We start from the raw sequence: 113,529 nt of genomic DNA, 5'->3' as shown, positions 1-113,529 counted from the left end.
CAACGACACCGGGGTCAGCGATCGTCGCAACGACCTCATCCACGTCTACTTCGATTTCGTCCGGGCCTTCAAGCCGCACGCTTTCCTGATGGAGAACGTTCCCGGGATGCTCTGGCCTCGGCATAGCGCGGCACTAGCGCGGTTTTATGATGAGGGGCGGTCCGCAGGCTACAGGCTGTTCAGGCCGGTCGTACTTGACTCCCGCAACTATGGCGTTCCGCAGCGCCGGCGACGAGTGTTCATTCTAGGTGTCCAGCCGGGCACAATGCGGGACGATTTTGCCTGGCCGCCGACGCCTGCCTACAATGCCGATGGAAGCGGCGGACTTCTTCCGTGGTTGAACTGTAGTCCGGCATTTCTGCCAGCTCAGCGCGGCGATCCTAACGACGTTCATATGAATCACAGCGACGAGCTGGTCGCCGCCTTCGCCCGCACGCCTGCAAACGGAGGCAGTAGACGAGACTCCGGTCGAACGCTCGCATGCCACGAGGAGCACGACGGACATAACGACGTCTATGGGCGCATAGATCCCGGCAAGCCTGCACCGACAATGACGACCGCCTGCATCAACCCTTCGAAAGGGCGTTTCGTCCACCCCGTACTCAACCACGGAATAACCTTGCGACAAGCCGCTCGAATTCAGACCTTTCCCGATAGCTTCCGCTTTGAAGGCGGGCTGATGGCTGCGGGAAGCCAGATCGGTAATGCCGTGCCAATTGTATTGGGACGAATGCTTCTCGAGCATCTGCGAGCGCAATTCGATTTTGTCGAGCAAACGAAAGATGGCCCAGCCGCCAGATCAGCTTCTATGGCGCTAGATAAGACGCTTAGCGAACCAGCGAGTGAACCGTTGCAAATAGAATTTGCAGAGCCAGCCTGATACCAATCCGCGCGGTTTCTGACTCACGGGGATTCCCTAGGCGGTGAAAATCTAAGTCTACGGCGCTCTGAGTTTGGAGTGCGGCACAATGGTTTCTTCGTCCGGCATGCGGGAAGATTTTGACTGGGCGGCGTTGTGAGAATTGCCGCAAACGACGAATGGCGCGTATCAGGCGCGGCGGCTGTTAATCGTGGCCGAAATTTACGACGGCGGTAATCGGAGCGAGGCGGACCCTGATCTGCGGCATTGGGCTGTAGATCCAGCGGTATTGGATAATCCGGTTCAATGCCTGCGGTCCTTATGGCGCCAGATGGCCAAGCGCCCGGCCCACATTCGCGGCTGAACGATGGGCAGCTAGATTCTGCTTTCGATCCCGAAAATTCGCCGACGTCCGACTAGGCAGAAATCTCGTTCGGTCTGTAGGATGGTGCGCTCGGGCAGAGTATGCTGATTTTTGTTTCGGGGTGCCACGACTGCCTCTCACATCGGCCATGGATCACAGTGTAGACCTTGCGCAAAGAAGGGCAGATTGGCAGCTCATAGTTCCGCAAAATGGCTATGTCCGCACATCAATTTGTCGTAGAAATTGCCCCGATTGGTTTCCATGATTTTTGCACCTTCGGGGACTCGAACCTATGCAGAAATAAATTTTGGGGGCTCCGCTGGGGGCTCCAATTGGGGCCCCGGACGGCATTAAATCATTTTGTTACAATGATATATTTTTAGAGCGAGTCCTCTTCTGGGCACCATTTGTTCTTTTCAGAACATCCCAAAAAGTCTATAAAAACCGCAGAAATCCGGGGGAATTGGCCCTCGGATGGTTCCGGATCGTCCCGGCTGTTCCCGGGGGTTCCTGACATTTTTGCGGGCCTTTTGCGGGCCTTTTGCAAAAACGGCTAAGAAAAGGCCCGCACATGGCTTTGACCGAGACTCGGCTCCGCGCACTCAAGGTGAAGGACAAACCATACAAGGTTGCCGACCAACGCGGCCTCTATATCGAGGTCACTCCATCGGGCGGCAAACTCTGGCGATTTCGGTATCGGATCGGCAAGGTTGAAAAGAAGCTGGCGATCGGAAGCTATCCCGACATCAGTCTGAAACAGGCGCGAGAAGCGACATACGAGGCACGCCATTCGGTGGCTTCGGGCGGTGACCCTGCGTTCGAGAAGCGTAAGCAGAAGATTCGAGAGGAGTTCCTCTCAGCCCAGACCTTCGAGGCCGTCGCGCGCGAATACATCGAGCAGATGATGGTCCAGAACGGCCGGGCCGATGCTACCCTCATCAAGGCCAATTACTTCCTCGATCAACTGGTTCCCGCGATTGGCGACCGGCCCATCCAGGATATCGAGCCGTTCGAAGTCCTGGCGCCGCTCAAACGGCTCGAAGCGACCGGCAAGCACGAAACGGCCAAGAAGTGTCGTTCGTTCGCTGGAAGGGTTTTTCGTTACGCCGTCGCCACAACCCGCTGCACGGCCGATCCGACCAGTATGCTCAAGGGCGCTCTCGTCACTCCCCGTGCCAAGCACTATGCAGCGATCCTTGAACCCAAGGAACTGGGCGGTCTGCTGCGAGCAATCGACGACTACACTGGCTACCCTGTCACGAGGTTCGCTCTGCAAATCGCGCCGCATGTTTTCGTCCGGCCTGGCGAACTGCGTCATGCCGAATGGCGCGAGATCGATCTTGTAGAGGGAATTTGGAAAATCCCGGCAGGCAAGATGAAAGCGCGCAGGGCGCATGCGGTACCGCTACTCGGCAACCAGGTCCACGACGTCAAACCCCGCTGGGCTAAAGGCACTGCGCACCGCGTGGCGCGGCTGCTCGCCGATCATATCGACGAGTTGGAGCGCAAGGATGCGCAGCTTGGTGATAGCCATGGCATCGGAGTGGGAGGGCGTCATGGCTGATGCCGACCTGGACGTCGCACCCGAGCCGAAGCGCGTGACCCGGCTCATTCGCCTCAAGGAAGTCCAGCACCGCGTTGGGCTCGGCCGCTCTACGATCTACCGCTGGATGGCGGAGGGCAAGTTTCCGAAGCCGGTGCAGTTGGGCGGGTATGCGGTTGCTTGGTCAGAGAATGAAATTGTGAGCTGGATCGCAGCTCACCTTGATACATAAATGGATCAGGGCAATCAGGCGATACGCGAATTGTCCTCCTGGCATCATAGCCGTCACTTGGGTTTCTTCAGCTGCGTTCCGTGGCAGATCAAACCTTCCCCAACGCGAAAAAGTTCTTTAACTCAGCGAAATGCAAGCACGACACGCAGCAGTGAGTCCTCAAACTATAGACGTAATCGCGTGGGGTTACCTCGCCGAGGTAACTCGGCTTACTGTGGAGCGCCTCCCAATCCCACCAATGGAAGGGGCGTCCGGAGAACGGCAACGTCCTACAATCAAATGCGACGCACCAATTGTGGCTCTATCTTTAGCCAGAAGGGGTTTTCGCGTTTGTGGAGCTTTTAATCACCCGGGCACGTCAGTGCATACTCCAGCCCTCTTGAATTTGTTCAATCGAAGGTTGCTCAAATTGGTGCTTGGGCCTGACAATGGCGTACCGTTTGAAGTGCAAATCTCGACTCGATCTCGAGAGCTTCGCTGGTTTTCGGACCCTCGAGTTGGTCTAGCCTCAATCGAAATGATCGATCTCGCAGCAAACAGCTGCAGGTGGCTGTATATTGACTGTTTTCCATGGATGAAAGGATGTTTTCAAAAGAATCATGCTCCCCAGGTAATCGAAGGATCTTTCATGAATTTGGGGACCGTTCATCCAAATATGGCGAAAGATACCATAGATTATTGGGCGGCACTGTGTGATGGAGAACGCGTATATCAAATATCTATTGGAATGTTGAACTACTCCGTGCAGGAAATTGTTGAATTTTCAAGATCTATTTCGCGGGAACGGCCTGGAATTTTTGTTATAACATCCAGCGAGAAAGGGCTTGCGATTGCGGAGGCGGGGGACGTGTCTTTTTCGCAAAGCTCAAGCATATCCAACGAGCATTTTGTGGATTCAGCCGGTGCCGGGGCGGCGGTGAGTGCAAAGTATTTAGATCACATCCTGAGAGGTGAGCGTCTAGAGCGTGGCGCTTTGGCGGCCAAACTAACCGAACATGGTACAGCTCAATGCCGCGTCACCGGAGCTCTGCCAGCCTCAGAATATATTGAATGGGTCACGGAATTGGACAGGAATTTGCCCAATGCATAGTTCTAATTATGATCCGCATATCTTGAGACACAATACGTCTTTTTTGCTGTTTTCCTTGCTCAATGCCCTTCGAACTGAGCTTCTGCATGCCAAGCAGCCGGAACGCAAGATCGATATTTGCGGGGTAATAGGAGCATGCGTGACTGCTCTCGAAGCGCTTGTAGAAGGCCTTTGTGGGCCAGATCCGAGAATGTTCGCCTATTGCCCGTCCGATGACGTGCAACGTCTTAGGAAGATCGCTGTTGGGCAGAACGGAAGTGACACCATCTCGTTCGCGAATCTGATCGCACTCATTGATGGAGTGACCACCGCGCTCCAAACACATGACGCGCGTGCGACAACGCTGGCGCGTCGGGCAATCGAAGCTTGTGCACAACTCTTGGGCTTAGCTTACCCAGCTCCGAATATGGACATCGTTCAGGTAGGCAGCGGAAGTGAGCCTCAATTCACGCTTGTTCAACTCCCTCCAGTCCCAATACGACCTGGTCGCCATGCTTCCAAGCCAGTTGCTAAACTGAATTGCCAAGAGGGGGACCTTCTCTCCCAACTCTTCTCTCAAATGTTCACTATCGAATTTCCCGCAAGCGAAGTGTGTGCGGCGATGTGTTTGAAATTTCAGGAGGAACTGCCAATCGAATTGGATCTGTTGCTCGGCCAGCAGACATATGAGGAGGGGCGGCATGCGATGCTTGTCAAAGGCGCGTTCGAACGGCTTGGCGGCTCCATTGAAGATTTCGATCCTTGCTTTGATATCTGGGATAATTTTCTGATCGGCAAATCCCTCGCAGAGACCCTATGCATCGAACATTTTTTGGGGGAAGGATACGCACTCGGAGGCGACTACATGATGGCCGATCAGCAACATGGACTCGGGCGATACGATCTCGAGGCGATTTTCCTATCGCTGCAGGCCGATGAAATTTTGCATGTGAAGAACGGACTTGATTGGTTCAGGAGATTGGCAGGAGAGGATGCGCAGTACCTGATCGCTCGGCTTGAACAACAAGTGGCGGTCCCTCCACCACCGGAACCTTGGTTCGGTGCAGACTTACGGCGATCTGTTGGCTTCACTGAGAGCGAGATAAGGCAACAGAAATTGTTTAGTCAGTCGCTCTCATTATAAACCCATTGAGCTATTGAGGGTCATGAAATAGATATGGATTCTCAAACTTATGCCGCGTTTGCTTATTGGCTGCTATTGCTGGACCAGCACGAAAATGGTGTTTGGGGAAGGTCGATCGATAATTCCGATTTATTGTATGGTCTGAAGCATGACCTAGGAAGTATATCGGTTAGTGTGAATTGTGCATTGGCAATATCAGCTTACGTTGGAAGATCGAATCCATTTTCAGTTGGGCGTTTTAGGGATTACTTGGCGACACGCAGGAGAGCGAATGGCGCCTTTGGTATGATGAGATCGCTCGGGTCAGCCGATTACCCGGAAGCTGAAATTCTCGCACATTCGAGACACACCGCCGGCGCAATAAACTTCTTTTCTCACTTTGACGGGCACGGCCATCCGTTTGTGACCGAAGCGCTTGGCTTCCTCCTAAACGAGGAAAATCAAACCGAGAAAGGCCTATGGGTCGATTTCGGTGAACGATTGGATGAACGCGTCGACCCAGTGACGATCGCGGCCATAGTGGAGTGTTGCAACTCATACGCGTCACGCGCTGCATCAGGGCCATCCAACTGCGATCTCATTCAGAATGCGGAGGCAGCTGTCCTGAGGGGCTTGGGCTATATATTCAACGAATCATATATTACAGATGAGGGAATGTGGGTATATCGATTTAGAAATAAAGATGAATTAGATAGAAATAAAAAGAATGCATACAGATACACAATGGGAATTGCTTCATCTATTGTGCCTGCCTGCATTAGATTGCAGAATGGAGTTTCTCACCTTGAGAGATTACAAAGCATGATGCATTCTGTTTTCAAGTCATACAATGGATTTTTGCCAATATCAGAGTTTTATAGAGAGCCAAGCGTTTCTACAACCGCAAACTGGATGTATCTTTCAGAGCATTTGGAAAAATGCCCGAGTATTGCAAGTGCCGAATTTAGTGGCTATAAATCAATGCTCCTGGACCCCGAGACCCTTTCTCGGAACACCGCCTCAGGCTGGGCGGCTGTGATATCACAACTTTCAAGTATGTCTCTGATTGAGCCGATCAGCGCGCTTGAAGATGATCATTTAAATGTGCTTGCAAAGAATCTGCAACAACCATACGCAAATGCCGTCAAGAATGGCGATTTGCGTGAATTTATACTTAAATATTCTAATGAATTTGCATTGATGCGTAACGGAGATTCGGGCCCTTACTCGCAGGGCCTAGATCGGCCGAAACGATCGACAAAGATCCTTTTTCTTGCTGCAAATCCGCGAGACACTGCCCCACTCGATCTGGAAGATGAGTTCCGGACGCTGCTTATCCAACTTCAATCAAGCTTGAATCGCGACTCGATAGAAGTTGTTGCCGGGCACGCAGTGCAGCCAGATGATTTGGTGCGTCTGGTGCGTCGAGAAGCTCCAAACGTGATTCACTTTTCCGGACATGCGGATCCATCCGGAATTGCTCTACGCGATGGAGCCGGGGGGACAAAATTGGTTGAGTCTGATGCATTGGCTGCGTTCTTAGCTGGTCGCGGGGTTAAACTTGTAGTCCTAAATGCTTGCTTCACGGGTGATCAAGCCCTGCATTTACTAAGATCTGTGTCTACGGTGGTGGGAACGACTAATGAATTGGATGATGAAGCAGCTCTAAAATTCACGGCGGGGTTCTATCTCGCGATTGGCGATGGTCGTTCCATTGGCGAGGCATTCCGAGACGGTCGAGACAATGTCTCGCTTTCTGGTCTAGAGGATGTATTCCATCTTGTTGGCGATGAAGGTTTGATACTGGCCCCTTCGTCCGATTTCCGATCGAGCGGTGCTTGACCTTATTACTTGAAGCGATCGAGCGCTTCGCCCCTGATCAGACATCAACGCAGCACTCACCTATTGCCAAGGCCTGGTCAGTCATCCGGCCAAGACCAACCTGATTCTGATCAGCGACCTCTATGAAGGAGGCAATGCTAAGGAGATGCTTGCACGCGCGGCTGAACTCGTGTCGTGCGGCGTCAATCTCATCGTCCTGCTGGCTTTTTCGGATGATGGTCGTCCGGCTTACGAACAAGCCCACGCACAGGCCCTTGCTTCTATGGGGTGTCCTGTCTTCGCCAGCACGCCGGACCAATTCCCTGATCTAATGGCAACTGCCTTGGCCAAACAAGACACAGTGGCCTGGGCGGCAGGACAAGGGATCAACCTGATACGTGCTGCATGAAGGTATCAACGGCAAGTCTTTGGAGTGACAAGGCCCATCTCGTGCACTTCACATCTGCGCTTCGCTATCCGGTATTCGTAGACGGCAAAAATTGGTCCGGGACGCCCGATATAATTCGGACGCCTGTGTTGCGAACGACCTTGGAGGATTACACTGGCAAGGAGTTGGCCCAGCTGGACAAGGCTCTGATTGTTCCCCTCGGTCCAAAGGTCTCAGCGGCGATGGCGCATTTAGCAGCGAACGGTTCGATCAGTGCAAACAGGGTGCTTGCGGGCCTCCCTCAACCGTTTCGAACCGGACGTTCTCGCCTGCGATTTCGCAAAGCTCGCGAATGTAGCGGGAGGGCTTGCGATCATTCGCCAAGAGGAATGTCCCGCGGCTCGCGCGCGTCAGCGCGACGTAGAACAGTCGTCGCTCCTCAGCATACGAATAAGTCTCCGGTCGCGGGATCACCAGATTCAGAAGTTCGTCGTCTTCGATGCGGCTTGGGACACCATAATCCCCTTCACTCACATCAAGGAGGATCGTGTAATCCGCTTCCAAGCCCTTGGCGCGATGGAAGGACAGTCCGCTGACCTCGATATTTGCATAGTCGGGCTTGTGGGCCTTGAAGGGGTCAAGGTGGTTATATCGCCAGAGCACCAGGACTTTGAGCTTTTGCCCTGGATCAGTCCGCCATTGCTCGCAGACACCCTCCAAGAACGCGTCGAGACGCGACAGCAGGATGTGGCAGGCTTCATCAAAACTGGGCTTCTTCCACTCGACACTGACGGGAACGATCCGGATCGAGCGAGCGATTGCAGGACGTGTCGAACGAACAGTCTTCTTGATCTGCTCCGGGTTTCGCTGAACGAATTTCGCTGCGGTCTCGGCGATTAGCTGATTGCAGCGATAGGTTTGTTCGAGCCGGCCTTGCCAGCAAGCTCCGAAATTTGATTCAAATTGCGTGAAAATGGTGATGTCTGAGCCTGCGAAACGATAATCCGCATCGTTCACCATCAGGTCTTTGATCAGTTGATCGATGACACGAGCTTCGCCGGCGGGGTGCTCGACCCAATTTGCCAGCTGGGGAGGTCTCCCTTCCGTCTCCTCAATGATGCCCCGGCCAAGTGCGTGAAAGGTGGTCACTCGACATTGCAGATCCTCCTCTTCGACCTGTAGCTGCCGAGAAATACGTTCCTTAAGTTCATCAGCGGCGCTGCGGTTGAATGCCAGCACCAGAATTTGGTTCGGTTCGTAAAGGTTTTTCTCCAGGGCGTAGGAGACCTTGCCGACCATCGTCGCCGATTTTCCTGATCCTGCAGAAGCCACCAGAAGATTATTGTCTTCAAGGCGTATGCAGGCTTCGCGTTGCTCCTTGGACAGGCAGAAGCCTCCCAGATCGTCAAAGAACGAGCTGAATCTCTCCAACTCAGTCACGACGAAGATCTCGTTGTACCGGTGCCTGACGCGCGGATCGGTCAGGATTTCAAACGATTTCGGGAGATCCTTCTGCAGAGATCCTGGCATGAGGGCAGGATTGAATAGCGGGTGCGAAAGGGCCTTCGAGGCGTCGCCTGGAACCTGCGATATCGCCTTCGCAATGTCAGCATGCGCCAAGTATTGCCTGCTGTCTTCCGTGATTGCGCGAATTCGCTCATCGACCGAGAATAGCTGGCCTTTGTTCTGCTCGATGAGGATCGAGAGATGGCGATTGATAAACGCCAGTGCTTCTTGGGCGATTTCCGAAGCTACGGTTGCTCCGAGACCTGAGAAGCGATGGGTCTGTTCATTCGTCCGGATTTCGACGGTATGCCAGAGTAGCCCTTTGGTAGTCGAAACTGCGCTAATCTCAATGCACGGCAAATCGAAGGCGCCATCGGAAAAACACGAAATGCGATCGCGCACAGAGCTGTTCATTACCAGCTTCCAGTTTTGCAGACGGAAGAGGCGGGCCCAAAAATTAGGTTTGAAGATTCTATTACGACCGATCATCAGCTCTGTTACTGCGCCTTCTCGAATAAATCACGGTTCGCCCATCGGTTGATCGCGACCCTTAGTTGGCAACTGGACCATACAGATTGTTCACGGACTTTATGGCAAAACCATTCACAGACAATGTCATATCGCCATTGGCGATGCATGCACCGCGTAACCGCTTCGTTGGGCATGTGATGATGTAGGTCGGACCTGCAGGGCACGGATCATCAGGAACGATGATCATGCCTGTCTCACGCGGCTAAGCGCCGCGAGTTGAGGAGCGGAATGGTTAGCTCCGTAAGGGCCATTGACCACCCGATAGAACCTCCGCTGTTAGGCTGCTCATCTTGAGCCGGGCCAATCAGTAACCTGAGATATACGCTCAGTGTGGGCAGTTCCAACCTCTCGAAAAAGCCACGGCATCTTGCTACAAGGAGGCCTGTGACAAGGGCGATTTCGGTGAACCAAACTGGGAGAATCAGGAGCCCATTTTCTGCTTTTGTTCACACATCGAAAATCGCGGGAATCTGGGGTTTTGAAATCGTTCGAGTCCCTAAAAAGCTATCGCGATGCAGTGCGATTCCGTTGTTTTAGAATGATCTTTCGGGCCGCTTCTATCGACTTTGCCCGCAATTGAGCCCGCTGTGTGAGTTGGCCAAGCTCGACCAAGTGCTGCACATCTAGACTTCAACGCTCAAGGATTTGTAGAGATCGGGGTTCTCATTGCCGCCGCTTCACGAGATCGATCCAACCGGAACGAGCTAATAGCTGTCAAGTGCTTTCAGACTTGCGGCATGCCGATCCGGCTGTTCCTGCCGAAATTTTCGGATGTTAATCAGCTTATGCTGCGGCGCAGGAAGCTCGGCCAACCGGACGCGGAGCTTGGGGTCTAACGGGCCTGCTCTGATCGCTGATACCTATGCGGAGTCACTTGGTCCGGATCCGTGCCCACATGCCCTGCTGTGTTGACCAGAGGAAACTGCCAGACCGCACGGCGAAATCCCCTTTTCCATTGATCGAAAAGCTGAAATTCTCGACTCGGCAGGGCGATATGCCCGCCATCGCTCCGATCATCGGGCTGTTATCCCCCATCCAGAGCGCTTGCTGCAGCTTGGCGCCATGCACGACGATTCCCTGCTGGCGCGGTTTGTCGTTCGCGCCAATAACGCGCAGCCACACCGTATGGCCCTTCTTTGTCTCCAAAATCGGGTCTGGCACCAGCGGCTCTCCGTTCTGCGCGACGCGACCTTCATGCACAGGGTGGCTGCGATAATTGACGGCTTTCTGGCCGCAATCGACCGGATCCAGCTCAGGATCGGCATCGTGCATCGGGGCATGCTCGCTGCCATTGACAAAGAACCGCAAGCCATCCTGCATGAACCAGAAGGTTTCGCGCGCCACCAGGCTCTTGTCGTTCGAGCTGCGAATATCGGCGGCAAAGCTGGTCCAGCCATCCGGCTTGTCTGAAGCCTCTGAACCTGGTGCGTAAGGTTCGACGTCTTCCGGCAAGACGACCAGCGCGCCGATCAGCCCATGGTGGCGGTGATTGCGGATGTCGCCCAAGTCATGCAGATAGCACACTTGCCCCATGCCGCCGTCTGCGGCAGACTTCGGAGCCAACTGCGGGTCGGCCCACCACCAATATTCACGCCAGTTGCGCTTGCCCGAGTGATCAGCCCGCGAAACGACATCGCTGCCCAAGCCTCCATCGGCGTTGGCGCTGTGCATCCCGTGTCCATCCCCGAACTGTCGGCGGGCGTCGACGGTTGTATCGGGGTTCAGACCGACAAAACTACCATCGTTGCTGGAAACATTGTATCTCAGCAGTGAAGGATGCAGCGAAACGCGCGTGCTGACCGTGCGGCGATCCGGATTGCCTTGCCAATCACGATGTTCGACCGGTAATCGCGCCGGTGCTGGTTCCGGGCCAAAGCGTTGGCGGCCATCCCTGCGGCGATTGCGCACATCCTCGTCCGCTTCCAGCAGATCGTTGATAAGGATGACACGCACCCATTCTCCGGCCTTGGCACGCAAGACCAGCGGTTGGTTCGTTTTGGGCAGCTTTTGAGAGCGCAAGAGCTTGTCGAGGCCTTCCCTCGGTCCCCGCTTCGCGGAACGCAAACCGGACGCTTCGATTTCCCGTTCTTCTTCGATGGCCTTTTCCAACTCACCTTCGGCGAAAGGCACCGCGCGATAGGTCAGCCCCCAAGGGTCGGTCAGGATGTTGCCGACATACTGGTGTTCGTGGCGCTGGGCGACCACTACATATGTCCGATCGGCAGTGCGATTGGCGGGCGACAGGGCCCCAGCGTCATCTTGCATCGCTTTGATCGCGTCTGTGCCTGAATTTGTTCGCGACGGCAGCGGGGCAAGGACATCGCGCGATTGCCTGGTTGGCGGCAAGACCCGCACCAGCCCCCAGTTGCCAAGCCAAATATCGTCAAGGTTGCCGAAATGCCACAGATGATCTCCCACGCCGTAGGCCGAGGCATCAAGCGGGTTTATGTCCAGCGTGAAGGCCTCTGAAATGCCAAGTGTCTGCTGGTTGACAAGGGTTGCCTGCGGATGTCCCCAGTCGCGCCGCCAGCGCAATCCGTGGGCGGTAAAGCTGTGCTGTTCTTCGTGGGAACCCTGGATCAGGCGGATACGCAGCCGCTCACCCGGGTAGGTCCTGATGATCGGTGTATCGGGATCGCCCTTGTCACCCGCGAAGTTCTTGTCCGTGCGCACTGCCGAACTGAACCACGCGGATGGATCCTGCCCGCGGAAGCGCATCGGGGCACATCGATAGTTTACCCCCATGACGCCGGGGTCGCTCATGCCCGATAGAACTGAAGGCGGGTTCAGCGCCCTGTGCTGGCGATTCAACATCGGCACGTAATCGGCAACGGCAAGGCATGCTTCGCGATAAGGTGGCAGGTTGCTGTCTTCGGGCGGGACGATCACCGCCTGCTGCTCCCCCCAGGCCGCAACGCTTTGATCGTCGTGCCTTTGCCAAGCGGAACCGTGGGGTTGCACCATAAGGGCGGAAAACAGGCCGCGCTTCTGGCGGAAATTGGCCAGCAGATGATCGTGGAAGAAGCAGGGGCCAAACTCCTCGTCTACCACCCAGCGATGCAGGCTGACATTGCGCATTTCGCCCGGTCCGTTCGCACCGACCGCTTCGGGGGCACTGGCGCCAGAGAGATAGTTCCAGCCGGTAGCCGATCCGTCCGCTGCCAGAACATCGAACTTCACCAAATGGACATGAAGGCCGCATTCAACCGGCAACTGGCCAAAATCATATTGATCCGCGACGAAGCTGGGCAGCACATTGTGCTGGCGCCATTCGACGATATCGCCGTGATTGGCGCGCGGAAAGCACGGCTCAGGGTTTGCCGCCAGATCATGCGGAAATGTTTTCTCCTCCACGACCTGGTATCGGCCCGCCTTGTCCTGCTCGGAAATCTTGACGCCCATCAGGCGGTAATGGTGGCCGTTCGGATCGAACCAGCCATCGACGTTGTAATCGATCCGGTCACTGCGGACTTCGATATCATAGCTGATCTTGCGCGGAGCAGGCAGCCCGGCTTCGGCGTTCCACTTTGCCGCCAGCCCATCAAGATCGACGAAAAGGGCACCCGGCGATTTTCCGGTGCGGCAGCCCGGTGCCATGGCGGCAATTTCCAGGGGCGATGCATCCGGCATCTCCAGAATGATCCGCCTGCCATTGCGCTGATCGGGTCTTGCCGCCGGTGGTGGTGGCGATTTGGCGGAACAGACCCCGTCAATGAACCAAGGGAAGCCGGGCTGCTTCAGCGTCGCCCGCTTCGGCCTGTGATCCGGCAGCGCCTTCAGCGGCGGGCAGTAGGATCCATCAGGATAAAGGCGCGTGCCATCAACCAGGCGATCATGGCTGCGCCACAGGCCCCACATCCCGTGGTGGAAATGGGGATAAAGATGGCAATGCCAGATGATGTCGCCGATGGCGTGCTGGCGGCTGCCGGAACCGAACAGCGGATCTATCGTCATCCCGGTTTGCGGGCTGATCGTGATGGAATCGAGCAGATGGGAACCCTTTCCCACCTTGGGGGTGCCATTCCCCTGGTCGTATGTCTTGTCGCCCCAGGACGAAGGCTCTGCGTTGTGCGTGCGCACGGCATGCCATTCGTGGACATGCAAGTGATAGACATGCGTTTCCTTGACCCCGGCATGGACCAGCCGAACCCGGCATGGATCGCCGGCATAGGCCCGCTGGATGTGTGTCAGTGGATCGCCGAACAGCCAGCTGCTGTGATGCTGTTCTTCCCCGGCGACATATTCCAGCCAGTTGCCGTGGGAATCGCGGGCGGTGAGGAAGCATTCGTCCAGTTCGTCGGAAAGTTCCCAGCCGAAGGCCTTCAGGTCAACTGTTCCCGGCGGTGGCAGCGGATGGCGTTCCGTTTCACGAACAAGTTCGCGCATCCGGTGCGGCAGGCGGTTGTGCATTGGCGCCGCGCGATAGGACAGCGGCATCAGCGAATGGTCACCTACCGTATGCAACCCCGAATGGATTTCTGGCTCATCATGGATGAAAACCGTGAATTCGCGGAAATAACGCTGCACGCCTTGCTGCACGTCGGTCTGGTGATCGACATAGGCTGGCGGTTCTGGTGTGGGGTTTGCCGGTTTGAGGATAACGTCCAGCATGCTGGCCCATTTCCTGTCGGTCAGATCCAGCCCGGTTTCCTGATCCAGCCAGCGGGTTCCCGCAGGCTCCACGGTAAGCGCGCCGAACAGGCCATGGACATTGGTGCCGTTTTCATTGCCGCGCACGTCAGCGATATCGTTGATGGGCCAGACGCCTTCGGTATCCACTGTGAACTCGATCGTGCGGTAATCATTGGGCGGGCAAGGAAATTTGCTTGCTTCCGTGATCACCCTGCCGTTGGCGTAGCGCGGGCTATTGTCATAGACATGGCCTTGCACGAACAGTTCGACCGACCGGGCTGAAAGTTCATTTTCCAGCCTGATCTTCACGCGTTCGCCAACACAGGCGCGCAGCACCAATGGCCGCAGAAAAGGAATGGGCTTCAACGGGTTGAAACGGTCGCATTGTCCGCGCGCAGCGCCGCTGTGATCGTTGAACACTAGCCTGGCGAGCCAATTTCCGCTGCCAGGAAGGCGTGGTGCGGCTTCCTGCAATTCCGCATTCGTCGCTGTGGTATCATGATCGCGAAACCACTGGGCAATGGCTTCCGTGATCATGCTTTCCTGCACGATCCAGTGTTGGCGCAATTGCTCGCGCTGGCGCGGCGTCAGGCTGACGAGCCGGATGATCGGCTCTGCCAGCGGATCGGGAGCATCGGCCAATGCGCTTTGCAGGCCGCGCGCATCCCGAGAATCAAGGTTCGCGTCAGTCGCCGCCCATTGCACCAGTCCCTGCGTGCGGTTGAGGTCGATCAGGGCAATCCGCAAATCCGTGATCGCCCGTTCAAAATTCATCCGGACGGCGCGATTTCTGTCTGATTCATGATAGCGGCGATGATCGTCGCGTTCGTGATGGGGATCGCTTTCGTAGTGATCGCAATCATCCCACGATTCGCCCATCTCCCGCGCGATCCAGCGCGCCAGAAGCGCCTGGTCATGCGAGCCGCCATCGCGCAGTCGGGCGATCATCGCCTCCAGCCGTTCCAGTCCGTCAATGACCAGGCGAGCCCGCTGCGCGCGATGATGCAATCGCGGCAGGCGTTCATTCTGATCGAACCAAAGTTTCCTGCACCAATCGAGCAGGTTTCGCATGGCGGAGGGAATGAAAACCATGCCATTCGGATCGTAATCGCCCTCGGGCGTATAGACGACGGGAATGGAGAAAGCGGTTATGTCGAACTCACGTAACGTCGCCATAAAGCTCTCCTTGTTCTAGTTGAATGCCGTTGGAATTGAGCCCGCCAGCAGCAAGGCACCGATCAGGATCGCGAAGCCTGCCTGGATGGGTATGAGTGGGCGGGAAGCGGGGAGCAGGCGCTCAAGGGCCATCATCACCGCGCAGATAACCATAATCGGCAGCATCAGCGCGCCAACCAGCACCCCCAGCACCATCATTGCCCAGCAGCATCCGAAGCAAATCATCCCATAAAGCATCCCGATGTGGAAAGCGGACCGGGCGGGCGCGGCGCTGCGCCACTTGGTGATCATGATGCTCCTGGGGCTGCGGCAGGCGTCCATGCAGGCCATTTTGAGCTGGGTGAACTGGAACAGGCCGACAGAAATCGCCGCCACCCCGGCGGCGATTGTGCTGCGCGAACCCAACTCCGGTCCAAATCCCGCCAAGGCATTCAGTCCGATGCGCGCAAGGCTGCCAAAGGCGAACAGCATCGCGCCAGCCATAGCCCAGACACCGATGAACGCCGCCAGCATCGATACGAACAGCTGCACCCGATCGCTGCGCAAGCGGAACAATTGATCTGCTGCGCGAACCAGTGGCAGCGTGGGGGGAAGCATCATCGCTACCACCATCAGCATCCAGCCAACTATCCAGTTTCCGAATCCGGTCTGGCCAACATCAGGCTGGCTGCCGCAAAGTTTGACAAGCCCTCGCAATTCGGCCGGCAGCGCTGAAAGAGCGGCATTTGGGGGATCAGACAAAAGCACCGCATGGAAAGCGATGACTCCGGCCCAGCCCAAGGCCGCCACGCCCAGCACGCCGATGATCGGCAAGACGGGGTTTGCCGGATTGTGCGCGGCATCGTGCGACATGTTTCAGCGCCCTTTGATCGCCCGATCCGCCTTGGCTGCCGCCTTGCTTTCCTGGCTGGCCTTATCAGCCCTGCGTTCCGCCTTTGCCAGCGCAGCTGCTGTGAATTCGTAGCGAAATTTGCTGCGCATGCCTGAGCGCCCCAAAAAATTGAGCGGCCCACCCGGAAGGGCGGCAACGTCCACTGTCAGGGCGCCCATCTTTTGCACAACCACCGCATTTTCGCGGATTCCAAGCTTAGTATCTAGCGCCGTGTCCCGCAGGGTCATTGGTTCTTGCTGGTTTGTGAAAACTTTTTCCTCACCTTTGGCTGTCGCGATATGCCCGCCTTCGGTATCGACCGAAACGTCGAAGTCCTTGGCACCGAAGTTTGCGTCAATTCGTGCCGGTTTGTGGCCTAGGTAAAGACCCAGGAGATTTGCCAGTCCCTTGAGGTCATGGTCCGCGCTCTGGTCGGAAAAAATCTGATACAGGGTATCCACCATCGATGGATCGCCGCCGTTGACGTCGATATAGAAAAAGGCCTGCCCGCCCTGACGAACCGCATGATAGGTTGCGGCGGCCACCTTCATTCCCGCGACGCTGTTGTCCTGGTTTCCGATGTAGGAACCTTCCGCGAAGGACCAGACATAGAGGCCGCTGCAATGATCTTCATCGGGAAGATCGCTTACCCAGCATGGGCAAACGGTGAAGCAATCGCAACATTCGACGAAATCGCCCTTGAGCAGATAGGCCTGCGGCATTGTTGATCCCCTTCAGTTCCTGACTGTCAACCTGCGAACCCGGCTTGGGCCTGATGCGGCCGTCACCACAACGTCAGCGTTTGGTGCCGGGGCCGGCGGCGGAGCGCCCGCGAATGTATGGCGGATTTCCCACGCCCCCGTGATGTCAGGAAAAGCGCTGAAAACCTGGCCATGCAGCGTCACGTCCACTCTTTCCGATCGGAACCCCCCTGCCGGATCTGGAATGGTAACCGGCCTTATTTCACCCCGGATCCGGTATTGCGCGCGCGAGGTGCGATATTCCGCGCTCAACACGTCAAAGACTGGCGGGCCGGGAACCGGCTGATTGGGCACTGTGCCCCGCTTGCGGCCCTGAACGGTGAAAAGGTCTGTCCTTACCAGATCGATGCCAACAGCATTGGCGCTGCCTTGACCGATGCGGGGGCCTGCGATTTCGACAAAATTGCGAATTGCGCTGCCGGTTACGGTGTGTTCGGTCACGCCATCGCCAATATAGCCTGCGGGCGGAACGCCGGTCCATTGCAGAAAAGGTGCAATTTCACCCGTTTCAAGCACCCGCGCCATGTTGCCTTCCGCGATGCCGGTATCGGCCGTGTAGAAAACCCGGCCACCATCGTCGGCTTCCAGCGGTTCGGTTTCACCGTAAGGATGGCGAACAACATACTTCGCGCCAGGAATTACGTCGTCTATCCGCACCCTAAGTCGCGCAAATACCACACCAAATTGTTTTGATTGATTTGGCTTGGCACTCTTGCTGCCGAATTCCGGCGTACCATCACCACCGAAGGCGGCTTCCAAGGCCATAATCACCCGCGCACGGCCAACCGTTCCAGTCCCGCCAACTTCCAGACGGGCTTCGGCCATGTAATAGAAGGCTTCTTCCGGATAGTTTGTTGGAAAGGCAACCGGGAGGGCGGGCGTTTGCAGATCTCCCATGGCCGGGGCCATGACATCGGGCGCGGCGACAAGCTCAAGCTCCAGGCCGTTTGCATCCCCGTACCAATTGGGAAACCCGCTTACCGCATCAAGCGGTCCGGCTTGCGCGAGACGTTGGGGATTTCTTTGCGCCACTATGATCTCCTGTTCCGATGCGACGCGACATTGCAGAAGTTCGCAAACTGGCAGCCGCAGCCACCGATATTTCTGGTGGAGCGGGAATTAGAACGTTTTGGCGACCTAATCGATTATTCTTATAGAGACTCTGCGAATGCCCTTTCATGCTTAAAGGCAGAGCAAGGACAATTGGAGAACTACCTTTCACCCGCACTCCGCAACGATTCTCGAGTGCTAACATGAGAATGGAGCGAGGACTAGCACGATATTCATGGAGCGCTTTACCGTTGACACAGGTTCGGTTGGCAACCGAGTTACCAAATACAGCCATTTTTGCCGCCAAATGCCTCTGCGCTACCACCCAACCTTGGCAGCAATCGAACTCATCGCCGTCCGCTGCGAGGGGTAATCTCCTCGCTGCTCCTCCACCAAACGCACGGCACGGTCGCGAAACTCATGTGAAAACTTGTTCCTTGTAGCGCTCATCGTGGCTCCTTCTCACAATTGGGAGCCTCCGGAAAACTCGGGGCGGTTCACTTCTTGAAAGGCTCCTGCTCGCTCAATGGGAGCTCAGATTGGTTGACGCCTGGGATTGACGAGCGGCCTACCCAAATGGGTCAATCACCCAGTCGAAGCACGCCGTACGGCAGACAAGGTAGTTCAGTTAGTACGCAGCGAGATGGCGACTCAAAGGCCCGCTTTTTGCTCTCTCGTAGAAAACAAATGGCGGAATGCCGGGGCTCTAAGAGTGCTCGAGTTCCGAAAAAGGCATCGAACCAATACCTTATTTGGCGATTTCGGGCCTTTTGCGGGCCTTTGGCAAAACCCGAACAAACTAATGCATTGATAAAGCTAGTATAAAGTTGTTAAAATCGAGTCCTCTTCTGGCACCATTCTTTCAGAAAAATCAGGCAGCTGGCCACCCCGTCGGGGTGGTCAAAGCGTGTTGAGCCAGGCGATCAGTGTGGTGTTTACTGTTTCGGGGGCTTCTTCGGGCGCGCCGTGGCCGATGCCGGGGAGCAGGGTTTTGTGGGTGAGGTTGGGGTAGGTGGCTTCCAGCGTGTCATAGGTCGCTTGCATCAAGGGTAGGGCCGGATCTGCTGCGCCGCCCAGGAACAGGCTTGGCTGCAGCACCATCTGGCCGGCCCAGGCGGCGGTCAATTCCCAGGTCAGGTCGCGGCAGCGATAGTGGGCCAGCGGCGCGGCGAAGCCCGCCTTGCCATATTGACGGACATATTCGGCAAAGGCTGGTCCCGACAGCAGCTTTGGCAAGCGCCCGCTATCGGGCAAGGTATCGCGGATGGTTTCACCGCTCCGGGTTATCGGGCGCCACCGCGCCGCGCCTTCGGCCTCACCCGAGATGGCGAAATAGATCCCGCGCAGCGATGAGGCGATATCGGGATCCAGCAGGGCTTCGGCCACCCCGGGTTCCTGGAAATAGTGGTGGTGCAGGCGCCCGCCCAGCTGTTGTTCCAGGCGCTGCCACTGAATGCTTGGCCGCTCCGCCTCACGCGGGCCAACCGGGGTTGAAAGCAGAGCCAAGGCCCGGAACAGGTCCGGACGAAGCCGGGCCGCCGCGGCGGCGATCCAGGCCCCCAGATCGTGTCCAACCAGCACGGCCCGCGTTTCACCCAGCGCGCCAAGCAGGCCGACCACGTCACCGGCGCTGTGCAACATGGTGTACTGCGCGGTGTCCTGCGGCTTGCCGCTTTCACCAAAGCCGCGGATATCGGGGGCGACCACGCGGTAGCCGGCCCCGGCCAGCGCGGCGATCTGGTGGCGCCATTCGAACCAGGTATAGGGAAACCCGTGCAGCAGGATCACCAATGGCCCGCTACCCTGCTCGACATAGTGAACCGTCAGCCCGTCCAGCGTAACCGTATGGTGGGTAAAGGCGGCGGGATCGTCGAAGGGGCTGGCCATCACCGGTTCAGGCCGCAGCCGACAGCTGAGGCCCTGCTACATAGGGTTCCGGCTTCATGTTTTCAGACCAGGCCGCGACCCGGTGCAACCGCCGCAGCTGATCGCCGATATCGGCCGATACACCATAGTGCGACGTGCCGACATTGTCCCACAGCGCCACGTCACCCGGTTCCCATTCATGCCGCACCTGCAGTTCGGGAACCTTGGAATAATCGTTGGCGATCTTGATCAGTGCTTCGCTGATATCGGTTTCGAACCCCTTGATGCGCTTGATATAGGCATTGCCCACGAACAGACAGGGCCGCCCCGTGGCATGGTGGCGCACCACCGCTGGGTGAGTAGCCTTTTCGCCCGATTGCACGATCCGCGCGACCATTTCGGGGGTTCCGAACCCGTGCCGCAAGGCCAGGTAGAGCGAATCGTGCTCCATCTCGACGTTCTCGAACAGCAGCTTGAGCGCGTGCGGCATGCGTTCATAGGCAGAGGTCATGCTGGCCCACATCGTATCCGCGCCGAACGGCACTTGCTCTGCCTGAAGCAACGACATGATGTTGGGATGCTTGCGCGAGGTGACGTCGTGATGCCACAGGTCGGTGGTCGATTTGGCGCTGGTTGAAGGCAGACGCTCGATCACCACCACTTCGGGGTGCCCCTCGTCCGCCTTGGTCGGGGCAAAGGTGTGCTCCTCCAGATGCTCGCCAAACCCATAGGCGACACGCTTCATGGCATCGAACGACAGGTGCTGGCGGCGGCCGAACAGCACACCATACTGCCACAGCGCCTCGCGCAGGTCGGCCAATCCGGCCTCGTCCAGTTCGGCCAGGTTGCAGCCCTCGATCCAGCCGCCGATTACCGGTGTCCGGGGCACCACCCGAAACTGACGAAAATCGCGCGTTTGCAGCAGTTCGGCCATCGATTGTCTCCCACTTGCCGTCTTTTTCGATTCGCGATGATAGGCGGTATTGGAAGGGATGATTGACATATCGGGACAGATAATTGACATATCGGGACGGAAATGACCCAAACCTCGCCCCTTTCGCGTGCTGCGGTGCTCGATGGATTTGCCGCGGTAGCGCAGGCGGCGGGGCTTGATCCGCTGGCGTTGCTGGCAGAACAACGCCTTCCCGCCGGCTGCCTGACGGATCCCGAACAACGGATCCCGGCCAGCAGTGTCATCGCATTGTTCGAACGGGCCGCCCAGGCTGCAGACATGCCGGATTTTGGCCTGGCCATGGCTGATGTACGCGGGTTTGCCACATTGGGCGCGGTTGGCCTGGTGATGCGGGAACAGCGTGATCTGCGCAGTGCGCTGGGCTGGTTGATAGACTATGGCTGGGTCCAGACTGAAAGCGTGGTGCCGCGGCTTGAAGCGGGGGCCGAAGTGACGATCCTCGACCTGACCCTGGCGCCGGGTTTGCCCAATTCCGCGCCGCAATCGATCGAGCTGTCGCTGGCTTCGATTGCGCGATTGATCCGCGCTCTGCTCGGCCCCGGCTGGCAGCCCGAAATGGTCTTGTGCAGCCACGCCCGGCCGCGTTCCGTGTTGCCATATCTGCGCCATTTCGGGCAGGCTCCGGTGTTCGGTGCAGACCGCGACGCGCTGGTCTTGCGATCATCCGATCTGGATCACCCGATCGCCGGCGCAGATCCGGGTGCAGCGCGCGAACTGGAACGCTATCTTGGCCTGGTTGCCGGGCCGCGCTGCCGCAAAATGGCGGACCGGGTCGAAGCGCTGATCGAACAGAGCCTGCCGCGCGGCACCTGCCGGATTGACAACATTGCCCGAACCCTGTCCGCAGACCGCCGCACCGTGCACCGCCGCCTGCGCCGCGAAGGCACCACATTCACCGAATTGGTCGACCGTGTCCGGACCCGGCTGGTCGAGCGCCAACTGGCCAGCCAGACAAATTCGCTGACCGAAATTGCCGAACAGGCCGGATTTTCCAGCCTCAGCGCCCTGTCTCGCTGGCGCAGGCAGCGGCGCGGGCGTTCTGGTTTGATGGGAGTGCCGCTGGAGCGGTGAAGGGAAGCCAAAAATCAGCGTAGTCAATTGATTTGTATGTGGTTCTTAACGCCCCACTGGAACGGTGGCCCCCAATATGGCCCCCAGATGCGCAAGATGCCTGTGGAAATCCTGAGATTTGCAAAGGCAATATCAGGCAAGATTGTCCGCTATGTCGGACAAACCGGAACGGCAGCTGTTCGGATGCAATTTCACGGAAGCGGACATTGGCTCCACTAGGAGGCCAGTGTCGGCTCGACGGTAAAAACGGCCTTGCTCGTGCCGCCACGCATGAGGGAGTATGACACAGCAATCCATTGATGGGTCATCGGATCAGCGCCCCTGGAACTCGGGCTTACGCTTCTCGGCAAAGGCCTTGCGGCCTTCGATGCGGTCCTCGCTGTCGCGCAGCACACCGAACGCGTGCTGCTCCAGTTCCAGACCGGCTGCCAGGGGCATCTCGATGCCGATCTGGGCCAGGCGCTTGACCGCAGTCACGGCCATCGGTGCATTACCGGCGATCTTCTGCGCCAGCTGCTCGGCGCTCGCTTGCAGTTGCTCAGGCTCGACCACGCGGCTGACCAGCCCGATGCGCAGGGCTTCGGCGGCATCGATGCGTTCTCCGGTAAGCAGCATCAGCATGGCATCCGATCGACCTACGGCGCGGATCAGGCGCTGGGTGCCGCCTGCACCCGGAATGCTGCCGATGCAGACTTCGGGGAGCGAGAAGATGGCCTGACTGGAGGCGATGCGCACATCGCACAGCAGGGCCAGTTCCAATCCGCCGCCCAAGGCATAGCCGTTGATCGCAGCGATCACCGGCTTGTCGGTGTGCAGTTTCGAAAGCACCGATGCGAAGGATTCAGCGCCCGCCGGCCCATAGTGCAGCTCGGCGAAACTTTCCTTCGGCGGCATTGTCTTTTTCAGGTCGGCGCCTGTGCAAAAGGCGCGCGTACCGGCAGCGGTGAGGATGGCGACGCGGATATCCGGATTGCAGGAAATTTCCGCCCAGATGTCCTTGAGCTGTTCGATCGATTCCGGGTCGAGCGAGTTCATCGCTTCCGGGCGGTCGAGCGTGACAGTGGCGACATAGTCCTTGATCTGTAGGGTAACGGGCATGCTGGTTTCCTCGTGGGCGCAGGAATGGTTCGTCAGTCGGCGGCTTGCGGCGCGCCGAGCACGTCGCGGGTGTTTTCGCCCAGGCGCGGCGCGGGGCGGCGCATGCTCCCGGGGTGACGAAACGGACTGCGCGGCAGGGTCAGTTCGCCCGCGCTCGGGTGTAGGCAGGTTTCAGCCAGCGCCGCAGCCTGGAAGGCGGCGGATTCAGTCACTTCACGGTAATCGTTGATCGCGCCGCAGATGATGTCGGCCTGGTAGAACAACGGCAGCCATTCATGTTTGGACCGCGTCATCAGCGCCTGCTCGAGCAGCGTGATCAGCTCGGCGCGATTGTGCAGGCGAATGCCAGCCTCCGCGAAGCGAGGATCGTCGGCCAGTTCCGGCACGCCCAGAACGCGGCAGAAGGCCTGCCAGCGGGCCGGGTGATAGGCGGCCACCATGATCCAGCCGTCGGCGCAGCGCAGGGCTTCGTTGGGCGTCGAATAGGGTGCCGCGCTGCCGGTGCGCGCAGGCACTTCACGGTCATGCAGATAGGTGGCGAGGCCCATTTGCTGCAGGTTGATGGCGCTGCCGTACATGCTCACGTCGAGGTGCTGTCCAACGCCTTCGCGCTGGCGCAGGGCCAGGGCCCCCAACACAGAAATGCTGGCCAGATATCCGGTGACCATGTCGACCACCGGCACCTGCAGCTTGCACGGTTCGCTGTCGGGCAGGCCGTTCACGCTCATCAGCCCGGACACGGCCTGGATCACGCCATCGACACCGGGCAGGCCTTTGTCCGGGCTCTGCTGACCATAGGCCGAGATCGAGCAGTAGATCAGCCCGGGGTTGCGCGCGCGCAGCGTCTCATATCCCAGCCCGAGGCGTTCCATTACGCCGGGGCGGAAGGATTCGACCAGAACGTCGGCCTGGTCGATCAGCGCGATCGCCTGGGCAACCTGGGCTGGGTCCTTGAGGTCGAGGACAACACTTTGCTTGTCGCGGTTCATGACCATGAACGGCAGGCTCTCGCCGCCCACAAAGGGCGGCAGGGCGCGGCACAGGTCGCCGCCAGGAGCTTCGATCTTGATCACCTCGGCGCCCATGTCGGCGAGCGTCTGGGTGCAGGCCGGGCCGGCCACCACCTGGGTGAGATCGACGACCTTGATGCCTTTTAGAGCGTTTGAAAGCATGGCCGCAGCTCCATCAGACCGAGGGGCTGCTCAGGCTGCGTCCACCGCAGACGTAGAGCAGTTGGCCGGTGATGTAATTGGAGGCCGGCTCGGCGAAGAAGCGGACGGCCTGGGCGATATCATCCGGTTGGCCAATGCGCTGCATTGGCACGCTCTTTTTGAGGCCGTCGACGACCTCGTCCTTGAGGGTGGCGAACAGCGGGGTTTCGACGATACCGGGAGCAATGGCATTGGCGGTGATGCCATTGCGGGCGAACTCCAGCGCCAGCGACCGGGTGAAGCTGACCACGCCGCCCTTGGACGCCGAATAGCTGGCCTGCCCGCGATTGCCCAGCCAGGCCCGCGAGCCGATGTTGATGATACGGCCGAAATTGCGCTCGACCATGCCCGGAATTACGGCCTTGCTGCAGATGAACTGCGAGGTCAGGTTGATGTCGATGACACGCTTCCAGAAATCGAGGTCCATCTTGGTGACCAGCCTGTCGCCGCCGATACCGGCATTGTTGACGAGAACATCGATGCGACCAAAGCTGGACTGCAGTTGCGCCACGGCGGCCTCGACCTGATCCTGCGCGGCAACGTTGACCTGAAACGCCTGCACCTCGACCCCCAGGGCGGCAACTTCTTCGGTGGCAGCGCAAAGGGCGTCCTGATCCATGTCCCATAGGGCAATGCGGCAACCCTGGCGGGCCAGTTCCTTGGCAATGCCCAGGCCGATACCTTTGGCGCCGCCGGTGACGACGGCGGTCATCTCGCGCAACGAGCCGGGGATTGCGGTAAGGTCAGTGGTCATGATGGACTCCCGGTTCACAGGGACAGGATGTGGATGGAGCAAGCGGCGTGATCGACGCCCCAGATGCCGCCGCCGGTGACTTGGGTCAGGCCAAGGCGGGCACCCTCTACCTGGCGTTTGCCAGCGCGACCCTGCAGATGCTCGCAAACCTCAACGATCTGCGCAACGCCGGTGGCGCCCGGCGGATGACCCTTGGCGATCAGGCCGCCACTGGGGTTGACCGGGATGCGGCCGCCCAGCGCGGTGGCACCGCTGGCGAGCAGCTGCGGCGCTTCACCGCGATCGCACAGGCCCAGGGCTTCGTAATAGAGCAGCTCGCTGATGGTGAAGGCATCGTGGCACTCGATCAGGCTCAGGTCCTGCGGGCCCACGCCGGCCTGCTCATAGGCCAAGCGCGCGGTGCGTGCGGTGATTTCGGCTTCGGTCATGTCTTCGGGGCCGGTCTCGAACAGGCCGGACTGAACCACCGAGGCGAGCACTCTGACCGGCGCGGCGAGGCCCTTGGACGGCTTGGTGCTGAGCACCACTGCGGCCGCGCCATCGACCACCGCCGGGCAACACTGCAGCAGGGTCAAGGGCTCAGCGATTTGGCGCGAGGCCAGCACTTCTTCGCGGGTGGTGGCCTTGCAGAAGGTGGCGATCGGATTGAGCAGGCCGTGCTGGCGGTTCTTCACAGCGATGTCGGCCAGCGTCGCAGCCTCCATGCCGTGCTCGTGCATGTAACGGGTGGCGCGCATGGCGTAGAGCGCCGGCATGATCATGCCGCGTTTGTTGTTCCAGTCATTGCGGCTCAGCGGCAGCGGGCCGCCGCCCAGACTGCTGAGCTGATCCATGCCGAACACCAGCACCGTTTCGTACTGCCCGGATCGCAGGGCGCTGAGCGCGGCATTTATGGCAGTGGCGCCGCTGGAGCAGGCGTTGTCGATATTGTAGACGGCGCCACCGCCCGTGTGCAGTTCGCGCAGTGCGCGTTGGCCCGGCAGTGAGGCGCCGATGGCATTTCCGCAGTAGAAGGCTTCGATGTCGCGGATGTGAAGACCGGAGTCGCTCAGAGCTTCGAGAATGGCGGACTGAGCCAGCGCTTCTTCGGTCAGTTCGGGAAAGCGGCCGAAGTCGGTGATGCCGACGCCGACGATCTTGGGCTCGTTCATGCGCTTTCTCCGGATACGGCTTCAAAGGCATAGTCCGGACTGCCGTCAGGCAGTTCAGACGGAACGATGCGCATTGTGCTGTCGATGGCCGGGGCCTTGCCGTCCTTGCAGATCAGGCGACCGAAGGCGCGCACGCCAGGTTCGAAGTCGACCATGGCCAGAGCGTAAGGCTCGCTGTCCTTGCCGGGATGGACCAGCGTGTAGGTGTAGAGCTGCCCGAAGGGGCCGATCGGAACCTGCTCCACGGGCTCGTCGCCATGGACGAACTCCAAAGGCGGAAACTGCAACTGGGGATGACCGGCGGTGCGGGTCGCGATGAGCAGCATGCCGCTCTCAGTCATGCGAAAATGCGGTTCGGTGCGTTTGCTTAGTTTCACGGGGAGCGCTCCGGAGCTTGGGTTCTTGCCCCAGTTCCCAGACAAATCCGCCGATGTCATTCGATATCTTTTAATGATCCTTTAGTTGAGCTAAAGAGTTGCCGATGCACAGACTGCGCCATCTTCTGGGCCCGCTCAGGGTGTTCGATGCGGTATACCGGTCCGGCGGTATCAGCCGCGGGGCGGAGGCCCTGCATGTCACGCCCGGCGCGGTAAGCCAGCAGATCAAGCAGCTCGAGGCGATGTTGGGGGTGCTTCTGGTCCGCAAGGCGGGCCGGGAAATTGAGCTGACCGAAGCTGGCTTGATTCTGGCGAAAAGTCTGTCCGACCTCTTCGATCGGATCGACGCCGTGCTCGATGAAGTGACCGAGGCCGGCAACCCGAAAAGGCTGCGATTGAAGGTCTTGCCAACCTTCGCCATCAAATGGCTGGTGCCGCGCCTGGCGAGTTTCTATGCGGCACACAGCGATATCGATATCGAGATCGCCACCGTTTCCAAGGCCCAGGAACTGCAACTGGATAATGCGGATTTCGTCGTGCGTCATGGCACCGGCGAGTGGCCCGGTCTGCACGTGGATCACCTGTTTGACGAAGTCTTCGTGCCGGTCTGCTCGCCCGCCATGGCGGAGACCATCGCTGCGCCGGAAGATTTGCTCGAAGCCCAATTGCTGCATTCGATGATGCGTCCGGAGGGCTGGCCGACGTGGCTTAGCGCAGCGGGGCTCGGCACCGCGCAGCCGACGCGCAATGTTACCCTGGCCAATGCCGCCCTCTGTGTTCAAGCCGCTGTAAATGGTCTGGGCGTGGCCATCGCGCAAAAGGCCTACGTGCGCGACGACCTGGCCAGCGGGCGCCTGGTGCACCCGCTGGAGCAGGAGGTCCCCACCGAGTTTGGTTACTACCTTCTATGCGATCCGGCGAAGGCGGACGCGCAGCCGGTGAAGCTGTTTCGGGAGTGGCTACTGTCGGAGGCTGATTGAAGCCATTCGCGCGCTTCGCCGACCGTTCTTGCCCCTCCGACTCGACAGGATTGCGCGGCCGAACATCGCCACGGGGCCGGGGGAGCACCCCTTGAATCGCGCGATCAGCAAACTTTAACCGAGCCAATTTGGCACGCCATAGCCATAGTTAAAATACTGATTTATTGTACTAACATGACGTCATGGGACATCAAATCCAAGTCACGACTTAATTAATCTCTTGCTCGCAATTGAGCCGGGTGACATAACGGCGCCATGGCAAATTCCGCAAAACTCGAACCGGAAACGCTCGAACCGGCCCCGCGCCGGGTTCGCGGTGTCTCCAAAAACACCGCCTTGGCGCGGCGCAAACTGATCGAATCCGCGATCCACATTTTTGGCAAGCACGGCTTCGCCCGAACCAAGACCGAAGAGGTGGCCGAGCACGCGGGCTATGGTCAGGCCGCCGTGTTCTTTCATTTCAAGACCAAGGCCGGCTTGCTGCAGGCCTGTCTCGATAGCGCACTGGAACAGGCCAAGGCCAATCTTGTACCCGCCACAAGTTCGGACACGCTGGATCTGGTCCAGCGACTGGACCGCGCGTTCGACAATTCCTCGATCGCCAATTTCTTTGCGCGCACGCTGTGGGAATTCGATGGCGATAAGGCCGTCCGAACGGTTTACGCCGATTTTCACGAGCATGTGCGCCAACTGATCGCAGCCAAGCTGGTCGCCGAGACCGGCGCGGATGAGCGGCGCGCCTATGTCGCGGCGGCGGCCTTGCTCTCCATGATGGTGGGGGTGCGGGCCGAGCAACGGCTTGAGGGCAAGCGGCTCACCCGCAGCGAATTCCGCCAGATGTTGCACGATTTCACCCGGCTCACGCTGGGCGACCTGGCTGGGCCTGCAAAGAGCGGGTGACCGCCGCCCGATCATTACCCTGACTGTGCGGCGAGCAAGACTCGGAGCCGCGAGAACCCTGGAGAGGCCAATGGGCAAGTGGAATTTCTCGGCGCCGATGGTTCAAGGCGAAGTGCCGCGTCAGGCGCACGCCGATATTCCGTCAGGCCTGTGGGAGCGCGAACTGGGGCGCGATACATTTTTCGGCCCAGCCACCGACTTCTATCACCGCAATCCGCCCAATGCCTTTAGCGCCATCGACAGGAACGGCCCGCGCCCGCATGTGTTCGACACGCGGCACATTGTGCACATTACCCGTTCGCCCTGGCATGCGGCAGAGATGCTGGTCAACGACAGCATCCGCATCCGTTACTGGAAGACCAGCGGCAGCATGGATCATCTGGTTCGCAACGCCGATGGCGACGAATTGATCTTCATGCACCGCGGCACCTGCGAGCTGTTCTGTGACTTTGGTCACATAACGCTGGTCAAGGGCGACTACTTCATCCTGCCGCGCGGCACCATGTGGCGGATCGAGGCCGACAGCGACGTCGACATGCTGTTGGTTGAATCGACCGACGCACCCTACCACCTGCCCGAGGAATCGATCCTGGGCCGCCACCTGCCGTTTGATCCGGGTGTCCTCGACGTCCCCCAGCTCAACGAACGCTTCCGGTCGCAGAAACGGGATGCCGAATGGCAGATCCGCGTGAAGCTGCAGAACCGGACTTCTGACATCACCTTCCCTTTCAACCCGCTGGATGCGGAAGGGTGGAAGGGCGATCTCTATCCGATCCGCCTGAACGTGAAAGACATCCGCCCGATTTCCTGCAGCCGCGCGCACGTGGTGCCCAGCGGTCACGCCACCTTCCTGAGCGATCGCTTTCTGGTGTGCACGTTCCTGCCCTACCCGTCGCCGACTGATCCAGGCGCGCTGCAACTCCCAGCGTTTCATGAAAATGTCGAGTGCGACGAAGTACTGTTCCTTCATGACGGTGAGCCTTCGGCTCTGACCGAAGCCTTCGAACCGGGCCTGATGACGCTCGATCCGCGAGGCCTGACCCACGGCCCTTTGCCGGACCAGCAGCAGTATTTTCACAAGCCTGCGGCGGAAATGGACAACCGGTTCACCGTGCTGATGTTCGATACCCGCGATCCACTGAAGCTGGGCAAGCATGCCCGTCACTATGAGCTACCCGCGGTGGAATGGATGCTGGCCGACGGCATCAAGAATGCGCCCGATGCGGTGCGCAAATTCCGCCCGCTCCGCCAGCTGGCCAAGGCGGGTGCCATCGCCCGCTTCCTCTACGTGCAGCTGCGCCACCGCATTCGAATGGCTTGTTACTGAGCCGTCCGCGCCTTGTGATCCATTATCCTAACGGGAAGCAATTCATGGATACCCAATACCTCAATCTGGTGCAGCAGTTCTTTGCCGGCGCTTTCCTGTGCAACAGCGTTCCGCACCTGGTGGCAGGACTGCAGGGCCGCAAGTTCCCCACGCCTTTCTCCATCCCCGCGACCATCGGCTACTCCTCGGCACTGACCAACGTCTTCTGGGGTCTGTTCAACGCCGTGGTCGGCCTACTCCTCGTCAGCGCGGCCCCGCTTACGGTTGGCCTCAATGTCGGCTGCATCAGCGCCCTGCTTGGTGCTGTCGGTACAGGAATCTTCATTGCCAGGCACTTCGGCAGGGTCACTGCGGGCGGTCGCTGAACAGGCGCGAAAACAGGAGGACGCAAGTGAGCAAGAAGTGGAATTTCAAGGCCCCGCTGTCGCGCGGTATCGCACCGCGCCAGGCTCACGCCGACGTTCCCGAAGGCCTGTGGGAGCGCGAGCTGGCCCGCAACGCCTTTTTCGGCGCCTCCACCAATTTCTATCATCGCAACCCGCCAACTGCCTGGAGCAGCATCGACGCGCAGGGGCCCCAACCACACCGTTTCGATACCCGCAATGGCATCCCCAGCAGCACCTCACCGTGGGATGCCCGCGAGCTCGCGAGCAACGCCAGCGTGCGCATCCGCTTCTGGAAGTGCAGCAGCGAGATGGATCATCTGGTGCGCAATGCCGATGGCGATGAACTGCTTTTCGTCCATGCGGGCGAATGCGAACTGTTTTGCGACTTCGGACATATCAGCCTGGCCAAGGGCGATTACTTCATCCTGCCGCGCGGCACACTGTGGCGGATCGAAGTGGGTAAGGGCGTGGAAGTCCTGCTGATCGAATCCACCGACGCGCCCTACCGGCTGCCAGAAGATTCGATGCTCGGCCGCCACCTGCCGTTTGACGCCGGAGTGTTCGACGTACCCGCTATCGATGAGGCGTTCGTTGCCCAGAAGTCCGATCGCCCGACCAAGGTGCGCATCAAGCACGGCGGCAAGCTGTCGAGCATGGAATACCCGTTCAACCCCCTCGATGCCGAGGGTTGGCAGGGCGATCTCTACCCCATCCGCCTGAATGTTCGCGATATTCGCTCGATCTCATCGCACCGCGCCGAAGTGGTGCCCAGCGGCCACATCACCTTTCTGAGCGACCGGTTCCATATCTGCACGGCCATGCCGACGCCCGGCCCGACCGATGCCGGCGCCCTGAAAATGCCCTCGTTCCGCGACAGCGTGGAGTTCGACCAGGTGCTGTTCGTGCACGATGGGCACCCGGACGCACAGCCGCTCGGCCTCGAAACCGGCCTGCTGACCCTGGACCCGCGCGGCGTGACCCACGGCCCGGGACCGCAGTTGCTGCACCTGTTCCAGGACGGGGCCGCCAGCGGCGCAGTCCACCAATGCAGCCTAATCATGCTCAACGTGCGCGATCCTTTGACGGTCCCGCAGGATGGCGAAAGCCAGCCGGCAATGGCCGCCAGCGTTCCGGCAGAGGAAGGCGAAGTGGCAGCCCCTGCCACTGCAGAGCTGCTGCTCAACAAGCAGAACCTCTCCGCTGAACTGGCCACTAGGCTGATGGCCGGTGCCGTCGCCAAGGCGCGGGACATGGGCGTTCCGATGTCGATCTCGATCTGCGACAGCGCGGGCAACATGGTGCTGTTCCAGCGCATGGACCATGCCTCACTGCTCAGCGTCGGTATCGCCCAGGACAAGGCGTACACTTCGGCGGCCACCGGCATGCCCACCCACGGGTTGCACGAGTTCATCAAGAACGACCCGCCATTGGCGGCGGGCTTTGTCCACACCCCGCGCATGGTGGTGTTTGGTGGCGGCTATCCGGTGACGGTCGATGACGCCTTGGTTGGCGCCATTGGCATCAGCGGCGGCCATTACAGCCAGGATATGGAGGTCGCCCAGGCCGCACTCGCCGTCGCCGGGGTCACCTGATCCGCACGTTCTCTTTAAGACTCAAACCGCTCAAGAAGGATTTATCCCATGGAAGCCAGCACCCAGATTCTCGTCATGCAGTATTTCGCCGGCATGTTCCTCTGCAACGCCATCCCGCACCTCGCGGCCGGCCTGCAGGGCCGTACGCTCCCCTCGCCCTTCGCCAGCCCGCCCACCATCGGTCATTCCTCGGCGCTGGTGAATGTGTTCTGGGGCCTGTTCAATGTCGTCGCGGGCCTGGTCCTGGTCGAGAAGGCACCGATCGCCATCGGCATGAACGGGGGCTTCGTTGCCGCCATCCTCGGCGCGCTGTCGACCGGCGTGTTCGTTGCACTCCACTTCGGCAAGTATGCCTGGCGCGATACCAAGTGATGTCCGACCTGCCTGTTGCCGGGAAGGCCAGCGATGCCCACCGGGAAGGCACGCGCTATCGCTTCTCGGGCCATGAACAGATCCTGCACCGTACGCCAGCGCATGAGGGTGTACCTGACCTAATGGACCGGTTCGGCTACCGCCGCGCCTACATTGTCTGTTCTCGGACACTCAACACCCGAACGGATGTGATCAGCGGGCTTGCATCCGCGCTCGGCGAGCGCTGCGTTGGCATCACCGATGCGGTTGGCGAGCATTCGCCGTTGTCCAATGTCCTGGCCGCCGCGGTTGAGGCGCAGGCTCTTGGTGCCGATGTGATCGTCTCGGTGGGTGGCGGGTCGGTGATGGACATGGTCAAGACCATGCAGCTGTGCATCTCCGAACAGGTGTTTGACCGCAGCGACTTGCTCCAGCTGCAAATGAAGATGTCGGCCGATGGAACCGAAGTGATTGCTGCCACGCGCACTGCGCCCCGGATCCGTCAGATCGCGATCCCGACGACTCTTGCCACTTCGGAATGGACGCCGGTCTCTACGCCGGTGGACGAACAATCCCACCTGAAGGCACGGTTTCTGACGACGGACGGGTCTCCGCGCGGAATTGTCTATGACCCGGAATTGCTGGCGCGCACGCCGCTGTCGCTGCTGTTTGCGACAGGCATTCGCGGGCTGGACCATGCCATCAACACGGCCTGCTCCACCCAGCCGCATCCCTTTGCCAGTCTGATGGCGGAAAAGGCCATTCAGCTCTTCATCGAGAACCTGCCGCGGCTTAGAGACAGCGCAGACCTGGAAGCCTTTTCGAACTGCCAGCTGGCAACTTGGTACACAGGGATGGGGCAGTTGTCCGTACCGCACGGCTTCAGCCACTGGATGGTCCATATCGTCGGCCCGCTGGCGAACGTGCCGCACAGCGAAGCCGCCTGCGTCCTGATGCTGGCCCAGGCCCGCTGGTCTGAACATCACGCCGCAGTCCAGCACGGTAATATGCTGCGTCTGCTGGGGCGCTCTGGTTCGTTTGCCGATGTGTTGGATGGTTTGCTGGCCGATCTGGGCTTGCCGCGCAGTCTGCAGGACCTGGGATTGAGCGCTGAGCAGGTTGAGTCCTTCATCCAGCCGGCCCTTGATCATCCCCAAGTCACCCGGAACAACCTCCGGCCTATCACATCGACGGATGATCTCCGCGCGGTGCTGCGCCTGGCTGAAAGTACCTATTCTGCGCCTTTGGTTTGAATGGCCAGATCAGAGAATTTTCGACCGCTTTCCCCAACATAGTGGGCGAACAGGCTGGCGCTGGACGCCGCTAAGACCGCTCAATTCTGGAGTTTACTAACCTGCTGAACGAACGACCGGTTTTGGTGACCGGGTTCGGCACAGCGAACGGCTGCAATGTTCGCGCGATAGGACAGTCTCAAACGCCGCTGGGCTGTGGCTCCACTAGGTCGAACTTTCATCCCTTCCACAAACTTAGAGACAATGCGCCGAGCCCAAATTCCGAGTTGGTTTACAAGCACACCGTACGCAGTGGACTGCTATAAGTAACGTATTGTTATTACAACATATTATGGCCAATTTTGAGTAAGTGTCAATGCAATTCACCCGCAAATCGCAAATCACATTTCGGCGAGATGTGTAATAAACTTCAATTAAACCAATAGGATGGCTGGAGAGGGAACGCCTGGCCAGCGATTTGCGGTCAGATCTTATACCTGCAACCCACCGAAGCGCATGTCAGGCAGATTTTGCACCCAATCTCAGCTGATCGAGGTAGTCACTCCACCACTGCGCCATGGCCACGCGCTCCTTCCAATGAGCGCCACGATGGTACGCCGCGCGTACCTTGTCGGTGTCGCCGTGAGCCAATGCGCGTTCGATGGCATCGGGGTTCCATTTGCCGCTTTCGTTGAGCAGTGTGGATGCCATTGCACGGAAGCCGTGGGCGGTCATTTCGTCGGTCGCATAGCCCAGGCGGCGCAGCCCGGCGTTGATCGTGTTGTCGCTCATGGGGCGTCGGCGGGTGCGGACGGAGGGGAAGACATAGCCGCTTGGGCCGGTCAGCGAATGTGCGCTCTTCAGGATCGCAATGGCCTGGCGCGAGAGTGGGACGACATGTTCCTTGCGCATCTTGGTCTTGCTCGCCGGGATCGTCCACAGCGCCCCTTCCAGATCGATTTCCGACCATTCCGCATGCCGAAGTTCACCAGGTCGGACGAACACATGCGGCGCAAGCTGCATGGCGAATTTGGTGATCGGCTGCCCCTCGTAGCCATCGATTGACCTGAGCAGCTCGCCCACCCCCGCGGGGTCGATAACCGCCCCGTAATGCGTGACAGTGGGGCTTGTCAGCGCCCCCTTGAGGTCACGCGTTGGGTCGGACTTGAGGCGTGCCGTGGCGACCGCATAGCGGAACACAGAGCCTGCCAGCTGGAGCGTGCGCCGGGCGCTTTCGAGTTTGCCTTTGACTTCGATCCGACGAACCGCGACCAGCACATCAGCCGGCTCAATCTCGGCGATCGACATGGTACCGATTGAACCGCACAGGATCGACAGAAGGTATTCGCAACGCTTGGCGGTGGCCGGTGCCCAGGCGCGTTGGCCGTCCCTCCTTCGCTTCTCGCAGAATTCGGCAGTGATCGCGGCAAATGTGTTTTCGGCCTCTATCTTCGACCTAATCTTTTCACGCTGCTTTTCGCGTGCCGGATCTTTGCCAAAGGTCATCGCCTCGCGGGCCTCATCGCGCCGCCTGCGAGCCTCGCCCAGACCGATTTCAGGGTAAGGTCCAATCGCCAGCTTCTTCTCGCGCCCGTCGGCCCGGTACTTGAACCGCCAGAGTTTTCCGCCGGTTGGCTGAACGAGCAGGAACAGGCCGTGGGAATCGCCCATTTTGTAGGGCTTCGGTCCCGGCCTAGCATTGCGGACGGCGACATCAGTAAGTGCCATAATTTCAATCTCTTCCATCCCAAGTGGCCCCCAGACGGGGGGCCACTCGAATTGACCAAACCCATGTGGCCCCCAAAATGGCCCCCAGATTCGCGAGATTTGGCGAGAAAAGGCGGGCGTAAGCGGGACAAATGCGTTATGAAAACCCTAGGATTTCCAAGGGTTTTGTAGCATTTCCGGGATGTTTTGGGAAGGGAGCGCTGGAGCGGGTGAAGGGAATCGAACCCTCGTCGTAAGCTTGGGAAGCTTCTGCTCTACCATTGAGCTACACCCGCGATTCAGCATGGCTGATCGGCGTTGCGCCCTTGCCACCAAGCATGGGGCTTCGTCAATCTGGAAGCGGCAGGGCCGGGCACTTTGTGCGGAAAAGGTGGGGGCAGGGCCGATCAGGCCAGGCGGTCAATCCGTTCCATGCGCAGCAGATGTGCGGCAAAGCGGTGGATCATGTGGTCCAGTGCGGCCTGGGGGCGGGCTTCGCCGCCGCAAGTGAAGATATCGACCGCCGCCAGGGCATGTTCGGGCCAAGTGTGGATCGAAATGTGCGATTCGGCCAGCAGCGCCACCCCGGTTACCCCGCTGTGTTCGCCAAAGTGATGCAGGCGCAGGTCAATCAGCGTCACCCGCGCTGCGGCTGCGGCTTCGCGCAGTACGGCTTCGACGAAAGCGGGATCGTCCAGCCCCTTGGTGGCGGCCAGATCGGCGATCAGGTGGATTCCGTGAGGGCGGGGCGGCGTGGTCATCGTCAGAGCAGGCTGGTGAACGAATGGCCGAGCGCGCGCAAGGCGGCTTCGGCGGCGGCGACCCCGCGATAGTGGGCTTCCTCGAACAGCGAGAGGCCCGACAGGTCCGAATGGGCCAGCAGCAGCGGCGGTTTGAGCGACTGCGCGGCGCGGCGTGCGGGATCGTTCAGGAATCCAGGAGTGGGCCGGATCATCGCATGGCCCCAGCGCCACAGATCGATCCGGTCAATCGCGCCGTCCAGATCGGGGTTCATGGTCAGCAGATCGTTGCGCACGATGCCCTGCCATTCGGACAGGCTGCGGCTTTGTAGCAGTTCGCGTGCGGCCTTGGGCGTCTCACGCGAAAGCGGGAGGTACCAGGTCAAAACGCTGGGGCCATTGCCCGCGCTGCTGGTCTGGTGGGTGGCGACGACATAACCCAGCGATTCGCTGCCGGCCGAAACATTGTCCCAGGCCAGCGGCACGCCGGGGCCGCGTGGCAGGCGATTGACCGTGACATTGGCAACGACCCAGGGGGAATAGCTGAACGCGGGCGCCGCGCCGAGCGCCGGGGCGATCCGGCGGGCTACGAAATGCGGCATGGCCAGCACTGCCAGATCGGCGCGGGTGCGGATCGCGCGGCCCGCTTGCTGGTCCCAGCGATCCAGCACGGCACCCGCGCCATCGGCCCGGGCGGCAAAGACCGGGCTGGCGGTGCGGATGTGGCCCTTGACCGAATTACGCAGCAGCGCCGCCAGCCGCCCGTTGCCCTCTGGCCAGGTCAGTTCGCTGTCGCCCTGGCCATCGGCGGCCCAGCCGCGCCGGGCCGCAAAATAGTGGAGGCCGGCCCAGGCCGAGATGGCGTCGAGCTCGCTGCCGTAATCGTCGCGGCTGGCATAGCGCAGATGGGCCAGCAGCGGCGGCGAGGTATAGCCTTGCTGCGCCAGCCAAGCGGCGAAGCTTTGCCGGTCGAGCGCAATCAGCGCCGGGTCGCGGCTGGAATAGGCCATGGGGCTGGCAAAGGCGGGGCGGCCATCGGCCCCGGTGAGAGTGCGGAAATGGGCCATTTCGGCAAAGAACCGGTCGCGCTGGCGCTGATCATCAGCGGAAAGCCCGGCAGCGGGATAGAGCCCTTCCTGCCACTTGCCGCGCCACAGCAGGCGTTCCTCCAGATCGGCGCAAAGCTGGGTGGGATCGAACCGCGGTGCCCCCGCAGCGTCACGCCCGGTGACCATTCCGAACTGATCGAGCATCTGGTGCAGCGCGCGCGCTTCGCGGTTGGGAACCGGCAGGTAATGCGCGCCGAGCGGATAGGCGGAAACGGCGTTGCGGCCTGATCGGGCATTGCCGCCTGCCTCGTCCTCCAGCTCGTACAGCACCCAGTCGGTAAAGCCGGCTTCGAGCAGCCGCCACCCGGCGGCAAGGCCGGCAATGCCGCCCCCGGCGATAGCGATGCCGACGCGCTCCTCTGCCGGGCCATCTGGCGCGGGAAACCGGCCATCGCGCAGCCGGTGGCCGCGCGCCATATCGGGGCCGGACAGGGCGCCTGGGAAAGGCGGCGACGACGCGCAGCCCGGCGGCAGCAGCGCGGCAGCCGCCAGCGCCGAACCACCCGCCAGCACGCCGCGGCGGTCAGCCTTCATAGGGGCCCCATTCCTCTGCAAAGCTGCGCACCAGGGCCTGGTTGTCGAGCCGGTTCACCGGGGTGGGGCGGCGGGCCATATCGGGCGGGAACTGATAGAGCAGCGGTTCGCTTTGCGGGGTCAGAAAGCGCAGCCCGGGGGGCAGGGCGGCAAGCGGCGGGATCGCCCCGTGCGCGGCCATGGTAAAGCCCCATTCACCAAAGCTGGGGACATAGGCGTGGTACCCGCGCGCGGACAGCCCGGCGGCTTCCAGCGTGGTGGCGACGGTCCAGAAGCTGCGCGGGGCGATCAGCGGCGAGGTGCTTTGCACGGTCATCACCCCGCCAGGGGCGAGCAGGCGGGCCACCTCGCGGTAGAAATGTTCGGTATAGAGCTTGCCGAGCGAGAACTCGGTCGGGTCAGGGAAATCGACGATCACCGCGTCATACTGCCCGCGCGCTTCCTTCACCCAGCGAAAGGCATCGGCATTGTGCACCGACACGCGCGGAGAGGCGAGCGCATGGCCATTGAGCGCGGCCAGCTGCGGCGTATCGCGGAACAGCCGGGTCATTTCGGGATCGAGATCGACCAGAGTGACGCGCTGCACCCGGCGGTCCCGCAGAATCTCGCGCGCGGCGAGGCCATCGCCGCCGCCCAGCACCAGCACTTGCGCCGGGTTCGCCACTCGCCCCAGCACCGGCCAGACCAGCGCCTCGTGATAGCGATACTCATCGCGCGAGGAGAATTGCAGATTGCCGTTGAGGTAGAGCCGGATATCGCCGCTGCGGCGGGTCAGGACCATGCGTTGATAGGGCGTGGAGCGGGCATAGATCACCGGTTCCTGGTAGAACGCCACTTCGGACCAGCGCTGCAGCCGTTCGGCCAGGAACAGGCCCGCGATCAGGCTGGCGGTGACCAGCAGCGCGGCTGCCAGATCTGCAGCGTTGCGGCGGCTGCGGGGCAGGATAAGCAGCAGTGCGATCGCGACCGAGATATTGGCGAGGCCAAAGACAAACCCGGTGCGGATCAGGCCGAGTTGCGGCACCAGCAGCAGCGGGAACAGCACCGAGGCAACCAGCGCGCCGACATAGTCAAACGTCAGCACGTTCGACACCAGCTCGCGAAAGGCAAAGCGGTGCTGGAGAATGCGGATCAGCAGCGGGATTTCCAGCCCGACCATCGCGCCGATCGCCAGGACCAGGCCGTAAAGCGCCAGGCGAAAATCCGAAACCAGCGGGAACAGCAGGAACAGCGCCGCCGCCGACCACCCGCCCAGCAGCGCGATCAGCACTTCTACCCGCACGAAAATGCTGAGTTCATCACCCTTTACATAGCGCGACAGCCACGATCCCACGCCCATCGCGAACAGATAGGCCCCGATCACGGTCGAAAACTGGGTTACGCTGTCTCCCAGCAGATAGGATGCCAGTGTGCCCGCCAGCAATTCATAGATCAGCCCGCAAGTTGCCACCACCAGCACGGACAGCAGCAGGACAAAGGCAAGCGAGGCTTGCGGCTTGTCGGGGGTGGGGGCGGTCATGACAGCGGCGGGCTACTCCCCCCTCCCGCAAGCGGGAAGGGGGATCGGTCACCCGTGTACGGCGGCGGCGATGATGGTGGAGATGCCGATTGCCACGGCGCCAGCCAGAATCGCGACCGCGTTGTTCTGCCGTTCGATGATCTCGCGCCAGAGTTCGCCCGGGGTCAGCCGGTCAACCAGCACGAAGCTGACGATGAAAATCAGAATGCCGATCCCGGCATAGAGCAGGGTGGCCAGGATTGTGTCGGTGGTCAGCATCGGATTGCTCCCTTTTGGGTTAGGCTATTTGTGGCTGGGGCCGCGCCCGCCGAAGCCGCCGCCGCCGCGATCTTCGTCTGAAAACGGCGACCAGGCATAATAAGTTGCCGAGACCGACCCCGCGAAGACGATCAGGCACCAGGCGGCGAACAGGAACAGGCGTTTGCTCATGCGTCAATCATCATCGTCATCATCGTTCTGGTGTCTCCACCACAGGATCAGCAGCGGCACGCCCAGCAAGGCGGCGAGTTCCAGCCACAGGTTGCCCCACATCACCCCGCCCGCGCTGGCAATCAGATCGACCGCGATCCGATCGCCCGCTTGCGGCCCGGCACCCGCGCCGCCCAGCATCCAGGCGTTGGCCGAACTGGTGGTGCGGCTATAGCTGGCACTGCCCCATGGGTGCGCCTGCAGATCAGCGACAATGTCATAGGTTCCGCGCGGCACGCCGGAAAACTTGGTGGTGGTGCGGAAATCGCCCTCGCTCCACGCCCCATCGCTATCGTATCCGGTATAGTATTCGACCACGCCATAGGCGGTGTAACCGCGCTGGGTGGCGCGATCGACCAGGGTATAGTCGATATCGATCCAGCGGTTGTTGAAATTGCTGGCCCGCGCCTCGATCGTCACCGGCTGGTAGGACCGGCCCACCGTGATCTTGCCAACAGTGACGGTCACTTCCGGCCCGCCGACCACAACCGAAGTGCTGGACCGCACCGTGGCGGTGGAAATGCCGAACCCGATCATCACCAGCATCGACAGCATCAATGTGGCAAAGGCCAGGCCGAACATTTTGGGCAGGTCGGAATGAGCCATTGGCTCGGCCTGGGCAAAGGATGTGCCCAGCTTGCCTGCCAAACCCTCATCGTCTGCCGGGCCTGCGCCTCCTTGCGGCGCGGCAAGGCCCTGGGCCAGACCCCGGCGGCCAAAGCTGGGGCGCGGACCACCGCTGGACGGCATGCCCAGACCGAACGCCTGCTCCACCTCGTTCGCGCCCAGCGGGATCAGCTGGGTCCAGTTGACTTCATCCGCGCTCCATTCGGCAGAGAGCAGTTCCTGTCCACGGCTATAGGTGGTGGCGGACACCGTATCGCCCGCGCGCACCCGCCAATAGAACTCACCGACCACCTGCGTGGTCACGGTGTCCGCCGGGTCATAGTCCTGGCTGTAGCGCGATCCGCGCCACAGGGTCGAACCGCCGCTGCCGCTGGGCCGGTCGATCAGCATGGTGCCAAAGGTCCATTCGCCCTCGCTCAGCACCAGCCAGCGATAGCCGACATAGGGATTGAACAGCAGCGTCTCGGTCCAATCGACATCACCGTCGCTGCGGGCCAGCGCGCCGATCGCTTCCCATTCGGTGCCAAACAGCACGCCGCGCCGCCCCAGCGGCACGGGCAGTTCGCGCATCGTCCCTTCGTATTGTTCGATCACCGCCACATCGGGATGCGCCACGTCCAGCAGTGCGCCGCAGTGCTGGCAGCCGACCGAGACCGAATAGCCCGCCGCCTTGACCGCGATTGTGCCCCCGCAATTGGGGCAGGTGACAGACCGCGCCGCGCTCATCGCAGGTCTGCCGGGATCGACCAGCCATCCAGCTGGCGCAGGTTTTTGGGGCTGAGCTGCGACAGTTCAAGCGCAGCGCCGATCCAGGCGCTTGCCCCGTCGCTATCGCGTTGCAGGCTGATCGCCCCGCCATTGGTGCCGCGAAAATCGATGCTGAGCATTTCCGCACCGGCCGGCGTGGGGCGGGGCAGATCACCTTCGCTGCCCAGGCATCGCGCGGTCTTGATGTCGCTCGCCTCAAACTCCTCGGCGTCCAGCGTCAGGCTGGTCCCGCGCGCCACGCTGCCGCCGGCGGCAAAAGGTGCCAGCTCGCTGCGGCGTAGCAGTTCGGGATGTTCCTGGGTCAGCATGTAGCTGCCCATCGCTTCGGCCAGCCAGCGCTGATGCCCGTCGCTGCAATCGAGCAGCCATTCATTCCACGAGCCGTCGTTCCAGCCCCAGCGCACCCGCCCGGCCACGCTGAAGCGGACCGGGCCAAAGCTGCCGGTGGTGCCCAGCTGGATCGGCGAAACGTCAAACGGCAGCACCGCGCTTTTGCCGATGGCTTCCAGCCCTTCGCCGTGGCGGCGGATCAGGGTCTGGCAATAGGCGCAGGTGACATAAGGCAAGGCCGCGCTGCGCACCGGCACCGGCGCGCCGCAGGACGGACAAGGAAGTTCGGCCACGCGCTTGCCCCCCGCCAGCCTGTGGTTACTTCACCCGGCCCAGCAGTTCGGCCTTCTTGGCATCGAATTCGGCCTGCGAAAGCGCCCCGATGGTCAGCAGCTTGTGCAGTTTTTCGATCACGGCAAAGGGATCTTCCGCCGGAGCCGCCGGAGCCGCCGGAGCCGCCGGGGCGGCAGGTGCGGCGGACTGGCCCAGCCCGGCCGACATGGCCTGACCCATCGCCACGGCCGCAGCCACGCCCGCGCCCATTCCGGCCATGCCACCATCCTGACCGGCGCTCTTTTCCAGCGCTTCGGCGGCCTGGAACTTGGTGTATTTGTCCAGATCGCCAATCGCCCGCATCGACGTGCCCTTGTCCAGATGGGCCTGGACTTCTTCAGGCAGCGAGACGCTTTCGACGAAGAAGGTCAGGCAGGACAGGCCCCATTCGGCAAAGACCTTGTCGACTTCGGCCTTGATCCGGTCTGACATGGCTTGCTGGTTGGCGGCCAGATCAAGGAAGGGGATGCCGCTACCGCCCAGCGCTGTGGCGATCGCGGTGACGATGGCGGAACGCAGCTGCGCCTCCAGCGTCTGTGCATCGATCCCGCTGGTGGTGCCCAGCACGCGCTGCACAAACGGCTGCAGCTCGTTCAGTTTGAACGAATAGGTGCCAAAGGCGCGGATCCGCACCGGTCCCAGATCGGCATCGCGCACGGTGATCGGCTGGCTGGTGCCCCATTTCAGGCCCGCCTGCTCGCGCATCGAAAAGAACACCACGTCAGACTTGAACGGGCTTTTGAAACCCTTGTCCCAGTTCATCAGGTTGGTCAGGATCGGCAGATTGGCCGTATCCAGCGTGTGCAGACCCGGGCCAAAGAAATCGGCCAGCTGGCCTTCGTTAAGGAACGCCGCGATCTGTCCTTCGCGCACAGTCAGCTGGGCGCCGTTCTGGATCTCATGATCCGCAAACGGCACGCGCCAGGCCAGCTGGCCGGGTTCTTCCAGCCATTCGATGACATCAACGAACTGTTTCTTCAGAAAATCGAACATCATGCACTCCCAGGGAGGATCATGGGGACAAGATTAGTGTCCTGCCTGCCTAATACAATAGAAACCGGACAGTTGCGAACCGATTGCAACAAAAATCACAAGTCCCGGGCGGACGGGGCCAGCGGCGGTGCGGCGCTATGCGACGGACTGCGGGTTCAGGCGGGATTGGCAAAACCGATTTTCCTACAAGCGCCGAATCTGGCATAAGCCGGGCCGCTCTTTGACATTGTCGGTCCCCCAATTTGCCCAGCGGCGGGTTTTTTCGCCGAAAACGGGCAATGTGTCACCTTTTTGGGCACAAGCCATTGAAGTATATCACATAAATGCCCGGACAGAGTGTAACCCTGGTGTCACCTTGTCACCCCGGCTGTCCGCGGCCAATCCGGCAGGTTCAGCGCATCCCGGCCAGCGCCTTTTGCCGCCGCCGCTGGACCGAGCTGCCCAGGCCAATCGCCTCGCGGTATTTGGCGACGGTCCGCCGGGCCAGTTCGAAACCGCGTTCTTTCAGCAGATCGACCAGCGTATCGTCAGACAGGATCGCCTTGGCATCTTCTGCGTCGATCAGCTGCCTGATCGCGGCCTTGACCGCCTCGGCAGAGGCCCCGCCTTCGCCATCGACCGCGCCGACGCCGCTGGTGAAGAAGTATTTGAGTTCAAACGTGCCGCGGGTGCAGTGCAGATACTTGTTGCTGGTCACCCGGCTGACGGTGCTTTCGTGCATTGAAATGGCTTCGGCCACCTGGCGCAGGGTCAGCGGTTTCAGGTTGGATACGCCGTGCCGGAAGAAGCCGTCCTGCTGGGTCACCAGTTCGCTCGCAACCTTAAGGATGGTCTTCTGCCGCTGGTCGAGCGCTTTCACCAGCCAGTTGGCATCGGCCAGCTTGTCTGACAGCCAGCCGCGCGCGGCCTTGTCGTCGCAGGCTCCGCGCATTTCGACGTAGTAGCTGCGGTTGACGATCAGCCGGGGCAGGGTGGCCTGGTTGATCGCCACGTCCCAGCCGCCGTCCCCTCGCGGAGTTACCAGAATATCCGGAGTAACCGGCTCACCGCCGCCGGAACCGAATTTCAGTCCCGGCTTGGGATCATAGCCGCGCAGTTCGGCCAGCATTTCGGCAAAGTCTTCATCGTCCACCCCGCACATCCGTTTCAGCCGGGGCAGTTCGCCGCGCGCCAGCAAGTCCAGATTGTCGAGCAGGCGGGCCATGCACGGGTCATAGCGGTCAGCTTCCCGGGCCTGCAGGATCAGGCATTCCGCCAGGCTGCGCGCACCGACCCCGGTGGGGTCGAGCGACTGGACCAGCTGCAGGCCGCGCTCGGCCAGGTCCTCGTCCACTCCCAGTTCGGCCGCCACTTCGCGCAAGGAGATCGGCAGGTAGCCAGCGTCATCCAGCTGGCCGACGATATGGCGGGCGATAAAGGCCTGGACCGGATCGCTCGCCATCGGTCCGATCTGCGCTTCTAGGTGTTCGGACAGGCTGGGTTCGCCCGCGCCGCGTTCGTCGATCCCGGGTCCGTCCTCGCCAGCCGGACCGCGCAGTTCTGCGCCCCAATCGCCGCGGTCCCCATCGCCGGTATCGCGCTCCACATCCAGCGCGGTGCGATCAATGTCGAGCGGGCGATCATCTTCCGCCCGGCCTTCGGAGACGAGCTGGTCAACCGGCGAGCTTTCCAGCGTGGTGCGGCGCAGTTCGATCTCATCGGGTGCAGGGTCGCTGGCGGCGGGCGCACCATCGCCCACTTCAAGCAGCGGATTGCTGTCAATCGCCTCGCCAATGAAGGCTTCGATTTCCAGGTTTGACAGCGCCAGCAGCTTGATCGCCTGCTGCAGCTGCGGTGTCATCACCAGCGACTGCGACTGTCTCAGATCAAGGCGTGGGCCAAGGGCCATGGTCAGGTGTTGCCGCCAGTTCCGCCCTAGAGCGTGAACCCTTCGCCCAGATACAGGCGCCGCACGTTCTCATCCGCTACCAGCGCTTCCGGGCTGCCCGCGAACAGCACTTGCCCGCCATAGATGATGCAGGCACGGTCAACGATATCCAGCGTTTCGCGGACGTTGTGATCGGTGATCAGCACCCCGATCCCGCGCTGCTTGAGGTCTTTGACCAGATCGCGGATGTCGCTGATCGAGAGCGGGTCGATCCCGGCGAAAGGTTCGTCGAGCAGCATGATCGAGGGATTGGCGGCCAGCGCGCGGGCAATCTCGCAGCGGCGGCGTTCCCCGCCTGACAGCGCCATGGCCGCAGAGGCGCGCAGCCGGGTCAGCCCGAATTCGCCCAGCAGCCGTTCCAGTTCCTGCGCCCGCACCGCCGGATCGGGTTCCACCAGTTCCAGCACGCAATTGATGTTCTGTTCCACCGTCATCCCGCGAAAGATGCTGGTTTCCTGCGGCAGATAGCCCAGCCCCAGGATCGCGCGGCGGTACATCGGCAGGTGGGTAACATCCACGCCGTCCATCAGGATTCGCCCGCTGTCAGGCCGGACCAGACCCATGATCGAATAGAAACAGGTGGTCTTGCCCGCGCCGTTGGGGCCTAGCAGGCCCAGCACTTCACCTTTGGCCACCGACAAGGAAATGTCGGTCAGCACGGCACGTTTGTCATAGCTTTTGGCGATCGAGATCACTTCAAGCCCGCCCTGCAGGGGCTGGGACGGGGCCTGCTGGCTGGCGCTGGCGCCGGGATGCTCGGTTTGCACAGTATCGGTCATCACTTGCGCCGTTTATTGATCCCTGCGCCGCTCGGCAAGCACCCGTATGGGCATTTGGCAAGATTCGTGCATGGCTTGCGGCAAACGGCTTTGCACAAGAATGGTAAACGAGTCTTGCAAGGTGGTGCCTTCGGTGTTCTACTCGTCCCCAGGGGATGGAAGAGGGGAATGCCGATGGTAAAGGTGTTGGACGGCGCCGGTTCCGCAGGGGCTGCTGCCAAGCCGATCGACTGGCGCAAGCGGATGAGCGATAATATCGCCTATGCCCTGCTGGTCTATACCGCGTTGCAGATTTTCATCACCATGGGCGCCCTCAATGGCAACGGAGGGTCGATCCTGCCCTATTTCGGGCTGGTGATCCTGGTCGCGGCGATCATCCCGGCCTGCCGTCGGTTTGAAAAGCGCTGGGCCCGCCTGTCGGATGCCCAGGCGGCCGATCCCGAATTCATCAGCTTCTACCGCCGTGACCAGCTGTGGCTGTGGGCCATGGCGATTGGCCTGCCATTTGTAGTGACCGGCCTGTTCAAACTGCTGGCGCTGGTGTTCGGCTGATTGCGCCCCAGCCTGATTGCGCTTCGCCGCTGTGATCCCTAGATCGGCAGCTCCCCCAGCCGGAGTCGCCGCAAACCCATGCTTACCCCCCAACAGGCCCAGGATCGCGCCGCGGCGCTGATCGACCTTGCCCGCCGCGCGGGGGCTGATGCCGCCGATGCGATCTATTCGGGCGGCTCTTCGCAGTCGGTTTCGGTCCGGTTGGGCGATCTGGAAGATGTCGACCGGTCCGAAAGCGAGCATCTGGACCTGCGCGTCTTCGCCGGGCGTTGTTCGGCCTCGATCGGATCGAGTGACCTGTCAGACGCGGCACTGGGCGAACTGGCCGAACGCGCCGTTGCCATGGCCCGCGCCACGCCGGAAGATCAGTATGCCGGGCTCGCGCCCGAAGACCGCCTGCTAAAGGGCGCCTTCGTCGATCTCGATATTGCGGATCAGACCGAATTCAGCCCCCAGCAACTGCGGACACGCGCGCTGGCGGCAGAGGATGCGGCGCGGGCCGTGGCGGGCGTGACCAACAGCGAGGGCGGCCATGCCAGCCTGGCGCAGCGGGTGTTCGCGCTGGTCACCAGCCACGGGTTTGCCGGGGCCTATCAGGGGACGATGCACGGCCTGTCGGCCACGGTGGTGGCGGGCGAGGGTTCGGGCATGCAGCGCGACTATGCCTGGCGTACCGCGCGCCACGCTGGGGACTTGCCCGATCCGGCCGAGATCGGCAGCCAGGCGGGTGAACGCACGGTCCGGCGGCTGAACCCCGGCCGGGTCAGCAGCGGGCAAGCGCCGCTGGTGTTCGATCCGCGCGTCGGCGGATCGCTGGTCGGGCATCTGACCGGGGCGATGTCGGGCAGCGCGATTGCCCGGCGGGCCAGCTTTCTGCTCGACAAGGGCGGGGCCCAGCTGTTCGCGCGCGGGATCGAGATTGTCGACGATCCGCTGCGCAGCCGCGGCTTGTCCTCACGCCCGTTTGATGGCGAGGGTTTGCCGGTCCAGCGCACCACGCTGGTCGCGGATGGCAGGTTGGGCGGCTGGCTGATGGACAGCGCATCAGCCCGCCAGCTTGGCCTGCAACCAACCGGCCACGCGGTGCGCGGCCATGGCGGTTCGCCCGGCGTCGGGACCACCAACCTGCACCTCTCGGCCGGCAGCCAGAGCCCGGCCGAACTGATGGCCGACATCAAGGACGGGATCTATGTCACCGAACTGATCGGCCACGGCGTCAACGGAGTGACCGGCGATTACAGCCGGGGCGCTTCGGGCTACCGGATCGTCAATGGCGAGCTGGCCGGGCCGGTCGCGGAATTCACCGTGGCGGGCAACCTGATCGCGATGTTCGAACAGCTCAGCGTTGCCAACGACCTTGAATGGTATCGCAGCGTCAACGTGCCGACCATCCGGATCGACGGGATGACCGTGGCGGGGGATTGACCCGGACCGCAATTGGGCGCAGCCCAATGACATGGACGACGCAGAGGCCCGGCTTGACGGCTTTCTCGCCAGATACCTACCCGCCGTGGCGGCGCTGGGGCGCGGCGCGATCCGGCACTTGCGCGCTCGTCTGCCCGGCTGCGATGCCTTGGTCTATGACAATTATCAGGCACTTGCGGTGGGCTTTTCGCCCGATGGCAAGACCGGTAGCGCCATCGTTTCGGTCGCGTTGTATCCGCGCTGGGTCAGCCTGTTCTTTTTGCAGGCGCAAGGGCTGAAGGATTATGCCGGGCTGCTGCAAGGCAGCGGCACCGCGATCCGACATATCAGGCTGAGCGCGATCGAGGACCTTGACCAGCCCGCTGTCCGCGCGCTGATCGAAGCCGCACTGGATCAGGCCAAGGTTCCCTACAGCCCCGATCGCACCGGCAACCTGGTGATCAAATCGGTTTCGGCCAAGCAGAAACCGCGCCGACCTGCATCCACCTAAGTGCAACAGGGTCTAGGGTCAGTCCTTGCTCGCCTGATACCGGTCAATGCATTCCAGCACGATGCGCTTGGCATCGTCGGCATCGCCCCACTTGCCGATCCGCACCCACTTTTCCTTTTCCAGGTCTTTGTAGTGGGTAAAGAAATGCTCGATCTGCTGCAGCACGATCGAAGGCAGGTCTTTCTGCTCACCGATGTCGGAATAGTACGGGAACGTCGAATCGACCGGCACGCAGATCAGCTTTTCATCGCCGCCGTGTTCGTCTTCCAGGTTCAGCACGCCGATCGGCCGGGCGCGGACGACGCAGCCGGGGACGAACGGCGAACGCGCGATCACCAGCGCATCCAGCGGATCGCCATCATCCGACAGGGTGTGCGGGATGAAGCCGTAATTGGCCGGATAGCGCATCGGCGTATGCAGGATCCGGTCCACGAACAGCGCGCCGGATGCCTTGTCGAACTCGTACTTCACGGGTTCGCCGCCGACCGGCACTTCGATGATGACGTTGAGGCTTTCGGGCGGATTGTCACCCACGGGGATCATGTCGATACGCATGGCGCGCCCTTAGCGGGGATGATGCTGCGCTGCAACAATCCTTTCCGCCTCACGGCGGTGCGGGAATGCCATCCGGCATTCCCTGGCCTGGCCGGCCCGCTCCCCCGGCCCGACCACCCGCTGATGGTACCCTATGGNCCCTATGGGTGGTCGGGCCGGGGGAGCGGGCCGGCCAGGCCAAGCCAATCGCGGATGCGATTGGCGCACCCGACAAGGACTCTTACCCCGCCGCCCCGGCCAGCACGTTGATCGAAAAGGCCAGCACGCCGATGTTGAACACAAAGCTGAGCAGGCTGTGCGCCACCACCACGCGGCGAACCGCGCTGCGGGTGACGTTCACGTCGCTGGCGGCAAAGCTCATGCCGGCGGTGAAGCTGAAGTACAGGAAGTCCCAGTAATCGGGCTCTGGCGTGCCGGGAAAATCGAACCCGCCCCGATCCTGACCGTCAGGGGCGCGGGCATAATGCATGTGGGCATAGTGGAGCATGAACACCACGTTGGAAAAGCCCCACGACAGCGCCAGCGTGCCGATCAGTTTGAGGATCGCAGATATGTTGCCGTCCTTGGCGGGGTGCAGTTCGGCGGTGATCGCGGCCAGCACAGCCAGAGTGGTCGCTGCGGTAATCAGCAGCACCAGCCCCCGGCTGGCGTCATTCTGGGCGGAATGGCGGCGCATGCTTGCGGCGCTGCGATCACGCATCAAGGGTGCGAGCGAGAGGATGAAGGCCGTGGCTGCCACATCGAACCCGATCACCAGCGCATCGCCCGGCGGGCTGAGGTGGACCATGCGCCAGCCCAGCGCCACAATGCCCATCAGACCAACAAACAGCACGAAGCGCGGCGGGGCGATCTTGCTGCCCAGTGCAGCGCGCAGCCCGGCCAGCGCCCCGCGCCGCGTGGTCACTTGCCCTTGGCCATGGTCAGGCGGCGGGGATAGAGCAGCGCTTCCAGCCCGGTCATGCCCGCACTCGGCGTGGCCCGTTCCAGCCAGGGCCAGCGCAGCCCGCCGCGATAATCCAGCCGCACGGACTGGAACCGCTCGCCGCGCTGGATCAGCAGGTCCAGCGCGCCGCTGTCCCGGGCCTGGGTGATCGCCTGTTTCAGTCCATCCGCGCTATAGGCAGTCCCGTTCACCGCCACGATCCGCGCGCCGTTGACCAGCCCGGCGTTGAAGGCCGGACTGTCCCACTGGGTCGCGGTGATCCGCCCGTCCTTGTCGAGCGAGACCCCGATCGAGAAAGTCAGGTTGAGCACTTTGCTCTCGCTCATCCGCTGCTTGTCAAAGGGGTTGGGCTCGTCCTTCCAGGCCAGCCGGTAACCCCCGGCGTCGATCCCGCCAAGCGGGGCAGGCTGCCCGGGGGTGTCCAGCCGGGTCTTGAAAAAGCCGGACCAGTCATAGGGCATCACACTGTTCAGCGTTGCCGCGACATCGGCCTGTTCAAAGGTCAGCTGGCCCCAATCGCCATCACGCATTCCGAAAAAGGCCTTGGCGAAATCGTCGATGCTCTTCTTGCCGCCAGTGCCCTTGCGGATGATCTGATCGGCTTCCAGCCAGACCAGCGCGCCTTCGGTGTAATAGTCTTCGCTGCGGGCGAGCGAGGGGAAGGGCTTGGGTTTTCTGGCGGCGAAAACCGGGTCCATCCCCGTATCCGCAACCGAACGCCAGCGCCGCCCCGGCTGCTCGGCAAAGTTTCCGGCCCAGGCGGCCAGCTGCCCCAGCACCATGTCCTTGCCCTGCAGGCCCGATCGCGCCGCCAGCACCAGCCCCCAGAACTGGTCCTGCCCTTCATAGGCCCACAGCAGGTCACCCTGCATCGGCTGGCGATAGTCCGGCGTCCACAGCCGCGCCGGGCGGCGGAATTTGCCCGACCACGAATGCGAATATTCGTGCGGCAGCAGGCCGCGGTCGTATTCGTTCTTGTCCCATTCGGTAAATGCGCCCGGTTCAAGCTGGTTCTCGCTTGACCGGTGATGCTCCAGCCCGATCGATCCGATCTTGTCGCTGACCGCCAGCAGGAATTCGTAGTGATCGAAATGGTTGGCGCCAAACGCCAGCCGCGCCTCGGTAACCAGATTGCGATGCAGGTCGATCTGCGCCGGGGAGGCGTTCAGCTGTTCGGGCTTGTCCGCCACTACGTTAAGCGTGACCCGCTGGCCCAGATCCCATTTGCGGAAATGGCGCCCGGCAAAGACCGGCGAATCAACCAGGGTTTCATAGCTGGTTTCGCCCCAGCTCCAGGTGCTGTTCAGCTGCAGCGCCCCGTCCAGCGCGGTGGCCGGGGTCCAGCCAGAGGGGAAAGTCACGCGCGGCTTGACCCGGATCTGCCGCACGTAATGCCCGGCGGGATAAAGGCTCATCTTCTCCCACTGCAGGTTCAGCATGTCGGGGGTCATGGTGATCCGCCCTTCGCTGCTTTGCAGGGGCGAAGTGTGGGCGAATTTGGCCACCACCGCTGTGGCCCCGGCAGGCAGATCCAGGTGAAAGGCATAGACCTCCACCGGATCGCGCTTCCACGCCAGTTGCTGGCCGTTCGCGGTGAAGTTCAGGTCCACCAGCTCTGCCAGCGGCCCGCGCGGGCCGTGATTGCCCGGCAGCCACTGCGGATAGAGCAGCGTCAGGCGGCGGGTGCCGGGGGCGACGGGGATCGTCTGCGTCACCCGGTAGATCGCGCGCACGGTATCGCTGGCGTCAATCTCCAGCTGGATCGGCCCGCCCGGATACGGCGTATCGGCGGCATCCGGCACGGTTTGCACGATCGGAACCGCCGTGGGGGCGGAAAGCCCGGCGGCAAAGGTGGGAGCAGCGGCGCACAGCGCCAGGGCGGTGATAAGGGACCCTGTTTTCGTCATGGCGCTTTTCATGGCGAAGCTTTGCGGGCTGGGCAATCCCTTGGCTTGGTGAACCTTCAGGCAAGGAAGGAAGAAGGGGGTTCGCGCAGAGGCGCAAAGAAGAAAGAGGAGACGCAGAGCGGCTGCGCCTCTGCGCGAACTCCCTTAAACCTATCAAACCCCAGCACGCCGACAATCGGCCAAAGGGCTTCACCTTGCCGCATTACACGGCTAAGCGCGCTTCCCATGAGCACACCGCAAGCCATCAGAGGCACCCAGGACATTTTCGGCGCAGAGGCCGAGGCGTTCGCGCATGTTGTCGAAACCTTTGAACGGGTGCGCAAACTCTACCGGTTTCGCCGGATCGAAATGCCGGTGTTCGAAAAGACCGAAGTGTTCAGCCGGAGCATCGGCGAGACCACTGACGTGGTGTCCAAGGAAATGTATTCGTTCGAGGATCGCGGCGGCGATTCGCTGACCCTGCGCCCCGAATTCACCGCCGGCATCTGCCGCGCGTTCCTGTCCAATGGCTGGCAGCAACACGCGCCGCTGAAGGTCGCGACGCACGGCCCGCTGTTCCGCTATGAGCGCCCGCAAAAGGGGCGTTACCGGCAGTTCCATCAGCTTGACGCCGAGATTCTGGGCGCGGGGGAACCGCAGGCGGATGTGGAACTGCTGGTGATGGCGGATCAATTGCTCAAGGAACTGGGCATCGCTGACGGCGTCACCCTGATGCTCAACACCCTGGGCGACGGCGCCAGCCGCGAAGCCTGGCGCGCCGCGCTGGTTGACTACTTCCGCGCAGTGCAGGGCGAGCTGAGCGAGGATTCGCAGGAACGGCTGGAAAAGAACCCGCTGCGCATCCTCGACAGCAAGGACCCGCGCGACAAGGTGTTCGTGGGCGATGCGCCGAAGATCGACGATTTCCTGTCGGACGAGGCGCAGGCGTTCTTCGCCAAGGTCACCGGCGGGCTGGACGCGGCGGGGGTGCAATGGACCCGTGCACCATCGCTGGTGCGCGGGCTCGACTATTACCGCCACACCGCGTTTGAATTCGTCACCGACCGGCTGGGCGCGCAAGGCACCGTGCTGGGCGGGGGGCGTTATGACGGGCTGATCGAATCACTCGGCGGCGCGCATACCCCGGCGGTGGGTTGGGCTGCGGGGATTGAGCGGCTGGCGATGTTGGTGGGGGATAGCGGCAAGGCGTTCGAAGAGCCTGCTGACTTTGCTGTAGTCCCTTCGGATGCCAACCATCTAGATCGCGCTATGAAGATCGCTGCTGAATTGCGTTCTGATGGTTATTCGGTCGATCTGCCGTTCCGCGGTAACTTCAAGAAGCGGCTCAAGAAGGCCGATGAAGTCCAGGCTGCTTACGCAATCTTGCTTGGCCTAGAGAGCGCATATCAGGATCAAATCACGTTGAAAAATATGGTGACTGGGCAGCAAACCAACATAGACGAGTCGCATTATCGGAATGCCATTCGAGATCCGAAGTATCTCGATATCTTAGGGGGTGCACCTAGACCAGGATTTGGTCGGCGCTTCCGGCAAGCCTCTTCAATTTGACCATGCTTAGACATCGTCACCCTGAACTTGTTTCAGGGTCCATTTCTCCGCGCAGACCGGAGCGTGGTGGGGCAGCAAGGCCGCGCCGTTCGGGTAACTTCGCTCGATTGGGGCAAACCGCACGATGGATGCTGAAACAAGTTCAGCATGACGGAAGTATGGGAGAGAGTGGTTGGGGCGCTACGTCAGCCTTTCAATGGCGGAAAACCCAGCCCTACCGCCAGATCGCCCCAATGCGGGTTGCTCGCCTCGACCAGATTGATCTTCCATTGGCGATGCCAGTTCTTGAGCTGTTTTTCGCGCGTGATGGCGGATACCATGTCGCCATGCATCTCGAACCAAACCAACCGCTTGACCCCATGCCGTTTGGTAAAGCCGGGAAGCGCGCCTTCGCGGTGTTGCCAAAAGCGGCCTTCGGGGTTGGAGGTAACGCCGATGTACAATGTCCCGCGCGGTTGGCTCGCGAGAATGTAGACGCAAGGGTTTCGCTCAATCGGCATGGGGTGGTTCATGCGGCACGATGGACCCTGAAACAAGTTCAGGGTGACGAAGGATTGGAAGCAGGTCGGTGGCTGTAACCGACGCCCGCCTCCACCAGATCGCTGCCCGCTTCTCGGAAATCGAGGCGCGGCTGGCTTCGGGCCTGTTGGAGGGCAAGGACTTCATCGCCGCCAGTCGTGACTATGCCGAGCTGGAGCCGGTGGCCAAAGCGGCCGAACAGGTCAGCACCATGCGCGGCGAGATTGCGGGGCTGGAGGCGATGCTCGACGATCCCGAAATGCGCGCGATTGCGCAAGAGGAACTGGCCGAGCTGAGCGCCCGGCTGCCCGATGCCGAACATCGCCTCGCCATCGCCATGCTGCCGCGCGATTCGGCGGACAGCCGCTCGGCCATGCTGGAAATCCGGGCCGGGACCGGCGGCGATGAAGCCGCGCTGTTCGCAGCCGATCTGCTGCGGATGTACGAACGCTATGCCGCCGAACAGGGTTGGCGGGTGGAAGTGGTCAGCGCCAATTCCAGCGAAATCGGCGGTTTCAAGGAAGTGGTGGCCGAAGTGAACGGCAACGGCGTGTTCGCCAAGCTGAAGTTCGAAAGCGGCGTTCACCGCGTCCAGCGCGTGCCGGTGACCGAAAGCGGCGGGCGGATCCACACCAGCGCGGCGACCGTGGCGGTGCTGCCCGAACCGGATGAGGTGGATGTCCAGATCGAGGACAAGGACCTCAAGATCGATGTCTACCGCGCTTCGGGGGCGGGCGGCCAGCACGTCAATACCACCGATTCGGCAGTGCGGATCACGCATTTGCCCACCGGTACGGTGGTGACCTGCCAGGACGGACGCAGCCAGCACAAGAACAAGGCGCAGGCGATGCAGGTGCTGCGCGCGCGGATCTATGAAAAGATGCGCGAGGAAGCCCATGGCGAGGAAGCCGCGGCGCGCAAGGCGATGGTCGGTTCGGGCGATCGCAGTGAACGCATCCGCACCTACAACTTCCCGCAAGGCCGGGTTACCGATCACCGCATCAACCTGACCCTGCACCGGCTGACCGAAGTGCTGGAAGGCGCGGGGCTGGGTGAACTGGTCGATGCGCTGCTGGCCGAAGATCAGGCCAAGCGGCTGGCGGCGCTGGGCGAGTGAGCCTGGACACAGCCCGGACCGTGGACGAGGCCGTGCGCGCCGCGACCCAGATGCTTGGCCCGCGCACCGACACTGCGCGGTTCGATGCCGAAGTGCTGATGGCCCATGCCCTGGGGGTCAGCCGCAGCGAACTGTTCTTGCGCCGGATGGGCGATGCACCGCCTCCGCACTTTGCCGAACTGGTGCTGCGCCGGGCCGGGCATGAGCCGGTGGCGCATATCGTCGGCAGCGTGGGGTTCTGGGGGCTGGACTTTGTCGTCACTCCGCATGTGCTGATCCCGCGCGGGGATAGCGAGACGCTGATCGAAGCGGCGGTTCAGGCCTTTGCAGGCGCGCCGCCGCGCCGAGTCCTCGATCTCGGCACCGGATCGGGCTGCCTGCTGCTGGCGGCGCTGCACGAATGGCCGGATGCGGAAGCGGTCGGGATCGACCGTTCGGACGCGGCGCTGGCGGTGGCGACCGACAACGCTCGGCGCTTGCCCGGAACGAACGGCCCGGCGCGGCTGCTCCGGCGGGACTGGACGCAAGGCGGATGGGCGCAAGGCCTTGGCCAATTCGACCTGGTTCTGGCCAATCCGCCCTATGTTGAGGACGAGGCCGCGCTCGAACCGTCGGTGCGGGACCATGAGCCCGGCGGAGCGCTGTTTGCGGGGCCCGAGGGGCTGGACGACTACCGGCTGCTGCTGCCGCAACTGCCCGCGCTGCTCACCCCCGGCGGGATCGCCATGGTCGAGATCGGAGCCAGCCAGGCCCCGGCCGTGGAGGCGATTGCCGCGGCTGCCGGGTTCACGGCTACACTCCACCTTGACCTTGCCGATCGCCCGCGTGCGCTGGAACTCAAGATTCCGCTTGGCAAGGCTGGGGACAGCGCGTAAGCGCATTGGCAGACCAGCGCCGGACCGAATGCGTGTCCCGTCGGTCAATTCCAACATTTGCAACCGGAACGGCAAACTGCCGTCGCTGTTCGCAAGTGTCGGGGCCCCGGCAGGCAAGGCGCAGCCAGGGCACAATGTCATGCGGCCGATCGGCGATAAGGCTGAACCAGGCTGCTGGAGTAGGGAATTGTCACCCTTGAATAACAACAATCGCGGGAACAATAACAACAATCGGCGTCGCGGCCGGGGTAATCGTCAGCAGGGTGGAAACGGGGGGCAGCAGCTCAACCGGATTGACAGCCGGGCGCGCGGCAATGCGCCGCAGCTGCTGGAAAAGTATCGCAAGCTCGCCCAGGACGCGCACCTTAATGGTGACCGGGTGACAGCGGAATACTATCTGCAGTTCGCCGACCACTATTTCCGCGTCATCGCCGATGGCCGCCAGCGGGTTGAAGAACAGCGCCTGCGCCGCGAAGACCGCTGGGAAGGCGGGGATGAGCAGGCTGACGATGCCGGCGATTTCTCGGTCGACAACAACGATTTCCCCAGCTTTGACCAGCCCAGCTACAACCGCGCCCCGCAGCGCGAGGAACGCCCGCGCCGTGACCGCGACGAGGAATCGCGCGGCGATACGGAAGAAGCCAGTGACGGGGCAGAGGGTGAAGCTTCGGCCAACCCTTACGAACCGCCTGAAAACCCCTTCGTGCGCGGCGACAACCCGGGCTCGGGCCGAGGCCTGCGCCCGCGCCGCGATGACCGGCGTCCGCGCCGCGATGACCAGCCGCAGGGTGAACGCGACAGCCGCCCCCGCCGCGATGACCAGCCGCAAGGTGAGCGTGACAGCCGCCCCCGCCGCGATGATACCGCCCCGCAAGGTGAGCGTGACAGCCGTCCGCGCCGGAACGATCGCCACGCTGAGGACGATGCCCCCGCCGGGCTCAACCCCAGCCTGCTTCCCCCCGCGATCGGTGCCTCGCGCAGCGCTCCGGCAGAGGAAGACACCGCTGCCGATGCCAAGCCCAAGCGCGGACGCCCGCGCAAGCGCCCGGCCGCCGATGAAAGCGGCGAAGCGCTGGAAACGGTTGGCTAATCCGCTTTAGTCCGGTTAGTCCCGCCCCATGGACAGACTGACCGGCTGGCTGAACCGCGCCCTGAACCACCCGCGCAAGCTGGCCTTGCTGCTGGGGCTGCTTAGCGCCTGCGGGTTTCAGCCGGTGGGGCTGTGGCCGCTGGCCTTGCTGGCACTGGCCGGGCTGATCGAACTGATCGGCCGTGCACCCGATTGGAAACGGGCGGCGCTGCTGGGCTGGCTGTTCGGGGTGGGCCATTTCAGCCTGGGCAACAACTGGATCGCCACTGCGTTCACCTATCAGGCGGCCATGCCGGCCTGGCTGGGGTGGTGCGCTGTGGTGCTGCTGGCGCTCTATCTGGCGGTCTATCCGATGCTGGCGGTGCTGGGCGCCTGGCGGCTGGGCCGGGCGAACTATGCGGCGCTGGTGCTAAGCTTTGCCGGCCTGTGGATTGTCACCGAATGGCTGCGCAGCTGGGTCTTTACCGGTTTTGCCTGGAACCCGCTGGGGCTGCTGCTGCTGGGTCCGTTCGACCGGACCGGCGCGGCCTTGCTGGCGCGGGTGTTTGGTACTTATGGCCTGTCCGGGCTGGCCGTGATGCTGGCGGGATCGTGGCTGATTGCCTTGCGACGGGGACGGGCAGACTGGCGCGGAGCCTTGCTGGTGCTGTTGCCGATCGCGCTGTGGTATCTGCCGCAACCCACCATAGCGGACACGCGGCGCGGCCCCGTCTTCACGCTGGTCCAGCCGATGATCCCGCAGGAACAGCTGAACGATCCGGCGATGTATGAGGCGAATTTCCGCCGCCTGGCCGCATTGTCGGCAAGGCAGCCGGGCCAGCAGGGGCGGCCCCGGCTGTTGCTCTGGCCGGAAAGCGGCGTGCCCGATTACCTGCGCGAAGGCTATCCAGAGGTCTATTATCTTGACAATTACGGTGCCGATCCGGTGCTGGCGCGTCGCCGTCTGGCCCGGCTGACGGGGCCGGAAACCGTGCTGCTGACGGGGGCAACCGATCTGGAAGTGGATCGCCGCCGGGTGATCGGCGCACGCAATGCAGTGACGGCGCTGGACGGACAGGGCGCTATCCTGGGATCTTATGCCAAGGCCCATCTGGTGCCCTATGGCGAATACCTGCCGATGCGCGCGCTGCTGACCCCGCTGGGGCTGGCGCGGCTGGTGCCCGGGGACATCGATTTCTGGCCCGGCCCGGGGCCGCGCTCGATCGATCTGGGGACCTCTGGCAAGGCCGGGGTGCAAATCTGCTATGAGATCATCTTTTCCGGGCAGGTGGTAGATCGCGATAACCGCCCCGCTTTCCTGTTCAACCCCAGCAACGATGGCTGGTTCGGCGCCTGGGGCCCGCCCCAGCATTTGGCCCAGGCGCGGCTGCGCGCGGTGGAGGAAGGGCTGCCGGTGCTGCGCGCCACCACCACCGGGATCAGCGCGGTGATCAATGCCGAAGGGGCGGTGGAACACTATGTCCCGCACCGGCAGGCCGGGCGGATCGACGGCGTTCTGCCGAACCCACGCGCACCCACCTTGTTCGCGCAGCTGGGCAACATGCTTCCGCTTGGCCTGGCCGCACTTCTTCTTGGCCTGTCGCTGGTTGCCAGACGCCGCCGGGTTGACTAGGACCACGGCGACATAAAGTTTGCTTTATATCGAGAGAGCATTGATGCGCACCGTCTACCTGTTCACCTCTGAAAGCGTTTCCGAAGGCCATCCTGACAAAGTGGCTGACCAGATCTCGGATTCGATCGTCGACCTGTTCCTGTCCAAGGACCCGGAAGCGCGGATCGCGTGTGAAACGCTGACCACCACCCAGCTGGTGGTGCTGGCGGGTGAAATCCGCTGCAAGGGCGTGTTTGAGAACGGCGAGTGGGCCCCCGGCGCGCAGGACGAAATCGAAGCCACCGTGCGCCGCACGGTCAAGGAAATCGGTTACGAGCAGGACGGCTTCCACTGGGAAAAGTTCGAATTCATCAACCGCCTGCACGGTCAGTCGGCGCACATCGCGCAGGGCGTAGACGCCAATGCCAACAAGGATGAAGGCGCGGGCGATCAGGGGATCATGTTCGGTTACGCGACCGACGAAACCCCGGATCTGATGCCGGCCACGCTCTATTACAGCCACAAGATCCTGGAACGCATGGCCGCCGATCGCCATTCCGGCGCGGCCCCGTTCCTGGAACCCGATGCCAAGAGCCAGGTCACCCTGCGCTATGAAGGCAGCCTGCCGGTCGCCGCGACTGCTGTGGTCGTCTCCACCCAGCACGCCAAGGGCTATGACGAGGGTGATAAAGAGGCCGAACTGCACGCTTATGTAAAGCGGGTGATTGCCGAAGTGATCCCGCCCGTGCTGCTGCGCGAAACCGAATACTTCATCAATCCCACCGGCAGCTTCGAAATCGGCGGGCCGGATGGTGACGCGGGTCTGACCGGGCGCAAGATCATTGTCGATACCTATGGCGGCGCGGCCCCGCATGGCGGCGGCGCGTTTTCGGGCAAGGACCCGACCAAGGTGGACCGCAGCGCGGCCTATATCAGCCGCTATCTGGCCAAGAACGTCGTTGCCGCAGGCCTCGCCACGCGCTGCACGATCCAGCTTGCCTATGCCATCGGCGTGTCAAAGCCGCTGTCGCTCTACGTCGATACGCACGAAACCGGCACGGTGGGCGATGACAAGATCGAAGCCGCGCTGCTCGCCATGCCCAAGCTTGGCGGGCTGACCCCGCGCGCGATCCGCACGCATCTGGGCCTCAACAAGCCGATCTACCGCAAGACCGCCGCCTATGGTCACTTTGGCCGCAAGGCGGAAGGCGATATGTTCCCGTGGGAGCGGGTCGATCTGGTGGAAGAACTGAAGGCAATGCTGGGCTGAGCCATGGCGCAAACGCGGCGTCGGGTTCGGGTTCTGCGGCTATCGTGGCCGGTCGCGGCAGAAACGCTGGCGGCGCTGCAATCGGGCAATGCCGGGGCTCTTGAAAGCGATCCTTCGTTCGCGGGCCTGCTGGCTGCTCTGCGCGCTGACAATCCGCTGGGTGACTTTGGCCTGTATCAGGCCGTTGCCGAAATTTCCCCGTGCTGGGAACTGTTCCAGCCGCAAGGCGGGGCCAGGCCGACCCTGGGCGCTGCCGGGCAGACGCAAGTCTCGACCAATCTGATGGTCACGATCCACGTCGATGCCGCCACGCCCGAGGATGAGTTCGAGGCGGTGCTGGATTGGCTGGTCACGCTCCACCCCTGGGAAGTACCCGTAATCGAGATTGCCGAAGCCGAACTGGCGGTGCGGGCAAATTAGGCCTTGCGGTAATCTGCCGTAATCACCCCGGCCGCTGCCAGCTCTTCCTCATGGCTTTCTTCGCGCCATGTTTCGGCCAGCGCCTGGGCTTCCCAGTCGAGCATGGCAGGGTGGGCCAGCACATGGTCAACCCAGGCCTGACCTTTGCCCACGTCAAGCCCATAGGTGCGGATGCGGAAGGCGACGGGAGCGAAGAAGGCATCGGCGGCGCTGAACTCCGCCCCCGCCAGCCACGGTCCGCCGAACTGCGCCAGCCCCTGCTCAAAGATCTCGCGCACCCGCGCCACGTTGCGGCGCAGGCCCTCGCTCATCGGTTTGGGTTGCACCCGCACCCCGACGTTCATGGTGCAATCATTGCGTAAATGTCCGAACCCGCCGTGCATTTCCGCCACCGCGCCCTGCGCGAACACGCGCGCTTCCTTGTCAGCAGGCCAGACCCCGGGATGACGTTCAGCCAGGTACAGCGCGATCCCCAGCGAATCCGCAATCACCCGCGCGCCGTCGATCAGCACCGGCACTTGCCCGGTGGGAGAGAACTTGCGGAAGTCCTCGTAATTGTCGGGCTTGGTGAAGGGTTCCAGCCGGTCTTCAAAGGGGATGCCCAGCGCCTTCATCAGTACCCACGGGCGCAGGGACCAGCTTGAATAGTTCCGGTTGGCGGTGATCAGGGTATAGGTCATGCGGGCCAGCCTAACGATCAAATGCCGTGCGGCAAGCCCGCAGGGTCAGGCTGCCACCTCATCCGGCCAGCGGGTCAATCGCGTCGCGCCCGCATCCAGGAACAGGCTGGGCAAGGTGACCAGTATCAGCGTCTTGTGGATCAGCCAGTCGGCCAGCCGCTCGTTCCAGCGCGCGGTTGCCTTGCCCTTGCGCTCAAGCCAGCGCTGATAGGGCAGGAAATGGCCCGGCTCATCCGTGTGAACGATCCGGAAGATCCGCATCAGCACCGGGTCTGCACGAACGTGGCGGCTGCGCAGCAGGGTCTGGACCTGCACATAGCCGCGTTGCTCGGTTAATAGGTCCTGACCCTAACATGATCACGCGGCACAGCCGCTCAAATTCGGCCGGATCGGCCACGACATTGCCGGTATCAAGCTGGTCGATCGAACAGCCGAACACCCATTGGATGAAGCGGTCGATATGACCAAAGCGGGTATCGAGCCGCAGCGGCATCCGCCCCTGCAGTTCGAACCAGCGCTTGAACATCACGTAATGCTTGCGCTCATCGGCGCGGTGGCGGATCACTTCGGCGGTGAATTGCGGATCATCCGGGCAGCGCAGCCGCACCGCTTCGATCACCCGGTCCAGCGCGGTATAGCCGCGGTATTCGTTGTAGAGATAGATCGAGGCCAGCACGTCAAGATAGCGCGCCTGGAAGGCTGTACTGGGCATTGGCAATCACTCCGGCATGGCGAGCAGGCCCGGATTCGCACCTTGCCAGACCGGGTAACGCTTCAGCGCGGCAAAGGTTCCCTTGCCATGCTTCGCGGCGCGCCCGGCGCAACTATCGCTTTCCTACACGCGCCGGTTTTGTCATGCTTTGGCATGCCGTTGGGCTTGTCAGAAAATTCGCAAAGGTCGATATAAAATTCTAGGAGTCAGTAATAAACGTTCGAAGGTCACAGTAAAAACAGCGATTCCGCGTGACCTTTGTGACCTTTGTGACCTTTGTAACTTTCGCCCGGCTTAGCCCAAGGCGGCATTGAGATCGCTGACGGCCTCGATGAACTCCTCGCGGAAGTCCTGGACCACGCCCTTGGCGCTGCGGACCTGTTCGACCAGGCCAACCCCCTGGCCCACAAAATAGCTGACCAGTTCGCGGGCCTGTTCGTTGCCATTGACCACGGCTTTCTCGATCTTCTGAAAGCTGGGTTCGCTGACCATGCCCATCAAGGGCATCGGCAGGGTGCCGGGGCTGCCTTCGCCGTCCCAGGCCTCGTGCCAGGCGGTGCGGAGCTGGCGGGCGGGCTTGCCGGTGCGGCTGCGGCTGCGCACGGTGTCGCGGCTGCGCGCGGCGACCATCTTGTCGCGGAAGGCCTCGCTGGTTTCGGCCTCGGTGGTGGCGAGCCAGACCGATCCGGTCCATGCGCCCTGCGCGCCCGCAGCCATCATCGCCGCCATCTGCGATCCGGTCATGATCCCGCCGGCCGCCAGCACCGGGATCTGCGCCCCGGCCTGCTTCAGCGCCCGGACCACTTCGGGGATCAGCACCAGCGTCGAAACCTCACCGCAGTGGCCGCCCGCTTCGCCGCCCTGGGCCACAATGATGTCCACGCCTGCCGCCGCCTGACGCAGCGCGTGTTCCTTGGCCCCGACCAGCGCGGCGACCGCAATGCCGCGCTTCTTCCCTTCCTCGATCATCCGGGGCGGGGCGATCCCCAGCGCGTTGGCGATCAGCTTGATCGGGTGCCGGAATGCCACGTCCATCTGGGCATAGCCGTTTTCCGGCGTGATCCCGGCGCGGCCTTCGTAATGGACCACGCTGTCGGCGCTGGCTTCGATCCCGTATTGGCCGAGCAGGCCTGCGGTAAAGCGCTTGTGATCGTCAGAGATGGCGGCGGCGCGGCTGGCATTGTCGGCAAATTCGGCCACGCGCGGGTCGATCGTTTCGGGCACCAGCACATCCACCCCATAGGGCGCGCCATCGATGTGGGCGTCAATCCAGGCGAGCTCTTCCTCCAGCTGATCGGGGGTAAAGCGCGTCGCCCCCAGCACCCCGAACCCGCCGGCCTTGCTGACCGCCACCACCACATCGCGGCAATGGCTGAAGGCAAACAGCGGAAATTCGCAGCCGGTCAGCCGGCAAACCTGATTGTCCATGATTCTCTCCTCTTGGGTGAGATCATGGCCGGGGCGTTGGGTTGCGGCAAGAGACCTTTCAAGGTTGGTGTGCCCGCTGCGCAAGGCGTTCTGGCGCATCTTTGGGATAGTTCACGCAGAGGCGCAGAGGAAGAAAGCGAGGCGCGGAGGAGGGAGCGCCTGCGGCGAAGCCGCTCTAGGTCACAGACCCATAACCAACGCCTTCGAGGTTTGAGTCAAAATGGCCCAGCACAAGGAGAGATGGTGCGGGAATATGTCGATATTTCAAGGCATCTCGACGCTGGGATGGGCCATTTTGGCCAAATCCCTTCGGGACGTCCAAATGGCTTCCATCTCGAACCGAAACTCGCTTGCAGGGGCAATCAGCCCCTGCCGCACTCGCTTCGGCCCGATATGTTCGCCATTTGGACGCCTCGAAGGCGTTGGTTATGGGTCTGTGACCTAGCCATCCGCGCCGCGTTTTGGGTAATGGCGGATCGGACAGCGGCTGCGCCGCACGCGCAGCCTCTCTGCGTCTCTGCTTCTTCTCTGCGTCTCTGCGTGAACCATTCCGAGGCTGAATTTCGGCCCCGCCCTGTCAGGCCAGATACGTTGCCGTCGTTTTCGCCGCGACTTCGTCTGCCGTCACGCCGGGGGCCAGTTCGAGCAGCTTGAACGGGCTGGCATGGTCCGGACGGCGAAACACCGCGAGGTCGGTGATCAGCATGTCGACCACGTTGCGCCCCGTCAGTGGCAGAGTGCAGCTGGGGATGAATTTGGGGCTGCCGTCCTTGGCGCAGTGTTCCATCACGACGATGATCTTCTTCACGCCCGCGACCAGATCCATCGCCCCGCCCATGCCCTTGATCATCTTGCCGGGCACCATCCAGTTGGCGATGTCGCCATTTTCGGACACTTCCATCCCGCCCAGCACGGTCAGATCGATCTTGCCGCCCCGGATCATGGCGAAGGACTGGGCACTGTCGAAATAGGCCGAATGCGGCAGTTCGCTGATCGTCTGCTTGCCAGCATTGATCAGGTCCGCATCGACCTGGTCATCGGTGGGGAAGGGGCCGATGCCCAACATGCCGTTCTCGCTCTGCAGCGTCACGGTCATGCCCGAGGGCACATGGTTCGCCACCAGCGTCGGAATGCCGATCCCCAGGTTGACGTAATAGCCATCCTGCAGTTCCTGCGCGGCGCGGGCGGCCATCTGGTCGCGGCTCCAGCCCTTGGTCAGTCCGTCGTGCTTGGTCATTGAACGGTATCCTTCAGCGAAAGTGCGGGCCAGGCAAGCCGGGTGCCCGCCGCAAAGCAGGCAGCCACAACCAGCACGGCCACTGACGACCACAATTTGAAACTGTAACTCAGATCAGGGCGCCAAAAGTCAGGCACCAAAATAGCCAGGCCGCGCGCGGTCAGTCCCAGGGTAATCAGGACGAGAGCCGTGCGGCGCAAGGGCAAGGCAGGCAGGTAACCCGCCGCAGACAAGGCATAGGCGGCCCAGACTGCCAGGATGGCCGCAATCCCGCTGGTTACCACCGCCGGGAAGCGTTTGCCATTTGCCGCCGCGCTGGCAAATTCCTCGCCCGCCCCCAACGCGCGATACCAATCCGGCCCGCCCAAAATGCACGCCAGATGCAGCAGGGCGGCGGCCAGGCACAGCACGCCGGCTGCCAGCAACCAGAGCCTGCCGTCGGCCATCAGCCCATATCCGTGGTGCGTGTGGTGCGGAATTCGATCTTCTTGTCGTACGGCGCGCCGCAGATCAGGCGCTGGACGTAAACGCCGGGCAGGTGGATGCTGTCGGCGTCAAGCTCGCCCGGCTGGACGATCTCTTCCACCTCGACCACGCAGACCTTGCCGCAGGTTGCGGCCGGCTGGTTGAAATTGCGCGCGGTCTTGCGGAACACGACGTTGCCGGTGGTGTCGGCCTTCCATGCCTTGACCAGAGCCAGATCGGCGAAGATGCCCTGTTCAAGGACATATTCCTCGCCATGGAAGACCTTGGTCTCCTTGCCTTCAGCCACCAGAGTGCCGACACCGGTCTTGGTGTAAAAGCCCGGAATGCCTGCGCCGCCCGCGCGCATCCGTTCGGCCAGCGTGCCTTGCGGGCAGAATTCAACCTCCAGTTCGCCCGACAGGTATTGGCGTTCGAACTCCTTGTTTTCACCCACATAGCTGGCGATCATCTTCTTCACCTGCCGCGTACGCAGCAGCTTGCCGATGCCTTCATTGTCGATCCCGGCATTGTTGCTGGCAAAGGTCAGGTCCTTGACCCCGCTGTCACGCACTGCATCGAGCAGGCGTTCGGGAATGCCGCACAGGCCAAAGCCTCCGCAGGCGATCAACAGGCCGTCTTGCAGCAAGCCATCAAGCGCGCTGGCGGCATCGGGATAGATCTTGTTGGCCATGGGTTCTCCGGGGCAAGCGAATCAGGCGGCGCTAGGGAAGCGTCAGGCGGCATGCAATTGCAACAATTGCGCGCGGGGTTGCATCGCGCGCAACTGCAAATCAGCCAAGCGGCAATTCAAGCAGGACCGAAAGGTCAGCCAGTGCCTGCTCTCCGCTTGACACCTTGATCGCCGCCATGCCCAGCTGGGCGGCGGGTTTGCAGTTGATCCCCAGATCGTCGAGGTAGATACACTGGGCCGGTTCAAGGCCCAGCTTCTCGCACATCATCAGATAGATCCGCGGGTCGGGCTTGCGCACCCCGGCCTTGCTGCTTTCGATCACCTGTTCGAACCGGGCAAAGACCTGTTCGTAAGCGTCCTTGCTGTCAGCGCTGCGGGCCATGCCGGCGCCGTGGCCGGATGGGACATTGTTGGTGATGCAGGCCAGGCGAAAGCCCGCCACCTTAAGCTGGTCAAGCGCAGTCACCATCGCCGGGCGGATCGAACCGGACAGGACCGCCAGCACCGATGCGCCGTCAAGCGTGTGGCCCAGCGCTGCGGCATCGGCCTTGAACCGGGCGTCAAAAGTGGCGGCATCGATCTCGGCACGTTCGAACTGGGCCCAGGCGTTGCTGTCCGGATTGGCGGCATTGACCTGGCGGATGAAATCGCGCGGCAGCCCGCGTTCGGCCTCAAGCCGGTTGAAAGCTTCGAACGGGGAAGCGGTGATCACACCGCCGAAATCGAAAATGACAGCGTCGAAACGGCGGCTCATGGTCTTTCGCACCTCTCTGGTTGACAGCGCAGTGGCGCAGGACGCGAATTGACGCAAGTCATGGTGCGCGGTCTGCTATTGCGACAGGGTGGGGGCCTGAAAGGAGATCGACCATGCGTTCCATCCTCGTCCAGGCAGGCCGCGACCCCGGCATGACTGCTCGTCTCGACACCGCCATGGATCTGGCGCGGGCGAACGAAGGGCACATCACCCTGCTGATCGACACACCGGTTGACCGTTACGTCACGACCGATCCTTATGGCGGCACCTATGTCGCGCGTGAGGCGCTGGAAGCCGCGCTCAAGGACGATGACGAACTGGCCAAGGCCTTTGCCGGGCGGCTGGAGCGGGATGACGTGCCGTTCGATGTGGCCCAGTACGAACTGGCCCCGATCGACGCTTTGGCCAGCGCAGCGCGGCTGGCAGACGTGATTGTTGTTTCGCGCAGCAGCGGGATCGCGGGAGACCTTGCGCTGGTGTCGCGCTCGCCGGTGCTGGCGCTGCCAGACCATGCCCCCTTGCGACTGCCGGTTGGCACCGCCTGCATCGCCTGGGATGGGGGCGATGAAGCCGCCCACGCCTTGCGCGCTGCCGCGCCGCTGCTGAGCGGGTGCAAGGGAGTTCACGTGCTGACGGTCGAGAATGACAAGGCGCAGGGCTTCCCGCCCACCGACGCATTGCGTTACCTCTCGCGCCACGGGATCAAGGCTGAACTGCACGAGCTGTCGCGGGGCGATTCGGTAGAAGAGACGCTGGCCGCCCGCTGTGCCCAATTGGGAGCGCAGCTGGTGGTGATGGGCGCCTATAGCCACAGCCGGGTGCGCGAATTCCTGTTTGGCGGGGTGACGCGGTTCTTCCTGGATGAACAGGCTGCGCCGCCGCTGTTGCTGGTGCACTGATCGGGCTGCAAATAGCGGTTCTGTTTATGCTGCAATGCGGTGCATTCGTATGCGGAGCATACGAATTTCCCTGTGTTGCATGCGGTGCATCCTACGCAATTCCGCCAAAAAAGCGCCAAACTTGCGCGAAACTGAACGACGATTGCGTTAAATGCAACATGATTTGACCTTTTCGCACTTGCACAAAAACCGAGTCGAAGGCATTTAGATCGTGCCTTTCAGGCATCCTCTCCCAAAACTTCCATGGCCCGGTCGGAAACGACCGGGTCTTTTTTTGCTGGGCTTTGGGCGGGGCTGCACGGGGCCATTTGCAAAGCGCGCAGCGAATACCTAGCTTCGTCTCGACCGGTCTGTCCAAGGCCGCAGCAGGACGAAGCGCATGGCCGAAGCAAGCACCATATCCGATACCAAGGCAGTCAAGCTCCAGGTCGCCGCCGCGCGCCAGGAAGAAAGCGGGCAGGGCATCGCCCGCCTGCCCAAAAGCGCGATGGGCGTGCTGGGCATCACCGAAGGCGACGTGGTCGAGATCGAGGGCAAGCGCATCACCGCCGCGCGCGCCGTGCTGGCCTATGCCGAGGATGAAGGGCTCGACGTCATCCGGCTCGACGGGTTGCAGCGCGCCAATGCCGAAGTTGGCGGCGGCGATCACGTGCAGGTCCGCAAGGGTGAAAGCCGCGCCGCTCAGCGCGTCGTCTTCGCGCCCGCCCAGCGCGAAATGAAGCTGCAGGGGCCGGGCGAAGCGCTGAAGCGCAACTTCTTTGGGCGGCCCTTGCTGGCCGGTGATCTGGTGGCCACCACCGGCCAGACCCCGGTGCGCGACATGCCGCCGCAGGTCGCGCGGATGCTCAACGCCCCGGCCTTCGCGCTCACGCAAATCCGGCTCAACGTGGTTTCGACCCTGCCCAAGGGCATTGTCCATATCGACGAGAACACCGAAGTCGAACTGCGCGAGGAATTTGAGGAAGCCCGCGCCGGGCGGGGCGAGGTCAACTATGACGACGTCGGCGGGATGGGCGATACCATTCGCCAGTTGCGCGAAATGGTCGAACTGCCGCTGCGCTATCCCGAACTGTTCACGCGCCTGGGCGTCGATCCGCCGAAGGGCGTGCTTCTGCACGGCCCGCCGGGGACCGGCAAGACCCGGCTGGCCAAGGCCGTCGCGAACGAAAGCGACGCCAGCTTCTTTACTATCAACGGCCCGGAAATAATGGGCAGCGCCTATGGTGAAAGCGAACGCCGCCTGCGCGAAGTGTTTGAGGAAGCCGCCAAAGCTGCCCCATCGATCATCTTTATCGACGAAATCGATTCGATCGCGCCCAAACGCTCGGGCACGCCCGGCGAAGCGGAGAAGCGGCTGGTCGCGCAGCTGCTGACCTTGATGGACGGCTTGCACACCCGGTCCAACATCGTGGTTATCGCCGCCACCAACCGCCCTGACGCGATCGACGAAGCGCTGCGCCGCCCCGGCCGGTTCGACCGCGAGATCGTGGTCGGCGTGCCGGATGAAAAGGGCCGTCGCGAGATCCTGGGGATCCACATGCGCGGAATGCCGCTCAGCCCCGACGTCGATCTGGACGAATTGGCGCGCACCACCCACGGCTTTGTCGGCGCGGATCTGGGCGCTCTGGCGCGTGAGGCCGCGATCGAGGCGGTTCGGCGGATCATGCCGCAGCTTGATCTGGAGGCGCAGACCGTGCCGCCGCACGTGCTCGAAAGCCTCAACGTCACCCGCGACGATTTCCTTGCCGCGCTGAAGCGCGTCCAGCCTTCCGCGATGCGCGAAGTGATGGTGCAGGTGCCCAACATCGGCTGGGCCGACATCGGCGGCGCGGACGAGGCGCAGGAAAAGCTGCGCGAAGGGATCGAACTGCCACTGAAGAACCCCGACGCGTTCCGGCGGCTGGGGATCCGCCCGGCCAAAGGCTTCCTGCTTTATGGCCCGCCCGGCACCGGCAAGACCCTGCTGGCCAAGGCCGTGGCCAAGGAGAGTGAAGCGAACTTCATCTCGATCAAGTCCAGCGACCTCTTGTCCAAATGGTACGGCGAAAGCGAGCAGCAGATCAGCCGTCTGTTCGCCCGCGCCCGTCAGGTCGCGCCGTGCGTGATCTTCATCGATGAGATCGACAGTCTGGTTCCCGCGCGCGGATCAGGCGCGAACGAGCCGCAAGTGACTGCGCGGGTGGTCAACACCCTGCTCGCCGAAATGGACGGGATGGAGGAACTGTCCAGCGTGGTGCTGATCGGGGCGACCAATCGCCCCGGACTGGTCGATCCGGCACTGCTCCGGCCCGGCCGACTGGACGAGCTGGTCTATGTCGGCACGCCTGATGCCAAAGGCCGCGAACGCATCCTGAAGATCCACACCGCGAAGATGCCGCTGGCCAAAGATGTCGATCTGGGCGCAATCGCCGCGCAGGCCGAACGCTTTACCGGGGCCGATCTGGAAGACCTGACCCGCCGCGCCGGGCTCAACGCGATCCGGCGGCAGGGGGCCAATGCCAACAAGGTCAACGCCGCCGACTTTGCCGAAGCCCTGGCCGAATCGCGCGCCACGGTCAGCGAGGAGATGGAAGGCGAATACCTGAAGATGAAAGGCGAACTCAAAAAGCGCGCCGCCCAGGTCACTGCCACTCAGATCGGCTTCCTAGCCCCCGGCATGGTCGCGCCGATCCGGGACAAGAAGCATGGGTAATTTTCTGTAGCGGCAATTAATTGTTGTGTCGATATTTAATTGAAGCTACAGATAAATCGTGGAGATCATATTCGACCCGGCTAAGGATGCGGTCAACCGCGACAAGCATGGCCTGTCGTTGGCCGATTCCGCTCGGCTCGATCTTGCTTCCGCTATGGTCGTGGTTGACGACCGCAAAGACTATGGGGAACTGCGCTACCGCGCCTACGGGCGGATCGAGGGCCTGGTCTATTGCCTGGTTTTCGCTGTTTCGGATGAAGCGGTGCGAGCGATCAGCTTCCGCCGGGCCCATGACAAGGAAATGCGCCGTTATGAGCGATAAGAACAAGCCGATCCTGTTTGATGACGAAAATCCGGAATGGACCGAAGCCGACTTCGCCCGCGCGCGTCCGGCAGCGGAGGTCTTGCCGCCCGAAGTGCTGGCGGCCTTTGGCAAAGGCAGGCGGGGTCGTCCGGTCGGGTCAGTCAAGGCCGATGCCAAGAAGTCGATCACTTTGCGGCTCGATCCGGACGTGGTTGAACGCTGGCGCGCTAGCGGGCCGGGCTGGCAGCGGCGGATGAATGATGCACTGCGCGCTGCGCTCAACTGAACTGCCTCAACCTTCAGTGCACAGCGCCTCGGGGCAATGCTCGCGCAGCCAGTCGAGCATTGCCTCGCGCATGGCAAAGCGCAGGCGGGCCAGTTCGCCCGGGCCCTTGGCGCTCATCACCAGCTTAAGCTCGACCGACCCGACCCGCGCTTCGCTGACTTGCAGTTGGCCGGTGCGCTCGTCCCAGTCGGGGTGGTCCTTCAGCGCGGCCAGATAGGCATCGCGGATCGGCTGGATCGCGTGGCCGGGGCGAACGGGCAGCACCACCGATCCGGTGATGCCATCCCCCAGCCTGGTCCAGTTCTGGAAGCTGCCGTCCAGAAACTTGGCGGTGGGGACAATTACCCGCCGTTCATCCCCGGTGCGGATCACCACATAAGACAGACGGATATCTTCCACCCGCCCGCTTTCGTTATCAACCACCACGAAATCACCCAGCCGGATCGGCTCGGTCAGCGCGATCTGCATCCCTGCGATCAGGCTTTTGAGCGCTGGCTGCGCTGCCGCACCAACTGCCAGCGTGGCGAACCCGGCCGAGGCCATCAGCGTCACCCCGACATTGCGCACGCCGGGAATGCCGAACAGCATCAGGGCCACGGTGACGAAGACGATGGCGAAACCCAGCGTGCGCGAGAAGATCGCGACGCGGGTGCGGCGGCTGCGCGCGGCCATCACATCCTCGCTGCGATCGGCGTGAGCGTCGAGCACTTCGGCAAAGGCCTTGACCAGCGCGAAGGCAGTCCAGCCGAGCAGCGCCGGTTCGATAAACCGCGCCACCAGATCCCATCCGCGCGCGATCAGCGCATCGCTTTCAGCGGCAAGCGACACGCCAACCGCAACCATCGCCCAGCGTAGCGGCTGGCGCAGACGGCCGAACACCAGTTCGTCCGAAGTCGAAACCGAGAGCCGCGCGGCCCGGTCGAGCACTGCGAACAGCGCCAGATGCAGCGCCAGCGCAATCCCGACCGCGATCCCGCCATGGATCGCTGCGCGGGTGAGGGCTTCGGACCAGTCGATCATCTGGCTGACCGAGGGCGCGGCGACCATCAATGCGCTGCCCCCCAGCTTGCCCCAGTGCCCAGTTCGACGCCCAGCGGCACGGTCAGTTCGACCAGCGGCACGGCGGCCCCGGCCATCACCTCGCGGATCACCATGCTGGCGGCTGCTACATCGACCTCAGGTAGTTCGAACACCAGTTCATCATGGACCTGCAGCAGCATCCGCACATGGCCCAGTCCGGCCGCTTCCAGCGCGGGCATCATCCGCACCATGGCGCGCTTGATGATATCAGCGCTGGTGCCCTGGATCGGGGCGTTGATCGCGGCGCGTTCGCTGCCCATGCGTTCGTTGGGATTGTTCGATGAAATGCGCGGGAACCAGCACTTGCGGCCGAACAGCGTTTCCGAAAAGCCCTGCGTCCGCACGCTTTCCAGCGTGGCATGGATATAGCCGCGAATGCCGGGGAAGCGTTCGAAATAGCGGTCGATCATCGCTTGTGCTTCGTCCGAGGAAACCCCCAGCCGTCCGGCCAGACCCCAGCGGCTGATGCCATAGAGGATCGCGAAGTTGATCGTCTTGGCGCGGCCGCGCGTGTCGCGGTTGACCTCTCCGAACATTTCCATCGCGGTGCGGGCGTGAATGTCCTCACCTTTGGCGAAGGCGTCCTTCAGTTCGGGCACGTCGGCCATATGCGCAGCCAGCCGTAGTTCGATCTGGCTGTAGTCCGCCGCCAGAATCACATTGCCCGGTTCCGCCACAAAGGCATCGCGGATCTGGCGGCCGATTTCGGTGCGGATCGGGATGTTCTGCAGGTTCGGCTCGGTTGAAGAGAGCCGCCCGGTCTGCGCACCGACCAGACTATAGCTGGTGTGGACCCGGCCCGTGTCGGGGTTGATCGCGGCCTGCAAGGCTTCGGTATAGGTGCTGCGCAGCTTGGACAGCTGGCGCCATTCCAGCACTTTGTCGGCAATCGGGGCGCCTTCGCCGGACAGGCGTTCCAGCACCGATTGGTCGGTGGAATACTGCCCGGTCTTGCCTTTCTTGCCGCCTTTGTGACCCAGCTTGTCGAACAGGATCTCGCCCAGTTGCTTGGGGCTGCCGATGGTGAAGGGCTGACCGGCGAGGGTGTGAATCTCACCCTCCAGCGCGGCAATCGCTTCGGCGAAAGTTGATGACAGCCCGGCCAGTTTCTCACGGTCAACCTTGATCCCGTGGCGCTCCATCTGCGCCACCACCGCCACCAGCGGGCGGTCGACCCGCTCATAGACCCGCGTCCCGCCCTCCAGCGACAGGCGGGGCTTGAACAGCTGGTGCAGCCGCCAGGTGACGTCGGCGTCCTCGGCGGCATATTCGGTCGCGCGGTCGAGCGGAACTTCGCCAAAAGGGATGGCTTTCTTGCCGGTGCCGCACAGGTCCTTGAAGGCGAGGGCGGTGTGGCCAAGGTGGCGGGCGGCGAGCTCGTCCATCCCGTGACCGCCGCCGATCCCGTCCTCGCTGCGCCCGGCATCAAGGTCGAAACTCATCACCATGGTATCGTCGATCGGGCTGACCGCGATTCCTTGCCGGGCCAGCACGTTGAGATCGTACTTGGCGTTCTGGCCCACCTTCAGCACCGCATCGCTTTCCAGCAGCGGTTTGAGCCGGGCGAGGGCGGTAGCCTTGTCCACTTGCAGCGGCTTTTCCGCGAACATGTCGCTCCCGCCGTGGCCGAGCGGGATATAACAGGCCTGGTTCGGGCCTACTGCCAGACTGATCCCGGTCAGATCGGCGCGGATCGCGTCGAGCGCGCTGGTTTCGGTATCGAACGCCACCAGCCGCGCAGCAAGGGCGCGCTCGATCCACGTATCGAGCTGTTCCAGCGTCTGGACGCATTGATAGCTGCTGCGGTCAATCGCCGGCCAATCGGGCACGGGCTGGCGGTTGCCTGCCGGGGCTGCGGCCGCGCCGGGCGTCACGGGCTTGGCCGGGTTGAGCTGGGTCCGCCGCTCCGGGCTGCCGCGCCCGCCGTCAAGCCGCTTGAGCAGGCTGAAAAAGCCGTGCTCTTCCAGAAACTGGGTCAGCGGCCCGGGCGGAATCTCGCCCAGCTTGAAATCGTCGAGCGGCATCGGGAGGTCGCAGTCCTCCTTCAAAGCCACCAGCACGCGCGACAGGCGGGCCATGTCGGCATGCTCGATCAGGTTGTCACGCAGCTTGCTCGCCTTCATTTCGCTTGCGGCGGCAAGGGCTTTTTCCAGATCGCCATGGTCCTGGATCAGCTTGGTCGCGGTCTTTGGTCCGATCCCGCGGATGCCGGGGACATTGTCCACCGCATCGCCCATCAGCGCCAGCACATCGCCAACCAGATCGGGTGCAACGCCGAACTTTTCGGCCACTTCGGGGATGTCGATCCGCTGGTTCTTCATCGTATCGAGCATGTCGATCCGGCCTTCACCGCAGGGACCCACCAGCTGCATCAGGTCCTTGTCCGACGAGACGATCGTCACGTCCCACCCGCGCGCGGCGGCGGCGCGAGCGTAGGAGGCGATCAGGTCATCGGCTTCGAGGCCTTGCTCCTCGATGCACGGCAGGCTGAAGGCGCGGGTGGCATCGCGGATCAGCGGGAATTGGGGTTTCAGGTCTTCGGGCGGGGGCGGGCGATTCGCCTTGTATTCGGGGTAAATATCGTTGCGGAACGACTTGCCCGACGCATCGAGAATCACCGCGAGGTGAGTCGGCCCGTCCGCCTTGTTGAGATCATCGGCCAGCCGCCACAACATCGTGGTATAGCCATAGACCGCCCCCACCGGCACACCCTGCGGGTTGGTCAACGGCGGCAGGCGGTGATAGGCGCGGAAGATATAGGCCGATCCATCGACCAGGTAGAGATGCTGCTTGGGCTCCATCGGCAGAGCCTAGCAGGGCGGAGCGGGCAGCGTAAACCGGCTGGCGTGCGAATCGCACGAATCGATTTGCCCGGGCGGTCATGACCTTGCCACATTTGGCTGCGAATGGTCGCAAACCAGTGGAAAACTGGGTGGATTTCGCGCGCCTTGCAGCAACCTCTTGCATCACGCCGCGAAGCCGACTATTTGAGGCGAGAAGTCTACCGATAAGGTAGGCTTTCCGTTCGGTCGCCCAAGCTCTCCAGCAGAAACGGCCGCGCGTGGTCCACTCGCTGTTCAAGGAATACATTCATGCGCAAGATCGTTCTCGCCGCCGTCGCTGCCAGCGCCGCTCTCGCTCTGTCGGCCTGCTCGGCTGAAAAGGCTGTTGACGCCGCTGCTGCCGCTTCGGACGCCGCCACTGAAGCTGCTTCGGACGCTGCTGCTGCCGCCACCGACGCTGCTGGCGCTGCTGCTGACGCCGCGACCACCGCTTCGGGTGCCGCTGCTGACGCCGCGACCACCGCTTCGGGCGCTGCTGCCGACGCCGCTGGCGCCGCTGCTGAAGCCGCTGCGGATGCTGCCAAGAAGATGTAATCTTCGCCATTTGGCAAAAGATTGGGGGCGCGAAGGGCTAACCTTCGCGCCCCTTTTCTTTTGTGCGCGAGTGAAGGCGCGCACCGTGCTTGATCTATTTTAATCGCCCGATTAAACCCTCTCCGAACCCAGCCGAAGGAGAGCGGCGACCTTGTCCACCAGTGCGGCCCCCAGCGATGCAGTGTCCCGACTGTCCGAAGGTCTGACCTTGGCCATGGCGCGCGTTGCAATGCCTGCGCCGCACGGGCTTGAGCGTCTGTCGGGCGGGGCCAACATGGAAAGCTGGCGGTTCGTATCGGGGACCGAAATCTGCGTCCTGCGCCGCGCGCCCAGCCTGGAAATGATGGCCGGGCGGCCGATGGATCACGCTGCAGAAGCCGCCCTGATCCGCCGCGCCCGTGCTGGCGGGGTCACGGCCCCGGAAGTTCTGGTTGAACTGGACCCGGCGGACGGGATCGGTTCGGGCTATGTCATGCGCTCGATTCCCGGCTCGCCAGAACCCAATGCGTTCCTGGCAGAGGCGGACCCGGCCACCGGGATCGGGGACATCGCCCGCGAACTGGCGGCGGTTCACCGCACCGATTGCACCGACCTGGCCGTTCCGGTGATGGACACCGCTGAGGCCCTGGCAGAACTGCGCGCACGCTTCATCAGCTATGGCGGGGATCGCCCGATTCTGGCGCTGGCCTTGCGCTGGCTGGAAGCAAACCTGCCCACCCCGGTCGCGCCCCGGCTGGTTCACGGGGATTTCCGGCTGGGCAATCTGATGTTCGAGCATGGCCGGGTGACGGGGGTGCTCGACTGGGAGCTGGCCCATCTGGGAGACTGGCACGAGGATCTGGCATTTGGTTGCATGACCGTCTGGCGATTTTCGCGGCCTGACCGGCCCGGATATGGCCTGACTTCGGTTCAGGAACTGGCGCGGGCTTACGAGGCAGCTGGCGGCGAGCCGTTTGATCCCCGGCGCTTCCGCTTCTGGACGATCTACCGGACCTTCTGGTGGGCGCTGGGCTGCTTGCAGATGGGTGGATACTGGCGCGACGGGCATGACCGCTCGGTTGAGCGGGTGGTCGTTGCCCGTCGTACTGCCGAACAGGAACTGGACCTGCTGCTGCTGCTGGAGGATCAGGCCCCCGCAATCGAACGCCAGCGCCCGCTGCCGCCCGCCAGCGAAGCCTTGGTGCCTGGAACCGGTGAACCCAGTGGCGCCGAAATGCTGACCGCGATTTCCGAATGGCTTAATTCAGACATCAAGCCGCTGATCAGTGGGCGGGACAAGTTCAACATGGCGGTGGCCCGCAACGCCCTGGGTATCGTCACGCGTGAGATCGAACAGCGCCCGGTCGCAACCGATGCGGCGCTCGCCGCCGATTTGATGTCGGGCAAGGCAGATCTTGCCACGCCCGGCCTACTGGCCCGCCTGCGCCGCATGGCGTTGAGCAAGCTGGCCGCCGACATGCCGAAATATCCCGCGCTGGCGCTGGCCCGGGCCACATGGGAAGGGAACTGAACGATGGACTTTTCACTGCCGCAGGATCTGGTCGATTACCTCGCCGAACTGGACAAGTTCATCGAGACGGAGATTCGCCCGCTTGAACAGCAGGATGACAATATCCGCTTCTTCGATCATCGCCGCGAATATGCCCGGACCGACTTCGAGAACCAGGGCCTGCCACGCCACGAATGGGAAGATTTGCTGCGCGAAGCCTCGCTGCGCGCCGACAAGGCCGGGCACTGGCGCTTTTCCGCACCCAAGAAGTACGGCGGCAAGGACGGGGCGAACCTGTGGATGGCGGTGATCCGCGATCACTTCACCCAGATGGGGCTGGGGCTGCACAACGATTTGCAGAACGAACATTCGATCGTCGGCAACTTTCCCTTCGTCAACATGTTCGAACATTTCGGGACCGAGGAACAGCAAAAGGAATTCATCACCGGCGGGTTCGAACGCCAGCGCCGCGTCGCCTTTGGTCTGACCGAGCCGCACCACGGATCGGACGCGACCCATATGGAAACCGTGGCGGTGCGCGAGAGCCGCGATGGTGTGCCCGGCTGGCGGATCGATGGGGAGAAGATGTGGATCACCGGGATGCACGTTGCCACCCACTGCGCCGCGTTCTGCCGCACTTCGGGCAAGGCTGGAGATGCCAAGGGGATCACTTGTCTGCTGGTCCCGGCGGGCACGCCCGGCATGGTGGTTGATGAATATATGTGGACCTTCAACATGCCGACCGACCACCCGCGCATGCATTTCGAGAATTGCTGGGTGCCTGAAAGCGCGGTGCTGGGCCCGGTTGATGGCGGGCTGTCGATCGCGCAAAGCTTCGTCCACCAGAACCGCATCCGCCAAGCCGCAAGCTCGCTTGGCGCGGCAACCTATTGCGTCGAAGAATCAGTCAGATATGCGCGTGAACGCAAACCGTTTGGCGCGGAACTGGCGCGCAATCAGGGGATCCAGTTCCCCTTGGTGGAATTGGCCACGCAGTGCGAAATGCTGCGTACCTTGATCTACAAGACAGCCTGGGAAATGGACCAGATGGAGCACAAGGAGATCGAGCACCGCCTGTCGGACAAGATCAGCATGTGCAACTACTACGCCAACCGCCTGGTCTGCGAGGCGGCCGACCGGGCGATGCAGGTTCACGGCGGGATTGGCTATTCGCGGCACAAGCCGTTCGAACACATCTATCGCCACCACCGCCGCTACCGGATCACCGAAGGGGCGGAGGAAATCCAGATGCGCAAGGTCGGTGCCTACCTGTTCGGCTACCTCGGCCCGCGCAAGGCGCTCTTTGCACAGTAGAATTGCGTTGCATTGCAGCAACAGGCTGTCCGCAATCGTTGCGGACGGCTTGTTTGCGCGCGCATGACATGCGTAAATTCGCGTGGAAACGTGTCGCGCCTGGCCTGGGGAGGAAGGGGCGCGGCGATACTGGTAAGGGAACCAACCATGCAATCCACGATCCGCCTCTCCTTGCTCGCATCGCTGTCCAGCCTTGCGCTGACCGCACCGGCTCTGGCCCAGGAAGGCACCGCTGACGAAAGCGTCGATCAGCCTACCATCATCGTCACCGGCACCCGCTCTGCGTCTCGTACGGTGCAGGATTCGCCCGTTCCGGTTGATGTGCTGTCAGGCGCTGCGATTACCGAAGGCGGTCAGGTCGAAACCAACAAGATCCTCAACAAGCTGGTCCCCAGCTTCAACTTCCCGCAGCCCGCGATTGCCGACGGATCGGACGCCCTGCGCCCCGCCACCTTGCGCGGCTTGGGCCCGGACCAGACACTGGTGCTGGTCAATGGCAAGCGCCGCCACGTTTCCGCGCTGCTCAATATCAACGGCACGGTCGGCCGCGGCTCTGCAGCGGTGGACATGAATGCGATCCCGGCGCTCGCGATCGACCGGATCGAAGTGCTGCGCGATGGCGCCTCTTCGCAATATGGGTCGGATGCGATCGCCGGGGTGATCAACATCCGCCTCAAGAAGGCCAGCGAAGGCGGCCGCGCCTCGATCAGCTATGGCAAGTATGACACCACGATCGACAATGTGGCGAATGTGACCGGGCTGGTCACCGCCAACGGCGCGCCGGTGCTCGATGCCACGGACGGCCGCTATTTCCAGGCCACCACCGACGGTGAACGCAAGGCGCATGACGGGCAGAGCTATTCGGTGGCAACCAACATCGGCCTGCCGTTCTTTGGCAGCAGCGGCGGTTATCTCAATTTCACCGCCGAATACCGCCACCGGGGGTCTACCAACCGCCAGGGGTATGATCTGCGGCCGAACTATATCCGCCCGACCAGCACGACCTGGGATCCGCGCGAGCTGACGTTCGATCGCCTCGAATTCCGGTTTGGCGATCCGAAGGCGGACGACTTCATCCTGTTCGCCAATGCCGCCGTGCCGGTGAGCGAAGACCTGGAGCTTTACGCGTTCGGCAGCTTCGATCAGCGCGATTCGGTCAGCGCGGCCAACTATCGCCAGCAGAACGCTGCGGCCAACCGCGATTTTTCGGTGCTGGCCCCCAACACCACACCCAGCAACGCCAACTTCGTGGGTCTGACTCCGGACGGTTTCCTGCCGTTCATCACCTCGGACCTGACCGACCGCGCGGCAACCGTGGGGCTGCGTACCACGTCTGGCCTGTGGAACGTCGATGGCTCGCTCGGCTATGGTGCGAACAGCTTTGACTACCGCGTCGAAAACTCGCTCAACACCAGCTTCGGTCCGCAAAGCCAGCGCAGCTTCGATGCCGGCGGGCTCGGCTATCGCCAGTGGCTTGCCAATATGGACGTCAGCCGCGAATTCGAAATGGGCTTCGCCAAGCCGTTAACGTTCGCTTTTGGTGCGGAATACCGGAACGAACAGTTCAAGATCCGCCCGGGCGAACCGCAGAGCTATGCGATCGGGCCCTATTTCAAGGCTTCAGTCACCACCACGGCGGCGGGCTGTGCCCTGCAGCAGGGCGTGTTCAACGCCGGGACCAGCGTTTGCAGCTTCCCGGGCCGCGGTGCAGCAGCGGGTGCGCAGGGTTTCCCCGGCATCCCGCTGGCCAGCTCAACCGAAGTGCGCCGCCATTCGATGGCCGGCTATGTCGAGCTTGATACCGAAATCGTTCCGGGCCTGACCACCACGGCGGCCGGGCGGTTCGAACACTTCTCGGACTTTGGCAATACGCTGACCGGCAAGTTCGCGGCGCGTTATGAATTCGTCCCCGGCTTTGCGCTGCGGGGATCGATTTCGAACGGCTTCCGCGCACCGTCGCTGCACCAGCAGTATTTCACCACCACTTCGACCAACTTCATCGGCGGTCTGCCCGTCGACATTTCCACCGTGGCGGTCAGCAGCCCGGTGGCGCGGGCTTTGGGTTCAAAGGACCTCAAGCCTGAAAAGTCGGTCAACTTCTCGGGTGGTTTCACTGCCAACCCGCTCAGCGGGCTGACGTTGACGGTCGATTACTACAACATCAAAATCAATGACCGGATCGTGCTGACCGAAAACCTCGGTGCGGCGGGTAGCGGCTCGGCGGCGGTCAACTCCGCAGTCAAGGCGGTGCTCGATGCCAACGGGTTCAACTCGGTCGGTGCGGCGCGGTTCTTCATCAACGGGCTCAACACCCGCACCGAAGGTGTGGATGCGGTGCTCAACTGGCGCCTGCCGCTCGAAGGGTTCGGCAAGTGGAACCTGACTGCGGCCTATAACTACAACAAGCAGAAGATCCTGGCCCGCAAGAACGATCTGGGGCCGCTCGCGACGATCCCCGGCCTGATCCTGTTCGGCCGTGTCGAAGGGCTGCGCTTCACCGAAGGCCAGCCGCGCGACAAGGTGGTGCTGAGCCTGGATGGCGATCTGGGCATGGTCGGGCTGACCGCACGGTCGACCCGCTATGGCAAGGTCACTTCGCCCGGTTCGGCCAACCCGATCGCCACGCCGACCAGCCTGACCGACTACGGTCCGGATGACATCTTCCTGCGGGCCAAGTGGATCACCGATCTGGAACTGCGGTTCAAGCCGATGGACCGGCTGAGCCTGGCGATCGGGGCGGACAACGTATTCGATGTCTATCCGGATCGTTCGCCTTTCGGCCCGCGTCCGGCAGCGATTGGCGGGGTCTATCCGGCCAACCAGCAATATATCCCGTTCTCGATCTTCTCGCCTTTCGGCTTCAACGGCCGTTACCTCTACGCGCGGGCAAGCATCGACTTCTAAGGAACTTCAGAGCTGGAGAGGGGGAGAGCGCGTCGGGACAACCGGCGCGCTCTTTTCGTTGTGGTCTGGGGGAGGGCCTGGGCAGAAGCACGGGCCGTGCCCTGCTTCGGAGCCGGATCAGCGCGAAGCCGTGCGGCGGTAGCCCGAGCTTTCGTACTGGTAGCCGTCATAAATCGCGCGCGCGATGCTGGCGATGCGCGCGTCGCGCCCGGCCTTGCTGCCCTGGCCGGTCACATAGATGGCCACGGCAATGCTGCGTCCATCAGGAGTGGTGATGATCCCGACATCGCTGGCAGTGTTGGACAGGGTTCCGGTCTTGTGCGCAATGCCTGCCTCACCGGGCAGCAGTGCGCGCATCCGGCGCTTGCCGGTCACAGTGCGCGCCATCGTGCCGAGCAGCAGGTTGCGGCTGGAGGAGGAAAGCCACTGTCCGCGATAGAGCCCGCCCAGCAGTTCAACCATGGTCAGCGGCGTCGCGCTGTCACGCGGGTCGATCGTGGTGGCGGGGTTGAACTCACCATCGTCGCGCACCAGTGTGGCGATGTCGCGGTCCATCCGCATGCCTGAAAGGCCAGCGCCCTGCAGCCAGCGGTTGACGGCCTGCGGTCCACCCACGGCGGCAAGCAGAGCGTCGGCGGCGGGATTGTCGCTGCGGGTAATGGCCAGTTCGATCAGGCCCTGCGCGCTCATCGTCGCGCCCGCACGAACCGGGGCCACTTCGGTCGAATATTTGGCCGAACGGACCGGAACCATCAGGGGGTATTGGTCCGACAAGCGGAAACGGCCCTGATCGACGCCTGCCAGGAACGTGGCGGCAATCGCAACCTTGCTGGTGCTGGCCAGCGGGAAGGGCTGGTTGCCCAGCACCGAAACGGTCCGTCCGGTAGAAAGATCAAGCGCGGCAACGCCGATCCGGCCCTGCGCAGGCGCGGCGAGCGAGGCGATCTGCGCCTCAAGCCCGCTGCCATAACTGGTGACCGCAGGCGCGACGAATTGCGCAACGGAAACGGGCCGACGCGGTTGAACCAAAGGAACAGCAGGAGCTTCAGGCGGAGTGCGAACCTGCGTGCCGAGCGTGCGATCAAACGCCAGCTCAAGGTCATTGCCGCGCGCCTGCGCCGCTCCCGGCGCGGCAAGCGCACCTGCAAAGGCCACAGCGGCCAGCAATCGTGAAATGTGTCCCGTCTTCACGCGAACAGCGATAGCCCATTCATGCTTTCAGTTTGGCTAACGACCCTGCGCCGCTCAAACCGCCTGCGACGAACCGGGGCCTGCTTGCGGGAAAGTGCGTAATTCGCGCGGATCAGTGGCATTCCAGATGCAGCTCAGCGGCATCGAAGCGCCCGGCCTTGAGGTCGTCCGTGCGGATGAAGGCATAGATCGCGCCGCAATCGCCCCAGCAGAACTGCATTGGATCGTCGGTCGCCAGTTGCAGCAACAGCAACTTTTCCTGCGGCCCTTCGATCGCATCGCTCTGCACACCGTCGTGATAGCCACCCATGCGGTGCGGGCGATTGTTGTAGAGCGCGCGCCACCAGGCTTCGCAGGCGGGCAGATACTCGGCGGGGAGCAGGTGACGGCGCTGCGGATCAAGGTAGAACTCCACAGCCAGGTCGCTTGCGGCCCGGTGGCACTGTTCGGCCAACTGCGCGAAGGCAGAGCTTTCGATCTTGCGCGGGCCAACGTAGTTCGGTTCGTCGGAGTACCCCCCCTGACGGTCGATCACCCAGTAAACATGCGGCGGTGCGCCTTCGAGCATGGCCATCCGCTCGCGGTCGTCCGCAGTCAGGGGTTGGTCGAGCGTCGCTGCGGCGATCCTGTTCAGCCATTCTTCCAGCCAGTCAGCCACTTCACCGCGCCAGGCCAGCCACTCCGCGCGTCCGGCCTCGCACCGTGCAATCAGGGCTTCGGGGCTGGGGCATTCGCCGATCAGGGTGCGCAGCGTATCCAGTTCGGCTGCTGCACGGACGCGGTTGGGCTGGCTGGCAAGATAGGCCTGCTGCTCTGCATCGCTCAGCGCTTCAACCCCGCGCCGTTCGGCTTCCTCAGCGAGCCAGCGCGTATTGGCACGCGCCAGGCGTTCGGCCGGCACAGTCAGGATCAGGGGCCAGTTTGTCGGGCTGGCCAGTTGCGTGCGATTGACATCGCTGAGCGGATATTCGCGCACCGGCAAGCGCATCAGCGCGATCGTTTCGCGCAGGGCTGTCTGCAGCACGCCGCGCGCAAAGGGTGGCAGCTTTGGCACCTTGTGCCGGTCACGCTCGATTGGCTGTCCGGGGTAGATCTCGGTCTCGAATTCATCCGGCGTCGGCCAGCTGCGTTGCCCTTCGTGGCGCAGTGTGTTGCCAACCTTGACCAGATCGACCGGCCAGCGCGGATAGACGCTTTTGCTTTGGGTCCAGGCCGCCCCGCCGGTGTACATGCCGTCATGGATCACGCCGATGTCTGCGGGGGGCTGGCGTTCACTGCCCAGTTCCGCGCTGTGGACCAGGCGCCACAGGCCGCGATCCTCGTTGTCGCAGCTGTTGCCATTCAGGAACAATCGCAGCCATCCGGCGCGCGGGCCCAGTTCGCCCCACAGCTCGGGTGGAAGATCGGCACAGGCGATCTGGGCGATGAAGTGCAGCGGCACTTCGCCTTCGCCCCGCTTTTCCGGGTTCACCCCGCGCGGCCATTCGATCCCGTCGGGCAGCATTGGCAGGCCCCCCAGCCAGGAACGCGGCGCTTCATCGCGCGGCGGGATCTGGCGGCGCAGGACCACCGAGATGCTTTCTTCCACCCGCGCGGCTGGTTCACGCCGAGGGGGCGGGCCGGGCCGGGGCTGGGCCGACGCGGCGCGCGGGGCCTGCGGTTCGGGCTGAAGCAGGTCGCTTTCCAGGGCCGTCATCGCGGTGATGGTCCGCAGATCGCGGCGGCGGGCACTGGCTGGTGAATCGGGCTCCGGTTGCTGCTGCTTCTGCTGGTCGGCGCGCTTCATCCGCTGGCGCTGGCGGATCACCAACACCGCAAGGGCGGCAAAGAACAGGTAGTACCAGATCAAGTTTCGTCCCCCGGCTTGGTCGACGGGGTATTTAATCCGGAAAGTTTAAGAACTTGTCGTTGCGGGCGGGCACGAAAAAGGGGCCGGAAGATCGCTCTTCCGGCCCCGATTTGCTTGGCTGACAGGCAGTCGGACTTAGAAGTCCATTCCGCCCATGCCGCCCATGCCGCCGCCGGGCATGCCGCCCATGGCCGGCTTGTCTTCGGGCTTTTCCGAAATCGCGGCTTCGGTGGTGATCAGCAGGCCGGCGACCGAGGCCGCGTCCTGCAGTGCAGTGCGCACCACCTTGGTCGGATCGATAACACCAGCCGCCACCAGGTTTTCATAGGTGTCGGTCGAAGCGTTGAAGCCCTGGGTTTCGTCGTCTTCGCGCAGCAGGTTGCCCGAGACCACAGCGCCATCGTGACCGGCGTTGGTCGCGATCTGCTTGACCGGGGCAGTGATCGCGCGGCGCACGATGTCGATGCCCTTGGTCTGGTCGTCGTTGGCGCCCTTCATGCCGGCCAGAGCCTTGGTGGCATAGAGCAGCGCGGTGCCGCCGCCGGGGACGATGCCTTCTTCCACCGCAGCGCGGGTAGCGTGCAGGGCATCGTCAACGCGGTCCTTGCGTTCCTTGACTTCGACTTCCGAAGCCCCGCCAACCTTGATCACGGCAACCCCGCCGGCCAGCTTGGCCAGACGTTCCTGCAGCTTTTCACGGTCATAGTCGCTGGTGGTGACTTCGATCTGGGCGCGGATCTGTTCAACCCGGCTCTTGATGTCGTCCGCCGAACCGGCGCCATCGACGATGGTGGTGTTGTCCTTGTCGATCGAAACGCGCTTGGCCTGGCCGAGCATGCCCAGCGTGACCGATTCAAGCTTGATGCCCAGATCTTCGCTGATCATTTCGCCCTGGGTCAGGATCGCGATGTCCTGCAGCATCGCCTTGCGGCGATCGCCAAAGCCGGGAGCCTTGACCGCAGCGATCTTCAGCCCGCCGCGCAGCTTGTTGACCACCAGAGTGGCCAGCGCTTCGCCTTCGATGTCTTCGGCGATGATCAGCAGCGGACGGCCCGACTGCACCACAGCTTCCAGGATCGGCAGCATCGCCTGCAGCGACGACAGCTTCTTTTCGTGGATCAGGATATAGGGGTTATCCAGCTCGACGGTCATCTTGTCGGGGTTGGTGATGAAGTAGGGCGACAGGTAGCCGCGGTCGAACTGCATGCCTTCGACGACATCGAGTTCGAATTCGAGGCCCTTGGCCTCTTCTACGGTGATCACGCCTTCCTTGCCGACCTTTTCCATCGCTTCGGCAATCTTGTTGCCGACTTCGGCATCGCCATTGGCCGAGATGATGCCGACCTGGGCGATTTCCGACGAACCCGAAACCGGCTTCGAACGCTTCACCAGATCTTCGACCACCTTGGTCACGGCCAGATCGATGCCGCGCTTCAGGTCCATCGGGTTCATGCCGGCGGCAACCGAAGTCATGCCTTCGCGCACGATCGCCTGGGCCAGCACGGTGGCGGTGGTGGTGCCGTCACCGGCCTGATCGTTGGTCTTCGAAGCCACTTCGCGCAGCATCTGCGCACCCATGTTTTCGAACTTGTCCTTGAGCTCGATTTCCTTGGCGACGGTGACGCCGTCCTTGGTGATGCGCGGGGCGCCGAAGCTCTTGTCGATCACCACGTTGCGGCCCTTGGGACCCAGGGTAACCTTCACTGCATTGGCGAGAATGTCGACACCGGCGAGAATGCGTTCGCGGGCGTCACGGCCGAATTTTACGTCCTTGGCAGCCATGTTGCTGTCCTTTCAGATTTTGAAGTTGGGAAGAAGAACCGCGTTCTCAGCTGATGATGCCGAGAATGTCAGATTCCTTCATGATCAGCAGGTCTTCACCGTCGACCTTGACTTCGGTGCCCGACCACTTGCCGAACAGCACGCGGTCACCGGCCTTGACGTCCAGCGGGGTAACCTTGCCGTCTTCAGCCTTCGAACCCGAACCAACGGCGACGATTTCGCCTTCGGCCGGCTTTTCCTTGGCGCTGTCGGGGATGATGATGCCGCCAGCGGTCTTTTCTTCAGCTTCGACGCGGCGGACAAGCACGCGGTCGTGCAACGGACGAAATGCCATGGGTGTGTTCCCTCTCTCTTGGCGTTACATGATGTAAGTTGGCACTCTCCTGCGGGGAGTGCCAGCGAGGCGCATATGGGAGGGGGCAGGCGGAGCGTCAAGGCGCGCGCCGTCATTTTTTTCCGCCCGAACCGGGCCCGTCCTAAACCGGAACAAGCCCCAGCTGCTCGCGCTTCTGCCAGCGGTGCAGCAGCAGGGCCGAAACAACGACCAGCCCCATCGCCAGACCCAGCCAAACGCCCAGTCCGCCGAGCGAGGTAAGAAAACCAAGCGCGGCCGAGGTGGTGAACCCGAACAGCCAGTAACCCGTCAGCGCCAGCAGCATCGGTACGCGCGTATCCTGCAATCCGCGCAGGGCGCCGGCCAGCACGGCCTGCATTCCGTCAAACAGCTGGAACGCGGCGGCCACGACCAGGTATTGCACGGCAAAGCCCACCATCCGCGCGTTCTGCGGTGCGGCGGGATCGACATAGAGGCTGAGCACCCAGCGCGGCACGCCGATCATCAGCGCGGCGGGCAGCGCCATGTAGCCCAGTGCCAGGATCAGCGCCGCCTTGCCGGCATGGCCAACTGCAGCGATGTCGCCCGCGCCGTAATGATAGCCGACCCGGATCGTCGCGGCCTGTCCGATCCCGAACGGGATCTGGAACGCCAGCGCGGCCACTTGCAAAGCCACGGTATGTCCTGCCAGCTGCGCCTGCCCGATCAGCCCCATCAGGAAGGCCGCGCTGGAAAACAGCCCGCCTTCGGCCAGGATGATCAGCGCGATTGGCAGGCCGATCCGCAGCATGTCCCTGAACCGCGCCCATTCCGCGCGCCACCAGCGTCCGAACAGGTGATAGCGCCGCAGCCGCCGGTCTGCCTGGATCGCCGCGACATAGGCCGCCAGCATCGCCAGCGCGGTCAGCACGCTTGACAGGGCGGAACCGTCCAGCCCCATCGCCGGGGCGCCGAAATGGCCGAACACGAAGACATAATTGCCTGCCGCATTGACCACAATCGCCAGCGCGGTGATCGCTGTGGCAAAGACCGGGCGGCCCAGCGCCGAAACGGCATTGCGCAGCACTCCGGCCATGATGTTCGGGATCGTCGCCCACAGCAGGATTTCCAGGAACCGGCCCGCCAGCCGCGAAACCTCTGGATCCTGACCAGCCAGCAACATCAGCCGTTCGCCATTGGCGGACACGGCCATGGCCAACAGGCCGCAAATCACCGCCAGCCACAGCGCCATCCGCACCGACCGGCGCACTTCGCGCACCGCATGGCGGCGGCGACCGAGTTCGGCCGAGATCAGCGGAGCGCAGGCCCCGGTCAGCCCGATTGTGCACCACATCATCAGCCCGAACAGGGTGGTTGCCAGGCTGGATGCGGCCAGCTCTGCTTCGCCCAGCCGCGCCACAAAGATCACGTCGATGGCATAGACCAGCATTTGCAGCAGGTTGGCGATCGCCAGCGGCGCCGCCAGTTGCAGCGTGGCGCGCAGTTCGGTGCGCAAGGGGGAAAGGGGCTTGGCGGCAGTCATGAAGCCGGTCCGGATAGGCGAATCCGTGTGGCTGACCTAGCCGGAAAGGGCGGCGGGGTGAATTTTGCCGGTGCGGCGTGCGCTTCGTGCAACGGATGCTGCAACAAAGGCACTTTCGCTGGCATGGTTCTCCGGTCTAACTAGGCCCGATTGTGTCGGCTGCATCCGTGGGGGCGGGGTGGCCATGTGCCTGTTGGAGAGAGCCATGCGAATTGCTGCGAAGTCGGTTGTTGCCCTTACCCTGATCCTCGGCCTGGCGGCCTGCGGCTCGCCCGCCGAAGACAAGGCCGCTGCAGGCGCAGACAGCGTCGCTGCTTCGCCCGCCGCCGCCGCGACCACTGCTGCAGCTGCGGCCGATGGCCGGCCCGCCGCCTTTGCCCAGTGTGTTGCCTGCCACTCGACCGAAAAGGGCAAGATGGGGATCGGCCCCAGCCTGGCCGGGGTCTATGGCACCAAGTCGGGCGAAATCGCCGGGTTCGCTTTCAGCGATGCCATGAAGAACGCCAACCTGACTTGGGACGATGCCACGCTGGACAAGTATCTGGCCGCGCCGATGAAGATGGTGCCGGGCACCAAGATGACTTTCGCCGGGCTGACCGATGCGGCCAAGCGCAAGGAAGTGATCGAATATATCAAGACACTCAAATAGGGCTTGCGCCTCCGGGCCCAGCCCAGGGCGCGGGCTCATACGAAACGGGCGGCCCCGGCTGGGACCGCCCGTTCCTGTAAAGTCGGTAAGCGGTAAGGCTTACTTGATGTCGACCTTGCCGCCGGCGGCTTCGACCTTGGCCTTGATGTCTTCGGCTTCGGCCTTCGACACGCCTTCCTTGATCGCCTTCGGCGCGGCTTCGACCAGCGCCTTGGCTTCGGTCAGGCCGAGCGAGGTGATCGCGCGGACTTCCTTGATGACGGCGATCTTGTTGCCGCCGTCCGAGGTCAGGATCGCGTCGAATTCGGTCTTTTCTTCGGCAGCTTCAGCGGCAGCAGCCGGGGCAGCAGCCACGGCAACAGCAGCAGCAGCGCTCACGCCCCAGGCTTCTTCCAGAGCCTTGGCGAGGTCAGCGGCTTCCAGAACGGTCAGCTTCGAAAGTTCTTCAACAAGCTTGGCGATATCGGCCATGATGTTTCACTCCTGAAAAATGGACCCGGGCCACCGGCCCGGACAAATCGTTGATAAGTCTTATGCAGCTTCCTTGGCGTAGGCACCAAAGACGCGGGCCAGCTTGGCCGCCGGAGCGGTAGCGAGCTGAGCGATCTTGGTGGCCGGAGCCTGGACAAGCCCGATGATCGTGCCGCGCAGTTCGTCCAGCGAGGGGAGCGAGGCGAGTGCCTTGACCCCATCGGCGTTCAGAACTTGCGAGCCCATCGATCCGCCGACGATTTCGATCTTGTCGTTCGTCTTGGCGAACTCGACAACAGCCTTGGCGGCAGCCACCGGATCGACCGAGCTGGCAAGCGCGGTAGGGCCGGTAAGCATATCGTTCAGGCCGACATAGTCGGTGTCCTTGATAGCAAGCTTGGCAAGACTGTTCTTCGCAACCTTGTAAGTCGCGCCCGCTTCCCGGATCTTGTTACGCAGGGCAGTGGACTGAGCCACCGACATGCCGAGGTTGCGGGTGATGACCACCACGCCAACTTCGTTGAAGACCGCGTTAAGCGATGCGACCGATTCGGCTTTCTGCGAACGATCCATGCCTTACTCCTTCACAAATGACCGGACGGGAACGCCCCGCACGGCCGGCTACGTTGTCCGCGGTGCCAGGCACCACGGGCGAGTCCGTTGCGATGGGGAAGGAGGGCGTCGTGAAACGCCAGGCCGAACCAGCGCACCAGGGCGCGGGCCGGAATATCTCTGTCCCCGTCTAGGCTGCGGATTAAGCCAGAAACTGGCAGCAGCGGTCTCGGACGGATGACATGGGAGCAGACGAATCCACCACCAGTCGGGGCGGGCCAATAGCAGCCGCAGGGGCAGAGTCAAGGAAATGCGCGGCCCCGCCGCAGTTGCGCGAAATGCAAGTTGATGAAACACGTCCTGAGCCGCTTCGTCCACCCAATTCGTTTTCCGGCCAGACAACCGAAAACCCCGCACCGGACGCCCGGGCGGAGAGGAATGAAACAACCACGATGTCAAAGAGCGGCAGCCACCATGACAGACTTGGGCGATGTAGGAAAATCGTATATCTTGATGAAAACCGCGACCCAGCTTTCTGCGAAAAGCTTAAATAAACGCACCGGCATGCATGAATTCACTGAATGTTCAACCCATTAAAAACAACAATAATATCCAACCATAGGCTAAATTTCAATGGGTGCAAATTGCATCAAAATATGATCGCATCTTGCCCAAACCGCTATCTGAAATACTGACAAGGGAACGGCGTTTGTCGCCGTGATCGACGGTTCGTTCAACAAGTCCAAGATGTTCAAGTATGGTGATCCAGCGCAAAGCTGTGGTGGTCGGCACTTGCGCAGCTATGCAGGCACTGGTCACTGAAATCTGACGATTTGCACATTTCTGGATCGCAAGGTCTAGCAACAGATCCCACCCCGGCTCGCCTAGCAAAGTCTCGGCCGGGAAAAATTTGTCACGCTTTCTGCGTTGGCTATACTCTTGCTGGAGCCATTGGGCAAAACTCAGCCGAGTGCTCGACTCTGGTGCGTTGGCAGGTTCTTTGCTCTCGCCCGCCAACTCGGTGAGGCGGTGCAGGCTGCCGTTGATTTCCGAAAGCAACTGTTTGAATTCATTTGCATTCAGGGCCGGCTGCGCTGCATGCGCACCGTCATCTTGACCAAAAAGGAGTTCGGATGAAACCGGGCTGGTCAAAAATTCCCCCTATTTTTAAGGGCAGCCCCAAAGCCCTTCAGCAAGCACCATGCGTTGGATAGGTATGCGCATCCATGGCGCCAGCAACATTGTGTAAATACTTAGTTAAATATTCGCAATGCCCATTCATCAAGGAAAGCAAAGTGCGGATCGGTAAATCCTGCCAATTCGGAAGGAATTGCATCCATTTTGGACACTTCTTCGCATACCTGATTGATTGCGAGGTCAATGAGCGCAGCCGTGACGGGTAGTCCAGCTAAATCAAGCGACTGCATCAGGCCCTTTAAATTCTGGGCAATATCAATAAGATGCAATGCCTTGGACATTCAGCGAGCTCCATTACCACACTATCAAGGTTTACCAGCAACATCAGAAGGTTGCGTGTAGCAACCAATAAGGCTTGTTGACACTAGGGTTAATACGGATTGAATGCAAGCAGGGTGACCGCCAATATGGCTGGATTTGCCGGTGACTGGCGAATGATAGTGCATTGATTTTCAAGATCAGCGGTAAACGCTGATGGACGGCAGGCCAAGATCACACTGCGCAACATCTCTTCCGATCCCGCGGTCGAGTAATTCGAACGGGTCGAGCAATGCATTCCAGAAATTGATGCACCTGACTTTAGGGATGCTGCTTCCTGGTTGATAGAAACGCCAGCGATAGAATGTTTGCAGGCGGCGCACATAGGTAACAATGCTAGGTCCCGTCCACATTCGACAGAAACAACATACGCACATAACCCCGATGTCAGGCATTTTGTATCAGCCGCCTGACCCGGCTCAGACCGGACCATTCAAGGGGGTGTACAATGAAGAAACTCGAATTGAGCGCCAGCAAGGCTGGTCTGACAGTTGTTTTGTCTTTGATTCTGGCTGGCCCGGTTATGGCTGCTCCAAATCCCGACGGCAATTGTAGGGCCGGAAGCGGTGATTACCAATCGCTGCAATGCGGCGTTGCAGCAGATGCGTCCGGTACCGAAAGCGTTGCTGTGGGCAGCAGGGCAAAGGCGTCAGGCATCAGCGCGGTGTCGCTTGGCGGAAATGCGAATGCTTCTGGTCAAGGCGCGATCGCGATTGGCCCAGAAGCATATGTGAGTTCGGGTTTCGGAACAGGCATCGGTACCGGAGTTCGCGTTACCGGCGATGCTGCCAGTGCCTTTGGATTCAATGCCAACGCCAACGGAGGGTATTCGGCGGCTTTTGGTGCCAGCGCCTTTTCGGATGGCTATATGTCGCTTGCGATGGGCTATAATGCCAACTCGACCGGCTCCAATTCTTTGGCCATGGGGGCCAACGCGCGCGCCTTTGCGTCATTCGCGTCCGCAATGGGTGGCAATGCACTAGCGTCTGGACTTGCATCAACCTCGCTAGGCTACAACAGCGTGGCAAGCGCGTATGGGGCGAGCGCGCTTGGTGCGTTTTCCCAGGCTAACGGTACGAATTCGACCGCTGTCGGGGTTGGCAGTGCTGCGAACGGCATCAGCTCAATCGTCTTGGGTTCGTGGTCATCGACCAGCGCCGAAGGTGGCATCCTGATCGGCAACGGTGGAACCACTGTGACCGGTCTCCAGGGGGTGGCAATCGGCCGTTCTGCCAGCGCTTCCGGCGAAAACTCGGTCGCCTTGGGCTCTGGTTCGGTGGCGTCAGAAGCAAATACGGTTTCTGTCGGTGCAGTGGGCGCGGAGCGCAAGATCACCAACGTCGCGGCTGGCACGGCACCGACTGACGCAGTCAATTTTGCCCAGTTGCAGGAAGCGCTTGGACTTCAGCAGCCTGCATCACAACCGGCGACCGTACAGGTTCAGCAACTTAGTCAGCAAGTTGCCATGCTCAACCAACAGATGTCTGCTACTACGGCCATGTCTGTTGCCATGAGCGGCGCGGTATTCCTGCCGGAAACCACGTTCAATCTGACTTCCAACTTTGCGACGTATCGCGGATCCCACGCTGGTGGCGTGCAATTCAACGCTTTGGTGAGCAAGCGCCTCGCGTTCAGCGCCGCCATGGCCAGCGGGCTGGACCGCAATGCGCCGTTTCAGGCACGCGTTGGCTTTACCATCGGCTGGTAAGGCACAGTAAGATCTGTGCATGGGGACTGGCCATTACTTCAGGCTCCCATTCACCTGCCCAACCAAAAGGCGGCGCTTCCTGCGAAGCGCCGCCTTGTTTTTGGGCCATGGCGGGGGGGGGTTACTCTTCGGTGAACCCCAGCAGGTCGCCGGGCTGGCAGTGCAGTTCGCGGCAGATGGCTTCGAGGGTGGAAAAGCGGACGGCCTTGGCCTTGCCGGTTTTCAGGATCGACAGGTTGGCGAGAGTGATGTCGACCCGTTCGGCCAGTTCGGTCAGGGTCATGCGGCGTTCGTGGAGCAGGTCGTCCAGTTTGACCAGGATTGGCATCACACGGTTCCTTCCAGGTCTGCGCGCATGGCTGCGCCGTGGCGGAACACGCGGGCCAGGATGAACAGCACCAGCGCGAGCAGGATGGTGGTCCAGTCAAATGCTCCGTCGATGTGCAGTTCCCGTTCCACCTTGTCGAGATAGGGCGCAGACCAAAGCGCCAGGGCGGCGACCGGCATGACAATCACCTGTCCGATGATCGCGATCCAGCCCATCCGGTTAAGCCGGTCGGCATTGTCGTGGCGAAACGGATCGCCGGCATCGACCGTCTTGATGATCCCGCGCAATTCATTGAGAAAGCGCCAGGCCAGGCCGAGCAGGACGATCCCGGTCAGCATCGCCAGGATTACCAGCCAGAAAGCAACCGGGGGCGCGCCGCTGAGCGCGATTTCGGCCAGCAGTCCGGTCCGCCCGACGGTGAGCAGGGCGCCAATCCCGATGCCGAGCATGACCATGCCGAAAATCATCACGATCTGCGACAGGACCACCAGCACGGTGGCGGCGGTGAGAAGCGGGTCTTTGGATTTGATGTCCATGGCCTGGAGTTCCTTTCAGTCGGGGCCGGATCAGGCGAGCGAGGTGGCCAGCACGGCCGGGCTGTGGGCGGCGGGTTCGGACAGGGTCGGAACCCACAGGGTCAGCATGGCGACAGCAGCAAACAGCGCGGCGATGGGGCGATAGGTTTGGGTCATTGTTGTTCTCCGATATGTTCAATATCGATAATCAATAATGCGAGTCGTCCATATTGTCAATCGATAATATCGAAAAACGATGTGTCACGTATCGACTTGCGGAAAGTGTGGGTTTGCCGGGCGCTGCGGTGATTGCGGCTCTATCGGGCGTTTGACTTTGCGGGGCCGTCTGCCTATATGCGCCCCTCGCTCGACGCTTCGAGCAAGTGCGGCCCATGCGCGGGGGTTGTGCCAAGAAGGAAGCGGCGGGTTTTCCATCTGACGCGAACGGCTGCGGGCCGCCTCGATTTGCGGGGTGTTTGCCATGCGGCCCTTTTCGCGTCCGATGGGCCACCACCCGCGTGTGGCACATTTTCCGCCGGTTCGCCGGCCTTCGTTAGAGCAAAGAGGCACACCCCTCATGGCAACCAAGCCCGTCAGCAGCGGCCGGATGGCTTCGAACAAGAAGCGCATCCGCAAGATCTTCGGTGACATTCACGAAGTAGTGAAGATGCCGAACCTGATCGAGGTTCAGCGCGAAAGCTATGAACAGTTCCTGCGTTCGGACCCGGCGATCGGCTATGTCTCGGGCCTTGAAAAGACCCTGCGCTCGGTCTTCCCGATCCGCGACTTTGCGGGCACCAGCGAGCTGGACTTTGTCCACTACGAACTGGAAGACCCCAAGTACGACACCACCGAATGCCGCCAGCGCGGGATCACCTATGCCGCGCCGATGAAGGTTACGCTGCGCCTGATCGTGTTCGAAGTGGACGCCGAAACCGAAACCCGCTCGGTGCTCGATATCAAGGAGCAGGACGTCTACATGGGCGACATGCCCCTGATGACGGAGAACGGCACCTTCATCATCAACGGCACCGAACGCGTGATCGTTTCGCAGATGCACCGTTCGCCCGGCGTGCTGTTCGACCATGACCGCGGCAAGACCCATTCCAGCGGCAAGTACCTGTTCGCCGCCCGCGTGATTCCGTACCGCGGTTCGTGGCTCGACTTTGAATTCGACGCCAAGGATATCGTCAACGTCCGGATTGACCGCAAGCGCAAGCTGCCGGTCACCGCGCTGCTCCACGCGCTGGGGCTGGGTGACGAGGCGATCCTGGGCTTCTTCTATCAGACCGTCACCTGGAAGCGTGGCCAGGGCGGCTGGTGCCTGCCCTATGCGCCCGATCAGTGGCGCGGCCAGAAGCCGGCGTTTGACATCGTCGATGCCAAGAGCGGCGAAGTGATCTTCCCGGCTGGCACCAAGATCAGCCCGCGCGCCGCGAACAAGGCGGAAAAGGACGGCCTGGCCGAACTGCTGATCCCGACCGAGGAAATCTTCGGCCGCTATTCCGCGCTCGACCTGATCGATGAAAGCACCGGCCGGATCTATATCGAAGCCGGTGACGAAGTGTCGCCCGAAAACCTCGACGCGCTCGACAAGGCCGGGATCGACCAGATCGACCTGCTCGACATCGACCATGTCGGCACCGGGCCGTGGATCCGCAACACGCTCAAGGCTGACAAGGCCGAAGACCGCGATCATGCGCTGGCCGATATCTACCGCGTGATGCGCCCCGGCGAACCGCCGACCCGCGAAACCGCCGAAGCGCTGTTTGACGGGCTGTTCTTCGATCCGGACCGCTATGACCTGTCGGCCGTGGGCCGCGTCAAGCTCAACATGCGTCTGGGGCTCGACGCCGAAGACACCATCACCACGCTGCGGACCGAGGATATCCTCGCCGTGGTCAAGGAACTGGTGAACCTGAAGGACGGCAAGGGCGATGTCGATGATATCGACAACCTCGGCAACCGCCGGGTCCGTTCGGTCGGTGAACTGCTGGAAAACCAGTACCGCGTCGGCCTGCTTCGGATGGAACGCGCGGTCAAGGAACGGATGAGCAGCGTCGACGTGTCGACGGTGATGCCGAACGACCTGATCAACGCCAAGCCTGCGGTGGCCGCGGTGCGCGAATTCTTTGGTTCGTCGCAGCTCTCGCAGTTCATGGACCAGACCAACCCGCTGTCGGAAGTGACGCACAAGCGCCGCGTCTCCGCGCTCGGGCCGGGCGGTCTGACCCGCGAACGCGCGGGCTTCGAAGTGCGCGACGTTCACCCGACCCACTATGGCCGGATCTGCCCGATTGAAACGCCGGAAGGCCCGAACATCGGTCTGATCAACTCGCTCAGCACTTTTGCCCGCGTCAACAAGTACGGCTTCATCGAAACCCCGTACCGCAAGGTGATCGACGGCAAGGTGACCGGCGATGTGGTCTACCTCTCCGCGATGGAAGAGGCCAAGCACACCGTCGCCCAGGCCTCGGCCGAACTGAACAAGGACGGCAATTTCGTCGAGGAACTGGTTTCGGCCCGTGAAGCCGGCGAATTCGTGATGGCCCCGCGCGATCATGTGACCCTGATGGACGTCAGCCCGAAGCAGCTGGTCTCGGTCGCGGCCTCGCTGATCCCGTTCCTGGAAAACGACGACGCCAACCGCGCGCTGATGGGCTCGAACATGCAGCGCCAGGCCGTGCCGCTGGTTCGCGCCGAAGCGCCGTTTGTCGGCACCGGCATGGAAGGCACCGTCGCGCGCGATTCCGGCGCGGCGATTTCCGCGCTGCGCGGCGGGATCGTCGATCAGGTGGACGCCACCCGTATTGTGATCCGCGCCAGCGGCGATATCGAAGCCGGCCAGTCCGGCGTTGATATCTACCGCCTGCAAAAGTTCGAACGCTCCAACCAGTCAACCTGCATCAACCAGCGCCCGCTGGTGAAGGTTGGCGATGTGGTTTCGGCGGCGGACATCATTGCCGATGGTCCCTCGACCGAGCTGGGTGAACTGGCGCTGGGCCGCAACGTGCTCGTCGCGTTCATGCCCTGGAATGGCTACAACTACGAAGACTCGATCCTGATCAGCGAACGCATCGTCAAGGATGACGTGTTCACCTCGATCCACATCGAAGAATTCGAAGTCATGGCCCGCGATACCAAGCTTGGGCCTGAAGACATCACCCGCGACATTCCCAACGTGGGCGAGGAAGCACTGCGCAACCTCGACGAAGCGGGCATCGTCTATATCGGCGCCGAAGTGCATCCGGGCGACATCCTGGTCGGCAAGATCACGCCCAAGGGCGAAAGCCCGATGACGCCTGAAGAAAAGCTGCTGCGCGCGATCTTTGGCGAAAAGGCCAGCGACGTGCGTGACACTTCGCTGCGTCTGCCCCCGGGTGTGGCCGGCACGATTGTCGATGTGCGCGTGTTCAACCGCCACGGGATCGAAATCGATGACCGTACCCGCGCGATCCAGAACGAGGAAATCGAACGCCTCGCCAAGGACCGTGAAGACGAACGCGCGATCCTTAACCGGGCCACCTACAACCGCCTGAAGGACATGCTGATCGGCCAGGTCGCCGCAGCTGCTCCCAAGGGGTTCAAGAAGGGTGACACGATTTCGGACGAGAACCTGGCCGAAGTCGAACGCCACGAATGGTGGAAGTTCGCGGTTGCGGATGACAAGGTCCAGGGCCAGCTCGAAGCGGTCAAGGAACAGTACGACGCGACCGTCAAGGCGATCCAGGAGAAGTTCGAGGACCGTAAGGAAAAGCTTGAACGCGGTGATGAACTCGCCCCGGGCGTGCTCAAGATGGTCAAGGTGTTCGTCGCGGTGAAGCGCAAGCTGCAGCCGGGTGACAAGATGGCCGGCCGCCACGGGAACAAGGGCATCATCAGCCGGATCCTGCCGAGCGAAGACATGCCGTTCCTGGAAGACGGAACCCCGGTGGACTTCGTGCTCAACCCGCTGGGCGTGCCCAGCCGCATGAACGTCGGCCAGATCTTCGAAACCCACCTTGGCTGGGCCGCGCGCGGTCTGGGCAAAAAGGTCGGGGCGGCGCTTGATGCCTGGCGTGAAGCCAACCCCAATCCGGTGGCCGGTGCCGCTCCGGAAGCGGTACGCGAAGTCCTGGCGGACATCTATGGTGACAACTACACCGCCGAAATCGCGGAACGGACCGACGCGCAAATCGTCGAACTGGCCGAAAATGTCCGCGGCGGCGTGCCGATGGGCTCGCCGGTGTTCGACGGCGCGGTGGAAGCCGATGTCACGGCCATGCTGCGCAAGGCCGGGCTCGATGAAAGCGGGCAGGTAACGCTGTATGACGGGCGCACGGGCGAAAGCTTCGACCGCAAGGTCACCGTGGGTTACAAGTACGTGCTCAAGCTGCACCACCTGGTTGACGACAAGATCCACGCGCGTTCGATCGGGCCCTACAGCCTGGTCACCCAGCAGCCGCTGGGCGGTAAGGCCCAGTTCGGCGGCCAGCGCTTCGGGGAAATGGAAGTCTGGGCGCTCCAGGCTTACGGCGCGGCCTATACGCTGCAGGAAATGCTGACGGTGAAGTCGGACGACGTGGTCGGCCGCACCAAGGTTTACGAAGCGATCGTCAAGGGCGACGACACCTTCGAAGCCGGCATTCCCGAAAGCTTCAACGTGCTCGTCAAGGAAATGCGCTCGCTGGGCCTCAACGTCGAACTGTCTTCGCTCGATACGAACGAAGACGACGATCTGGCCGAGGCTGCGGAGTAATGGAACCGGGCGGCCCGCGGGCCGCCCCAACCACCACTCCGCCTGAACGAATTCACCCCAAAAGGGATTGAAACATGAACGACCTGACCAAGTTCACCAACCAGATGGCGAAGCCCGAAACCTTCGACCAGATCCAGATCGGCCTTGCCAGCCCCGAACGTATCCGTTCGTGGTCCTTCGGCGAAATCAAGAAGCCGGAAACGATCAACTACCGCACGTTCAAGCCTGAGCGCGACGGCCTGTTCTGCGCCCGCATCTTCGGTCCGGTGAAGGACTATGAATGCCTGTGCGGCAAGTACAAGCGGATGAAGTACAAGGGCGTCGTTTGCGAAAAGTGCGGCGTCGAAGTGACCGTGACCAAGGTCCGCCGCGAACGCATGGGCCACATCGAACTGGCCGCGCCGGTCGCGCACATCTGGTTCCTGAAATCGCTCCCCAGCCGCATCGGCCTGCTGCTCGACATGCAGCTCAAGCAGCTGGAACGCATCCTGTACTTCGAAAGCTATGTGGTGATCGAGCCGGGCCTGACCCCGCTTGAAAAGTACCAGCTGCTGACCGAAGACGAACTGTACGACTATCAGGACGAATACGGCGAAGACGCGTTCAGCGCCGGGATCGGGGCCGAGGCCGTCAAGCACATGCTGATGAGCCTGGACCTGGTGCAGGAAAAGGAAGACCTGCTCAAGGAGCTGTCCGAAACCAAATCGGAACTGAAGCCCAAGAAGATCATCAAGCGGCTGAAAGTCGTCGAAAGCTTCATCGATTCGGGCAACAAGCCGGAATGGATGATCCTGGACGTGGTGCCGGTGATTCCGCCCGAACTGCGCCCGCTGGTGCCGCTCGATGGCGGCCGCTTCGCGACCTCGGATCTCAACGATCTCTATCGCCGCGTGATCAACCGCAACAACCGCCTCAAGCGCCTGATCGAACTGCGCGCGCCGGACATCATCGTCCGCAACGAAAAGCGTATGCTGCAGGAAGCGGTTGACGCATTGTTCGACAACGGCCGCCGCGGCCGCGTGATCACGGGTGCCAACAAGCGCCCGCTCAAGTCGCTGTCCGACATGCTCAAGGGCAAGCAGGGCCGCTTCCGCCAGAACCTGCTCGGCAAGCGCGTCGACTATTCGGGCCGTTCGGTGATCGTGACCGGGCCGGAACTCAAGCTGCACCAATGCGGCCTGCCCAAGAAGATGGCGCTCGAACTGTTCAAGCCGTTCATCTATGCGCGGCTTGATGCCAAGGGTCTGTCGATGACCCTGAAGCAGGCCAAGAAGTGGGTCGAAAAGGAACGCAAGGAAGTCTGGGATATCCTGGACGAAGTGATCCGCGAACACCCGGTCATGCTGAACCGCGCGCCGACGCTGCACCGTCTTGGCATTCAGGCGTTCGAACCCGTCCTGATCGAAGGCAAGGCGATCCAGCTGCACCCGCTGGTCTGCTCGGCCTTCAACGCCGACTTCGACGGGGACCAGATGGCCGTCCACGTGCCGCTTTCGCTGGAAGCCCAGCTGGAAGCCCGCGTGCTGATGATGTCGACCAACAACATCCTCTCGCCCGCCAACGGCAAGCCGATCATCGTGCCTTCGCAGGACATGGTGCTGGGGCTCTATTACCTCTCGCTCGACCTGTCGAACGAGCCGGGTGAAGGCATGGCCTTTGGCGACATGGCCGAGGTGCACCAGGCGCTGGAAGCCAAAGCGGTGACGCTGCATTCCAAGATCATCGCCCGCGTTCCGCAGACCGATGAAGCCGGCAACACCTATCAGAAGCGGTTCGAAACCACCCCGGGCCGTATGCTGATTGGCGAATGTCTGCCCAAGAGCCACACCGTTCCCTTTGACGTCATCAACAAGGTGCTGACCAAGAAGGAAATCGGGGACGTGATCGATCAGGTCTATCGTCACACCGGCCAGAAGGACACGGTGCTGTTCGCCGATGCGATCATGAGCCTGGGCTTCCGCCACGCGTTCAAGGCGGGGATCTCGTTCGGCAAGGACGATATGATCATCCCCGACAGCAAGGATGCGCTGGTCGCCGAAACCAAGGAACTGGTGGCTGATTACGAACAGCAGTATCAGGACGGCCTGATCACGCAGCAGGAAAAGTACAACAAGGTGATCGACGCCTGGAGCCGTTGCGGCGATCAGGTGGCGAACGCCATGATGGACGAAATCCGCGCCAGCCCGATCGATCCGGAAACCGGCCGTCACAAGCCGATCAACTCGATCTACATGATGAGCCACTCGGGCGCGCGTGGTTCGCCAACCCAGATGAAGCAGCTGGCGGGTATGCGCGGACTGATGGCCAAGCCTTCGGGCGAAATCATCGAAACCCCGATCATCTCGAACTTCAAGGAAGGTCTGACCGTTCTTGAATACTTCAACTCCACCCACGGCGCCCGCAAGGGTCTGGCCGACACCGCGCTCAAGACGGCGAACTCGGGTTACCTGACCCGCCGTCTGGTCGACGTGTCGCAGGACTGCGTGGTGGTGATCGAGGATTGCGGCACCGAACGCGCGCTGGAAATGCGCTCGATCGTGCAGGGCGGCTCGACCATTGCCTCGCTGGCGGAACGTATCCTGGGCCGCACGCTGGCTGAAGACATCCTCAACAAGGATGGCGAAGTGGTGGCCGGCAAGGGTGACCTGCTGGATGAAGCCGCCGTGGCACGGATCGAAGCCACCGGCATCCAGGCCGCACGAATCCGCTCGCCGCTGATCTGCGAAGCCGAACAGGGCGTTTGCGCAACCTGCTATGGCCGCGATCTGGCCCGCGGGACTCCGGTCAACATCGGTGAAGCTGTCGGCGTGATCGCCGCGCAGTCGATCGGGGAACCCGGCACCCAGCTGACCATGCGTACTTTCCACATCGGCGGGGCCGCGCAGGTCAACGAACAGTCGCACCTCGAATCGATCTGCGACGGCTCGGTGATCTATCGCGACATCCCGACCATCACCGACAAGCGCGGCCGGCGCCTGTCACTCGCCCGCAACGGCGAAGTGGTGGTGCTGGACAGCGAAGGGCGTGAACGCGCGATCCACCGCGTGCCTTATGGTACCCACCTGCTCCATCAGGACGGGGCGATCGTCAACGAAGGCGATCGTCTGGCCGAATGGGATCCGTTCACCCTGCCGGTGATCACGGAAAAGCCGGGTATCGTGAAGTACCAGGACCTGATCGACGGCAAGACCATGACCGAGCAGACCGATGACGCGACCGGCATGTCGAGCCGGGTCGTCACCGAAAACCGTTCGACCAGCCGTTCGAAGAAGGAAGATCTGCGTCCGCGCCTGACCTTGCTCGACGATGCTTCGGGTGAAGCCGCGCGCTATATGATGGCGCCGGGCACGACCCTGTCGGTCGAGGACGGACAGGAAGTGTCGGCCGGTGACGTGCTGGCCCGCGCCAGCCGCGAAGCCGCCAAGACCCGCGACATCACCGGTGGTCTGCCGCGCGTCGCCGAACTGTTCGAAGCCCGCAAGCCCAAGGACAACGCGATCATCGCCAAGACCTCGGGCCGGATCGAATTCGTCCGCGACTACAAGGCCAAGCGCAAGATCGCGATCATCCCCGAGGAAGGCGATCCGGTGGAATACCTGATCCCCAAGTCCAAGGTGATCGACGTTCAGGAAGGCGACTGGGTCAAGAAGGGCGACAACCTGATCAGCGGTTCGCCCGATCCGCACGACATTCTGGAAGTGCTGGGGGTTGAGGCGCTGGCCGAATACCTCGTCGCGGAAATCCAGGAAGTGTACCGCTTGCAGGGCGTGAAGATCAACGACAAGCACATCGAGGTGATCGTTCGCCAGATGCTGCAGAAGGTTGAGATCACCGATGGCGGCGATACCGTGCTGCTGGCCGGCGAACAGGTCGACCGTGAGGAAATGGACGAATACAACGCCAAGCTGGCCCCCGGGCAGGCTCCGGCGGTGGGCAAGCCGGTGCTGCTGGGCATCACCAAGGCCAGCCTGCAGACCCGTTCGTTCATCTCGGCCGCTTCGTTCCAGGAAACCACCCGCGTGCTCACGCAGGCGGCGGTCGAAGGCAAGCGCGACAGCCTGATCGGCCTGAAGGAAAACGTCATCGTCGGCCGTCTCATCCCCGCTGGGACCGGCGCGGGCATGAACCGCCTGCGCGTGGCGGCCTCCAGCCGCGACGCCGCGCTGCGTGCTTCCTACCGCAAGCTCCAGGAAGCGCTGATCGCGCCTTCCTCGGCTGCGGAAGAACATGCCGCCGAACTGGCTCAGGGCCCCGAAGCCGCCGGTTTCACCGATCCGCTCGCTGCGGTTGAAGGTGAAAGCCACGGCATGGACGCCGATGCAGGCGAATACCTGAACCCGGAAGCAAGCGAAGAGTAAGCTCCTCGCCTGCCGCAAGGCTCAACCGAATACCCCGCCGGAGCGATCCGGCGGGGTTTTTCGTGTCTTGCCTTACATTTGGCCGGATCGTCCCCATCTTGGCAGGGCGCGGCCCTGCAGATGCAGCAGGCCAGGCGCGCTGCTCCCCCTGTCTGCCGCTCGCTGCACCCTCCTGAAAGGAGACCGCATGGCCAAGTCCCAGAAGAAATCGAACCGCGAAGCCCGCAAGCCCAAGGCGGCCAAGGTCAAGACCAACGTATCCAAACCCAGCGAAAAGCCCGGCGTGGTGCGCGGCCTGGACAATATGAAAAATCGTTAGGTTGATCGTTCCGGCGTGCGGGCTTGCTGTTGGGTCAATATATCAGCCAGTCCGGGATATGGGCGATCGAGCCCATCACCGAAAACCGCACCGTCGGGCCGCCCGGGGCTTCGCCATAATTGTAACGGGCCCTGATCTGACCACTCAGTCTGATAGGCAGGGTTCCCCCCTCTGGCGGATTCGAAACCGGTTCGACCGCCAGGTCAAGCTGATCGATTTCCGGCCCCCGGTGGAACGAACGGAACCGCCTGGGAATGCCTTTGTGTTGCAGCTCCAGACCGAATTCAAGCAGGCGGTAGCCCGTGTCGTGCCACTCCCACTTCAGCCGCAAGTAGGCGGTATCGTGCTCATTATGCCACCGGTCTTCTTCCATCAGATCCAGCGAAGGTGTGCGGGGTTCCTCGCCAAACACACAAGTGACAAACAACTGGGTCGGCCAGCCAAGCTTGCGGTCCTGCGCGGTGTGCCGGGCCGTGTCCCGCCATTGCCCCAGATAGGGCGTCCGTGGCGATCGGTGCTGCCTCAGGCCATAGAGCCCGTCGTGCAGCCGCTCGCCCAGCCGGGTCACCTCGGCCGGTTCGGCGGGATAGGCAAACAGGGTTCCGCCGCCTTCCCACTCATGATGCAGCCAGGCTACCGGCTGCGGCGACCAGGTGTCGCTCAAGCGTAGGCCATCCGCTCCAGCGCGCCGAAGCAATCGAGCGCGCCGGGATCGCCAAAGGGTTGCAGCTGGCTCATGAACACGCCGCCCACACCGCTCGCCTGATCGATCCAGTAATAGGAATTGAAGATTCCGGCCCAGTGCAGGCTGCCCGGCGCACGGCCGTTGGGGCCTTGCTCGGGGTTGATCAGGAAACCCAGCCCCCAGCCGGTGTGCTGATCGGGGAATGCATCATAGGGCGGGGCGAAATCGGGCATGGCGCTGCCCATGTAACCGGCCCGGATCGATCCGATCTGGTTGCGGCTCATTTCCGCGATCGTTTCGGCCCGCAGCACCCGCGCGCTGTCCAGTTCGCCGTGGTTCAGGATCATTCGCACGAACCGGGCATAGTCCGGCGCGGTCGAAATCAGTCCGCCGCCGCCACTGTCATACTCGCCCCCGCCGATATAGACCGGCGCGGGGCTGAGCGCTCCGTCGCTGCGGGTATGCACCCGCGCGGCGTGATCGGGCAGGGCGGGGAGGAAGGCGGTGGCGTTCATCCCCAGCGGGGCGAACAGGTTGGCGGTCAGGTAATCACCCAGCCGCTGTCCGCTCGCCGCTTCAACCGCCAGCCCGACCCAGTCGGTCGCGACCGAATATTCCCAGCTCTCCCCCGGATCGAACATCAGAGGCATCTTGATCGAGGCGAGTGAACCCGGTTCCGGCATGGCGGTGGCGGCGAAATATTGCAGCACTTGCGGGTGGATGAAGAAATAGCCGAGCCCGGCAGTGTGGGTCAGCAAGTGTCGCAGCGTGATCGCGCGGCTGGCGGGGCGCAGTTGCGGGGCCCCCGCCGCGTCGAACCCGGTCAGCACTTGCGGATTGGCCAGATCGGGCAGCAGCGCGCCAATATCGGCATCAAGGTCAAGCTTGCCCTGTTCAACCAGTTGCATCGCGCCGACGGAAACCAGCGCCTTGGTCATCGAAGCGATTTGGCACGGCGTGTCTTCGGCCATCGCGGCATCGCTGCCAGCCTCCTTCACACCCAGGGCGCGGGCATATCGCACACGATCCCGGTCCACGATCAGGCCCACGGCCCCGGCGAGTTGGGCCTTGGCAAAGGCAGCTTCGAATTGGTCGGTGTTGCTCATGGCGCGCAGGCTAACCGCCCGGGCCGCGCAGGGGAAGGGGGTTTGATCGCTCGACATTCTGGCCAGATTGTCCTAAATTCTGGCCAGAAAGGTTTGCGCCATGACTCGCCACGTGCCGATCTCCGAATTCAAGGACCATGCGTCCGAACTGGTCGCCGCGGCCGAGGGTGGGGAGGAAATCCTGATCACCCGCCACGGCAAGGTTGCCGCGCGGCTGGTCGCTGCCGATGAAGCGGCGCTGGCCAAGGCGGCCAAACGCGCGAAAGTGCAGGCCGCGCTGGACAAGCTGGCAGAACTACGGGCGGAGCAGCGGGCGCTGGGTATGACCACGACGATCGAAGAAATCATCGCCTGGAAGAACGAGGGTCGCAAGTGAGCGAATGTGTCGTCGATGCGTCGATCTTTGGCCCCCTGTTCTTCACTGACGAAACGGATACCTTGTTCGGCGAGCTGGAAGCTCTGCTCGCCCGTGGTGGCTGCATCGCACCGCAGCACTGGCGGCTGGAACTGGCCAACCAAATTCTGATCGGCTTCCGGCGTAAAAGAATGACCGAAGCGATGGTGAGCCCCGCCATCGCCACTTTGACAAGTTTCGATGTAACCATCGATTACCAGACGTGGCAGCGCCACGAGGAGATATTTGACTTGGCCAGAGCCCAGGATCTGACGATCTACGATGCCGCCTATCTCGAGCTTGCATTGCTGCGCAAAGCGAGCCTGGCCAGCTATGACAATGCCTTGTGCAATGCCGCCCAGCGGATGGGCGTGGAAGTGTTTTCGGCATGACTGTCACCACCCGTTTTGCGCCGTCGCCCACTGGCAACCTGCACGTCGGCAATATCCGCACCGCGCTGCACAACTGGCTGCTGGCCAAACAGGTCGCCGGGCGCTTCTTGCTGCGGATCGACGATACCGATGCCGAGCGCAGCCGTGAGGACTATGTCACCGCGATCCGCGCCGATCTGGCCTGGCTGGGCATGGTGCCTGATGGTGAGGAACGGCAGTCGGCGCGGTTCGATCTGTATGAAGGGGAATTCCAGCGGCTGGTCGCGATGGGGCGGGTCTATCGCTGTTATGAAACGGCGCAGGAACTGGATCTCAAGCGCAAGGTGCTGCTGGGCCGGGGGCTGCCGCCGATCTATGACCGGGCGGCGCTGGCGCTGAGCGAAGCGGACCACGCAGCGCGGGCGGCGGCGGGGGAGAAGCCGCACTGGCGCTTTCTGCTCGATCGCGAGGCTGCGATCGAATGGCAGGACGGCATCCGCGGGCCCCAGCATTTCGATCCCGCCAAGATGAGCGACCCGGTGGTGCGCCGCGCCGATGGTTCGTGGCTCTATCTGCTGCCCAGCGTGATTGACGATGTGGCGATGGGCATCACCGATGTGCTGCGGGGTGAGGATCACGTGTCCAACACTGCCACGCAGGTGCAGATGTTCGCCGCACTGGGCGCCGCGCCGCCGCGCTTTGCGCATGAAGCACTGCTGACCGGGGCGGAAGGCAAGCTGTCCAAACGGCTCGGCTCGCTGGGCGTGGCCGAGCTACGTGAGGCGGGGATCGAGCCGGAGGCGCTTGTCGCGCTGCTGGCGCGGCTGGGGACGTCCGATCCGGTCGATCCGGCGCTGGATGCCGATGCGCTGGCGGCAAGCTTTACCCTGTCGCACTTTGGCCGCGCCCCGGCGCGGTTTGATGAGGCGGAACTGCACCGGGTCAATGCCGGGATCGTCCACCGCCTGCCTTTCGCCCGCGTCTCGCATTTGCTGCCTGATGGCATGGGGGAGGCCGCGTGGGGCGCGATCCGCCCGAATGTGGAACATATCGGTGAAGCGGCCGAATGGTGGCGCGTGGTGACCGGGCCGATTGCGGTTCCGGTGCTGGAGGCAGAGGACCGGGCCTATCTGGGCGCTGCCGCCACTGCGCTGGAACAGACCGGGGCGGATTGGCCCGCGCTGACCGCCGCGCTCAAGGAAGCGACAGGGCGCAAGGGCAAGGCGCTGTTCCTGCCGCTGCGCCAGGCGCTGACCGGCATGGACCACGGACCTGATATGGCCGCGCTGCTCCCGCTGATCGGGCAAGGTGCGGCGCTGGAGCGGCTACGCGCGGCTAACTGACCGAACGCACCCAGCGCACGATCCCTTCCACCGGCATGGCCCCTGCCGTGCGCGCCACTTCGCGCCCGCCTGCCAGCAGCATCAGTGTGGGGATCGATCGGATCTGGTAGCGCTGTGACAGCGCCGGTGCGGCTTCGGTATCAATCTTGAGCAGGCGCAGCTGCGGTTCCAGGACTTTGGCGGCTTGGGCAAAGGCGGGGGCCATCGCCTTGCACGGGCCGCACCATTCGGCCCAGAAATCGACCAGCACCGGCAGCTTGCCCGGCCCCATGTGCCGGTCGAACTGTGCCTGATCGACGGCCAGCGGCGCGCCGGTAAACAGCGCGGCCTTGCACTTGCCGCACGTGGGGTGGGCGGAAAGCCGCGCGGCGGGCACGCGGTTGGCCGCGCCGCAATGCGGGCACAGGGTTACGACGGGGTCGGGCAGCTGGGGCATGGCGGTTGCTTGCGATACAACGTCTGGTGCGAAAATGGGACTTGCTTGATCGGTGTCAAGGATTAGTCCTCAATTTTATTAGATCATGCTTATATATAGAGCAAGGAGACCTGCCATGTTCCGCTTGATGATGGTGATCCATGCGGTGGTGATGACAACCCTGATGGGGATTTGCGTTACCGCCGTGCTGACCATGAACCTGCCGGGGTGGAAGCCGGTCGCGCTTGCCGCCGCAGTCGGGTTTGTTGCCGCATTTCCGGTTTCCTGGGGGATTGCCCGGGCGATCCTGAAGCAAACGGCGAAATAGGGAGCATTCAATATGCACAAGGACTGGCCCGCCATGGCGAGCGAACTGACCGCCGCGATCAAGGACGTGCGGCTGGGTGCGCCCGATGTGATGAAAAGCTTTTCGGCCATGGCCAGCGCGGCCACGGCCAGCGGAGCGCTCGACAGCAAGACCAAGGAACTGATGACCATGGCGATTGCCGTGGCGATCCGCTGCGATGGCTGCGTCGCGTTCCATGCCAAAGCCGCCTTGCAACACGGCGCCACGCGCGAGGAGATCATGGAGACGATGGGGCTGGCGATCTACATGGGCGCAGGCCCCAGTCTGATGTATGCGGCGCAGGCGGTGGAAGCCTACGATCAGTTCGCGGCCAAGGCGGCGGCCTGACGGATTATTTCCCGAACAGGGGGCGATGGGCGCTTTACATTGCGCTGCGGCATGACTAAAGGCCCGCCCCATGTCCGCTCAGCCGACCAAAACCATTACCATCAAACCGACCGCCACGCGCGGGACGGTTGTTGGTGTGTGCCTGGCCTGAGGCAGATACGGACAACCCGCCCCGCACGAGCAGGCGGGGCACTCCATACCGGATCACTGAACCCCCGCACTGCTCTCCCCACTTGAAGGAGTAGCATCATGGTTCATCGTTTTCCTGCCGGACAAAAGCTGAATGTCGGGATCGTCGGCGCGACCGGCGTGGTCGGTTCGACCATGCGCGAGATTCTGAAGGAACGGAATTTCCCGATTGCCACGCTGCGCCTGTTCGCTTCGGCGCGTTCGGCGGGCAAAGTGGTGGACGGCGTGACGATCGAGGACGCCGCCAGTGCCGATTACAGCGGGCTGGATGTGGTACTGTTTTCGGCCGGCGGCTCCACTTCCAAGGCGCTCGCTCCCAAAGTTGCGGCGGCAGGCGCGGTGGTGATCGACAACAGCAGCGCTTATCGCTCCGATCCGGATGTGCCGCTGGTGGTCGCGGAAGTGAACCCGCATGCGCTGGCCGATCTGCCCAAGGGCATCGTCGCCAATCCCAATTGCACCACCATGGCCGTGATGCCCGCACTCAAGCCGCTGCACGACGAAGCCGGGCTGATCCGGCTGGTCGCCAGCACCTATCAGGCGGTGTCGGGTGCGGGGCTGGAAGGGATCGACGTGCTCGCCCGCCAGCTCGCCCACGTGGGTGACAAGGCGCGGCTGCTGGCTGAGGGCGGGCATCAGGACCTGCTGCCTGCCGCCGAAAAGTGGGCCGTGCCGATGGCGCACAACGTCGTGCCGCTGAACTATGTGCTGGGCGAAGACGGCTATACCGAGGAAGAGCTCAAACTGCGCGACGAAAGCCGCAAGATCCTCGAAATCCCGGGCCTGCCGGTGTCCGCCACTTGTGTGCGGGTGCCGGTGTTCACCGGGCATTCGGTGTCGGTCAACCTGGCCTTCGAACGCCCGATCAGCCCCGAACGCGCGCTGGAACTGCTGCGCGGCGCGCCCGGCGTGGTGGTCTGCGATGTGCCCAATCCGCTGGAAGCGACCGGCAAGGACCCGGTCTTCGTCGGCCGCGTCCGGGTGGACCATTCGGCGGAAAACGGCCTCGCGCTGTTCGTGGTGGGCGACAACCTGCGCAAGGGCGCGGCGCTGAACGCGGTGCAGATCGCTGAGGCGTTGATCGGTTAAGGTGATCTCCCCCTCCTCTTCAGAGGAGGGGGCCGGGGGGTGGTGGCGGCACGAAGCGGCAGTGCTGGAACCACACCACCCCCAACCCCCTCCTCTGAAGAGGAGGGGGCTCTCCACACCTAAGCCGCCACCTCGATCGTCTCCTCGTCCGCCGCTTCCAGCAGCTTCTTCTCCACCGCCTTCAACCGGTGCGGGGCGTCAATCTTTTCACCCAGCAGATCGGTGACATAGAAAGTATCGACCGCACGTTCGCCATAGGTGGCGATGTGGGCGCTGTGGACCATCAGTTTGGCTTCGAACAGCGCGCGGGCGAGGCGGTTGAGCAGGGCCGGGCGGTCGCGCGCGTTGACTTCGACCACGGTGAAGCGGTTGCTGGCCTGGTTGTCGAATTCCACGCCGGGCCGCACTTCAAAGGCATCGGCGCGCGGGCGGGACAGCGGGCGGGCGGCGAGCTGCGGGACCAGCTTGACCCGGTTGGCCAATGCGTCCGCAATCATGGTCTTGATCCGGGCGAGCTGGCTGTCTTCCGAGAACGGCCGCCCGAGCGGGTCCTGCACCAGGAAATTGTCCACCGCCATGCCACTCCGCGCCGTGTGGATGCGCGCGTCGATGATGTTGCCGCCGGCCAGGTGGATGCCGCCCGCGATGCGATAGAACAGCCCCGGATGGTCGGCGGCGATCACCGTGACCAGGGTGGCCCCGCGCGCGGCGTAGTATTCGGTGTGAACGTCCAGCGCCTGACCCTGGGCCTGGCTGAGCTGGATCAGGTTCATCGCGATGATGTCATCCGGCTCGGCGATCCAGTAGGCGTCGTTGAACAGTTTGGCGTGCTGTTCAACCAGCCCGGCCTGTGCGCCCAGCCGCTCTGCCACGCGCGCCTGCTTGGCTTTGACCCGTTCGGTCCGGCCATGCTGGACGTGGCCCAGCCGCAGCCGTTCCTCCGCCGCTTCATACAGTTCGTGGATCAGCTGGCGCTTCCACCCGTTCCACACGCCGGGGCCGACCGCACGGATATCGACGATGGTCAGCATGGCGAGCAGCCGCAGCCGCTCCACCGTCTGCACCTGCGCGACGAAATCGGAGATGGTCTTGAAATCGGCGAGATCGCGCTTGAACGCCACCGCGCTCATCAACAGATGCTGGCGCACCAGCCAGGCGACCAGCGCGGTCTCTTCGGCGCTCAGGCCAAGCCGCGGGCACAGCTTCGTCGCCACTTCGCCGCCCAGCACCGAATGGTCCCCGCGCCGCCCCTTGGCAATATCGTGCAGCAGGATCGAGGCATAGAGCGCGCGGCGGTTGACCACTTTATGGATGATCGCGGTGGCCAGCGGGTGGTCGGTCTTCTGTTCGCCCTTTTCGATTTGCGCCATCAGTCCGACCGCGCGGATGGTGTGTTCGTCCACCGTGTAATGGTGGTACATATCGAACTGCATCTGCGCGTTGACCCGGCCGAAATCAGGAATGAACCGCCCGAACACGCCGGTTTCGTTGAACCAGCGCAACACCGTTTCGGGATCGTTGCGGCTGGTCAGCAGATCAAGGAACAAGGCGTTGGCGCGCGGATCATCGCGCACGCTGTCCACCAGCCGGGCATCGCGCACCGCCAGACGCATCGCCTCGGGATGGATTTCCAGCCGCTGTTCGTCGGCCAAGGTAAAGATTTCAACCAGCCGCACGGGATCCTCGGCGAACCAGGTCTCGCTCGGCACGTTGAGCTTGCCGCCATAGACGACATAGCCCTTGACCATCCGCCGCCGCGCCCGAAAGCCCGCCAGCAGCCCGCGCGGCTGGCGCTTGACGCTCTGTTCGTCCAGCTGGGCCAGAAACAGTCCGGTCAGGTGGCCGACGCGTTTTGCCTGCAGAAAGAAGTACTGCATGAAGCGTTCGACCGCGCTTTTGCCGGGGCGGTCGTTATAGCCCATCCGCGCGGCGACTTCGCGCTGCAGGTCAAAGGTCAGCCGGTCCTCCGCGCGCCGGGTGATGGTGTGAAGGTGGCAGCGCACCGCCCAGAAGAAATCCTCGGCGCGGTTGAAAGCGCGGTATTCAGCCGGGGTCAGCAGCCCGACCCGAACCAGTTCGCTGGGATCGCGGACCTTGTGGAGATATTTGCCGATCCAGTAGAGCGTGTGCAGATCGCGCAGGCCGCCCTTGCCTTCTTTGACATTGGGTTCAACCACATAGCGGCTGTCGCCCTGCCGCTTGTGGCGTTCGTTGCGCTCGGCCAGCTTTTCAGCAACGAACTGGCGTTCGGTTCCGGCGACCGCTTCGGCAAAGAAGCGCGCCTGCGCTTCATCGAACAGCTGCTGGTCGCCCCAGACATAGCGCCCCTCCAGCAAGGCGGTGCGGATCGTCAGGTCGCTTTTGGCCATGCGCACCATGTCATCCAGCGAGCGGCTGGAATGGCCGACTTTCAGCCCCAGATCCCACAGGAAATAGAGCATCGCCTCGATCACCTGTTCGCACCAGGCGGTCTGCTTGATCGGGGTGAGGAAGGCGATGTCGACGTCCGAATGCGGCGCCATTTCGCCGCGCCCGTATCCGCCAACCGCCATGATCGTCAGCCGTTCACCCGAGCTGCGGTTGCTGGCGCGATAGACCACGCCGACCACGTGATCGTGGATCACCCGCACCAGCTGGTCGATCAGGAAGGCCTGCGCTTCGGCGCATTCGTTGCCTTTGGTCCCGCGTTCGGCCAGCCGCCGCGCGATTTCCTCGCGCCCCTGGGCCAGCGCGGCGCGCAGCAGTTCGACCACTTTGGGCCGGGCGCGCTCTACGCCCAGTTCGTCCACGGCATCCCACACCGCATCACCCAGCGCGCGCCGATCGACGATCGCGCGCTGGTTGGGGATGCGGGTCAGGCCCGGGATTACGTCTTCTGCTCGCTTTGCCACAGCGGCAGGTAACGGGCTTTCAGCGCGCGCTTGTCAACCTTTTCGGTGCCAAGGCGGGGCAAGCTTTCCTTTTCTTCCCACAAGCGGACCGGCACCTTGAACGGGGCAATGTGCTGCAGCAGGAACGCGCGCAGGTCTTCCTCGCTGAGCGAGCGGCCTTCCTCGACCTGATAGACCCCGGTTGGCAGTTCACCGAACTTTTCGTCAGCCATGCCGAACACGCTGGCTTCGGCCACATCGGGGTGGGCATAGATCGCCTCTTCCACTTCGATGCAGCTGATGTTTTCGCCGCCGCGGATGATGATGTCCTTTTTGCGGTCAACGATGAACAGATATTCGTCCTCGTCCAGATAGCCCAGATCCCCGGTCCGGAACCAGCCATCGGGCATGATCGCGGCAGCGGTGGCTTCGGGGTTCTGCCAATAGCCCAGGAAATTGGCGATCGAGCGGAACGCCACTTCGCCAACTTGTCCGGCGGGCAGGGTCTGGCCCGCATCGTCCAGAATGCCGACTTCCATCAGCGGCTTGGTGGCCGTGCCGGTCGATCCGGGCTTGGCCATGTAGTTTTCGTTGAGGTTGCCGCAGCCCGCGCCGTTGGTTTCGGTCAGGCCGTAACCCAGCAGTGGAAAGGCGTGGGGCAGCGCGTCCTTGATCCGGCGCACGTGCTCCACCGGACGCGGCGCACCGCCCCCGGCAAAAGCGGTGCAGCTGGTCAGGTCGTACTTGTCGCGGTTCGGGTGAGTCGCGATTTCAAAGCTCATCAGCGGAACGCCGACGAAATAGGTGACCTTTTCAGCCTCGATCAGCCGCATCGCTTCTTCGGCGTCCCACTTGGGCATCAGCACCAGCTTGCGCCCCAGCGCGAAGCTTTGCAGGAACAGCGGGACTTCGGCGGTAACGTGGAACAGCGGCACGTTGACCAGGCTGCACGGCTGGATCGTCGGCGCTTCGCCGCGTTCGGTCAGGATCGTCAGCACCGTCAGGGTCTGGGCGATATAGCTGAACGTGCCTTGCACCACGCCGCGATGATCGCAGACCGCGCCCTTTGACTGGCCGGTGGAGCCAGACGTGTAGAGCAAGGTGGCCAGATCATCGCCGGTCAGCGCGGGCAGCGGCGTGTCGCTGCCGCCGCCGCGGGCGAGCAGATTGGCCAGCCCTTCGCGGTAATCGTTGTCATGGCTGAACAGCACCACTTCGGCTGGATGGGCATGCCCTTCGATCCGCGCGGCGCGCTGGGCATCGGCCAGCACCAGTTTGCAGCCCGCCAGTTCGATCCCGGCCGCCAGCTCCTCGCCCGTCCACCAGCCGTTGAGCAGGGTGGCGCAGCCGCCGGCCATCAGCACGCCCAGATAGGCGATAATCCAGTTGGTCGAATTGCGCGCGGCGATCCCTACGCGGTCGCCCTTTTGCACCTGATGTCCGGCCACCAGACCGCCGGCCACATCACGCGCGGCGGCTTGCACTTCCCGGAATGACAGGCGGATCGCGCCATCGACCAGGAACGGGGTGTCGCCGTGCTGTTCGCAATAGTGGTTGATGTAATCGACCAGGGTCGGCGGGGCCGCCTTGATCATCGGCAACTGCTGCCCGTACTTTTCAAACGGGACCGTTTCCAGCATGCCGCCCGGCGCAGTCAGTGCTGCAACCGCCTTGTCCATCGCATTATCAAGTTCCGTCCGCATCAGGCTTCCTTTTTCCCCAATTGCTTGCGGACACGCCCCTTTTCGCGTCCGGTGCCGGTTTGTCTCCCGGCGATGCTTGTGCCAGAAGGCGCGGCACGGATATGCGTGAGCGCCCTCTGGTGCCCGTTTAGGAGTTCGGATCGTTGCTGTCACTATTGCTTGCCGCCGCAGCGGACCACGCGCCGATCTATTGGCAGGACCTGAACCTCAGCCGCTATCTGTTCAAGATCGGCAGCTTCGAACTGCGCTGGTATTCCCTCGCCTATCTCGCCGGGATCGTGCTGGGGTACTGGCACCTGACCCGGATGATGAAGGCCCCCGGATCGCCGCTGGCGCAGCGCCATGCCGATGATCTGTTCTTTTACTGCACGCTGGGGATCATCCTGGGCGGGCGGCTGGGCTATGCCTTGTTCTATTCGCCGGATTTCTACCTGATCAAGCACCCGCTGGAACTGGCCAAGCTGTGGGAAGGCGGGATGAGCTTTCATGGCGGCTTGCTGGGCGTGCTGCTGGCGATCGCCTGGGTTTCGCGTTCTGGCGGGCTCTCGTTCCTCAGGGTGTGTGATTACATTGCGGTCTGCGTGCCGTTCGGCATGCTGTTCGGGCGGCTGGCGAATTTCATCAATGGCGAGCTGTGGGGGCGGGTGGTCGAAAGCTCCGTGCCCTGGGCAATGGTCTTTCCCGACGCTCCCGGCGGACTGCCGCGCCATCCCAGCCAGCTTTACGAAGCCGGGCTGGAAGGGCTGCTGATGATGGTGATCATGCTGCTGCTGTTCTGGAAAGGCCGGGCGCGCTGGCGGCCGGGGCTGCTGGTTGGCACATTTTCGCTGGGGATCGCGCTCAGCCGGTTCGTGGTTGAATTCTACCGCGAGCCCGATGCCCAGCTGACCGAATTCGCACGGGCGACCGGGCTGTCGATGGGCCAGTGGCTGACCATTCCGCTGATGCTGGTCGGGTTGTTCTTCATGGTCCGCGCGCTGCTTCGCCCGGCGCTGGGCTCCGCCGCCGCGTCACCGCAATGATTGCCGAAGAGGGGGGCGAGCCGCTCGCTGCGATCTTTCGCCGCCTGATCGCCAATACCGGGCCGATCAGCCTGATGCATTACATGGGCGAATCGAACGCCCGTTACTACACCAGCCGCGATCCGCTGGGCGGGGCGGGGGATTTCATCACCGCGCCGGAAATCAGCCAGATGT

The 113,529-nt window shown here is 62.4% G+C and carries 103 protein-coding genes, 1 tRNA gene and 1 pseudogene (2 of these 105 only partly in view); 49 read left to right on the top strand and 56 right to left on the bottom strand.

Annotation, left to right across the window (positions count from 1 at the left end):
• From MNBBLIKP_RS17110 to MNBBLIKP_RS17090, 7 genes are all read left to right on the top strand, one after another.
• Positions 1-880: the 3' portion of a DNA cytosine methyltransferase gene (locus MNBBLIKP_RS17110; protein WP_217896702.1), read on the top strand. Its footprint begins 266 nt before the window's first position; the window shows 880 of its 1,146 coding nt (coding positions 267-1,146); the start codon falls outside the window, past its left edge; the stop codon is at positions 878-880.
• A 920-nt stretch (positions 881-1,800) separates the two neighbouring features.
• Complete coding sequence (locus tag MNBBLIKP_RS17105; RefSeq protein WP_254913107.1) at positions 1,801-2,787, top strand: tyrosine-type recombinase/integrase; 987 nt, start codon at positions 1,801-1,803, stop codon at positions 2,785-2,787.
• Positions 2,780-2,998 (top strand): helix-turn-helix transcriptional regulator, encoded by a 219-nt coding sequence (locus tag MNBBLIKP_RS17100; protein WP_088311521.1) that lies wholly within the window; start codon positions 2,780-2,782, stop codon positions 2,996-2,998. Before MNBBLIKP_RS17105 ends, MNBBLIKP_RS17100 begins: the two co-directional genes overlap by 8 nt.
• A 517-nt stretch (positions 2,999-3,515) precedes the next feature.
• Positions 3,516-4,088: a hypothetical protein gene (locus tag MNBBLIKP_RS17835; RefSeq protein WP_140420648.1), complete on the top strand. Its 573-nt coding sequence runs from the start codon at positions 3,516-3,518 to the stop codon at positions 4,086-4,088.
• 22 nt (positions 4,089-4,110) lie between these two features.
• Entirely contained in the window at positions 4,111-5,211 is a 1,101-nt protein-coding gene (locus tag MNBBLIKP_RS17095) for a DUF455 family protein (RefSeq protein WP_176399822.1), read from the top strand.
• 285 nt (positions 5,212-5,496) lie between these two features.
• Positions 5,497-7,032, top strand: a complete 1,536-nt coding sequence (locus tag MNBBLIKP_RS17830; protein WP_217896701.1) for a CHAT domain-containing protein — start codon at positions 5,497-5,499, stop codon at positions 7,030-7,032.
• A 43-nt stretch (positions 7,033-7,075) separates the two neighbouring features.
• Positions 7,076-7,420 (top strand): VWA domain-containing protein, encoded by a 345-nt coding sequence (locus MNBBLIKP_RS17090; RefSeq protein ID WP_088311476.1) that lies wholly within the window; start codon positions 7,076-7,078, stop codon positions 7,418-7,420.
• Positions 7,421-7,669: 249 nt separating this feature from the next.
• Here MNBBLIKP_RS17090 and MNBBLIKP_RS17085 read toward each other — a convergent pair whose 3' ends face one another.
• Both MNBBLIKP_RS17085 and MNBBLIKP_RS17080 read right to left on the bottom strand, forming a co-directional pair.
• Complete coding sequence (locus MNBBLIKP_RS17085) at positions 7,670-9,394, bottom strand: UvrD-helicase domain-containing protein (protein ID WP_088311475.1); 1,725 nt, start codon at positions 9,392-9,394, stop codon at positions 7,670-7,672.
• A 912-nt stretch (positions 9,395-10,306) separates the two neighbouring features.
• The gene (locus MNBBLIKP_RS17080) at positions 10,307-13,516 is read right to left on the bottom strand and encodes a hypothetical protein (RefSeq protein ID WP_176399821.1); all 3,210 of its coding nucleotides are present in this window, start codon (positions 13,514-13,516) and stop codon (positions 10,307-10,309) included.
• Positions 13,517-13,570: 54 nt separating this feature from the next.
• On the opposite strand from MNBBLIKP_RS17080, the gene MNBBLIKP_RS17825 reads away from it, so the two are divergent.
• From MNBBLIKP_RS17825 to MNBBLIKP_RS17815, 3 genes are all read left to right on the top strand, one after another.
• Positions 13,571-14,350, top strand: coding sequence for a hypothetical protein (locus tag MNBBLIKP_RS17825; RefSeq protein ID WP_140420645.1), 780 nt, complete (start codon positions 13,571-13,573; stop codon positions 14,348-14,350).
• A 276-nt stretch (positions 14,351-14,626) separates the two neighbouring features.
• Positions 14,627-14,866: a hypothetical protein gene (locus MNBBLIKP_RS17820; protein ID WP_140420644.1), complete on the top strand. Its 240-nt coding sequence runs from the start codon at positions 14,627-14,629 to the stop codon at positions 14,864-14,866.
• A 15-nt stretch (positions 14,867-14,881) separates the two neighbouring features.
• Entirely contained in the window at positions 14,882-15,235 is a 354-nt protein-coding gene (locus MNBBLIKP_RS17815; protein WP_140420643.1) for a hypothetical protein, read from the top strand.
• 24 nt (positions 15,236-15,259) lie between these two features.
• Here MNBBLIKP_RS17815 and MNBBLIKP_RS17075 read toward each other — a convergent pair whose 3' ends face one another.
• The 6 genes and pseudogenes from MNBBLIKP_RS17075 to MNBBLIKP_RS17055 all read right to left on the bottom strand — a co-directional run bounded on the left by MNBBLIKP_RS17075 (position 15,260) and on the right by MNBBLIKP_RS17055 (position 20,726).
• The gene (locus MNBBLIKP_RS17075) at positions 15,260-16,057 is read right to left on the bottom strand and encodes a DUF2182 domain-containing protein (protein WP_176399819.1); all 798 of its coding nucleotides are present in this window, start codon (positions 16,055-16,057) and stop codon (positions 15,260-15,262) included.
• A 42-nt stretch (positions 16,058-16,099) separates the two neighbouring features.
• A complete protein-coding gene (locus MNBBLIKP_RS17070) occupies positions 16,100-16,837 on the bottom strand; it encodes a DUF1326 domain-containing protein (protein ID WP_088311472.1) in 738 nt (245 codons plus the stop codon).
• A gap of 12 nt (positions 16,838-16,849) precedes the next feature.
• Positions 16,850-17,908, bottom strand: a complete 1,059-nt coding sequence (locus tag MNBBLIKP_RS17065; RefSeq protein WP_088311471.1) for a hypothetical protein — start codon at positions 17,906-17,908, stop codon at positions 16,850-16,852.
• Between the two features lie 342 nt (positions 17,909-18,250).
• Positions 18,251-18,376 (bottom strand): annotated as a pseudogene (locus MNBBLIKP_RS18355) (IS3 family transposase); the annotation flags it as partial.
• Positions 18,377-18,826: 450 nt separating this feature from the next.
• The gene (locus MNBBLIKP_RS17060) at positions 18,827-19,813 is read right to left on the bottom strand and encodes an alpha/beta fold hydrolase (protein WP_088311470.1); all 987 of its coding nucleotides are present in this window, start codon (positions 19,811-19,813) and stop codon (positions 18,827-18,829) included.
• A 7-nt stretch (positions 19,814-19,820) separates the two neighbouring features.
• On the bottom strand, positions 19,821-20,726 hold the full coding sequence (locus MNBBLIKP_RS17055; RefSeq protein ID WP_176399818.1) for a TauD/TfdA dioxygenase family protein: 906 nt from the start codon (positions 20,724-20,726) through the stop codon (positions 19,821-19,823).
• Between the two features lie 102 nt (positions 20,727-20,828).
• Here MNBBLIKP_RS17055 and MNBBLIKP_RS17050 point away from each other — a divergent pair, with 102 nt between their 5' ends.
• Complete coding sequence (locus tag MNBBLIKP_RS17050) at positions 20,829-21,836, top strand: AraC family transcriptional regulator (protein ID WP_088311468.1); 1,008 nt, start codon at positions 20,829-20,831, stop codon at positions 21,834-21,836.
• A gap of 312 nt (positions 21,837-22,148) precedes the next feature.
• On the opposite strand, the gene MNBBLIKP_RS17045 is transcribed toward MNBBLIKP_RS17050, so the two are convergent.
• From MNBBLIKP_RS17045 to MNBBLIKP_RS17025, 5 genes are read right to left on the bottom strand one after another with little or no spacing between them, the layout of a single operon-like run.
• On the bottom strand, positions 22,149-22,934 hold the full coding sequence (locus MNBBLIKP_RS17045) for an enoyl-CoA hydratase/isomerase family protein (RefSeq protein WP_088311467.1): 786 nt from the start codon (positions 22,932-22,934) through the stop codon (positions 22,149-22,151).
• A gap of 32 nt (positions 22,935-22,966) precedes the next feature.
• Positions 22,967-24,106, bottom strand: a complete 1,140-nt coding sequence (locus tag MNBBLIKP_RS17040; RefSeq protein ID WP_088311466.1) for a CaiB/BaiF CoA transferase family protein — start codon at positions 24,104-24,106, stop codon at positions 22,967-22,969.
• 13 nt (positions 24,107-24,119) lie between these two features.
• On the bottom strand, positions 24,120-24,899 hold the full coding sequence (locus tag MNBBLIKP_RS17035) for an SDR family NAD(P)-dependent oxidoreductase (RefSeq protein WP_088311520.1): 780 nt from the start codon (positions 24,897-24,899) through the stop codon (positions 24,120-24,122).
• Positions 24,900-24,913: 14 nt separating this feature from the next.
• Complete coding sequence (locus MNBBLIKP_RS17030) at positions 24,914-26,050, bottom strand: thiolase family protein (protein WP_088311465.1); 1,137 nt, start codon at positions 26,048-26,050, stop codon at positions 24,914-24,916.
• Positions 26,047-26,427: a Zn-ribbon domain-containing OB-fold protein gene (locus MNBBLIKP_RS17025; protein ID WP_088311464.1), complete on the bottom strand. Its 381-nt coding sequence runs from the start codon at positions 26,425-26,427 to the stop codon at positions 26,047-26,049. The genes MNBBLIKP_RS17030 and MNBBLIKP_RS17025 overlap by 4 nt, the downstream gene beginning before the upstream one ends.
• Positions 26,428-26,531: 104 nt before the next feature.
• Here MNBBLIKP_RS17025 and MNBBLIKP_RS17020 point away from each other — a divergent pair, with 104 nt between their 5' ends.
• The 7 genes from MNBBLIKP_RS17020 to MNBBLIKP_RS16995 all read left to right on the top strand — a co-directional run bounded on the left by MNBBLIKP_RS17020 (position 26,532) and on the right by MNBBLIKP_RS16995 (position 33,216).
• The gene (locus MNBBLIKP_RS17020; RefSeq protein WP_088311519.1) at positions 26,532-27,407 is read left to right on the top strand and encodes a LysR substrate-binding domain-containing protein; all 876 of its coding nucleotides are present in this window, start codon (positions 26,532-26,534) and stop codon (positions 27,405-27,407) included.
• Between the two features lie 255 nt (positions 27,408-27,662).
• Positions 27,663-28,307 carry a TetR/AcrR family transcriptional regulator gene (locus tag MNBBLIKP_RS17015; RefSeq protein ID WP_088311463.1) on the top strand — a complete coding sequence of 215 codons (645 nt, stop codon included), beginning with the start codon at positions 27,663-27,665 and terminating at the stop codon, positions 28,305-28,307.
• 25 nt (positions 28,308-28,332) lie between these two features.
• The gene (locus tag MNBBLIKP_RS17010) at positions 28,333-29,634 is read left to right on the top strand and encodes a homogentisate 1,2-dioxygenase (RefSeq protein ID WP_140420642.1); all 1,302 of its coding nucleotides are present in this window, start codon (positions 28,333-28,335) and stop codon (positions 29,632-29,634) included.
• 44 nt (positions 29,635-29,678) lie between these two features.
• Positions 29,679-29,999: a hypothetical protein gene (locus MNBBLIKP_RS18150; RefSeq protein WP_176399816.1), complete on the top strand. Its 321-nt coding sequence runs from the start codon at positions 29,679-29,681 to the stop codon at positions 29,997-29,999.
• 26 nt (positions 30,000-30,025) lie between these two features.
• A complete protein-coding gene (locus MNBBLIKP_RS17005; RefSeq protein WP_176399815.1) occupies positions 30,026-31,612 on the top strand; it encodes a heme-binding protein in 1,587 nt (528 codons plus the stop codon).
• A gap of 48 nt (positions 31,613-31,660) precedes the next feature.
• The gene (locus MNBBLIKP_RS17000; protein WP_088311460.1) at positions 31,661-31,984 is read left to right on the top strand and encodes a hypothetical protein; all 324 of its coding nucleotides are present in this window, start codon (positions 31,661-31,663) and stop codon (positions 31,982-31,984) included.
• Positions 31,984-33,216, top strand: a complete 1,233-nt coding sequence (locus MNBBLIKP_RS16995; protein ID WP_088311459.1) for an iron-containing alcohol dehydrogenase — start codon at positions 31,984-31,986, stop codon at positions 33,214-33,216. Before MNBBLIKP_RS17000 ends, MNBBLIKP_RS16995 begins: the two co-directional genes overlap by 1 nt.
• A 498-nt stretch (positions 33,217-33,714) precedes the next feature.
• Here MNBBLIKP_RS16995 and MNBBLIKP_RS16990 read toward each other — a convergent pair whose 3' ends face one another.
• The 12 genes from MNBBLIKP_RS16990 to lptB all read right to left on the bottom strand — a co-directional run bounded on the left by MNBBLIKP_RS16990 (position 33,715) and on the right by lptB (position 45,029).
• Complete coding sequence (locus MNBBLIKP_RS16990) at positions 33,715-34,923, bottom strand: tyrosine-type recombinase/integrase (protein ID WP_088311518.1); 1,209 nt, start codon at positions 34,921-34,923, stop codon at positions 33,715-33,717.
• A 201-nt stretch (positions 34,924-35,124) separates the two neighbouring features.
• Positions 35,125-35,198 (bottom strand) — tRNA-Gly (locus tag MNBBLIKP_RS16985).
• Positions 35,199-35,309: 111 nt separating this feature from the next.
• A complete protein-coding gene (speD, locus tag MNBBLIKP_RS16980) occupies positions 35,310-35,663 on the bottom strand; it encodes an adenosylmethionine decarboxylase (protein WP_088311458.1) in 354 nt (117 codons plus the stop codon).
• Positions 35,664-35,665: 2 nt separating this feature from the next.
• Positions 35,666-37,285: an FAD-dependent oxidoreductase gene (locus MNBBLIKP_RS16975; RefSeq protein ID WP_088311457.1), complete on the bottom strand. Its 1,620-nt coding sequence runs from the start codon at positions 37,283-37,285 to the stop codon at positions 35,666-35,668.
• Entirely contained in the window at positions 37,275-38,804 is a 1,530-nt protein-coding gene (locus MNBBLIKP_RS16970) for a polyamine aminopropyltransferase (RefSeq protein WP_088311456.1), read from the bottom strand. The genes MNBBLIKP_RS16975 and MNBBLIKP_RS16970 overlap by 11 nt, the downstream gene beginning before the upstream one ends.
• 48 nt (positions 38,805-38,852) lie before the next feature.
• Positions 38,853-39,062: a DUF350 domain-containing protein gene (locus tag MNBBLIKP_RS16965; RefSeq protein ID WP_088311455.1), complete on the bottom strand. Its 210-nt coding sequence runs from the start codon at positions 39,060-39,062 to the stop codon at positions 38,853-38,855.
• A 24-nt stretch (positions 39,063-39,086) separates the two neighbouring features.
• Positions 39,087-39,233 (bottom strand): hypothetical protein, encoded by a 147-nt coding sequence (locus MNBBLIKP_RS18145; RefSeq protein ID WP_176399814.1) that lies wholly within the window; start codon positions 39,231-39,233, stop codon positions 39,087-39,089.
• Between the two features lie 3 nt (positions 39,234-39,236).
• On the bottom strand, positions 39,237-40,625 hold the full coding sequence (locus MNBBLIKP_RS16960) for a DUF4178 domain-containing protein (protein ID WP_088311454.1): 1,389 nt from the start codon (positions 40,623-40,625) through the stop codon (positions 39,237-39,239).
• Positions 40,622-41,290, bottom strand: coding sequence for a DUF4178 domain-containing protein (locus MNBBLIKP_RS16955; protein ID WP_088311453.1), 669 nt, complete (start codon positions 41,288-41,290; stop codon positions 40,622-40,624). Before MNBBLIKP_RS16955 ends, MNBBLIKP_RS16960 begins: the two co-directional genes overlap by 4 nt.
• Positions 41,291-41,315: 25 nt before the next feature.
• Positions 41,316-42,323 (bottom strand): SPFH domain-containing protein, encoded by a 1,008-nt coding sequence (locus tag MNBBLIKP_RS16950; RefSeq protein WP_088311517.1) that lies wholly within the window; start codon positions 42,321-42,323, stop codon positions 41,316-41,318.
• A gap of 391 nt (positions 42,324-42,714) precedes the next feature.
• Entirely contained in the window at positions 42,715-44,211 is a 1,497-nt protein-coding gene (rpoN, locus tag MNBBLIKP_RS16945) for an RNA polymerase factor sigma-54 (protein ID WP_088311452.1), read from the bottom strand.
• A gap of 26 nt (positions 44,212-44,237) precedes the next feature.
• Positions 44,238-45,029 carry an LPS export ABC transporter ATP-binding protein gene (gene lptB / locus MNBBLIKP_RS16940; RefSeq protein WP_088311451.1) on the bottom strand — a complete coding sequence of 264 codons (792 nt, stop codon included), beginning with the start codon at positions 45,027-45,029 and terminating at the stop codon, positions 44,238-44,240.
• A 168-nt stretch (positions 45,030-45,197) separates the two neighbouring features.
• Here lptB and MNBBLIKP_RS16935 point away from each other — a divergent pair, with 168 nt between their 5' ends.
• The 3 genes from MNBBLIKP_RS16935 to MNBBLIKP_RS16925 all read left to right on the top strand — a co-directional run bounded on the left by MNBBLIKP_RS16935 (position 45,198) and on the right by MNBBLIKP_RS16925 (position 47,496).
• The gene (locus tag MNBBLIKP_RS16935; RefSeq protein ID WP_254913106.1) at positions 45,198-45,581 is read left to right on the top strand and encodes a hypothetical protein; all 384 of its coding nucleotides are present in this window, start codon (positions 45,198-45,200) and stop codon (positions 45,579-45,581) included.
• Between the two features lie 78 nt (positions 45,582-45,659).
• Positions 45,660-47,006, top strand: a complete 1,347-nt coding sequence (locus tag MNBBLIKP_RS16930; protein WP_088311450.1) for a TldD/PmbA family protein — start codon at positions 45,660-45,662, stop codon at positions 47,004-47,006.
• 31 nt (positions 47,007-47,037) lie between these two features.
• Positions 47,038-47,496, top strand: coding sequence for a DUF1801 domain-containing protein (locus MNBBLIKP_RS16925; RefSeq protein ID WP_088311449.1), 459 nt, complete (start codon positions 47,038-47,040; stop codon positions 47,494-47,496).
• Between the two features lie 18 nt (positions 47,497-47,514).
• Here the strand turns inward: MNBBLIKP_RS16925 and ppa are convergent, their stop codons facing one another.
• The 3 genes from ppa to MNBBLIKP_RS16910 form a co-directional block, all read right to left on the bottom strand.
• Positions 47,515-48,051, bottom strand: coding sequence for an inorganic diphosphatase (gene ppa, locus MNBBLIKP_RS16920; protein WP_088311448.1), 537 nt, complete (start codon positions 48,049-48,051; stop codon positions 47,515-47,517).
• Between the two features lie 220 nt (positions 48,052-48,271).
• On the bottom strand, positions 48,272-48,955 hold the full coding sequence (locus tag MNBBLIKP_RS16915) for a DUF1345 domain-containing protein (RefSeq protein ID WP_254913105.1): 684 nt from the start codon (positions 48,953-48,955) through the stop codon (positions 48,272-48,274).
• Positions 48,952-50,901 (bottom strand): M61 family metallopeptidase, encoded by a 1,950-nt coding sequence (locus tag MNBBLIKP_RS16910; protein ID WP_254913104.1) that lies wholly within the window; start codon positions 50,899-50,901, stop codon positions 48,952-48,954. The genes MNBBLIKP_RS16915 and MNBBLIKP_RS16910 overlap by 4 nt, the downstream gene beginning before the upstream one ends.
• Before the next feature lie 225 nt (positions 50,902-51,126).
• Between MNBBLIKP_RS16910 and hisS the strand changes: the two genes are divergently transcribed.
• Positions 51,127-52,449 carry a histidine--tRNA ligase gene (gene hisS, locus MNBBLIKP_RS16905; protein ID WP_088311446.1) on the top strand — a complete coding sequence of 441 codons (1,323 nt, stop codon included), beginning with the start codon at positions 51,127-51,129 and terminating at the stop codon, positions 52,447-52,449.
• Between the two features lie 185 nt (positions 52,450-52,634).
• Here hisS and MNBBLIKP_RS16900 read toward each other — a convergent pair whose 3' ends face one another.
• The gene (locus MNBBLIKP_RS16900; RefSeq protein WP_088311445.1) at positions 52,635-52,949 is read right to left on the bottom strand and encodes a GIY-YIG nuclease family protein; all 315 of its coding nucleotides are present in this window, start codon (positions 52,947-52,949) and stop codon (positions 52,635-52,637) included.
• A 68-nt stretch (positions 52,950-53,017) separates the two neighbouring features.
• Between MNBBLIKP_RS16900 and prfA the strand changes: the two genes are divergently transcribed.
• The 6 genes from prfA (at position 53,018) to MNBBLIKP_RS16870 (ending at position 59,331) form a co-directional block, all read left to right on the top strand.
• On the top strand, positions 53,018-54,085 hold the full coding sequence (prfA, locus tag MNBBLIKP_RS16895) for a peptide chain release factor 1 (protein WP_088311444.1): 1,068 nt from the start codon (positions 53,018-53,020) through the stop codon (positions 54,083-54,085).
• A complete protein-coding gene (prmC, locus tag MNBBLIKP_RS16890; protein WP_254913103.1) occupies positions 54,082-54,960 on the top strand; it encodes a peptide chain release factor N(5)-glutamine methyltransferase in 879 nt (292 codons plus the stop codon). The genes prfA and prmC overlap by 4 nt, the downstream gene beginning before the upstream one ends.
• A gap of 196 nt (positions 54,961-55,156) precedes the next feature.
• Entirely contained in the window at positions 55,157-56,050 is an 894-nt protein-coding gene (locus MNBBLIKP_RS16885) for a DUF4167 domain-containing protein (protein ID WP_254913102.1), read from the top strand.
• 28 nt (positions 56,051-56,078) lie between these two features.
• Positions 56,079-57,662, top strand: coding sequence for an apolipoprotein N-acyltransferase (lnt, locus tag MNBBLIKP_RS16880; protein WP_088311443.1), 1,584 nt, complete (start codon positions 56,079-56,081; stop codon positions 57,660-57,662).
• A 43-nt stretch (positions 57,663-57,705) separates the two neighbouring features.
• Positions 57,706-58,911 (top strand): methionine adenosyltransferase, encoded by a 1,206-nt coding sequence (metK, locus tag MNBBLIKP_RS16875; protein ID WP_088311442.1) that lies wholly within the window; start codon positions 57,706-57,708, stop codon positions 58,909-58,911.
• A 3-nt stretch (positions 58,912-58,914) separates the two neighbouring features.
• Entirely contained in the window at positions 58,915-59,331 is a 417-nt protein-coding gene (locus MNBBLIKP_RS16870) for a hypothetical protein (protein WP_088311441.1), read from the top strand.
• Here the strand turns inward: MNBBLIKP_RS16870 and MNBBLIKP_RS16865 are convergent.
• The 8 genes from MNBBLIKP_RS16865 to MNBBLIKP_RS16825 form a co-directional block, all read right to left on the bottom strand.
• Positions 59,328-60,011: a glutathione S-transferase family protein gene (locus MNBBLIKP_RS16865; RefSeq protein WP_088311440.1), complete on the bottom strand. Its 684-nt coding sequence runs from the start codon at positions 60,009-60,011 to the stop codon at positions 59,328-59,330. The two genes, MNBBLIKP_RS16870 and MNBBLIKP_RS16865, sit on opposite strands and share 4 nt — an antisense overlap.
• Positions 60,012-60,056: 45 nt before the next feature.
• Complete coding sequence (locus tag MNBBLIKP_RS16860) at positions 60,057-60,272, bottom strand: hypothetical protein (RefSeq protein WP_140420641.1); 216 nt, start codon at positions 60,270-60,272, stop codon at positions 60,057-60,059.
• On the bottom strand, positions 60,241-60,723 hold the full coding sequence (locus MNBBLIKP_RS16855) for a hypothetical protein (RefSeq protein ID WP_088311438.1): 483 nt from the start codon (positions 60,721-60,723) through the stop codon (positions 60,241-60,243). The genes MNBBLIKP_RS16860 and MNBBLIKP_RS16855 overlap by 32 nt, the downstream gene beginning before the upstream one ends.
• A gap of 294 nt (positions 60,724-61,017) precedes the next feature.
• Positions 61,018-62,151: a nitronate monooxygenase gene (locus MNBBLIKP_RS16850; protein WP_088311437.1), complete on the bottom strand. Its 1,134-nt coding sequence runs from the start codon at positions 62,149-62,151 to the stop codon at positions 61,018-61,020.
• Positions 62,152-62,728: 577 nt separating this feature from the next.
• A complete protein-coding gene (locus tag MNBBLIKP_RS16840; protein WP_088311435.1) occupies positions 62,729-63,388 on the bottom strand; it encodes a CoA transferase subunit B in 660 nt (219 codons plus the stop codon).
• Positions 63,385-63,834, bottom strand: a complete 450-nt coding sequence (locus MNBBLIKP_RS16835) for a hypothetical protein (protein ID WP_088311434.1) — start codon at positions 63,832-63,834, stop codon at positions 63,385-63,387. Before MNBBLIKP_RS16835 ends, MNBBLIKP_RS16840 begins: the two co-directional genes overlap by 4 nt.
• The gene (locus tag MNBBLIKP_RS16830) at positions 63,834-64,544 is read right to left on the bottom strand and encodes a CoA transferase subunit A (protein ID WP_088311433.1); all 711 of its coding nucleotides are present in this window, start codon (positions 64,542-64,544) and stop codon (positions 63,834-63,836) included. The genes MNBBLIKP_RS16835 and MNBBLIKP_RS16830 overlap by 1 nt, the downstream gene beginning before the upstream one ends.
• A gap of 100 nt (positions 64,545-64,644) precedes the next feature.
• Positions 64,645-65,298 (bottom strand): HAD-IA family hydrolase, encoded by a 654-nt coding sequence (locus tag MNBBLIKP_RS16825; RefSeq protein ID WP_088311432.1) that lies wholly within the window; start codon positions 65,296-65,298, stop codon positions 64,645-64,647.
• 113 nt (positions 65,299-65,411) lie between these two features.
• On the opposite strand from MNBBLIKP_RS16825, the gene MNBBLIKP_RS16820 reads away from it, so the two are divergent.
• From MNBBLIKP_RS16820 to MNBBLIKP_RS16805, 4 genes are all read left to right on the top strand, one after another.
• Positions 65,412-66,197, top strand: a complete 786-nt coding sequence (locus MNBBLIKP_RS16820) for a universal stress protein (protein ID WP_088311431.1) — start codon at positions 65,412-65,414, stop codon at positions 66,195-66,197.
• A gap of 379 nt (positions 66,198-66,576) precedes the next feature.
• On the top strand, positions 66,577-68,889 hold the full coding sequence (locus MNBBLIKP_RS16815) for a CDC48 family AAA ATPase (RefSeq protein WP_088311430.1): 2,313 nt from the start codon (positions 66,577-66,579) through the stop codon (positions 68,887-68,889).
• A gap of 58 nt (positions 68,890-68,947) precedes the next feature.
• On the top strand, positions 68,948-69,211 hold the full coding sequence (locus MNBBLIKP_RS16810) for a BrnT family toxin (protein WP_088311429.1): 264 nt from the start codon (positions 68,948-68,950) through the stop codon (positions 69,209-69,211).
• A complete protein-coding gene (locus tag MNBBLIKP_RS16805; protein ID WP_088311428.1) occupies positions 69,201-69,479 on the top strand; it encodes a BrnA antitoxin family protein in 279 nt (92 codons plus the stop codon). The genes MNBBLIKP_RS16810 and MNBBLIKP_RS16805 overlap by 11 nt, the downstream gene beginning before the upstream one ends.
• 6 nt (positions 69,480-69,485) lie before the next feature.
• Here MNBBLIKP_RS16805 and MNBBLIKP_RS16800 read toward each other — a convergent pair whose 3' ends face one another.
• Positions 69,486-70,526, bottom strand: a complete 1,041-nt coding sequence (locus tag MNBBLIKP_RS16800) for a mechanosensitive ion channel family protein (RefSeq protein WP_088311427.1) — start codon at positions 70,524-70,526, stop codon at positions 69,486-69,488.
• Positions 70,526-73,360 carry a DNA polymerase I gene (gene polA, locus MNBBLIKP_RS16795; RefSeq protein WP_088311426.1) on the bottom strand — a complete coding sequence of 945 codons (2,835 nt, stop codon included), beginning with the start codon at positions 73,358-73,360 and terminating at the stop codon, positions 70,526-70,528. The genes MNBBLIKP_RS16800 and polA overlap by 1 nt, the downstream gene beginning before the upstream one ends.
• 291 nt (positions 73,361-73,651) lie before the next feature.
• On the opposite strand from polA, the gene MNBBLIKP_RS16790 reads away from it, so the two are divergent.
• The 4 genes from MNBBLIKP_RS16790 to MNBBLIKP_RS16775 all read left to right on the top strand — a co-directional run bounded on the left by MNBBLIKP_RS16790 (position 73,652) and on the right by MNBBLIKP_RS16775 (position 79,643).
• Positions 73,652-73,936 (top strand): hypothetical protein, encoded by a 285-nt coding sequence (locus MNBBLIKP_RS16790; protein WP_088311425.1) that lies wholly within the window; start codon positions 73,652-73,654, stop codon positions 73,934-73,936.
• A 151-nt stretch (positions 73,937-74,087) separates the two neighbouring features.
• The gene (locus MNBBLIKP_RS16785) at positions 74,088-75,446 is read left to right on the top strand and encodes a phosphotransferase (protein WP_254913101.1); all 1,359 of its coding nucleotides are present in this window, start codon (positions 74,088-74,090) and stop codon (positions 75,444-75,446) included.
• A gap of 3 nt (positions 75,447-75,449) precedes the next feature.
• On the top strand, positions 75,450-76,739 hold the full coding sequence (locus tag MNBBLIKP_RS16780; protein ID WP_088311423.1) for an acyl-CoA dehydrogenase family protein: 1,290 nt from the start codon (positions 75,450-75,452) through the stop codon (positions 76,737-76,739).
• A gap of 147 nt (positions 76,740-76,886) precedes the next feature.
• Entirely contained in the window at positions 76,887-79,643 is a 2,757-nt protein-coding gene (locus MNBBLIKP_RS16775) for a TonB-dependent receptor plug domain-containing protein (protein ID WP_088311422.1), read from the top strand.
• 117 nt (positions 79,644-79,760) lie between these two features.
• On the opposite strand, the gene bla is transcribed toward MNBBLIKP_RS16775, so the two are convergent.
• The 5 genes from bla to MNBBLIKP_RS16750 all read right to left on the bottom strand — a co-directional run bounded on the left by bla (position 79,761) and on the right by MNBBLIKP_RS16750 (position 86,321).
• The gene (gene bla / locus MNBBLIKP_RS16770) at positions 79,761-80,834 is read right to left on the bottom strand and encodes a class A beta-lactamase (RefSeq protein ID WP_088311421.1); all 1,074 of its coding nucleotides are present in this window, start codon (positions 80,832-80,834) and stop codon (positions 79,761-79,763) included.
• Between the two features lie 112 nt (positions 80,835-80,946).
• Positions 80,947-82,683: a DUF1963 domain-containing protein gene (locus tag MNBBLIKP_RS16765; RefSeq protein ID WP_088311420.1), complete on the bottom strand. Its 1,737-nt coding sequence runs from the start codon at positions 82,681-82,683 to the stop codon at positions 80,947-80,949.
• A 135-nt stretch (positions 82,684-82,818) separates the two neighbouring features.
• Complete coding sequence (groL, locus tag MNBBLIKP_RS16760) at positions 82,819-84,465, bottom strand: chaperonin GroEL (protein ID WP_088311419.1); 1,647 nt, start codon at positions 84,463-84,465, stop codon at positions 82,819-82,821.
• Between the two features lie 46 nt (positions 84,466-84,511).
• The gene (groES, locus tag MNBBLIKP_RS16755; protein WP_088311418.1) at positions 84,512-84,799 is read right to left on the bottom strand and encodes a co-chaperone GroES; all 288 of its coding nucleotides are present in this window, start codon (positions 84,797-84,799) and stop codon (positions 84,512-84,514) included.
• Positions 84,800-84,941: 142 nt separating this feature from the next.
• Complete coding sequence (locus MNBBLIKP_RS16750) at positions 84,942-86,321, bottom strand: MATE family efflux transporter (RefSeq protein ID WP_088311417.1); 1,380 nt, start codon at positions 86,319-86,321, stop codon at positions 84,942-84,944.
• Between the two features lie 205 nt (positions 86,322-86,526).
• Here MNBBLIKP_RS16750 and MNBBLIKP_RS16745 point away from each other — a divergent pair, with 205 nt between their 5' ends.
• The gene (locus MNBBLIKP_RS16745) at positions 86,527-86,970 is read left to right on the top strand and encodes a c-type cytochrome (RefSeq protein ID WP_088311416.1); all 444 of its coding nucleotides are present in this window, start codon (positions 86,527-86,529) and stop codon (positions 86,968-86,970) included.
• Positions 86,971-87,069: 99 nt separating this feature from the next.
• On the opposite strand, the gene rplL is transcribed toward MNBBLIKP_RS16745, so the two are convergent.
• The 4 genes from rplL to MNBBLIKP_RS16725 form a co-directional block, all read right to left on the bottom strand.
• On the bottom strand, positions 87,070-87,441 hold the full coding sequence (gene rplL / locus MNBBLIKP_RS16740) for a 50S ribosomal protein L7/L12 (protein WP_088311415.1): 372 nt from the start codon (positions 87,439-87,441) through the stop codon (positions 87,070-87,072).
• Positions 87,442-87,501: 60 nt separating this feature from the next.
• Positions 87,502-88,014 carry a 50S ribosomal protein L10 gene (rplJ, locus tag MNBBLIKP_RS16735; RefSeq protein WP_088311414.1) on the bottom strand — a complete coding sequence of 171 codons (513 nt, stop codon included), beginning with the start codon at positions 88,012-88,014 and terminating at the stop codon, positions 87,502-87,504.
• A gap of 609 nt (positions 88,015-88,623) precedes the next feature.
• Positions 88,624-89,145: a MarR family transcriptional regulator gene (locus MNBBLIKP_RS17810; RefSeq protein ID WP_140420640.1), complete on the bottom strand. Its 522-nt coding sequence runs from the start codon at positions 89,143-89,145 to the stop codon at positions 88,624-88,626.
• Between the two features lie 101 nt (positions 89,146-89,246).
• Positions 89,247-89,471 (bottom strand): hypothetical protein, encoded by a 225-nt coding sequence (locus MNBBLIKP_RS16725; protein ID WP_088311412.1) that lies wholly within the window; start codon positions 89,469-89,471, stop codon positions 89,247-89,249.
• Positions 89,472-89,956: 485 nt separating this feature from the next.
• Here MNBBLIKP_RS16725 and MNBBLIKP_RS16720 point away from each other — a divergent pair, with 485 nt between their 5' ends.
• Positions 89,957-91,216 carry a hypothetical protein gene (locus MNBBLIKP_RS16720; RefSeq protein WP_088311411.1) on the top strand — a complete coding sequence of 420 codons (1,260 nt, stop codon included), beginning with the start codon at positions 89,957-89,959 and terminating at the stop codon, positions 91,214-91,216.
• Positions 91,217-91,337: 121 nt separating this feature from the next.
• Here MNBBLIKP_RS16720 and MNBBLIKP_RS16715 read toward each other — a convergent pair whose 3' ends face one another.
• The 3 genes from MNBBLIKP_RS16715 to MNBBLIKP_RS18350 are packed head-to-tail and all read right to left on the bottom strand — an operon-like array spanning position 91,338 to position 92,236.
• Positions 91,338-91,544, bottom strand: coding sequence for a helix-turn-helix domain-containing protein (locus tag MNBBLIKP_RS16715; RefSeq protein ID WP_088311410.1), 207 nt, complete (start codon positions 91,542-91,544; stop codon positions 91,338-91,340).
• Positions 91,544-92,080 carry a DUF2975 domain-containing protein gene (locus tag MNBBLIKP_RS16710; RefSeq protein WP_088311409.1) on the bottom strand — a complete coding sequence of 179 codons (537 nt, stop codon included), beginning with the start codon at positions 92,078-92,080 and terminating at the stop codon, positions 91,544-91,546. Before MNBBLIKP_RS16710 ends, MNBBLIKP_RS16715 begins: the two co-directional genes overlap by 1 nt.
• Before the next feature lie 30 nt (positions 92,081-92,110).
• The gene (locus MNBBLIKP_RS18350; protein WP_254913100.1) at positions 92,111-92,236 is read right to left on the bottom strand and encodes a hypothetical protein; all 126 of its coding nucleotides are present in this window, start codon (positions 92,234-92,236) and stop codon (positions 92,111-92,113) included.
• 400 nt (positions 92,237-92,636) lie between these two features.
• Between MNBBLIKP_RS18350 and rpoB the strand changes: the two genes are divergently transcribed.
• From rpoB to MNBBLIKP_RS18345, 3 genes are all read left to right on the top strand, one after another.
• Positions 92,637-96,797: a DNA-directed RNA polymerase subunit beta gene (gene rpoB, locus MNBBLIKP_RS16705; RefSeq protein WP_088311408.1), complete on the top strand. Its 4,161-nt coding sequence runs from the start codon at positions 92,637-92,639 to the stop codon at positions 96,795-96,797.
• 74 nt (positions 96,798-96,871) lie between these two features.
• Positions 96,872-101,155 carry a DNA-directed RNA polymerase subunit beta' gene (rpoC, locus tag MNBBLIKP_RS16700; protein ID WP_088311407.1) on the top strand — a complete coding sequence of 1,428 codons (4,284 nt, stop codon included), beginning with the start codon at positions 96,872-96,874 and terminating at the stop codon, positions 101,153-101,155.
• Positions 101,156-101,342: 187 nt separating this feature from the next.
• Positions 101,343-101,474, top strand: a complete 132-nt coding sequence (locus tag MNBBLIKP_RS18345; RefSeq protein WP_254913099.1) for a hypothetical protein — start codon at positions 101,343-101,345, stop codon at positions 101,472-101,474.
• Positions 101,475-101,508: 34 nt separating this feature from the next.
• Here the strand turns inward: MNBBLIKP_RS18345 and MNBBLIKP_RS16695 are convergent, their stop codons facing one another.
• Complete coding sequence (locus MNBBLIKP_RS16695; RefSeq protein WP_088311406.1) at positions 101,509-102,138, bottom strand: hypothetical protein; 630 nt, start codon at positions 102,136-102,138, stop codon at positions 101,509-101,511.
• Positions 102,135-103,265: a serine hydrolase domain-containing protein gene (locus MNBBLIKP_RS16690; RefSeq protein ID WP_176399813.1), complete on the bottom strand. Its 1,131-nt coding sequence runs from the start codon at positions 103,263-103,265 to the stop codon at positions 102,135-102,137. Before MNBBLIKP_RS16690 ends, MNBBLIKP_RS16695 begins: the two co-directional genes overlap by 4 nt.
• Positions 103,266-103,365: 100 nt before the next feature.
• Here MNBBLIKP_RS16690 and MNBBLIKP_RS16685 point away from each other — a divergent pair, with 100 nt between their 5' ends.
• The 3 genes from MNBBLIKP_RS16685 to gltX are packed head-to-tail and all read left to right on the top strand — an operon-like array spanning position 103,366 to position 105,373.
• Positions 103,366-103,641 (top strand): type II toxin-antitoxin system Phd/YefM family antitoxin, encoded by a 276-nt coding sequence (locus tag MNBBLIKP_RS16685; RefSeq protein ID WP_088311404.1) that lies wholly within the window; start codon positions 103,366-103,368, stop codon positions 103,639-103,641.
• Positions 103,638-104,051: a type II toxin-antitoxin system VapC family toxin gene (locus MNBBLIKP_RS16680; RefSeq protein WP_088311403.1), complete on the top strand. Its 414-nt coding sequence runs from the start codon at positions 103,638-103,640 to the stop codon at positions 104,049-104,051. The genes MNBBLIKP_RS16685 and MNBBLIKP_RS16680 overlap by 4 nt, the downstream gene beginning before the upstream one ends.
• Positions 104,048-105,373 carry a glutamate--tRNA ligase gene (gene gltX, locus MNBBLIKP_RS16675; RefSeq protein ID WP_088311402.1) on the top strand — a complete coding sequence of 442 codons (1,326 nt, stop codon included), beginning with the start codon at positions 104,048-104,050 and terminating at the stop codon, positions 105,371-105,373. Before MNBBLIKP_RS16680 ends, gltX begins: the two co-directional genes overlap by 4 nt.
• Here the strand turns inward: gltX and trxC are convergent.
• Positions 105,366-105,809, bottom strand: coding sequence for a thioredoxin TrxC (gene trxC / locus MNBBLIKP_RS16670; RefSeq protein WP_088311401.1), 444 nt, complete (start codon positions 105,807-105,809; stop codon positions 105,366-105,368). The genes gltX and trxC overlap by 8 nt on opposite strands.
• Positions 105,810-105,924: 115 nt before the next feature.
• On the opposite strand from trxC, the gene MNBBLIKP_RS16665 reads away from it, so the two are divergent.
• From MNBBLIKP_RS16665 to MNBBLIKP_RS16655, 3 genes are all read left to right on the top strand, one after another.
• A complete protein-coding gene (locus MNBBLIKP_RS16665) occupies positions 105,925-106,116 on the top strand; it encodes a hypothetical protein (protein WP_088311400.1) in 192 nt (63 codons plus the stop codon).
• A gap of 12 nt (positions 106,117-106,128) precedes the next feature.
• The gene (locus MNBBLIKP_RS16660) at positions 106,129-106,482 is read left to right on the top strand and encodes a carboxymuconolactone decarboxylase family protein (RefSeq protein ID WP_088311399.1); all 354 of its coding nucleotides are present in this window, start codon (positions 106,129-106,131) and stop codon (positions 106,480-106,482) included.
• 249 nt (positions 106,483-106,731) lie between these two features.
• Positions 106,732-107,760, top strand: a complete 1,029-nt coding sequence (locus MNBBLIKP_RS16655) for an aspartate-semialdehyde dehydrogenase (protein ID WP_088311398.1) — start codon at positions 106,732-106,734, stop codon at positions 107,758-107,760.
• Positions 107,761-107,879: 119 nt separating this feature from the next.
• Here MNBBLIKP_RS16655 and MNBBLIKP_RS16650 read toward each other — a convergent pair whose 3' ends face one another.
• Both MNBBLIKP_RS16650 and MNBBLIKP_RS16645 read right to left on the bottom strand, forming a co-directional pair.
• Positions 107,880-110,651, bottom strand: a complete 2,772-nt coding sequence (locus MNBBLIKP_RS16650; protein ID WP_254913098.1) for a [protein-PII] uridylyltransferase — start codon at positions 110,649-110,651, stop codon at positions 107,880-107,882.
• Positions 110,627-112,333, bottom strand: coding sequence for a class I adenylate-forming enzyme family protein (locus MNBBLIKP_RS16645; RefSeq protein ID WP_088311397.1), 1,707 nt, complete (start codon positions 112,331-112,333; stop codon positions 110,627-110,629). Before MNBBLIKP_RS16645 ends, MNBBLIKP_RS16650 begins: the two co-directional genes overlap by 25 nt.
• A 143-nt stretch (positions 112,334-112,476) precedes the next feature.
• On the opposite strand from MNBBLIKP_RS16645, the gene lgt reads away from it, so the two are divergent.
• Entirely contained in the window at positions 112,477-113,355 is an 879-nt protein-coding gene (lgt, locus tag MNBBLIKP_RS16640) for a prolipoprotein diacylglyceryl transferase (protein WP_088311396.1), read from the top strand.
• A protein-coding gene (locus MNBBLIKP_RS16635; RefSeq protein ID WP_088311395.1) for a class I SAM-dependent methyltransferase crosses the window boundary here: on the top strand, positions 113,352-113,529 show its 5' end (the start). 887 nt of this gene lie beyond the right edge of the window; only the first 178 of its 1,065 coding nucleotides appear in the window; it begins with the start codon at positions 113,352-113,354; its stop codon lies off the right edge, out of view. The genes lgt and MNBBLIKP_RS16635 overlap by 4 nt, the downstream gene beginning before the upstream one ends.

Source organism: Novosphingobium sp. B 225, assembly GCF_002198665.1.
Lineage (GTDB): Bacteria > Pseudomonadota > Alphaproteobacteria > Sphingomonadales > Sphingomonadaceae > Novosphingobium.
The sequence above is the reverse complement of the archived record's forward strand: the minus strand, read 5'-3'. Positions and strand labels throughout refer to the sequence as shown.

Excerpts from the sequence above, each read along its gene's own strand:
- MNBBLIKP_RS17100 (WP_088311521.1), top strand. The coding sequence starts at position 2,780 with ATGGCTGATGCCGACCTGGACGTCGCACCCGAGCCGAAGCGCGTGACC.
- MNBBLIKP_RS17835 (WP_140420648.1), top strand. The coding sequence starts at position 3,516 with ATGATCGATCTCGCAGCAAACAGCTGCAGGTGGCTGTATATTGACTGT.
- MNBBLIKP_RS17830 (WP_217896701.1), top strand. The coding sequence starts at position 5,497 with ATGATGAGATCGCTCGGGTCAGCCGATTACCCGGAAGCTGAAATTCTC.
- MNBBLIKP_RS17085 (WP_088311475.1), bottom strand. The coding sequence starts at position 9,394 with ATGATCGGTCGTAATAGAATCTTCAAACCTAATTTTTGGGCCCGCCTC.
- MNBBLIKP_RS17825 (WP_140420645.1), top strand. The coding sequence starts at position 13,571 with ATGGACCAGCCGAACCCGGCATGGATCGCCGGCATAGGCCCGCTGGAT.
- MNBBLIKP_RS17815 (WP_140420643.1), top strand. The coding sequence starts at position 14,882 with ATGATCGTCGCGTTCGTGATGGGGATCGCTTTCGTAGTGATCGCAATC.
- MNBBLIKP_RS17070 (WP_088311472.1), bottom strand. The coding sequence starts at position 16,837 with ATGCCGCAGGCCTATCTGCTCAAGGGCGATTTCGTCGAATGTTGCGAT.
- MNBBLIKP_RS17060 (WP_088311470.1), bottom strand. The coding sequence starts at position 19,813 with ATGGCCAGCCCCTTCGACGATCCCGCCGCCTTTACCCACCATACGGTT.
- MNBBLIKP_RS17055 (WP_176399818.1), bottom strand. The coding sequence starts at position 20,726 with ATGGCCGAACTGCTGCAAACGCGCGATTTTCGTCAGTTTCGGGTGGTG.
- MNBBLIKP_RS17050 (WP_088311468.1), top strand. The coding sequence starts at position 20,829 with ATGACCCAAACCTCGCCCCTTTCGCGTGCTGCGGTGCTCGATGGATTT.
- MNBBLIKP_RS17045 (WP_088311467.1), bottom strand. The coding sequence starts at position 22,934 with ATGCCCGTTACCCTACAGATCAAGGACTATGTCGCCACTGTCACGCTC.
- MNBBLIKP_RS17040 (WP_088311466.1), bottom strand. The coding sequence starts at position 24,106 with ATGCTTTCAAACGCTCTAAAAGGCATCAAGGTCGTCGATCTCACCCAG.
- MNBBLIKP_RS17035 (WP_088311520.1), bottom strand. The coding sequence starts at position 24,899 with ATGACCACTGACCTTACCGCAATCCCCGGCTCGTTGCGCGAGATGACC.
- MNBBLIKP_RS17030 (WP_088311465.1), bottom strand. The coding sequence starts at position 26,050 with ATGAACGAGCCCAAGATCGTCGGCGTCGGCATCACCGACTTCGGCCGC.
- MNBBLIKP_RS17020 (WP_088311519.1), top strand. The coding sequence starts at position 26,532 with ATGCACAGACTGCGCCATCTTCTGGGCCCGCTCAGGGTGTTCGATGCG.
- MNBBLIKP_RS17015 (WP_088311463.1), top strand. The coding sequence starts at position 27,663 with ATGGCAAATTCCGCAAAACTCGAACCGGAAACGCTCGAACCGGCCCCG.
- MNBBLIKP_RS18150 (WP_176399816.1), top strand. The coding sequence starts at position 29,679 with ATGGATACCCAATACCTCAATCTGGTGCAGCAGTTCTTTGCCGGCGCT.
- MNBBLIKP_RS17000 (WP_088311460.1), top strand. The coding sequence starts at position 31,661 with ATGGAAGCCAGCACCCAGATTCTCGTCATGCAGTATTTCGCCGGCATG.
- MNBBLIKP_RS16995 (WP_088311459.1), top strand. The coding sequence starts at position 31,984 with ATGTCCGACCTGCCTGTTGCCGGGAAGGCCAGCGATGCCCACCGGGAA.
- MNBBLIKP_RS16990 (WP_088311518.1), bottom strand. The coding sequence starts at position 34,923 with ATGGCACTTACTGATGTCGCCGTCCGCAATGCTAGGCCGGGACCGAAG.
- speD (WP_088311458.1), bottom strand. The coding sequence starts at position 35,663 with ATGACCACGCCGCCCCGCCCTCACGGAATCCACCTGATCGCCGATCTG.
- MNBBLIKP_RS16975 (WP_088311457.1), bottom strand. The coding sequence starts at position 37,285 with ATGAAGGCTGACCGCCGCGGCGTGCTGGCGGGTGGTTCGGCGCTGGCG.
- MNBBLIKP_RS16970 (WP_088311456.1), bottom strand. The coding sequence starts at position 38,804 with ATGACCGCCCCCACCCCCGACAAGCCGCAAGCCTCGCTTGCCTTTGTC.
- MNBBLIKP_RS16965 (WP_088311455.1), bottom strand. The coding sequence starts at position 39,062 with ATGCTGACCACCGACACAATCCTGGCCACCCTGCTCTATGCCGGGATC.
- MNBBLIKP_RS18145 (WP_176399814.1), bottom strand. The coding sequence starts at position 39,233 with ATGAGCAAACGCCTGTTCCTGTTCGCCGCCTGGTGCCTGATCGTCTTC.
- MNBBLIKP_RS16960 (WP_088311454.1), bottom strand. The coding sequence starts at position 40,625 with ATGAGCGCGGCGCGGTCTGTCACCTGCCCCAATTGCGGGGGCACAATC.
- MNBBLIKP_RS16950 (WP_088311517.1), bottom strand. The coding sequence starts at position 42,323 with ATGTTCGATTTTCTGAAGAAACAGTTCGTTGATGTCATCGAATGGCTG.
- rpoN (WP_088311452.1), bottom strand. The coding sequence starts at position 44,211 with ATGGCCCTTGGCCCACGCCTTGATCTGAGACAGTCGCAGTCGCTGGTG.
- lptB (WP_088311451.1), bottom strand. The coding sequence starts at position 45,029 with ATGACCGATACTGTGCAAACCGAGCATCCCGGCGCCAGCGCCAGCCAG.
- MNBBLIKP_RS16935 (WP_254913106.1), top strand. The coding sequence starts at position 45,198 with ATGCCGATGGTAAAGGTGTTGGACGGCGCCGGTTCCGCAGGGGCTGCT.
- MNBBLIKP_RS16930 (WP_088311450.1), top strand. The coding sequence starts at position 45,660 with ATGCTTACCCCCCAACAGGCCCAGGATCGCGCCGCGGCGCTGATCGAC.
- MNBBLIKP_RS16925 (WP_088311449.1), top strand. The coding sequence starts at position 47,038 with ATGGACGACGCAGAGGCCCGGCTTGACGGCTTTCTCGCCAGATACCTA.
- ppa (WP_088311448.1), bottom strand. The coding sequence starts at position 48,051 with ATGCGTATCGACATGATCCCCGTGGGTGACAATCCGCCCGAAAGCCTC.
- MNBBLIKP_RS16910 (WP_254913104.1), bottom strand. The coding sequence starts at position 50,901 with ATGACGAAAACAGGGTCCCTTATCACCGCCCTGGCGCTGTGCGCCGCT.
- hisS (WP_088311446.1), top strand. The coding sequence starts at position 51,127 with ATGAGCACACCGCAAGCCATCAGAGGCACCCAGGACATTTTCGGCGCA.
- MNBBLIKP_RS16900 (WP_088311445.1), bottom strand. The coding sequence starts at position 52,949 with ATGCCGATTGAGCGAAACCCTTGCGTCTACATTCTCGCGAGCCAACCG.
- lnt (WP_088311443.1), top strand. The coding sequence starts at position 56,079 with ATGGACAGACTGACCGGCTGGCTGAACCGCGCCCTGAACCACCCGCGC.
- metK (WP_088311442.1), top strand. The coding sequence starts at position 57,706 with ATGCGCACCGTCTACCTGTTCACCTCTGAAAGCGTTTCCGAAGGCCAT.
- MNBBLIKP_RS16870 (WP_088311441.1), top strand. The coding sequence starts at position 58,915 with ATGGCGCAAACGCGGCGTCGGGTTCGGGTTCTGCGGCTATCGTGGCCG.
- MNBBLIKP_RS16865 (WP_088311440.1), bottom strand. The coding sequence starts at position 60,011 with ATGACCTATACCCTGATCACCGCCAACCGGAACTATTCAAGCTGGTCC.
- MNBBLIKP_RS16860 (WP_140420641.1), bottom strand. The coding sequence starts at position 60,272 with ATGCGGATCTTCCGGATCGTTCACACGGATGAGCCGGGCCATTTCCTG.
- MNBBLIKP_RS16855 (WP_088311438.1), bottom strand. The coding sequence starts at position 60,723 with ATGCCCAGTACAGCCTTCCAGGCGCGCTATCTTGACGTGCTGGCCTCG.
- MNBBLIKP_RS16850 (WP_088311437.1), bottom strand. The coding sequence starts at position 62,151 with ATGGACAATCAGGTTTGCCGGCTGACCGGCTGCGAATTTCCGCTGTTT.
- MNBBLIKP_RS16840 (WP_088311435.1), bottom strand. The coding sequence starts at position 63,388 with ATGACCAAGCACGACGGACTGACCAAGGGCTGGAGCCGCGACCAGATG.
- MNBBLIKP_RS16835 (WP_088311434.1), bottom strand. The coding sequence starts at position 63,834 with ATGGCCGACGGCAGGCTCTGGTTGCTGGCAGCCGGCGTGCTGTGCCTG.
- MNBBLIKP_RS16830 (WP_088311433.1), bottom strand. The coding sequence starts at position 64,544 with ATGGCCAACAAGATCTATCCCGATGCCGCCAGCGCGCTTGATGGCTTG.
- MNBBLIKP_RS16825 (WP_088311432.1), bottom strand. The coding sequence starts at position 65,298 with ATGAGCCGCCGTTTCGACGCTGTCATTTTCGATTTCGGCGGTGTGATC.
- MNBBLIKP_RS16820 (WP_088311431.1), top strand. The coding sequence starts at position 65,412 with ATGCGTTCCATCCTCGTCCAGGCAGGCCGCGACCCCGGCATGACTGCT.
- MNBBLIKP_RS16815 (WP_088311430.1), top strand. The coding sequence starts at position 66,577 with ATGGCCGAAGCAAGCACCATATCCGATACCAAGGCAGTCAAGCTCCAG.
- MNBBLIKP_RS16805 (WP_088311428.1), top strand. The coding sequence starts at position 69,201 with ATGAGCGATAAGAACAAGCCGATCCTGTTTGATGACGAAAATCCGGAA.
- MNBBLIKP_RS16800 (WP_088311427.1), bottom strand. The coding sequence starts at position 70,526 with ATGGTCGCCGCGCCCTCGGTCAGCCAGATGATCGACTGGTCCGAAGCC.
- polA (WP_088311426.1), bottom strand. The coding sequence starts at position 73,360 with ATGGAGCCCAAGCAGCATCTCTACCTGGTCGATGGATCGGCCTATATC.
- MNBBLIKP_RS16790 (WP_088311425.1), top strand. The coding sequence starts at position 73,652 with ATGCGCAAGATCGTTCTCGCCGCCGTCGCTGCCAGCGCCGCTCTCGCT.
- MNBBLIKP_RS16780 (WP_088311423.1), top strand. The coding sequence starts at position 75,450 with ATGGACTTTTCACTGCCGCAGGATCTGGTCGATTACCTCGCCGAACTG.
- MNBBLIKP_RS16775 (WP_088311422.1), top strand. The coding sequence starts at position 76,887 with ATGCAATCCACGATCCGCCTCTCCTTGCTCGCATCGCTGTCCAGCCTT.
- groL (WP_088311419.1), bottom strand. The coding sequence starts at position 84,465 with ATGGCTGCCAAGGACGTAAAATTCGGCCGTGACGCCCGCGAACGCATT.
- groES (WP_088311418.1), bottom strand. The coding sequence starts at position 84,799 with ATGGCATTTCGTCCGTTGCACGACCGCGTGCTTGTCCGCCGCGTCGAA.
- MNBBLIKP_RS16750 (WP_088311417.1), bottom strand. The coding sequence starts at position 86,321 with ATGACTGCCGCCAAGCCCCTTTCCCCCTTGCGCACCGAACTGCGCGCC.
- MNBBLIKP_RS16745 (WP_088311416.1), top strand. The coding sequence starts at position 86,527 with ATGCGAATTGCTGCGAAGTCGGTTGTTGCCCTTACCCTGATCCTCGGC.
- rplL (WP_088311415.1), bottom strand. The coding sequence starts at position 87,441 with ATGGCCGATATCGCCAAGCTTGTTGAAGAACTTTCGAAGCTGACCGTT.
- rplJ (WP_088311414.1), bottom strand. The coding sequence starts at position 88,014 with ATGGATCGTTCGCAGAAAGCCGAATCGGTCGCATCGCTTAACGCGGTC.
- MNBBLIKP_RS16725 (WP_088311412.1), bottom strand. The coding sequence starts at position 89,471 with ATGTCCAAGGCATTGCATCTTATTGATATTGCCCAGAATTTAAAGGGC.
- MNBBLIKP_RS16720 (WP_088311411.1), top strand. The coding sequence starts at position 89,957 with ATGAAGAAACTCGAATTGAGCGCCAGCAAGGCTGGTCTGACAGTTGTT.
- MNBBLIKP_RS16715 (WP_088311410.1), bottom strand. The coding sequence starts at position 91,544 with ATGCCAATCCTGGTCAAACTGGACGACCTGCTCCACGAACGCCGCATG.
- MNBBLIKP_RS16710 (WP_088311409.1), bottom strand. The coding sequence starts at position 92,080 with ATGGACATCAAATCCAAAGACCCGCTTCTCACCGCCGCCACCGTGCTG.
- MNBBLIKP_RS18350 (WP_254913100.1), bottom strand. The coding sequence starts at position 92,236 with ATGACCCAAACCTATCGCCCCATCGCCGCGCTGTTTGCTGCTGTCGCC.
- rpoB (WP_088311408.1), top strand. The coding sequence starts at position 92,637 with ATGGCAACCAAGCCCGTCAGCAGCGGCCGGATGGCTTCGAACAAGAAG.
- rpoC (WP_088311407.1), top strand. The coding sequence starts at position 96,872 with ATGAACGACCTGACCAAGTTCACCAACCAGATGGCGAAGCCCGAAACC.
- MNBBLIKP_RS18345 (WP_254913099.1), top strand. The coding sequence starts at position 101,343 with ATGGCCAAGTCCCAGAAGAAATCGAACCGCGAAGCCCGCAAGCCCAAG.
- MNBBLIKP_RS16690 (WP_176399813.1), bottom strand. The coding sequence starts at position 103,265 with ATGAGCAACACCGACCAATTCGAAGCTGCCTTTGCCAAGGCCCAACTC.
- MNBBLIKP_RS16685 (WP_088311404.1), top strand. The coding sequence starts at position 103,366 with ATGACTCGCCACGTGCCGATCTCCGAATTCAAGGACCATGCGTCCGAA.
- gltX (WP_088311402.1), top strand. The coding sequence starts at position 104,048 with ATGACTGTCACCACCCGTTTTGCGCCGTCGCCCACTGGCAACCTGCAC.
- trxC (WP_088311401.1), bottom strand. The coding sequence starts at position 105,809 with ATGCCCCAGCTGCCCGACCCCGTCGTAACCCTGTGCCCGCATTGCGGC.
- MNBBLIKP_RS16665 (WP_088311400.1), top strand. The coding sequence starts at position 105,925 with ATGTTCCGCTTGATGATGGTGATCCATGCGGTGGTGATGACAACCCTG.
- MNBBLIKP_RS16660 (WP_088311399.1), top strand. The coding sequence starts at position 106,129 with ATGCACAAGGACTGGCCCGCCATGGCGAGCGAACTGACCGCCGCGATC.
- MNBBLIKP_RS16655 (WP_088311398.1), top strand. The coding sequence starts at position 106,732 with ATGGTTCATCGTTTTCCTGCCGGACAAAAGCTGAATGTCGGGATCGTC.
- MNBBLIKP_RS16645 (WP_088311397.1), bottom strand. The coding sequence starts at position 112,333 with ATGCGGACGGAACTTGATAATGCGATGGACAAGGCGGTTGCAGCACTG.